At 63.5% G+C, this 115,343-nt stretch carries 107 protein-coding genes and 3 pseudogenes (1 of these 110 running past the window's edge); 70 read left to right on the plus strand and 40 right to left on the minus strand.

The features are described from left to right. Positions 1-139 precede the first annotated feature (139 nt). Together M2432_RS00005 and M2432_RS00010 are read right to left on the minus strand one after the other, a co-directional pair. A complete protein-coding gene (locus tag M2432_RS00005) occupies positions 140-1,618 on the minus strand; it encodes an aldehyde dehydrogenase family protein (protein ID WP_280825259.1) in 1,479 nt (492 codons plus the stop codon). A 47-nt stretch (positions 1,619-1,665) separates the two neighbouring features. Further along, positions 1,666-2,865, minus strand: coding sequence for a VOC family protein (locus M2432_RS00010; protein WP_280824698.1), 1,200 nt, complete (start codon positions 2,863-2,865; stop codon positions 1,666-1,668). 63 nt (positions 2,866-2,928) lie between these two features. Between M2432_RS00010 and M2432_RS00015 the strand changes: the two genes are divergently transcribed. Together M2432_RS00015 and lat are read left to right on the plus strand one after the other, a co-directional pair. Beyond that, the gene (locus M2432_RS00015; protein WP_280824699.1) at positions 2,929-3,390 is read left to right on the plus strand and encodes an Lrp/AsnC family transcriptional regulator; all 462 of its coding nucleotides are present in this window, start codon (positions 2,929-2,931) and stop codon (positions 3,388-3,390) included. A 49-nt stretch (positions 3,391-3,439) separates the two neighbouring features. Further along, a complete protein-coding gene (lat, locus tag M2432_RS00020) occupies positions 3,440-4,774 on the plus strand; it encodes an L-lysine 6-transaminase (RefSeq protein WP_280824700.1) in 1,335 nt (444 codons plus the stop codon). A gap of 23 nt (positions 4,775-4,797) precedes the next feature. Here lat and M2432_RS00025 read toward each other — a convergent pair whose 3' ends face one another. Next, positions 4,798-5,361 carry a restriction endonuclease gene (locus M2432_RS00025; RefSeq protein WP_280825260.1) on the minus strand — a complete coding sequence of 188 codons (564 nt, stop codon included), beginning with the start codon at positions 5,359-5,361 and terminating at the stop codon, positions 4,798-4,800. Between the two features lie 87 nt (positions 5,362-5,448). Between M2432_RS00025 and M2432_RS00030 the strand changes: the two genes are divergently transcribed. The 4 genes from M2432_RS00030 to M2432_RS00045 all read left to right on the plus strand — a co-directional run bounded on the left by M2432_RS00030 (position 5,449) and on the right by M2432_RS00045 (position 7,077). Next, on the plus strand, positions 5,449-5,880 hold the full coding sequence (locus M2432_RS00030) for a hypothetical protein (protein ID WP_280824701.1): 432 nt from the start codon (positions 5,449-5,451) through the stop codon (positions 5,878-5,880). A 61-nt stretch (positions 5,881-5,941) separates the two neighbouring features. After that, positions 5,942-6,373, plus strand: a complete 432-nt coding sequence (locus tag M2432_RS00035) for an SRPBCC domain-containing protein (protein ID WP_280824702.1) — start codon at positions 5,942-5,944, stop codon at positions 6,371-6,373. Continuing rightward, positions 6,370-6,687, plus strand: coding sequence for a metalloregulator ArsR/SmtB family transcription factor (locus tag M2432_RS00040; protein WP_280824703.1), 318 nt, complete (start codon positions 6,370-6,372; stop codon positions 6,685-6,687). Before M2432_RS00035 ends, M2432_RS00040 begins: the two co-directional genes overlap by 4 nt. A 39-nt stretch (positions 6,688-6,726) precedes the next feature. After that, the gene (locus tag M2432_RS00045; RefSeq protein WP_280824704.1) at positions 6,727-7,077 is read left to right on the plus strand and encodes a hypothetical protein; all 351 of its coding nucleotides are present in this window, start codon (positions 6,727-6,729) and stop codon (positions 7,075-7,077) included. A 24-nt stretch (positions 7,078-7,101) separates the two neighbouring features. Here the strand turns inward: M2432_RS00045 and M2432_RS00050 are convergent, their stop codons facing one another. The 4 genes from M2432_RS00050 to M2432_RS00065 form a co-directional block, all read right to left on the minus strand. After that, positions 7,102-7,419 (minus strand): hypothetical protein, encoded by a 318-nt coding sequence (locus tag M2432_RS00050; RefSeq protein WP_280824705.1) that lies wholly within the window; start codon positions 7,417-7,419, stop codon positions 7,102-7,104. Between the two features lie 141 nt (positions 7,420-7,560). Then, positions 7,561-9,360, minus strand: a complete 1,800-nt coding sequence (locus M2432_RS00055; RefSeq protein WP_280824706.1) for an acetyl/propionyl/methylcrotonyl-CoA carboxylase subunit alpha — start codon at positions 9,358-9,360, stop codon at positions 7,561-7,563. Between the two features lie 118 nt (positions 9,361-9,478). After that, positions 9,479-9,898: a SufE family protein gene (locus M2432_RS00060; protein WP_280825261.1), complete on the minus strand. Its 420-nt coding sequence runs from the start codon at positions 9,896-9,898 to the stop codon at positions 9,479-9,481. A 2-nt stretch (positions 9,899-9,900) separates the two neighbouring features. Continuing rightward, the gene (locus M2432_RS00065; protein ID WP_280824707.1) at positions 9,901-10,791 is read right to left on the minus strand and encodes a sulfurtransferase; all 891 of its coding nucleotides are present in this window, start codon (positions 10,789-10,791) and stop codon (positions 9,901-9,903) included. Between the two features lie 96 nt (positions 10,792-10,887). Here M2432_RS00065 and M2432_RS00070 point away from each other — a divergent pair, with 96 nt between their 5' ends. Then, positions 10,888-11,655, plus strand: a complete 768-nt coding sequence (locus M2432_RS00070) for a DUF4333 domain-containing protein (RefSeq protein WP_280824708.1) — start codon at positions 10,888-10,890, stop codon at positions 11,653-11,655. 29 nt (positions 11,656-11,684) lie between these two features. Here M2432_RS00070 and M2432_RS00075 read toward each other — a convergent pair whose 3' ends face one another. The 3 genes from M2432_RS00075 to M2432_RS00085 form a co-directional block, all read right to left on the minus strand. Next, entirely contained in the window at positions 11,685-12,326 is a 642-nt protein-coding gene (locus tag M2432_RS00075) for a Maf family nucleotide pyrophosphatase (protein ID WP_280825262.1), read from the minus strand. 92 nt (positions 12,327-12,418) lie between these two features. Then, positions 12,419-12,667, minus strand: coding sequence for an acyl-CoA carboxylase subunit epsilon (locus tag M2432_RS00080; protein WP_280824709.1), 249 nt, complete (start codon positions 12,665-12,667; stop codon positions 12,419-12,421). A 73-nt stretch (positions 12,668-12,740) separates the two neighbouring features. Next, positions 12,741-14,369, minus strand: a complete 1,629-nt coding sequence (locus tag M2432_RS00085) for an acyl-CoA carboxylase subunit beta (protein ID WP_280824710.1) — start codon at positions 14,367-14,369, stop codon at positions 12,741-12,743. 401 nt (positions 14,370-14,770) lie between these two features. On the opposite strand from M2432_RS00085, the gene M2432_RS00090 reads away from it, so the two are divergent. Beyond that, positions 14,771-16,312 (plus strand): sugar transferase, encoded by a 1,542-nt coding sequence (locus tag M2432_RS00090; protein ID WP_280824711.1) that lies wholly within the window; start codon positions 14,771-14,773, stop codon positions 16,310-16,312. Positions 16,313-16,316: 4 nt separating this feature from the next. On the opposite strand, the gene M2432_RS00095 is transcribed toward M2432_RS00090, so the two are convergent. Continuing rightward, on the minus strand, positions 16,317-17,399 hold the full coding sequence (locus M2432_RS00095) for a DegT/DnrJ/EryC1/StrS family aminotransferase (RefSeq protein WP_280824712.1): 1,083 nt from the start codon (positions 17,397-17,399) through the stop codon (positions 16,317-16,319). Positions 17,400-17,504: 105 nt separating this feature from the next. Here M2432_RS00095 and M2432_RS00100 point away from each other — a divergent pair, with 105 nt between their 5' ends. Together M2432_RS00100 and M2432_RS00105 are read left to right on the plus strand one after the other, a co-directional pair. Beyond that, on the plus strand, positions 17,505-18,323 hold the full coding sequence (locus M2432_RS00100) for a glycoside hydrolase family 16 protein (RefSeq protein WP_280824713.1): 819 nt from the start codon (positions 17,505-17,507) through the stop codon (positions 18,321-18,323). Between the two features lie 63 nt (positions 18,324-18,386). Further along, entirely contained in the window at positions 18,387-19,004 is a 618-nt protein-coding gene (locus M2432_RS00105; protein WP_280824714.1) for a serine acetyltransferase, read from the plus strand. On the opposite strand, the gene M2432_RS00110 is transcribed toward M2432_RS00105, so the two are convergent. The 3 genes from M2432_RS00110 to M2432_RS00120 are packed head-to-tail and all read right to left on the minus strand — an operon-like array spanning position 18,967 to position 22,324. Beyond that, complete coding sequence (locus M2432_RS00110; protein WP_280824715.1) at positions 18,967-20,283, minus strand: oligosaccharide flippase family protein; 1,317 nt, start codon at positions 20,281-20,283, stop codon at positions 18,967-18,969. The two genes, M2432_RS00105 and M2432_RS00110, sit on opposite strands and share 38 nt — an antisense overlap. After that, positions 20,280-21,182, minus strand: coding sequence for a glycosyltransferase family 2 protein (locus M2432_RS00115; RefSeq protein ID WP_280824716.1), 903 nt, complete (start codon positions 21,180-21,182; stop codon positions 20,280-20,282). The genes M2432_RS00110 and M2432_RS00115 overlap by 4 nt, the downstream gene beginning before the upstream one ends. Next, complete coding sequence (locus tag M2432_RS00120) at positions 21,179-22,324, minus strand: hypothetical protein (protein WP_280824717.1); 1,146 nt, start codon at positions 22,322-22,324, stop codon at positions 21,179-21,181. Before M2432_RS00120 ends, M2432_RS00115 begins: the two co-directional genes overlap by 4 nt. A 243-nt stretch (positions 22,325-22,567) precedes the next feature. Here M2432_RS00120 and M2432_RS00125 point away from each other — a divergent pair, with 243 nt between their 5' ends. From M2432_RS00125 to M2432_RS00145, 5 genes are read left to right on the plus strand one after another with little or no spacing between them, the layout of a single operon-like run. Next, positions 22,568-23,110: a WcaF family extracellular polysaccharide biosynthesis acetyltransferase gene (locus tag M2432_RS00125; protein ID WP_280825263.1), complete on the plus strand. Its 543-nt coding sequence runs from the start codon at positions 22,568-22,570 to the stop codon at positions 23,108-23,110. Then, positions 23,110-24,222, plus strand: coding sequence for a glycosyltransferase (locus M2432_RS00130; protein ID WP_280824718.1), 1,113 nt, complete (start codon positions 23,110-23,112; stop codon positions 24,220-24,222). Before M2432_RS00125 ends, M2432_RS00130 begins: the two co-directional genes overlap by 1 nt. Continuing rightward, positions 24,219-24,881 carry an SGNH/GDSL hydrolase family protein gene (locus tag M2432_RS00135; RefSeq protein ID WP_280824719.1) on the plus strand — a complete coding sequence of 221 codons (663 nt, stop codon included), beginning with the start codon at positions 24,219-24,221 and terminating at the stop codon, positions 24,879-24,881. The genes M2432_RS00130 and M2432_RS00135 overlap by 4 nt, the downstream gene beginning before the upstream one ends. After that, positions 24,878-25,639 carry an SGNH/GDSL hydrolase family protein gene (locus M2432_RS00140; protein WP_280824720.1) on the plus strand — a complete coding sequence of 254 codons (762 nt, stop codon included), beginning with the start codon at positions 24,878-24,880 and terminating at the stop codon, positions 25,637-25,639. Before M2432_RS00135 ends, M2432_RS00140 begins: the two co-directional genes overlap by 4 nt. Continuing rightward, positions 25,636-26,379 carry a cell shape-determining protein gene (locus M2432_RS00145; protein ID WP_280824721.1) on the plus strand — a complete coding sequence of 248 codons (744 nt, stop codon included), beginning with the start codon at positions 25,636-25,638 and terminating at the stop codon, positions 26,377-26,379. Before M2432_RS00140 ends, M2432_RS00145 begins: the two co-directional genes overlap by 4 nt. Before the next feature lie 43 nt (positions 26,380-26,422). On the opposite strand, the gene M2432_RS00150 is transcribed toward M2432_RS00145, so the two are convergent. Further along, positions 26,423-27,967, minus strand: coding sequence for a Wzz/FepE/Etk N-terminal domain-containing protein (locus M2432_RS00150; RefSeq protein ID WP_280824722.1), 1,545 nt, complete (start codon positions 27,965-27,967; stop codon positions 26,423-26,425). A gap of 323 nt (positions 27,968-28,290) precedes the next feature. Here M2432_RS00150 and M2432_RS00155 point away from each other — a divergent pair, with 323 nt between their 5' ends. The 3 genes from M2432_RS00155 (at position 28,291) to M2432_RS00165 (ending at position 31,688) form a co-directional block, all read left to right on the plus strand. Further along, a complete protein-coding gene (locus tag M2432_RS00155) occupies positions 28,291-29,253 on the plus strand; it encodes a GDP-L-fucose synthase (RefSeq protein WP_280824723.1) in 963 nt (320 codons plus the stop codon). A gap of 300 nt (positions 29,254-29,553) precedes the next feature. Next, positions 29,554-30,645: a WecB/TagA/CpsF family glycosyltransferase gene (locus M2432_RS00160; RefSeq protein ID WP_280824724.1), complete on the plus strand. Its 1,092-nt coding sequence runs from the start codon at positions 29,554-29,556 to the stop codon at positions 30,643-30,645. Between the two features lie 71 nt (positions 30,646-30,716). Continuing rightward, complete coding sequence (locus M2432_RS00165; protein ID WP_280825264.1) at positions 30,717-31,688, plus strand: glycosyltransferase; 972 nt, start codon at positions 30,717-30,719, stop codon at positions 31,686-31,688. Positions 31,689-31,739: 51 nt separating this feature from the next. Here M2432_RS00165 and M2432_RS00170 read toward each other — a convergent pair whose 3' ends face one another. The 4 genes from M2432_RS00170 to M2432_RS00185 all read right to left on the minus strand — a co-directional run bounded on the left by M2432_RS00170 (position 31,740) and on the right by M2432_RS00185 (position 36,766). Beyond that, on the minus strand, positions 31,740-32,573 hold the full coding sequence (locus M2432_RS00170) for a class I SAM-dependent methyltransferase (protein ID WP_280824725.1): 834 nt from the start codon (positions 32,571-32,573) through the stop codon (positions 31,740-31,742). Positions 32,574-32,747: 174 nt separating this feature from the next. After that, a complete protein-coding gene (locus M2432_RS00175; RefSeq protein ID WP_280824726.1) occupies positions 32,748-34,487 on the minus strand; it encodes a hypothetical protein in 1,740 nt (579 codons plus the stop codon). 127 nt (positions 34,488-34,614) lie between these two features. Further along, positions 34,615-35,592: an amino acid--[acyl-carrier-protein] ligase gene (locus M2432_RS00180; protein ID WP_280824727.1), complete on the minus strand. Its 978-nt coding sequence runs from the start codon at positions 35,590-35,592 to the stop codon at positions 34,615-34,617. Between the two features lie 7 nt (positions 35,593-35,599). After that, positions 35,600-36,766, minus strand: a complete 1,167-nt coding sequence (locus M2432_RS00185; RefSeq protein WP_280824728.1) for an acyl-CoA dehydrogenase family protein — start codon at positions 36,764-36,766, stop codon at positions 35,600-35,602. A 219-nt stretch (positions 36,767-36,985) separates the two neighbouring features. Here M2432_RS00185 and M2432_RS00190 point away from each other — a divergent pair, with 219 nt between their 5' ends. The 7 genes from M2432_RS00190 to M2432_RS00220 all read left to right on the plus strand — a co-directional run bounded on the left by M2432_RS00190 (position 36,986) and on the right by M2432_RS00220 (position 45,100). Further along, complete coding sequence (locus tag M2432_RS00190; protein WP_280824729.1) at positions 36,986-37,231, plus strand: acyl carrier protein; 246 nt, start codon at positions 36,986-36,988, stop codon at positions 37,229-37,231. Further along, entirely contained in the window at positions 37,228-38,214 is a 987-nt protein-coding gene (locus tag M2432_RS00195; protein WP_280824730.1) for a DUF1839 family protein, read from the plus strand. Before M2432_RS00190 ends, M2432_RS00195 begins: the two co-directional genes overlap by 4 nt. 2 nt (positions 38,215-38,216) lie before the next feature. Further along, on the plus strand, positions 38,217-40,631 hold the full coding sequence (locus M2432_RS00200; protein WP_280824731.1) for a hypothetical protein: 2,415 nt from the start codon (positions 38,217-38,219) through the stop codon (positions 40,629-40,631). Next, entirely contained in the window at positions 40,628-41,026 is a 399-nt protein-coding gene (acpS, locus tag M2432_RS00205; RefSeq protein WP_280824732.1) for a holo-ACP synthase, read from the plus strand. The genes M2432_RS00200 and acpS overlap by 4 nt, the downstream gene beginning before the upstream one ends. A gap of 947 nt (positions 41,027-41,973) precedes the next feature. Further along, positions 41,974-42,543, plus strand: coding sequence for a glycosyltransferase (locus M2432_RS00210; protein ID WP_280824733.1), 570 nt, complete (start codon positions 41,974-41,976; stop codon positions 42,541-42,543). 263 nt (positions 42,544-42,806) lie between these two features. Continuing rightward, entirely contained in the window at positions 42,807-43,808 is a 1,002-nt protein-coding gene (locus tag M2432_RS00215) for a hypothetical protein (RefSeq protein WP_280824734.1), read from the plus strand. Then, positions 43,808-45,100, plus strand: a complete 1,293-nt coding sequence (locus tag M2432_RS00220; RefSeq protein ID WP_280824735.1) for a flippase — start codon at positions 43,808-43,810, stop codon at positions 45,098-45,100. The genes M2432_RS00215 and M2432_RS00220 overlap by 1 nt, the downstream gene beginning before the upstream one ends. A 15-nt stretch (positions 45,101-45,115) precedes the next feature. Here the strand turns inward: M2432_RS00220 and M2432_RS00225 are convergent, their stop codons facing one another. Then, a complete protein-coding gene (locus M2432_RS00225; RefSeq protein WP_280824736.1) occupies positions 45,116-45,721 on the minus strand; it encodes a hypothetical protein in 606 nt (201 codons plus the stop codon). Positions 45,722-46,104: 383 nt separating this feature from the next. Here M2432_RS00225 and M2432_RS27930 point away from each other — a divergent pair. Further along, positions 46,105-46,236, plus strand: a pseudogene (locus tag M2432_RS27930) (IS256 family transposase); the annotation flags it as partial. A gap of 289 nt (positions 46,237-46,525) precedes the next feature. Here the strand turns inward: M2432_RS27930 and M2432_RS00235 are convergent. Continuing rightward, on the minus strand, positions 46,526-47,803 hold the full coding sequence (locus M2432_RS00235) for a heparan-alpha-glucosaminide N-acetyltransferase domain-containing protein (RefSeq protein ID WP_280824737.1): 1,278 nt from the start codon (positions 47,801-47,803) through the stop codon (positions 46,526-46,528). A gap of 118 nt (positions 47,804-47,921) precedes the next feature. On the opposite strand from M2432_RS00235, the pseudogene M2432_RS00240 reads away from it, so the two are divergent. The 4 genes and pseudogenes from M2432_RS00240 to M2432_RS00255 all read left to right on the plus strand — a co-directional run. Further along, positions 47,922-48,209, plus strand: a pseudogene (locus tag M2432_RS00240) (transposase); the annotation flags it as partial. Positions 48,210-48,600: 391 nt separating this feature from the next. Then, entirely contained in the window at positions 48,601-49,494 is an 894-nt protein-coding gene (locus tag M2432_RS00245; protein ID WP_280824738.1) for a glycosyltransferase family 2 protein, read from the plus strand. A gap of 761 nt (positions 49,495-50,255) precedes the next feature. Continuing rightward, positions 50,256-50,870 carry a hypothetical protein gene (locus M2432_RS00250; RefSeq protein ID WP_280824739.1) on the plus strand — a complete coding sequence of 205 codons (615 nt, stop codon included), beginning with the start codon at positions 50,256-50,258 and terminating at the stop codon, positions 50,868-50,870. 182 nt (positions 50,871-51,052) lie between these two features. After that, the gene (locus M2432_RS00255; protein ID WP_280824740.1) at positions 51,053-52,234 is read left to right on the plus strand and encodes a polymerase; all 1,182 of its coding nucleotides are present in this window, start codon (positions 51,053-51,055) and stop codon (positions 52,232-52,234) included. Between the two features lie 65 nt (positions 52,235-52,299). On the opposite strand, the gene gmd is transcribed toward M2432_RS00255, so the two are convergent. From gmd to M2432_RS00270, 3 genes are all read right to left on the minus strand, one after another. Continuing rightward, positions 52,300-53,394: a GDP-mannose 4,6-dehydratase gene (gmd, locus tag M2432_RS00260; protein ID WP_280824741.1), complete on the minus strand. Its 1,095-nt coding sequence runs from the start codon at positions 53,392-53,394 to the stop codon at positions 52,300-52,302. Next, a complete protein-coding gene (locus M2432_RS00265) occupies positions 53,394-54,629 on the minus strand; it encodes a glycosyltransferase family 4 protein (protein ID WP_280824742.1) in 1,236 nt (411 codons plus the stop codon). The genes gmd and M2432_RS00265 overlap by 1 nt, the downstream gene beginning before the upstream one ends. Before the next feature lie 254 nt (positions 54,630-54,883). After that, a complete protein-coding gene (locus tag M2432_RS00270) occupies positions 54,884-55,558 on the minus strand; it encodes a GtrA family protein (protein ID WP_280824743.1) in 675 nt (224 codons plus the stop codon). Between the two features lie 69 nt (positions 55,559-55,627). Here M2432_RS00270 and M2432_RS00275 point away from each other — a divergent pair, with 69 nt between their 5' ends. From M2432_RS00275 to M2432_RS00290, 4 genes are all read left to right on the plus strand, one after another. Then, positions 55,628-56,872: a 5-(carboxyamino)imidazole ribonucleotide synthase gene (locus M2432_RS00275; RefSeq protein ID WP_280825265.1), complete on the plus strand. Its 1,245-nt coding sequence runs from the start codon at positions 55,628-55,630 to the stop codon at positions 56,870-56,872. A 3-nt stretch (positions 56,873-56,875) separates the two neighbouring features. Next, positions 56,876-57,385 (plus strand): 5-(carboxyamino)imidazole ribonucleotide mutase, encoded by a 510-nt coding sequence (gene purE, locus M2432_RS00280; protein ID WP_280824744.1) that lies wholly within the window; start codon positions 56,876-56,878, stop codon positions 57,383-57,385. 2 nt (positions 57,386-57,387) lie between these two features. Continuing rightward, positions 57,388-57,900, plus strand: coding sequence for a PH domain-containing protein (locus tag M2432_RS00285; RefSeq protein WP_280824745.1), 513 nt, complete (start codon positions 57,388-57,390; stop codon positions 57,898-57,900). A gap of 77 nt (positions 57,901-57,977) precedes the next feature. Further along, positions 57,978-59,135, plus strand: a complete 1,158-nt coding sequence (locus M2432_RS00290; protein WP_280824746.1) for an acyl-CoA dehydrogenase — start codon at positions 57,978-57,980, stop codon at positions 59,133-59,135. A gap of 99 nt (positions 59,136-59,234) precedes the next feature. Here the strand turns inward: M2432_RS00290 and M2432_RS00295 are convergent, their stop codons facing one another. Genes M2432_RS00295 through M2432_RS00305 form a run of 3 tightly spaced genes read right to left on the minus strand, consistent with a single transcriptional unit; the run spans position 59,235 to position 62,257 of the window. Further along, positions 59,235-60,038 (minus strand): biotin--[acetyl-CoA-carboxylase] ligase, encoded by an 804-nt coding sequence (locus tag M2432_RS00295; protein ID WP_280825266.1) that lies wholly within the window; start codon positions 60,036-60,038, stop codon positions 59,235-59,237. A gap of 16 nt (positions 60,039-60,054) precedes the next feature. After that, the gene (locus M2432_RS00300; RefSeq protein ID WP_280824747.1) at positions 60,055-60,777 is read right to left on the minus strand and encodes a TIGR03089 family protein; all 723 of its coding nucleotides are present in this window, start codon (positions 60,775-60,777) and stop codon (positions 60,055-60,057) included. 1 nt (position 60,778) lies between these two features. Continuing rightward, positions 60,779-62,257 (minus strand): LCP family protein, encoded by a 1,479-nt coding sequence (locus M2432_RS00305; protein WP_280824748.1) that lies wholly within the window; start codon positions 62,255-62,257, stop codon positions 60,779-60,781. Positions 62,258-62,377: 120 nt separating this feature from the next. Here M2432_RS00305 and rfbD point away from each other — a divergent pair, with 120 nt between their 5' ends. The 3 genes from rfbD (at position 62,378) to M2432_RS00320 (ending at position 65,427) form a co-directional block, all read left to right on the plus strand. After that, complete coding sequence (gene rfbD, locus M2432_RS00310; protein WP_280824749.1) at positions 62,378-63,364, plus strand: dTDP-4-dehydrorhamnose reductase; 987 nt, start codon at positions 62,378-62,380, stop codon at positions 63,362-63,364. Further along, the gene (locus tag M2432_RS00315) at positions 63,361-64,278 is read left to right on the plus strand and encodes a glycosyltransferase family 2 protein (RefSeq protein ID WP_280824750.1); all 918 of its coding nucleotides are present in this window, start codon (positions 63,361-63,363) and stop codon (positions 64,276-64,278) included. The genes rfbD and M2432_RS00315 overlap by 4 nt, the downstream gene beginning before the upstream one ends. 72 nt (positions 64,279-64,350) lie before the next feature. Further along, complete coding sequence (locus tag M2432_RS00320; protein ID WP_280825267.1) at positions 64,351-65,427, plus strand: NDP-sugar synthase; 1,077 nt, start codon at positions 64,351-64,353, stop codon at positions 65,425-65,427. Here the strand turns inward: M2432_RS00320 and M2432_RS00325 are convergent. The 4 genes from M2432_RS00325 to cofD all read right to left on the minus strand — a co-directional run bounded on the left by M2432_RS00325 (position 65,424) and on the right by cofD (position 69,749). Further along, positions 65,424-66,611, minus strand: a complete 1,188-nt coding sequence (locus M2432_RS00325) for a hypothetical protein (RefSeq protein ID WP_280824751.1) — start codon at positions 66,609-66,611, stop codon at positions 65,424-65,426. The two genes, M2432_RS00320 and M2432_RS00325, sit on opposite strands and share 4 nt — an antisense overlap. Before the next feature lie 215 nt (positions 66,612-66,826). Further along, the gene (locus M2432_RS00330) at positions 66,827-67,378 is read right to left on the minus strand and encodes an NUDIX domain-containing protein (RefSeq protein WP_280824752.1); all 552 of its coding nucleotides are present in this window, start codon (positions 67,376-67,378) and stop codon (positions 66,827-66,829) included. After that, on the minus strand, positions 67,375-68,748 hold the full coding sequence (locus M2432_RS00335) for a coenzyme F420-0:L-glutamate ligase (protein WP_280824753.1): 1,374 nt from the start codon (positions 68,746-68,748) through the stop codon (positions 67,375-67,377). The genes M2432_RS00330 and M2432_RS00335 overlap by 4 nt, the downstream gene beginning before the upstream one ends. Further along, a complete protein-coding gene (gene cofD / locus M2432_RS00340; RefSeq protein ID WP_280824754.1) occupies positions 68,745-69,749 on the minus strand; it encodes a 2-phospho-L-lactate transferase in 1,005 nt (334 codons plus the stop codon). The genes M2432_RS00335 and cofD overlap by 4 nt, the downstream gene beginning before the upstream one ends. Before the next feature lie 675 nt (positions 69,750-70,424). On the opposite strand from cofD, the gene M2432_RS00345 reads away from it, so the two are divergent. Continuing rightward, positions 70,425-70,688 (plus strand): WhiB family transcriptional regulator, encoded by a 264-nt coding sequence (locus M2432_RS00345; protein WP_280825268.1) that lies wholly within the window; start codon positions 70,425-70,427, stop codon positions 70,686-70,688. Positions 70,689-70,710: 22 nt separating this feature from the next. Here the strand turns inward: M2432_RS00345 and M2432_RS00350 are convergent, their stop codons facing one another. Then, entirely contained in the window at positions 70,711-71,136 is a 426-nt protein-coding gene (locus M2432_RS00350; RefSeq protein WP_280825269.1) for a metallopeptidase family protein, read from the minus strand. A gap of 117 nt (positions 71,137-71,253) precedes the next feature. On the opposite strand from M2432_RS00350, the gene M2432_RS00355 reads away from it, so the two are divergent. From M2432_RS00355 to M2432_RS00430, 16 genes and pseudogenes are all read left to right on the plus strand, one after another. Then, complete coding sequence (locus M2432_RS00355; RefSeq protein ID WP_280824755.1) at positions 71,254-71,682, plus strand: DUF3499 domain-containing protein; 429 nt, start codon at positions 71,254-71,256, stop codon at positions 71,680-71,682. Positions 71,683-71,791: 109 nt separating this feature from the next. Next, on the plus strand, positions 71,792-73,180 hold the full coding sequence (locus M2432_RS00360; protein ID WP_280824756.1) for a phosphomannomutase/phosphoglucomutase: 1,389 nt from the start codon (positions 71,792-71,794) through the stop codon (positions 73,178-73,180). Then, a complete protein-coding gene (locus M2432_RS00365) occupies positions 73,177-74,274 on the plus strand; it encodes an SIS domain-containing protein (protein ID WP_280824757.1) in 1,098 nt (365 codons plus the stop codon). The genes M2432_RS00360 and M2432_RS00365 overlap by 4 nt, the downstream gene beginning before the upstream one ends. Positions 74,275-74,278: 4 nt before the next feature. Then, entirely contained in the window at positions 74,279-75,505 is a 1,227-nt protein-coding gene (gene manA / locus M2432_RS00370) for a mannose-6-phosphate isomerase, class I (protein ID WP_280824758.1), read from the plus strand. A gap of 12 nt (positions 75,506-75,517) precedes the next feature. Then, complete coding sequence (locus tag M2432_RS00375; protein ID WP_280824759.1) at positions 75,518-76,429, plus strand: cation diffusion facilitator family transporter; 912 nt, start codon at positions 75,518-75,520, stop codon at positions 76,427-76,429. A gap of 148 nt (positions 76,430-76,577) precedes the next feature. Then, positions 76,578-77,858, plus strand: a complete 1,281-nt coding sequence (locus tag M2432_RS00380) for an alkane 1-monooxygenase (RefSeq protein WP_280824760.1) — start codon at positions 76,578-76,580, stop codon at positions 77,856-77,858. Positions 77,859-77,860: 2 nt separating this feature from the next. Further along, positions 77,861-78,022, plus strand: a pseudogene (locus M2432_RS00385) (rubredoxin); the annotation flags it as partial. Positions 78,023-78,093: 71 nt separating this feature from the next. Beyond that, complete coding sequence (locus tag M2432_RS00390) at positions 78,094-78,279, plus strand: rubredoxin (RefSeq protein ID WP_280824761.1); 186 nt, start codon at positions 78,094-78,096, stop codon at positions 78,277-78,279. Positions 78,280-78,406: 127 nt separating this feature from the next. Continuing rightward, positions 78,407-79,039 carry a TetR/AcrR family transcriptional regulator gene (locus tag M2432_RS00395; protein WP_280824762.1) on the plus strand — a complete coding sequence of 211 codons (633 nt, stop codon included), beginning with the start codon at positions 78,407-78,409 and terminating at the stop codon, positions 79,037-79,039. A gap of 123 nt (positions 79,040-79,162) precedes the next feature. After that, positions 79,163-80,623 carry an adenosylhomocysteinase gene (gene ahcY / locus M2432_RS00400; protein WP_280824763.1) on the plus strand — a complete coding sequence of 487 codons (1,461 nt, stop codon included), beginning with the start codon at positions 79,163-79,165 and terminating at the stop codon, positions 80,621-80,623. A 788-nt stretch (positions 80,624-81,411) separates the two neighbouring features. Next, a complete protein-coding gene (locus M2432_RS00405) occupies positions 81,412-83,277 on the plus strand; it encodes a CocE/NonD family hydrolase (RefSeq protein WP_280824764.1) in 1,866 nt (621 codons plus the stop codon). 57 nt (positions 83,278-83,334) lie between these two features. After that, positions 83,335-83,964: a dTMP kinase gene (locus M2432_RS00410; protein ID WP_280824765.1), complete on the plus strand. Its 630-nt coding sequence runs from the start codon at positions 83,335-83,337 to the stop codon at positions 83,962-83,964. An 87-nt stretch (positions 83,965-84,051) separates the two neighbouring features. Beyond that, complete coding sequence (gene mtrA / locus M2432_RS00415) at positions 84,052-84,738, plus strand: two-component system response regulator MtrA (RefSeq protein WP_280824766.1); 687 nt, start codon at positions 84,052-84,054, stop codon at positions 84,736-84,738. Positions 84,739-84,802: 64 nt separating this feature from the next. Then, positions 84,803-86,491, plus strand: a complete 1,689-nt coding sequence (gene mtrB / locus M2432_RS00420) for an MtrAB system histidine kinase MtrB (protein WP_280824767.1) — start codon at positions 84,803-84,805, stop codon at positions 86,489-86,491. Continuing rightward, the gene (gene lpqB, locus M2432_RS00425) at positions 86,488-88,257 is read left to right on the plus strand and encodes an MtrAB system accessory lipoprotein LpqB (RefSeq protein WP_280824768.1); all 1,770 of its coding nucleotides are present in this window, start codon (positions 86,488-86,490) and stop codon (positions 88,255-88,257) included. Before mtrB ends, lpqB begins: the two co-directional genes overlap by 4 nt. Before the next feature lie 61 nt (positions 88,258-88,318). Beyond that, positions 88,319-88,948 (plus strand): ComF family protein, encoded by a 630-nt coding sequence (locus M2432_RS00430; protein WP_280824769.1) that lies wholly within the window; start codon positions 88,319-88,321, stop codon positions 88,946-88,948. Here M2432_RS00430 and M2432_RS00435 read toward each other — a convergent pair. Both M2432_RS00435 and M2432_RS00440 read right to left on the minus strand, forming a co-directional pair. Next, the gene (locus tag M2432_RS00435) at positions 88,883-89,620 is read right to left on the minus strand and encodes a hypothetical protein (protein ID WP_280824770.1); all 738 of its coding nucleotides are present in this window, start codon (positions 89,618-89,620) and stop codon (positions 88,883-88,885) included. The genes M2432_RS00430 and M2432_RS00435 overlap by 66 nt on opposite strands. A 104-nt stretch (positions 89,621-89,724) precedes the next feature. Then, on the minus strand, positions 89,725-91,086 hold the full coding sequence (locus M2432_RS00440; protein ID WP_280824771.1) for a hypothetical protein: 1,362 nt from the start codon (positions 91,084-91,086) through the stop codon (positions 89,725-89,727). An 876-nt stretch (positions 91,087-91,962) separates the two neighbouring features. Here M2432_RS00440 and raiA point away from each other — a divergent pair. Both raiA and secA read left to right on the plus strand, forming a co-directional pair. Then, positions 91,963-92,589: a ribosome-associated translation inhibitor RaiA gene (raiA, locus tag M2432_RS00445; protein ID WP_280825270.1), complete on the plus strand. Its 627-nt coding sequence runs from the start codon at positions 91,963-91,965 to the stop codon at positions 92,587-92,589. Between the two features lie 140 nt (positions 92,590-92,729). Beyond that, positions 92,730-95,537, plus strand: coding sequence for a preprotein translocase subunit SecA (gene secA, locus M2432_RS00450; RefSeq protein WP_280824772.1), 2,808 nt, complete (start codon positions 92,730-92,732; stop codon positions 95,535-95,537). Between the two features lie 4 nt (positions 95,538-95,541). Here secA and M2432_RS00455 read toward each other — a convergent pair whose 3' ends face one another. Then, positions 95,542-96,084: an Rv3235 family protein gene (locus M2432_RS00455; RefSeq protein ID WP_280824773.1), complete on the minus strand. Its 543-nt coding sequence runs from the start codon at positions 96,082-96,084 to the stop codon at positions 95,542-95,544. 195 nt (positions 96,085-96,279) lie between these two features. Here M2432_RS00455 and M2432_RS00460 point away from each other — a divergent pair, with 195 nt between their 5' ends. From M2432_RS00460 to M2432_RS00480, 5 genes are all read left to right on the plus strand, one after another. After that, the gene (locus M2432_RS00460) at positions 96,280-97,692 is read left to right on the plus strand and encodes a wax ester/triacylglycerol synthase family O-acyltransferase (protein ID WP_280824774.1); all 1,413 of its coding nucleotides are present in this window, start codon (positions 96,280-96,282) and stop codon (positions 97,690-97,692) included. 77 nt (positions 97,693-97,769) lie between these two features. Then, positions 97,770-98,630, plus strand: coding sequence for a polyphosphate kinase 2 (ppk2, locus tag M2432_RS00465; RefSeq protein ID WP_348536284.1), 861 nt, complete (start codon positions 97,770-97,772; stop codon positions 98,628-98,630). A gap of 9 nt (positions 98,631-98,639) precedes the next feature. After that, positions 98,640-99,152 (plus strand): hypothetical protein, encoded by a 513-nt coding sequence (locus M2432_RS00470; RefSeq protein WP_280824775.1) that lies wholly within the window; start codon positions 98,640-98,642, stop codon positions 99,150-99,152. A gap of 109 nt (positions 99,153-99,261) precedes the next feature. Beyond that, on the plus strand, positions 99,262-100,404 hold the full coding sequence (locus M2432_RS00475) for a ferredoxin reductase (RefSeq protein WP_280824776.1): 1,143 nt from the start codon (positions 99,262-99,264) through the stop codon (positions 100,402-100,404). Between the two features lie 95 nt (positions 100,405-100,499). Then, positions 100,500-101,723, plus strand: a complete 1,224-nt coding sequence (locus M2432_RS00480; protein WP_280824777.1) for a fatty acid desaturase — start codon at positions 100,500-100,502, stop codon at positions 101,721-101,723. Positions 101,724-101,789: 66 nt separating this feature from the next. Here the strand turns inward: M2432_RS00480 and M2432_RS00485 are convergent, their stop codons facing one another. From M2432_RS00485 to aroA, 3 genes are read right to left on the minus strand one after another with little or no spacing between them, the layout of a single operon-like run. Then, positions 101,790-102,725, minus strand: a complete 936-nt coding sequence (locus M2432_RS00485; protein ID WP_280824778.1) for a class I SAM-dependent methyltransferase — start codon at positions 102,723-102,725, stop codon at positions 101,790-101,792. A gap of 9 nt (positions 102,726-102,734) precedes the next feature. Further along, on the minus strand, positions 102,735-103,712 hold the full coding sequence (rsgA, locus tag M2432_RS00490; RefSeq protein ID WP_280824779.1) for a ribosome small subunit-dependent GTPase A: 978 nt from the start codon (positions 103,710-103,712) through the stop codon (positions 102,735-102,737). 1 nt (position 103,713) lies between these two features. Then, the gene (gene aroA, locus M2432_RS00495) at positions 103,714-104,988 is read right to left on the minus strand and encodes a 3-phosphoshikimate 1-carboxyvinyltransferase (RefSeq protein ID WP_280824780.1); all 1,275 of its coding nucleotides are present in this window, start codon (positions 104,986-104,988) and stop codon (positions 103,714-103,716) included. A gap of 18 nt (positions 104,989-105,006) precedes the next feature. On the opposite strand from aroA, the gene M2432_RS00500 reads away from it, so the two are divergent. From M2432_RS00500 to M2432_RS00535, 8 genes are all read left to right on the plus strand, one after another. Continuing rightward, a complete protein-coding gene (locus tag M2432_RS00500; protein WP_280824781.1) occupies positions 105,007-105,783 on the plus strand; it encodes an SOS response-associated peptidase in 777 nt (258 codons plus the stop codon). Next, on the plus strand, positions 105,780-107,246 hold the full coding sequence (locus tag M2432_RS00505; protein WP_280824782.1) for a class I SAM-dependent methyltransferase: 1,467 nt from the start codon (positions 105,780-105,782) through the stop codon (positions 107,244-107,246). The genes M2432_RS00500 and M2432_RS00505 overlap by 4 nt, the downstream gene beginning before the upstream one ends. A gap of 275 nt (positions 107,247-107,521) precedes the next feature. Continuing rightward, positions 107,522-109,057, plus strand: coding sequence for a hypothetical protein (locus M2432_RS00510; RefSeq protein ID WP_280824783.1), 1,536 nt, complete (start codon positions 107,522-107,524; stop codon positions 109,055-109,057). Between the two features lie 158 nt (positions 109,058-109,215). Beyond that, complete coding sequence (locus M2432_RS00515) at positions 109,216-109,458, plus strand: hypothetical protein (protein WP_280824784.1); 243 nt, start codon at positions 109,216-109,218, stop codon at positions 109,456-109,458. After that, positions 109,458-110,330 carry an oxygenase MpaB family protein gene (locus M2432_RS00520; protein ID WP_280824785.1) on the plus strand — a complete coding sequence of 291 codons (873 nt, stop codon included), beginning with the start codon at positions 109,458-109,460 and terminating at the stop codon, positions 110,328-110,330. The genes M2432_RS00515 and M2432_RS00520 overlap by 1 nt, the downstream gene beginning before the upstream one ends. Then, positions 110,330-110,605: a hypothetical protein gene (locus M2432_RS00525; protein ID WP_280824786.1), complete on the plus strand. Its 276-nt coding sequence runs from the start codon at positions 110,330-110,332 to the stop codon at positions 110,603-110,605. Before M2432_RS00520 ends, M2432_RS00525 begins: the two co-directional genes overlap by 1 nt. Before the next feature lie 121 nt (positions 110,606-110,726). Continuing rightward, positions 110,727-112,271, plus strand: coding sequence for an aldehyde dehydrogenase family protein (locus M2432_RS00530; protein WP_280824787.1), 1,545 nt, complete (start codon positions 110,727-110,729; stop codon positions 112,269-112,271). Beyond that, positions 112,268-113,431, plus strand: coding sequence for an NDMA-dependent alcohol dehydrogenase (locus M2432_RS00535; RefSeq protein ID WP_280824788.1), 1,164 nt, complete (start codon positions 112,268-112,270; stop codon positions 113,429-113,431). Before M2432_RS00530 ends, M2432_RS00535 begins: the two co-directional genes overlap by 4 nt. Before the next feature lie 16 nt (positions 113,432-113,447). On the opposite strand, the gene M2432_RS00540 is transcribed toward M2432_RS00535, so the two are convergent. Both M2432_RS00540 and M2432_RS00545 read right to left on the minus strand, forming a co-directional pair. Then, positions 113,448-114,308, minus strand: coding sequence for an NAD(P)-dependent oxidoreductase (locus M2432_RS00540; RefSeq protein WP_280824789.1), 861 nt, complete (start codon positions 114,306-114,308; stop codon positions 113,448-113,450). A gap of 54 nt (positions 114,309-114,362) precedes the next feature. After that, positions 114,363-114,851, minus strand: a complete 489-nt coding sequence (locus tag M2432_RS00545; protein ID WP_280824790.1) for an aminoacyl-tRNA deacylase — start codon at positions 114,849-114,851, stop codon at positions 114,363-114,365. Between the two features lie 201 nt (positions 114,852-115,052). Between M2432_RS00545 and M2432_RS00550 the strand changes: the two genes are divergently transcribed. Then, a protein-coding gene (locus tag M2432_RS00550) for a sigma-70 family RNA polymerase sigma factor (RefSeq protein WP_280825272.1) crosses the window boundary here: on the plus strand, positions 115,053-115,343 show its beginning. It continues 348 nt past the right edge of the window; 291 of the gene's 639 nt are visible here — the first part of the coding sequence; its start codon is at positions 115,053-115,055; its stop codon lies off the right edge, out of view.

Raw genomic sequence — 115,343 nt, forward strand, 5'->3', positions numbered from 1 at the left:
CACGCCCCACCCTGGACTACGACACACCAGCCCAACGCCTAACCGCCCTCATCGAGCACGCCGCCTAGACGTTGCACTAATCAGTTGACTTTGCCGCGGAATCGTTGCGATCTACTTCACGTTCGGTGGTCAAAGGCCATCAGCCGAACTGAACCCCTTGGGCCAGAGGCAGTTCGGATGAGTAGTTGACGGTATTTGTGGCCCGGCGCATGTAGGCCTTCCAGGAATCCGAGCCGGATTCGCGGCCGCCGCCGGTCTGCTTCTCACCACCGAACGCCCCACCGATCTCGGCGCCCGAGGTACCGATGTTGACGTTGGCGATCCCGCAGTCGGACCCGTCTACGGCCATGAACCGCTCTGCTTCCCGTATGTCAGTGGTGAAGATTGCCGACGAAAGACCCTGCGGCACAGCATTGTTCAGATCAATTGCCTCATCAAGGCTGTCGTAAGTCATAACATAAAGGATGGGCGCGAACGTCTCCCTGTGCACGATTGCCGTCTGCTCGGTCATTCGCACCACAGCCGGCGTCATGTAGTAGGAGCCGTCGCCCAAATCGATGCGCTCTCCGCCGGTCACTTCACCGCCGTCAGCCCGGGCCTGTTCGAGGGCGTCCATCATGTCTCGGTAGGACTGCGCGTGGATCAGCGGCCCGATCAGGGTCCCGGCAGCAGATGGGTCACCCACGGGCAGGCTCCGGTAGGCGGTGACGATGCGCTGCACCAAGGTGTCGGCCACCGAATGGTGCGCGATGACCCGGCGCAGAGTGGTGCACCGCTGCCCGGCAGTGCCGGCTGCGGCGAACACGATGCCGCGCACCGCAAGATCCAGATCGGCCGACGGCGTGACGATGGTCGCGTTGTTGCCCCCGAGTTCCAGTAGCACCTTGCCGAATCGCTGCGCCACCCGCGGACCGATCTGCTGCCCCATCCGTACCGAACCGGTGGCGCTGACGAGGGCAACCCGCGCATCGTCGACCAGGTGCTCGCCAATCTCGCGTCCGCCCAGCACAAGTCGAGACACGGCGCCGGTAACCGCCACATCAGCGGCAGCGCGTTCCAGCAGCGCCTGGCAGGCGATGGCGGTCAGCGGGGTGAGCTCGGAAGGCTTCCACACAACGGTGTCGCCGCACACCAGCGCGACGGCGGTGTTCCATGCCCACACCGCGACAGGGAAGTTGAAGGCCGTGATGACGCCGACCACGCCGAGCGGATGCCAGTTCTCCATCAACCGGTGCCCAGGGCGCTCAGAGGCGATGGTGCGGCCGTACAACTGGCGGGACAGGCCCACGGCGAACTGGCAGATGTCGATCATCTCCTGCACTTCGCCGAGCGCTTCGGAGGTGATCTTGCCGGCCTCGACGGTCACCAGGGTGCCCAGATCGGCTTTGTGCTCGATGAGCAACTCACCCAGGCGAGCCACCAGTGCACCGCGCACCGGGGCCGGGGTGGTGCGCCAGGTGGTAAATGCCTGTGCGGCTGCGGCGATCGCAGTATCAGTCTCTTCTGCGGTGCTCTCGGCAACCGTGAAGAGGACGTCACCGGTGATGGGGGTGCGGGCAGGCAAGCCAGGTTCGTCGAGCCTGACGTCGGCCCCGATGGCCTGCAGCGCGGTACGCACGCGATCGCGAAGTTGATCGGCGGTGGGTACCAGAGTCTGCACGGAAGTCATGATGCCGCTTTCTCGTAGAGGTCGTACGGGTCATGGATGTGGTGGCCGATGATGCCGGCCATCCAGTCGAGGCTGTAGTCCGAGTGGTCGTCGGCTGCTTCCAGTTGTGCGTCGCCGTCCAGATTGGACCGGAAGATGCCGGCCGCCGAAGCCGGCAGGAAGTCTTCGTAGACAACGGGTTTCGCGGGGTCTCGGGCGCGATAGTAGGCCAGCCCCTGCTCGGCCATTTCTGAATCGGTAGCGGGGAAGTACCGGGCCCAGTTCTCCTGATCAGCCATGGCGGCGTCGTAACGCTCCCGGCCCTTGTGCGTCAACGCCACCCCGCGGGCTTCTACCTCACCGAAGCGCACCCGCAGGCTGCCATCGAACACGGTGCCGTCTGCACAGCGGAACGTGCGTGGCTCAGCTAATGCCCGAAACGACGTCTGCCGCAACAGGACCGGCGGGCCATCGGTGCGGGGCGGCCCTTGGATGGCGTCGATCATCGTGATGCCGTGAGCCGTCATCCGCCGGTACAGCTCATCGATGTCGAGCACGCGAGGGGTGAGGTGGTTGATGTGGGTGGTGCTGACCCCCGCGATATCGGCGGCCACCGCGGACACCTCGCTGAGGTCGTCGTACCATGCCTTGTCGATCGGTGCGCGGGACAGCGCGAACGCCGCGGTGCACTTGTGCACGAACGCGTCGGCATCGGCGGCCGGACAACCGTCGACGGCAATCCGGCGGGCTTGGGTGATCAGCGCCGGATCGAACAGCTGCCGCTGCCCGATGAACTGTTGCACCCGTGCTCGTAGGTCAGGGGAGAAGAATCGCGCGTCCTCAGTAGCCAGCATCGAGGTGAACACCCGAAATGGGTTGCGGTCCAGTTCTTCTGAATCGATGGGACGGAACGCGGTCGAGACCACTGGGACCGGTGAGGCGGCCTCGCGCAGATCGTAGAAGCCGACCGGATACATCCCGAACGCCGCGAACAGGTCCGCGACGTCGACGAGTTCGGCGGGACTGCCCACCCTGATGGCGCCGTGCCGTTCTGCGGTGACGCGGTCGATGGACCCGAGGCGGTCGTCGGCGGCGCAGTCCCGGTTCACCGCAGTGCTGATCTCCACCAGCGTGTTGTAGGCCGGCACCTCGGCGCCGTACATGCGCGACAGCGCGGCGGCGAATGCGGCGCGCAGCCGCCAGGTTTGGACCGTCACTGGACCGACTCCAGGGTTGCTCCGCTGCAGCCCGCCGAAGCGACCGGGGGGTAGTCTCCGGCCATGGCCGAAGCCGAGCAGCTTGACGATGTCGATCGCATCCTGGTGCGCGAGCTGATCGCTGACGGCCGCGCGACACTGGCGCATCTGGCGACGGCGGCGGGGCTGTCGGTGTCGGCGGTGCAATCGCGGGTGCGCCGGCTGGAATCCCGCGGTGTGATCACCGGATACTCCGCCCGCATCAACCCCGAGGCCATCGGCCACATGTTGTCGGCATTCGTCGCGATCACCCCGCTCGATCTGTCCCAACCTGATGATGCTCCCGCCCGGCTGCAGCACTTCACCGAAATCGAGTCCTGCCATTCGGTTGCCGGTGAGGAGAGCTACATCCTGCTGGTGCGCGTCGCCTCGGCGCGGACGTTGGAAGACCTGCTGCAACGGATCCGTACTGTCGCCAACGTCCGCACGCGAAGCACCATCATCTTACAGACTTTTTACGACGATCAAGTGTCTATACCGGAATAGTTACCGCTCTACGTCATGCAGGCCGTAAATATTACGTTAGAATCGCGCCATGACGATTGGTCTGACATCTGTTGACGGGCTATCGGCCGGCAATGCCCACCACGTACGCGAAGTGCTGGGTCGCAGCATCCTGGCCGACGGTTTGGACCTCGTCCTGGACCTGGATCGATCGGGCGGTTCGTATCTCGTCGACGCGCGCGACGGCGGTCGCTACCTCGACATGTTCACGTTCTTCGCATCTTCGGCGCTGGGCATGAATCACCCGGCGTTGACCGACCCGGTATTTCGGGCCGAACTGGCGCAGGTGGCGGTGAACAAGACCAGCAATTCCGACATCTACACCGTGCCGATGGCCTGCTTCGTGCAGACGTTCGCGAGGGTGCTGGGCGACCCGGAACTACCGCATCTGTTCTTTGTCGACGGCGGTGCGCTGGCCGTGGAGAACGCACTGAAGGTGGCGTTCGACTGGAAGAGTCGGCTGAACGAATCCCGCGGTATCGACCCTGCGTTGGGCACCCGGGTGCTGCATCTGCGCGGCGCCTTCCATGGCCGCAGTGGTTACACGATGTCGCTGACGAATACAGATCCCAACAAGGTGGCCCGTTTCCCGAAGTTCGATTGGCCGCGCATTGAAGCGCCGGTGATGGCTCCCGGCGTGGATATTGTTGCTCTGGAACGTGAATCGCTGCGCCAGGCCCGGGCGGCGTTCGAGGCGTACCCACACGACATCGCCTGTTTCATCGCCGAGCCCATCCAGGGTGAAGGGGGCGACCGGCACATCCGCGCCGAGTTCTTCGCGGCAATGCGCGATTTGTGCCTCGAGTTCGACGCACTACTGATCTTCGATGAGGTGCAGACCGGCTGCGGCCTGACCGGAACCCCTTGGGCCTACCAGCAATTGGGAGTCACACCCGACGTGGTCGCCTTCGGCAAGAAGGTTCAGGTGTGCGGGGTGATGGCGGGTGGGCGCGTAGACGATATCGCCGACAACGTCTTCCAGGTCAGCTCGCGGATCAACTCCACCTGGGGCGGCAACCTCACCGATATGGTGCGGGCTCGGCGCATCCTTGAGGTCATCGAAGCCGATGGGCTGATCGACAACGCCGTCAGGTTGGGTTGGTATCTGGTCGGCCAGTTACGTTGCCTGGCAGGCGAATTTCCTTCCCTGGTGCTCGATCCGCGCGGGCGCGGGCTGATGTGCGCGTTCAGTATGCCGTCGGCGGGACAGCGTGATGAACTGCTCCAGCGGTTATGGGAGCGCCGCGTCATCCTGCTGCCCAGCGGTGTGGACTCGGTGCGATTCCGGCCGGCGCTGACGGTGTCGCGGGCTGAAATCGACGAAGCCGTGCAAGCGGTGCGAGAAGTGTTACGCACCCTCGAATGATTCCCCACTCTGGTGGGTGCATTTCATTGTGGCGGAGAACCTGGCTCCGCAGAATCGGCCGAAGTGCGTTGAGTCAGTTGGCGAATCAGACTTTTGAGCCGGGGTAATTCCGTACCGTCTACCAGAGTGCAGTCATGGAGCTCAGCCAACTTCCTTGCAGCCGGGGTGAAATCGTTGTTGGTCACCACCATGGTGTGCGCGCAGTCCTGCATCGGCGCGCCGGCCACCACCTCTTGCACCGCGCTGGTGCCTACCGGCCGCTTCAGCCGTTTGCATTGAATGGCAAGGCGATTGGGCCGCATGCCGACAATCAGATCGACACCCCAGTCGCCCGTCATAGCTGTCATGATCACCGGAACGCCGCAGGAGCGTGCGATCCGCGCGACATAGTCCTCGAACTCGGTGCCGGACATGTCCTCGATCGGATTCTCTCGACGGGTGGGGGTGCGCATCCCGGTGAGTATGTGTGGGGCCGCGGCAATCAGTAGCGGGATGCCTGCGGCAATGGTAAGCGCCACCTGCCAGCTCCAGCCGTGCAGATACGCGGCCCCTGCGGCGACCAGACCCACCGTGATCAAGAGCTTCATCCGCACAGTGGCATCGTAAAGCCAGGCTCTGACAGGCCTTTACACGCCGATGATGTGCTACTACTCTCCGTAGTAGAGGTGATCGAAATGGTCGAGCAAACCAAAAACATCGAACGCGTCTTTGATTGGGCCGCAGCATTCTTCGCGGTCGCACTTCTGCTGCATGGTGCTGATCACCTGCGGCGAGGGATGAACGTCATTCGGCCGGCCGTGATGGTCGGCGGCACGGCACAATTGATTCTGGCTGCGGTGACCATCGCCCTGGTGGTCACGCGCAACCGGTGGGCGCCGCATGCCGCGGTGGCGATTGGCTTCGTCAGTGCAGTGGGATTTACTGCGGCACACCTGCTTCCGACCTGGGGCCTCTTCAGTGACAGCTTTATCAACGCTCCGCCGTGGGCTCGGGTGACGGCGTTCTCCTGGGTGACCGCCATTGTTGAGATCGCCGCCGATCTGATTTTCGGGGTGGTCGGACTGATGGTCCTGCGCGCTCGTCGGCAACAAACTGCAACTGTGTAGTTGCACAGTGGCAAATCTTGTGCAATCCTGGGGTTGCAGATAACCAAACCCTGGAGGCATCATGGACACCCTGGACATCACCCGGACCATCGACATCAACGCGCCCATCGGCAAGGTCTGGGCCACCATCACCGAACCCGAACTGATCTCCCAATGGTTCGGTGACGCAACGGAATTCGAAGCCGCCCCGGGCGGGACGGGCTTCTTCGGCTGGAACACCCACGGAAAGTTCCGAGTGGTCGTGGAGCAGGTCAACCCGCCGCACACCCTGGTCTACCGATGGGCTCATCGCGAGGCCGATGCCGAACCTACGCCCGGCAACTCGACGGTGGTGCGCTTCGAACTCACCGAGATCCCCGGCGGCACCCGGTTGGACCTGCTGGAAACGGGATTCGAGCACCTGGCTGATCCGCAGACCGCGCACGCCGAGAACTCCGGTGGTTGGACAGCCGAGCTGGCGGACCTGGTGGAGTTCCTGCAGGCCGCGCAATGAGCATGCCGACGGTGCTGCCCGTGCTGGCCGACGAGACTCGCTGGCGGATTCTCACCGAACTGGGTTCTGCCGACCTGTCGGCCAGTGCGCTGGCCGACAGGCTGCCGGTCAGTAGGCAGGCCATCGCCAAGCACCTCACCGTGCTGGCGGACGCTGGTCTGGTCGAGTCGGTCAAGGTGGGCCGGGAAATCCGCTTCCGCGCCTTGGGTGCCAAGCTCAGTTCGCTCGGGACGGAACTGGAACGGATTGGCCGGCAATGGGATCAGCGTCTGGCAGCGATCAAACGCATCGCCGAAAGTGGCCTGGCGCCCTAGCGTCGATCGGGCGCATACTGGGGTTTGGCGGTGATATTGATGCTCAGTCCGACAACTGATCGGTTCCGCGACGACGATCCCGGCGTGCATCAGGCCGCGCGATTCGGTCTGGTGATGGGGAGCCTTGGCGTCGGGTTCATGGTGCTCGCCGCCGTATGGCTCAAGCACTGCCACGGTTTCGACACCACAGCGTGCGCCATGCCGTATCGCACAGTACTGGCGCTGGCTGGCCCGCTGTTTCTGTTCAGCAGCGGCGTGTGGGCCTTCGTGCGGACGTATCAGGCCTGGCGGCACGACGAGGTCTGGTGGGCCTGGCAGGGCGCCGGATGGTTTCTGTTGCTCCTGATGTCCGTGGTGCTGACGATGAGCCTGCCGGTGCTGCTGTTCTGAACCGGCAGCGCCAACCCGACCTTCCTAACCCAACATCGCCTCGGCGAACCGCCGAACGGCGTCGGCCCCGGTGGCTGCGGCTTCATCGAACCCGGCGCGGGTGCGCGTTGCGATTGCGCGGGTTGACGGGTCGAGGGTGATCTCGGCCAACATCTCACCGGTCGTCGGCTCGCAGACCGCCCAGGAATACAGCGTGTCCGATTCCCATTGTGCCGCGCGGGTTTCCACGTGCGTGGGGGAGTGTTCGCCGAGTGCGGCCAACGACGGCCGGTCGTCCATCCGGTCATCGGCACGCAGCGCACGCAAATACCAGCCACCGGCATTGATCTCGATCGGCTCCACAACACTCCTCGAAAATGCATTCAGGGCTGCGATCCGCAGTGGATCACAGCCCTGAATACGAAACCAACTACCAGCCCGCCGAAATGGTCGGATCTACTCGCACTTTGCGGCCCGTTTGTCCGTTTGGGCGCAGTGGGAGAGTTAGTCCTTCAGCTCGGCGATGACGGTGCCCTGGGTGATGGCGGCGCCGGCCTCGACGGACAGGCCGGTCACGGTGCCGTCCTTGTGCGCGGTCACCGGGTTCTCCATCTTCATTGCCTCGAGCACCACGATCAGATCGCCCGCGGAGACCTGCTGGCCCTCCTCGACGGCGACCTTCACCACGGTGCCCTGCATCGGCGCGGTGACCGAATCGCCCGAGGCGGCCGAACCGGCCGAGGCGCCACGCTTGCGCGGCTTGGGCTTCTTCTTGATAGCACCGGCAGCCGAACCACCGCCGCCACCGCCGATGGCCAGGTCACCGGGCAGCGACACCTCGACGCGACGGCCACCGACCTCGACGACGACCTTCTGCCGCGGGGCAACTTCTTCCTCATCCAGCGGCTCGCCACCGGTGAACGGCTCGACGGTGTTGTTCCACTCGGTCTCGATCCAGCGGGTGTGCACGTCGAACTTCTCGCCGTCACCGATGAAGGCTGGGTCGGACACCACGGCGCGGTGGAACGGGATGACGGTCGCCAGACCCTCGACGTTGAACTCCGCCAGCGCGCGACGCGAACGGGCCAGGGCCTCGTCGCGGGTGGCGCCGGTGACGATCAGCTTGGACAGCATCGAGTCGAACTGACCGCCGATGACCGAGCCGGCTTCGACGCCCGAGTCCAGCCGAACGCCGGGACCGGTGGGAATGTCGTATCGGGTTACCGGGCCGGGTGCAGGCAGGAAGCCACGGCCGGCGTCCTCGCCGTTGATGCGGAACTCGATCGAGTGCCCGCGCGGGGTCGGGTCCTCGGTGATGTCCAGGGTGTCGCCGTTGGCGATCTTGAACTGCTGCAGCACGAGGTCGATGCCCGCGGTCTCCTCAGTGACCGGGTGTTCCACCTGCAGACGGGTGTTGACCTCGAGGAAGCTGATCAGACCGTCCTGGCCGACCAGGTACTCCACTGTGCCGGCGCCGTAGTAACCGGCCTCCCGGCAGATCCGCTTGGCGGACTCGTGGATCTCCTTGCGCTGCGCGTCGGTCAGGAACGGGGCCGGAGCCTCTTCGACGAGCTTCTGGAACCGGCGCTGCAGCGAGCAGTCGCGGGTACCGGCGACCACGACATTGCCGTGGGTGTCGGCGATGACCTGAGCCTCGACGTGGCGCGGCTTGTCCAGGTAGCGCTCCACGAAGCACTCACCACGACCGAAGGCTGCGACGGCCTCACGGGTGGCCGACTCGAACAGCTCGGGGATTTCCTCGATGGTGCGGGCGACCTTCATGCCGCGACCGCCACCACCGAATGCGGCCTTGATGGCCACTGGTACGCCGTACTCCTTGGCGAACGCGACGACCTCGTCGGCGTCCTTGACCGGGTCCGGGGTACCCGGAACCAGCGGGGCCTGAGCCTTGGCGGCGATGTGCCGGGCGGTGACCTTGTCACCGAGGTCCCGGATGGACTGCGGGCTCGGGCCGATCCAGATCAGACCGGCGTCCAGCACGGCCTGAGCGAAATCGGCGTTCTCCGAAAGGAATCCGTATCCCGGGTGAATGGCATTGGCGCCCGACTTGGCGGCCGCATCGAGGATCTTGTCGAAGACGAGGTAGGACTCGGCGGAGGTCTGACCGCCCAGCGCGAAAGCCTCGTCGGCGAGCCGCACGTGCGGCGCGTCGGCATCTGGCTCGGCGTAGACAGCGACGCTGGCCAGTCCGGCGTCCTTGGCAGCCCGGATGACCCGGACGGCAATTTCTCCACGGTTGGCGACGAGCACCTTGGAGATCTTGGAACTGGCGTGGTTGGCCACAGTGCCTCCTGACGGCAGGTTCTCTAAGAAACGTCTTTAAGAATGTATCGGGTGCAGTGTAAGGCCCTTGCAGGTGCTCCCGCCTGGCGGGTTCGGCTTGCCGAAAAGGCCCTCACTCTCAGCTGGTCTGACCGTCGCGGAGATGGCGTTTGATGCGGGTCAGCATGGCTGACATGCCGCGCAGCCGCAGCGGACTGATCAGCTGGGCCAGACCCAGCGCGGCGTAGAAATCGTCCGGCACAGCGAGAATCTCCTGGGCCGAATGCTTGTCCAGACCGGAGGCGAGGATGGCCGCGAAACCCCGGGTGGTCGGGGCCTCGGCCGGCGCGCTGAAGAACAGCCGTACGTGCTCGCGGTCGTCAGCGTCCACGTGCAGGAACAGCGGCGACTGGCATTCGGGCACCGGCTCCATGGCCGCTTCCTCCAGCGCGGGCGGCAGGTCCGGCAATTCGTTGGCGTACTCGAGCAACAGGGCCAGCTTGTCCTGGCCGGTCATGTCGGCGAACTCGGATACCACCTCGGCCAGGGCCGCAGGCATGCTCACGAAGGTGCGTCCCCCGGCTGGTCGCCGGCCACCACCGGAACCCGAACCGCGTTGCCCCACTCGGTCCAGGAGCCGTCGTAGTTGCGCACCCCGGGCAGGCCCAGCAGGTGCGTCAGGACGAACCAGGTGTGGCTGGACCGCTCACCGATGCGGCAGTAGGCGATGGCCGCCTGGTCGGGTGAAATGAAGCCGTAGAGCTCGTTGAGTTCGGCGCGGCTGCGGAAACGGCCGCTGTCGTCGACGGCGTTGGCCCACGGGATCGAACGCGCGGTCGGGATGTGACCGCCGCGCAGTGCACCTTCATCGGGATAGTCCGGCATGTGGGTGCGCTCGCCGGTGTACTCCTGCGGTGACCGCACGTCGATCAGCGGTTCCTTGCCCAGGATGGCCAGCACGTCGTCTTTGAAGGCGCGGATCGGGGCATCGTTGCGTTCGACCACCGGGTAACCGGTGGTCTGCTTGGACGGCACGTCCAACGTGGTGTCGCGGCCATTGGTGATCCACAGGTCGCGGCCGCCGTCGAGCAGCCGGACGTCGGGGTGTCCGAACAGAGTGAACACCCACAGTGCGTAAGCGGCCCACCAGTTGCTCTTGTCGCCGTAGATGACGACGGTGTCGTCACGGCTGATGCCCTTGCGGTCCATCAGGGCGGCGAACTGGGCGCCGTCGATGTAGTCCCGGACATGCGGTTCGTTGAGGTCGGTGTGCCAGTCGATCTTCACGGCACCGGGGATGTGGCCGGTGTCGTAGAGCAGCACATCCTCGTCGGACTCGACGATGGCCAGGCCCGGTCGTCCGATGTTGCCGGACAACCAGTCGGCGGTGACCAGACGGTCAGGATGCGCATAGGTGGCGAAAGCGGGATGCGGGTCTGCAGGCAGCGGCACACCATGAGCCTACCCACGCACGGAATGCGGAACCGATCTGACGCGATGCGACCAGTTGCCACGGCGATCAGAGGTGGGTGGGCACAATAGGCGGCCATGAGGGCAAAGCTGGTCGCATGGAGTGCCATCGCGGCGTTGGTGGCTGCGGCGGTGGCGGCGCTGATCTTCGGCCTGACCCACCGAGATCAGGTTGCCGAGAAGGCCAAGCCGACCAGTCAACTCCAGATGGTCGACAAGGCAGCACTGCAGCAGGCGATTCAGGACGCCTTCATCAGTCAGCCACCGCAGTCGGTGATCTGCGAGACCGGCCTGATCGCGAAGGTGGGGCAGAGCACCCGCTGCGATGTGACCATGTCACCCGTGTCCGGCATCCAGGCGACCGTGACGGTGTCAGGCGTCGACGGTGGCAAGGTCAGCTACTCGATGGCCCCCGGAGTGTCCAAAACCCAACTCGAGACCGCGGTGACGGACATGGTGACCCGCACCCGGAAGGCGGCGCCCGATGCGGTGACCTGTCAGTCGGGTCTGGAGGGAAAGAAGGGCGCGGTGGCCCTGTGCGACATCACCGCCGCGGGTTTCACCAGTCGGCGCACCGTCTTGGTGGGTGAAGTGTCCGGGCTGTCGATGAACTACGGCCTGACGCCGGTGTTGGAGAAGTCGGTCGCCGAAAACTCATTGGCGGGGCAATTGCGACAAAGCGGCCACCGCCCGGACACCGTGACGTGCGCCGGTGATGTGGACAGCAAGGTCGGTGCGACCCAGCGGTGCACCGCGGTGACGGCCGGCCAGAGCCGCGATTACACGTTGACGGTGACTGCCGTCTCCGACGGCGGGGTGTCGTTCAGCTACCGACCGGTGAACTAGGGCCGCGCGGCCGAATCTCGCGGCCCGGGTCAGGCCGGAGAATTCGTCGCCCACAGGGTGGCGATCGGAACGCCCAGACGCTCCAGCGAGGTGCGCAGCAGCGGCAGGCTCAGCCCGATCACGTTCGACGGGTCACCCTCGATCCGGTCGATGAACCAGCTGCCCAGCCCGTCCAGGGTGAAGGCGCCAGCCACCCACAGCGGTTCGCCGGTGGCGATGTACGCATCCAGATCGGCGGCGGTCGGTGTACCGAAATGCACTGCGGTGGAACCTAATTCGCTGACCTGATCGGTGATCTGGCCGGTGCGCAGGCGGAGCACGCAGTGCCCGGTATGCAGCATTCCGTGGTGCCCGGCCATCGAATTCCATTGCCGCCGTACGGCTTCGGCGGTGCCGGGCTTTCCGGAGAGCCTGCCGTCGAACTCCAGCATCGAATCGCACCCGATCACGACACAGTCCGCCGCGACATCGGGACTGATCAACTCCGCGACGCGCTGGGCCTTCGCGGTTGCCAGAGCACACACCACCTTGCTCGGTGGGGCATCACCCAGTCGCTCGATGACAGCGTCCTCGTCGACATCGGAGACCACGACGACCGGATCGATGCCAGCCTTGCGCAGCACGCTGAGCCGGCCCGAGGAAGCCGAGCCCAGCACGACCCGAGTCATCAGCGCCTAAGTTCTTCGCGCAAGCGGCTCATCAGTGCCCATGTTCTTCGCGCAAGCGGCTCATCAGTGCCCATGTTCTTCGCGCAAGCGGCTCATCAGCGCCGAATTAAGGTGCGTTCCACCAAGGTAATCATCTGCCAGCTGGTGACCGAGTAACGCAGCTTGGTCACCGGGTGGCCCCACAGGTTGCGCTCCTGCGGTCCGGCATCGGCGTTACCGCCACCGGAAGCGCCGGCCAACACCATGACCAGCGCGGCGATCTCTTCGTCGGTCGGGTTGCCCTTGAGCACCTGAAAGAGCGGTGCCGCAACGGCTTCCGGCTGAACTTCGGCTTCGACAGTCACAATGTTCTCCTGGGTGGGATTCCGGCGTGCTCAGGCGGCGCCACATGCCCCCGAACACGCCGAGATCACTCGATCAGAGCGGGATGTTTCCGTGCTTCTTCGGCGGCGTCTGGACGATCTTGCGCTCCAGCAACCGCAGGGCGTTGGCGATGTAACCGCGGGTATGCGACGGCGGGATGACCGCGTCGACGTAGCCGCGTTCGGCCGCCACGTAGGGGTTCACCAAGGTGTCCTCGTAATCCTGCTGCAGCTCCAGACGAAGCGCGTCGACGTCCTCGCCCTTGGCGGCGGCGTCCTTGAGCTGCTGGCGGTACACGAAGCCGACAGCGCCCGAAGCTCCCATGACCGCGATCTGGGCGGTCGGCCAGGCCAGGTTGACGTCGCAGCCCATGTCCTTGGAGCCCATGACGCAGTACGCGCCGCCGTAGGCCTTGCGGGTGATGACGGTGACCTTGGCGACGGTGGCCTCACCATAGGCGTATAGCAGCTTGGCGCCGCGGCGGATGATGCCGTTGTACTCCTGCTCGGTGCCCGGCAGGAAGCCCGGGACGTCCACCAGCATGATGATCGGGATGTTGAAGGCGTCGCAGGTGCGGACGAACCGGGCGGCCTTCTCCGAGGCGTTGATGTCCAGGCAGCCGGCGAACTGGGTGGGCTGGTTGGCCACGATGCCCACCGGGCGCCCGTCGATCCGGCCGAAGCCGATGACGATGTTCTGTGCGTAACCCTGCTGGATCTCCAGGAACTCGTCGTCGTCGAGGATGCGCGAGATGACCTCGTGCATGTCGTACGGCTGGTTCGGGGAGTCCGGGATCAGCGTGTCGAGCTCGAGGTCCTCGTCGGTGAGGTTGTCCTCGATGGCGCCGGGGTGCGGGGGCTCCGGGTAGCGCGGCGGATCGGCGTAGTTGTTGGGCGGCAGGTAGCTAAGCAGATCGCGGACGTAGTCCAGGGCGTCCTGCTCGCCGGAGGCGACGTAGTGCACGGTGCCGGACTTGGTCTCATGGGTGTGGGCGCCGCCCAGCTCCTCCATGGTTACCTCTTCACCGGTGACGGTCTTGATGACGTCCGGTCCGGTGATGAACATCTGGCTGGTCTGGTCGACCATGATGATGAAGTCGGTGAGCGCGGGGGAGTAGACGTGGCCACCGGCCGCAGCACCCATGATCAGCGAGATCTGCGGGATCACGCCGGACGCCAGGATGTTGTTGCGGAATATCCGGCTGTACAGGCCGAGGCTGACCACACCCTCCTGGATGCGGGCGCCGGCGCCGTCGTTGATGCCGATCAGCGGGCGGCCGGTCTTGATGGCCAGCTCCTGGACCTTGACGATCTTCTCGCCGTAGACCTCGCCGAGGCTGCCGCCGAACACCGTTGCGTCCTGGCTGAAGATGCAGACATCGCGGCCGTCGATGGTGCCGTAGCCGGTCACCACACCGTCACCGAGCGGGTGCCGCTCGCCCAACCCGAAGTTGGTGCTGCGGTGCTTGGCCAGCGCATCGAGTTCGACGAACGAACCCTCGTCCAGTAGCGCCAGGATGCGCTCGCGAGCGGTCAGCTTGCCTTTCTCGTGGACCTTGTCGACCGCGGCCTGACCGACCGGGTGCAGGGTCTCCTCGCTGCGCTTGCGCAGGTCCTCCAGCTTGCCCGCGGTGGTGTGGATGTCGATCGCATTGTCCACCGGTGGCTCGGTAACGCTCGTCATGGGGTTGATGCTAACGCCGGGTGTGACGGCCGACTCCACCGGGTCTTAGTTATTCCTTAGAGACTGCTGAGTGTTTCAGAGCATCTCGCATCGCTAGTTAGCGATCTATCAGAAGAGCAAACCGCGGACAATGGTGCCTACACCACCGTTTTCTGGGTGCCGGCTGAGGGTGGACTGACCGCGTCCTGAGGGTTTTTCGGAGGTTCCAGGCCGGCGTTCCGGCCTGGGGGCCGATCATTGGTCCAGGTAGCGGTCTTGGATGCGGGACCACATTGTGTCAAACTTTGCTTACCGATGATCTCTGCAGTTGACAGCTTTATTGACGTGTGCGGTGCAAATCCGTTTCGGATAATATATGATTCCGCGGCACAGGGGTTCGGCGGTCGGAAAAAGGGTCTGACATGGCGCGATGGGATCGGTTCCAGGGTGGACCGGGTGGAGCGGCGATCGCCCGCTTGCAGCTGATCGCCTCGCGACCTGGTGTCGCTATCTCCGCAAAGAGTAGCCGGTTGGCCAGAATCGACTGGCAACGCCGATTCCAGACGCTGCTGGTCTTATCGGATTTCTTAACCATTGCCACGGTCGTCGCACTTGCCCAGGTGATTCGATTCGGTGAGTTGAGATCGGCGCCCAGCTTGAGGTTCACCCTGGTCAACTACTGCGCGGTCTCGGTGGTCATCGTCGTGATGTGGATGACCGCTCTGGGCATCTATGGGAGTCGCCTGCCGCGGATTTTCGGCAACGGGCTGGAGGAAACGCGTCGGGTGTTCTCCGCGACCGTGGCTGTCTTCGGGGCCATTGCGGTTGTCTCGATGCTGGTCAAGCTAGAGATCGCGCGTGGTTATCTAGCGATAGCCCTGCCGCTGGGTCTGATCGGCCTGTTGATCACTCGCGGGGTCGCACGCCATTACGTAACCGAGAGTCGCCGCGGGGGAGTTCTCGTCAACAATGTTCTGGCCGTCGGCAATCCGCGCTCAGTAAAGGAACTGGCGGAATGCTTCTCGCGGCACCCCGGCGACGGTTTGCGCCTGGTCGGAGCTTGCGGGCCCGGGCTGGCTGCAAAGAGCAGTCTTGCCATCTCCATCGACCATCGCATACCGGTGTTGAGTGAAGAAGACGACATCGTTTCAGTGGTGCACAGGTGCGGTGCTGACACGGTGGTGCTGACGTCCGGTCAGCTGGGTCCCGACGAGATTCGCGACTTGTCCTGGCAACTCGAGAAGTTCAACGTCGACTTGGTCCTTGCGCCGGGCATCATCGACGTCGCGGCACCTCGGTTGACAGTCCGGCTGGCGGGCGGGCAGCCATTGATCCACGTGGAGAAGCCGCGCTACAACGGCGCCAAGCGATTCCAGAAGCGGGCGTTCGACGTGTGGTTCGCGCTCGCCGTCTTGGTGGTCATGGCCACAGTGATGTTCGGCGTTGCAATCGCCATCAAGCTGACAAGCCGAGGGCCGGTGTTCTACTTGTCCGAACGGGTCGGACTCGACGGGGTTTCGTTCCGGATGGCCAAGTTCCGGACCATGGTGGTCGACGCCGACAAGCAACTCGACGCACTCGCGCACTTGAATGAAAGTGAAGGCGGCGTGTTGTTCAAAATCAAAAACGATCCGCGAGTGACGCCAATTGGCCGTTTCCTGCGCCGCTACAGCATCGATGAACTGCCGCAGTTCTTCAACGTACTGACCGGCACGATGAGCGTTGTCGGACCACGACCGCCGCTGCCACGTGAGGCCGACACCTACGATCTGCGTACCCGCCGCCGCCTGCTGGTGCGGCCGGGCATCACGGGTTTGTGGCAGGTGAGTGGGCGTTCTGATCTGTCATGGGAGGATTCGGTTCGGCTGGACCTGTCCTACGTCGAAAACTGGTCAATGGCCGGAGATCTCGTCATTGCGCTCAGCACTGCCAGGGCAGTGTTCACGTCATCGGGCGCGTACTGAACCGTCAGGTGCCCTCGTGGACATCGTGGATGATCGCACTGATTTCATCGATCTGGGCTGATGTCAGGTCCGGGTGCACCGGCAGACAGACCCCTTGTTCGTAGAGGCTCTCGCTGACAGGTAGCCCTCCGCGCGCGTAAGGGCGAAGCGCCGGCTGCAGGTGCAAGGGGTAGAAGAAGCTCCGAGTCTGGACGCCGGCTTGCTCCAACGCCGCGACAACGTCGTCGCGGCGTTCGCTCACGAGGGCGAACCGAAACGGCACGTGGTCGGACCCGGGTTGTACCTGGAGCCACCGAACCCCTTGGACGCCAGCCAGATTCGCCACGTATCGGTCGTGGTTCGCGCGTTTGGCGGCGACGATGTCGGGAAGCTTTCGCAGCTGGGCGTTGCCCACGGCGCACTGCAGGTCGGTGACGCGGAAGTTCATGCCTAGGCCGTCGTGAATGAAAGTCCCGCTGTTGAATCGGCCCTGATTCCGCAGCAGGCGCAGCCTGTCGTACAGCTTGTCGTCATCTGTCAGCACAACGCCGCCCTCGCCGGTGGTTACGGTTTTGTCGGCGAAGAACGAGATCGCGCCGAGGTTTCCCCACGTTCCGGCGTGGCGGCCCCGATAAGTGACGCTGTAAGCCTGCGCGGCGTCTTCGATCACCGCCAGCCCGCGGTCCGACGCAAATTCCATGATCGTGTCCATGGGAGCACAGTGCCCGTAGATGTGTACGGGCATGATCGCCGTGGTGCGTTCGGTGATCGCGTTCTCGAGTCCGGCGACGTCAACATTGAACGTCTGCGGATCGACATCGACGAAAACCGGTCGCAGCCCTGCGAATAACGCTGCCGTCGCGGAGGCGTAGAAGGTGAACGCCGGGATGAGTATCTCGCTGTCGCGCGGTAGATCCAGCGCCAGCAATGCCAGGAACAGTCCCAACGTGCCGTTGGGTGCCAGCACGGCGTGGCGGGCGCCCGTCTCGGCGAGGATCCTGTCGAGGAACTCAGCTGCCTGCGGTCCTTCGGTCAGCCATCCGGCGCGGATGGATCGAAGAACCTCGTCCTCTTCGTCGCCGTCGAATCTCGGAGAAATTTGCTGCACGCGCCAGTCCATACCTGCCCCACACTCGTCGTGCCCGCGGCGGAGGCGGGCTGCAGTAGTTAGTCTGGCAGCAAGCAATGAGGTCTGTGCGAAAGGCGACAGTCGATGATGCGGCGGAAAATGCTGTCGCTGTTGTTCGTCACGATGTTGGCGCTGTGCCTTTGCCCCGATCGCGCTGGTGCGCACCCGCCGATGGTGGGCGGAGTCGGTGTGTTCGACACTTTCGACGGGCCTGCCGGGGCGCCGCCGAACCAGCAACTGTGGGATACGTCCTCCGCTCCGTACCACGATGCCGGGTTACAGACCTACACCGACTCACCGCAGAACGTGAGTCTCGATGGCGATGGTCATCTGATGATCCAGGCGCGCAAGACACCGTCCGGGTACACATCCGCGCGTGTTGTAACACGAGGCAAGCTTGCGATGCAGTACGGTTCCGTCTCTGCCCGGATCAAATTCCCGCAGGGGCAGGGGATTTGGCCGGCCTTCTGGCTGCTCGGCGCCGACTACGATCGGGTGGGCTGGCCCCGGGCCGGCGAGATCGACATCATGGAGATCGTCAATTCCGCAAGCACCTACAACGTCACGCTGCACGGTCCGCAGGGAGCAACCGACTATTACGGAGGAACCGACGGCAGCCAGGTTGTCGGCAACAGTGGGCCCGTCGCCAACCTGTCGGACGATTTCCACGAGTACTGGCTGGACTGGCGCCCCGACAGCATCATGGTCGGAATCGACGGTGTGACGGTCGCGTCGTTCAGTCCGTCGTCGCTGCCTAAAGGCGCGGAGTGGGTCTTCAACAAACCGATGTTCGTGGTGCTCAATCTGGCTGTTGGCGGGCCCTGGGCGGGTCCGCCCGACCGGACAACCAGATTTCCGGCGACCATGTTGGTCGATTGGTTCCGCTACGTTCCCGCCTCATGATCAAACTGTGTCCGTAGCTCCAGTAGCAGCCCGGATGCCGAACGCAATGACTAGCATCTAAGCGTGGCGTTGCAGGGGCGAACCAAACTGCTTGCGGCGGCAAAGGTATGGGCATATCCGCTGTGGTGGAGTGTCATGCATTCTGCTGGCGCCGAGGCGGCTCGTGAGGATGTTGACTGGTGGGCCCAATGCATCAACAACGCGGAGTTGCTGAGCCTCGACCAATATTCGCGTTTCGCCTACTTCGCCGGCGCACTGCCCGAGTTTCGATCTGTCATGCACTATCGGTTGCGATCTTCGCCATTGCCGCTGCGACTGCTGATGCGGGCCATCTATCGTGAGCCTTCGCACATGGTCATCGCGGCCGAGAGTATCGGTCCCGGCCTCTTTATTCAGCACGGCCACGGGACACTGGTCGGGGCGAAAACCATTGGCAGCCATTGTTGGATCAATCAACAGGTCACCATCGGTTACAACGAGAAAGGTGGAAACCCCACCCTTGGGGACAACGTAAGGATTGCCGTGGGTGCCATCGTGCTGGGTGGGATAACTCTGCATGACGGCGCCACCGTTGGTCCCGGCGCGGTGGTCACTCGCGATGTCGGCCCCGGGGAGATCATGGTCGGGCCCTTGGCCAGGCCATTCAAACGGCGTCCACTGGCCGGCGATGAACCAGCCTAGGCACCCATAGGAGGTCCGGTACCACCTGGGCGACCAACGTTGCAATGGCCCCCGCGAGCACGACTCCCACGGCACCGAATGGGCCTGCCGCTGCCAACGCCAACGCGATACTGACCGCCGCCATCGCCATGGTCCACCACGCCTGCCAGCGTGCTTCATCAGGATTGGTGAGCAGCACGCTCGCGGGTAGGTGCGCTGACTGGCCGATTAACAGCACGCCGAAACTCAAAGCCAGCCATAGGGATACATCGATGCGACCACCGGACAACAATCGGGCGGTCAGCGGTCCCAAGAGTCCGAATCCAGCCATCGCGATCGCAGCGACCCCGGCGAACAAGGCGGTCAGCTGCCACCACATCCGGACCGTCGTCTCGGTGGCTTTTCGCCGCTGAACGAAGATCGGCCAGAACGCGTAACCCGCGGTGGACAGCGCCGACCAGCACACGCCGTAGAGCTGCGCCATCAGCGCGTACTGCGCCAGCTCGACCGGCGTGGACAGATGGGCTAACAGTAGGCGCCCGGTCTGCAACCCGACTGGCGCGCCGACCGCCACCAAGAACAGCCAGAGGCTGCCGCGGAGCAAGCGTTCCCCGCGATATGACTGCTGTAACAGAGAAAATGCCGACCAACCCAATCCGGAAAGCCGTAGCGCGAGAACGGTCCCGATGATCTGTCCGATGAGCAGGCCGCCCAACGCGGACACCACGTACCAGATGCCGGGTACCTGGATCAGGTAGAGCACCACGGTGATGGCCAGCGCGAATCCCGGGCAGCTCATCATCACGACAGTGCCCAACGGCACTTCATTGATGCCGCCCAGGATACGGAGGCCGACGCCGGCCGGAATCGACAGGGCGAACAGGCACGCCGCGACGGTGATGGCCCAGCGATCGTCCGGTCCGCTGGAAAAGCCGGTCAGCACGGTCCATTTGTCTAATGCCATGACACACAACGAGATTGCGATAAGAGCGCCGGCCACGCCGAACAGTACGTGGTACCCGCGGCGGATGATGTCGGGAGCTCGCGGATTCCTGTTGTCCCCGTGGAGCTGCGAACTCGCGCTCAGGATGGTGGAACTGATCCCGAGGTCCGCGAACGGGAACAGCAGCGTCAGGGTCGCCACGAGTGACACCAGGCCGAACACTGCGGCCCCGGTCTCGCGCACGATGATCGCGGTGTTGGCCAGACCCAGAATCGCAACCAGCGGGGTACCCAGGATCCGATACACGGGCCCCATGGCGACCGAGCGGCGTTCCCGGGCGTTGAGGCGATCGCTCATCGACGCACCGCCGAGATCGTGTTGAGGACGATCCGGATGGCATTGAGTGCGGCGTAGCCCAGCGCATAGCCGCCCGGCCGTCCATAGCGGGCTGCGGCCTGCACGGCTCGGGCCGCTCCGGGCAGCGACTTCGCCGATACGGCCGCACTGACGGGATAGGTACAGAGGTAGTCGCCCAATACCCGCGGCGATTCGGAGCTCAAGTGCTGTAGACCCCAGTCGATGTAACGGGCGGTGCAATCCGACCGTTGGCGCGACACCGACGCACCGGCGACGTTGTAGATGCTGAGTACCTCGGGAAGCTGGATGACTCTGAGGTCAGGGATGCTCCGCTGGGCGCGAATCAGCCAACTGGGCTCGTCATGCGGAGCCCCGTCGTGGCTGTCCCATCGCACCCGCCGGGCCAGGTGAGTCGGGAACATCAGCGTTGAACTTTGAAGCTCGGAGCCGCCGGCGCGCAGTCCGGTGAACAGGAACAGATATTCGGCAATCGACTCTTCGGGCTTGATGAGCCGGCGCGGCCAGATGCGCCGTCGGGCGCCTGGTCCGCGTGCCGATAACCGTGACGACGCGATCCAGTTTCCACCTGATTCCGTACGAACCGCCTCCAGCTGTCGTTCGGTCTTGGTGGGCAACCATTCGTCGTCATCATCGAGCATGGCCACGATCGAACCGCGCGCCGCGTCGATGCCGGCTTGCCGCGCAACCGCCGGGCCACGGTCAAAGGTGGTGCGCAACAGGGTGATTCGGTCGTCTTCGGGGAGGTCAATCGGCCTGTCGGCGTCCAGCACGACGATTACCTCGTAGACCGGTGTGCTTTGAGACAGCGCTGACTGCACCGCTCGGCGCAGTGATGGCCGCCCGACGGTGGGGATCACTGCGCTCACTGTGTCGGTCACGGATCCGCGGGGATAGGTTTGAAGTGGGTCGCCAGGAAGAGCAGCGCTAGACAAACGCATTCAGGGACCATGTTGTAAGTCCACGGAGCGTAGAGCAGATCCCAGATCGCCTGCAGCGCCACGATGAGCACCAGGGGGCCCCAGACACCGAACCGGCCGTGATCCCAGATAATTGCCATTGCGGCGAACAGCAGCCACAGCGGCAGCAGGACGGCGAGGACGCCGCCTTCGGCCCACGAGCCCAGGATGATCGAGTGCATCGCGGAATAGTCGTTCGCCGGTAGCCGCCAGTACCCCTCGAATGGAAACGTAGGGGCATAGCCCCACTGGACAGCCAGATGCTCGGCCTTGTTGTAGACATCGGGCGGCAGCTTCATAGCACTGCCCCACCCGAGCCACGGTCGTTCGGCAATTGCGGTCAGTGACATCGGTGGCTCGGTGCGGCCCGCCAGCAGCGTCGGCAGGTGCGTGGTGTCCTGCTCGAGGGTCTTGGTCTGCAGTACGGGTCCGAACAGTCCCGCACGCCCAGCCCTCGGAACCAGGTAGGCGAGCGTTATCCCGAAGACCGCAATCCCGAGGAATTGCCAGCCCCGGGGGACCCGGTCGCCGGACCACCGCTTCGCAAGCAGGATCGCCGCCGCCGTCAAACAGACCAGGGCGTGCGATCGGAAATTCAGCACAAGACTGCCCAGTCCCAGAACTACGAGGAGGGTCGCCTGCCACGGTGCGCGCACCCGTCGAAGTGTCATGGCGACCACCAGCAAGATGGTCGCCCCGTGCGCGATGCCGTATTTCCAGAGATCGAAGAAGCTGCCGGTATGGGTCAGCTCGATCCCTTTGGTGACGAAGTAGACCACCGAGCCGACCCCGAGTCCGCCCACGACCATGGCGATCAGGGGAACCGAGCGTCCGGTAAGCACCGCCAGGCCGAGGAAGTAGAGGGCGAACGCGGCGTGCCACAACGTGTTTGGCCAACTGATGACGTTGACGTGGTTCGTGATTGATGACGCGAGAGCCGAAATTGCACCCAGCACGGCGAGTAGAAGTGGCACGAGGTCGGCGCCGCGATGCTCGGCCATAAAGAATGCCGGCACCAATAGCAGGCATATCAGGGACAGTCCGGTGGCTAAGTAGTTCGCCACCTGCAGTGATGAGGCAGCACCGATCGCGAAGGCGCAAAAACACGCGAGTGGCGTCGGATTGCTGCGATGCGCGCTGAGTGCAGCGTAGGCAAGCTTCGTACCACCATTGGCCACTGCCGCTCCCAACTGTTGCCAACGCCGCGCTCCTACTGGAACGATAGCTGCGATTCAGCAAGATAGACCAAGTATGCGGTCCAACCAGTGCAGTGTGACTGTCCGGGTTTACGGGAGTGCCAAGTGTCGATGTCACAATCCAACCGCTCCCTGGCGGCCCGGCGCGGTCGGCCCTACGAGAAGGGTCGGGGGTTTGCTGCGCAGGCGCTGTGGGTGATGGTTTCCACCTTGGTTTTCACCCAGGTGTGGTGTCCTAACCGGTTGCGTATTGCGCTGTTGCGGTGGTTCGGGGCCGATATCGGTGAGGGGGTCCTGATCAAGCACCGTGTTCGGGTGCATTGGCCGTGGCGACTTACCATGGGTGACAACTCCTGGGTCGGCACGGATGCGGAACTGTACAACCTGGCCGAGATCGTGATCGGGTCCGACGTCTGTATCTCGCAGCATGCGTATGTGTGCACCGGCAGCCACGATCGGCATTCCCCCACGTTCGAGTTCGATAATGCGCCCATTGTTTTGGAGGACGGTGTCTGGTTGTGCGCGCGCAGCACCGTGCTGCGCGGCGTGACCATCGGAGCGAACTCCGTGGTCGCCGCGACGGCATTGGTGACTCGAGACGTGCCGCCGAATTCGATCGTTCGCCCGCCGCCGCCGAGCGTGAGCGCTATCTGATGCGCATCCTTCAGGTGGTTTCGCTGATAAGTCCCGACGGCGCATTCGGTGGTCCTGTGCGGGTTGCTGTCAACCAATGCGGTGAGCTACTTAGACGTGGCCACGATGTCAAGCTGGCTGCGGCCACCCGCGGCTACGCGGCGCCTCCGGCAGCCATCGACGGCGTGCCGGTGCAGTTGTTCCAGGCTCGGACAGTTGTGCCGAAGACGGGGTTTCCAGGATTGACCTCACCGGGTCTGGTCAGGTGGGTGCACGCGAACATCAGGAGCTTCGACGTAGTACACGTCCACTTCGGCCGTGACCTGATGGTGCTACCGGTGGCGGCATGTGTGCGACGACATGGTGTTCCCTACGTACTCCAGACCCACGGCATGGTGACCCCATCGCGACATCCACTCGCCGTACCGCTGGATGCCATGTGGACCCGACGGCTGCTGAGCGATTCCGGGGCAGTGCTGTACCTGACCGAGCAGGAGCGTCGACAACTCGGTGAAGTGGCCCGGGCGCCGTTGAACCTGGTCCACCTCGAAAATGGCGTGCCCGAATATCCGCAGGCGACTCGCGATTCTCCGGTACCCGAGGTGCTCTTCGTCGCTCGGATGCAGGCCCGCAAACGCCCGCTCTTGTTCGTCGAAATGGCCAAGGCGCTGCTGGCCGAAGGCGTCCAAGCGCGATTCACCTTGATCGGCCCCGACGAGGGCGAAGGCACCGCGGTGCGCGCGGCCGTGGCGGGAGAGACGATGATTACCTGGGAGGGTCCGCTCGACCCTGCTGATGTTCCGCGCCGATTAGGCCGGGCGAGTTTGTATGTTCTGCCGTCGGTGCGCGAGCCGTATCCGATGACGGTTCTGGAAGCGATGGCAGTGGGGTTGCCGGTGGTGATTGCCGCGGACTGTGGCTTGGCACCCCTCGTGGAGCGTGCCCAGGCTGGTGTCGTGGTCGCAGGTGATGCCGCCGCATTCGCCGATGCCGTCAGGACACTGCTCGCCGACTGTGCACATGCGAGAACCATCGGCGAGCTGGCACGTAAAGCGGCGCAGAACGATTTCGGGATGTGTCAGATCGGCGACCGGCTGACCCGTCAGTACGACGAGATCCGGCATGGCCGGTGAACGCGTGCAAGGCCGAATGGCGCAGGGCAGCGCTGGCAGTCGTCTTGGTTGGCTTGTTGATCGGCGGCAGCATCGTGATGCGCACACTGGCAAAACGGCCGGTGGCGGGCCCGCCGCCGGTGATGATCGCCGTGGTCGGAGACTCGTACAGTGCGGGTCATAACAATCAAGTGGTTTGGCCGACATTGCTTGCACAACGCACAGGATGGTCGGTGGCCAACTTCGCCCAACCCAACGCCGGATTCGCGGTCGATGAGCAAGGCGGCCACGCCTTTTCGTATCAAGTGCAGCGTGCCGCCCAAGTTCACCCGCGGGCCATCGTGATCATGAGCGGGACCGCCGACGTGACAGCCGCGTACTCGGGAGCGATTGATGCCACCGCGGCAGACGCCCTGCAACGGATCCAGCTCACGGGCGCCGAGGCTCTTGTGATCGGTCCGACCTGGTACGGCACCGACATTCCGGAGGCGCTGCGGATTCTTTCCACCGAAATTCACAAGGCGGCTGACACTGCGGGCGTGCCATTTCTCGACGCGCTCGATCCGCCGTGGCTCACTATTGATCAGATGCAGGCTGACCTCGGCGGTGCGACCGACGCAGGGCAGTCCGTAATCGCCGACAAGGTGGCGGCATGGCTTCGTTCGGAGGTGACTCAGTGAGGGCCCCACGGGTGGGTGATGTCGCCGCCGTCGTCCTGGCGGTCTGCCTTGTCGGCGGCCTCGGATATGTGCTGCGGCCACAGCACACCGCAACAGTTGCTCCAAACCTGGCCGCCGCCCCGATATCGAGACCGGGATCGACCGATGAACCGCGAAAGACCATGCTGTTCATCGGCGATTCCTATGTGTCGGGTACCGGGCTGGATGAGACGAGCTTCGGCTGCATGACGGCGGCACGAATGGGTTGGTACTGCAAGGTGGCGGCCGGCCCGGGGACCGGCTACATCAGTGGTGGTCCCGCCAACCGTTTCGAGCTCGAGGACATCGGCGAATCAACATCGTTCAACGAGCGGGTGCCCGGGTTGGCCATGCAGTACAAACCCGACATCGTTGTGCTCGATGGGGGACGAAATGATCAGTTTGCGTCCACCCGTGCGGTTTACGACGCCATGGTGTCGCTCATCTCCGACGTGCGCCGAACCTGGCCTGCGGCAACGGTTGTGGTCATCAGGCCGAGAATCCTGTCCCGACCCGCTGACGACCTGGGATTCGATGACGCATTCTTCGACCGGCTGCGGGCTGAGGACATTACCCAGCACATGGTCGTTGTCAGCGATCCCATCAGGCGTCTGATCGATACCGATACGTCGAGTGACGTTGGCAACGACGGGATTCATCCATCTCGGCAAGGCGAGTTCGCGTTGTCCTCAGCGTTTTTCGACTCGCTTGTCGAGCACGGGTTTGTGCCGGCCCGATGAGCACGACACTGGCTCAGTACGGACGGCTACTCCTTGCGAGGTGGCGGTGGGTGATGTGGGGGATGTTGTCGGTGTTGCTCCTTCTCACGGCGGTGATGTTCGTATCTCCGCCGGTGTACCGCTCGACGGCGACCGTCCTCATCCGCACCCCGGGGGACGTCAGCCAGGTGCAGGATGGCGGCGACCTGTACGCGCGGTTGCGGACAGATACCTATGCTGTTCTCGCCCGGGGCACCGGCGTTTCTGCTCGAGTTGTGTCTGACCTCGGTCTGCAGCTTTCGCCAGAACAGTTTTCGGCCCGCGTCGAAGCGCACGGTCGTCTCAACACAGTGCTCATTGATCTCGCCGTGAAAGGGCCGAACCCAACCGAGGTACAGCGTCAACTAGCGGTTCTGATCAGCGAACTTCAGGCCACAGTGCACCACATCGAAGCGGTACCAGGTTCGTTGGTCCCGCGCGCCGAACTGGTCGTCGTGGATCCCCCCAGGAGCACTCAGCGGGTCTTCGTTTGGGGATTGCCATTGGGGCAAACGCTGGTAGGCACGGCGTTGTTCGGCGCGGCGCTGGGCGCGTTGGGTGCCGTCCTGCGGAGCATGTTTGTCACCGTGACGCACAGTGGGCGGCACGAGGCCGAAAAAGTTGTATCTGACGGAATCGGTCGGCATCGAGACCCTCGAAGGACACCCCAATGGTTGGGCGGAATCTCCGCCGTCGCATCTCATCAACGCGAAGACCATTGACGCCGCAGTCCGGCATTGTGATCCCAACCGGACTATCTGCGATTCAGCTGGTCGATTTTTCGTGGCTATCGTGAACGAGGACTACACCTTTCAGCGGTGCGCCGGTTTCGGTGAGAGCCTTCACAGCCCGCACAAGGTCACGTCGCAGGGTGGATTCGGCGGCGGCGACGATGACGGCCGCGTCGCAAAAGTCGCTCAGGAACGAGGCGGTGTAGTTGAGGAGTATCTGCGGACCGACGACGATCACGTCATGGTGATCGTTGCGCGCCTGCTGAATTCGATCGACTGCTTCGGCTGCCTCTGACTCGGCTTCCCGCCAGCCTGTCGGCGGTAGGTCCGACGGGTCGGTATTGCTGTCGGTCTCAGCGATCTCGGTTTCGGGGGTCTCGGGCTCAGTCTCCGTCTCGGTGGCCTCGGTTTCGGGGGTCTCGGGCTCAGTCTCCGTCTCGGTGGCCTCGGTTTCGGGGGTCTCGGGCTCGGCGGGCTCGGGTTCGGTGGTCTTGAGCTCAGTCTCCGTCTCGGTGGCCTCGGGCTCGGGGGTCTCGGGCTCCGGGGCGGTGGCCTCGTTTTCGGTTGGTTCGGACTCGGTCGTCTCGGTCTCCGCGTTCTCAGGTTCGGAAGGCTTGGACTCGGAAGTCGCGGTGGGCTCTTCGGCGTCAGCCGATTTCTCCGCGTCGGTGTCAGGGCTGTCCGCCGTGATCGGATGGCCCGCGTCTAGCACGATCGTGTGACGGCCGGCCAATTCCATTGCTCCCGCGAGGTTGGATGCGATGTCCTTGATTTCGGTTGCGTCGGCCGAGGTCAGCAGGATTACCTTGCTGCCGTTGGTGTTGTTGGTGCCGTTGGTGCCGTTGGTTAAGTGCAGCCGAAAGCGCAGCCGGCGATACCCGTCGAGCATGTCGGCGGAGGTTCCGTTGCCCGATGGGACTTCGCTGAGAACCGGTAGCCCGGTGGCTATGGCAGCACGGTATGCGGTCCGCACCACGGGATCGAGCAACGATCTGATCCACGCTGCGACGGCTCCAATTACCAGAGCGGCCAACACGATCAGCGCCCCGAGACCGAACCGCGCCAGGTCTCCGGTGCGCACCGCAGGGTCGCGCGCGGTAGTGACGACTGTGGTGCGTATTTTCTGGCCATCCCCACCGGTCGGTGTTTCGAGCGCATCGGTGAAGCTGACGAACTCGGTTGCCACGGCCGCGGCTATCCGTTGAGCCTGTTCGGGTGAGCGGTCGGTGACTGCTATGTCGATGATCGAGGTATCGGGTGGCACGTTGGTGGCGCTGATCTTGCTCGCGAGTTCGGCGGGGGACATCGAAAGGCCGAGGCGGGCGATGACGCGCTGATTGACCATGTCCGTGGTCAACAGTGCGATGTACGAGTGCACTCGAGCGGTTACCAAGTCGTTGTTCTGGTAAGCCGTTGCGCTGGTCGAGCCGTCGATTGCAACGAGTAGCTGACTGGTCGATACGTACTGCTTGGGGGCCAGAAGCAGGCCGGTCAGCCCCAGCGCAAGAACCGCGCCGGACACCACGACAAAAGTCACCCAGTAGCGCCTGACCGTGGCCAGCAAATTCTTGAGGTCCATTAGTCGCTCTCATCCACGCGGCGCCCCGGTGCGCTGATATCAGGCAACAGGGTAGGGCCTTGAGGCATCGTACCCTCGGGCTGACCGTCTTTCCGGAAGGCGAGCGGGAATGGCTTGATGGTCATCGGGAATGTCGACGGCGCGGTGGGTCGGCACGCTCAATACCTACAGGATCCTGATTGCACCGGCGAGGACACCACTGCCCTGTCGGCGGCATCGAACCCGATAGGACACCATCCTCGATGACAGGCTCCATGTGCTGGCAGGGTCGGATTCCGATCGTGCCGACGGTAGGCACATCTGAGTGGGTTACCTTGCATGGTATGGCTTCCGCACCCAGCCCACTGTCGTCGGCGGATCGGATCTTCATCGCCGGTCACCGGGGTCTGGTCGGCTCGGCACTCTGGCGTCATTTCAGCAGCCACGGCTTCAACAACCTGGTCGGTCGGACCTCCGAAGAACTGGACCTTCGGGATGCGTGCGCGACGGCCAAGTTCTTCGCCGAGGTCCAGCCCGACGTGGTGATCGACGCTGCCGCCATGGTTGGCGGTATCGGCGCGAACGCGAGCCGTCCCGCGACATTCTTCTCGGACAACCTGCGAATCCAGGTAAATCTTTTCGACAGTGCCGTGGCAAACGGTGTCCGACGGCTTCTGTTCCTGGGCTCCAGTTGCATCTACCCGAAGCAGGCCAAGCTCCCCATCCGAGAGGATGCACTCTTCACCGGTCCGCTTGAGGAGACCAACGAAGGTTACGCAATGGCCAAGCTCGCCGGGGTCGCCCATATTGCCGCGATTCGTCGACAATTCGAGCTGCCGTACATCTGTGTCATGCCGACCAACCTGTACGGCCCAGGCGACAACTTCAATCCCCGCGATTGCCACGTCGTTCCCGCCATGATTCGGCGCTTCCATTCGGCTGTGCAGGACGGTGCGTCACAGGTGACGTGTTGGGGGACAGGACGGCCGCGCCGCGAGTTCATGTACGTCGACGACCTGGCCGACGCCTGCCATTTCTTGCTGGAATCCTATGACCACGAGATGCCGATCAATGTCGGAACTGGCAATGAACTGAGCATTGCCGACCTGGCGACCCTAGTTGCTGACATCGTCGGCTATCGCGGTGACATTCAATGGGACAGCCATCTTCCCGATGGCACCCACCGGAAGGTACTCGACGTGGAGCGGATCAACCAGCTCGGATGGAAGGCCAGAACCCCGCTGGATGAGGGAATCCGGCGCACATATGACTGGTTCCTCGCTCATCAGGCCGATTTTCGCGACTGAATTACAACTCGTCATCCCCGCGGGTACCGGCATGCACGCATGGCTGCATGGTGACTGGCGCACCAACCACACCGCAACTAGAGTATGGTCCCGCGAGCCTTGGGCATCTCTTAACACCGTTTGGTCGGAGACCGGCCGTAGACGTCGAAACACGGACTCTGGGCGGGAAGGTTCAACCAATGGCTCTAGTGCACGTGGCAGTTGCGGTGACCAAGGGATGTCGCCTACTGCCGCACTGGTAACCCATGTCATAGAGCTGCGATGAGAGCCGTACCTCCGACTGGTTTGGTGGAGAAATGAATGATTGACACCGTTTACGCCCGCCCGCCCGCCTTGATATTCGGCGTTCCCATCGACAATCTGTCGATGGAGGAGGCTCTCGATGCGGTCGGTGAATCTGTTCATCTTGGACGACGAGACCGCCGGACATATCAGATCGCGACGGTCAACGTCGATTTTCTCGTCAATTCACTCGGCGACGCGAAGTTCAAACAATTGTTGCAAGGATCAGACCTGTGTCTGGCCGATGGAATGCCGGTCGTGTGGGGCGCACGGGCCCTTGGGATGCCGCTGATGCAACGCGTTGCTGGGTCAGACCTAGTACCCGCACTCGCCGAGCGAGCGGCGACCACCGGTTGGCGAATACATTTCTTCGGTTCCGCACCAGGAATCGCCGAACGCGCAGCAGCCCTCCTGCGGGCACGCCACCCGGGAATCGACATCACCGCGGCGAGTGGACCGATAATTTCAGATATCACACAGATGAGCGATGAATTCCTCGATGAAATCACCGCAATCGACCCCGATATACTGTGCGTAGCTCTCGGAAATCCAAAGCAGGAACATTTTATCGATGCGTTTCGGTCGCGGCTGAAGACGCCATTGATGCTTGGGATCGGCGGGAGCCTCGACATGCTGGTTGGAAAGAGGAAGCGCGCTCCAAAGGTGGCTCAGCATGCGGGGCTGGAGTGGCTTGTCCGGGCTGCCCAAGAACCTGGCCGCCTGGGCAGGCGCTACGCGCATGACGCCGCTGTCTACTTTCCCGGACTCGTGTCCGAGCGGCGCAGCCTGCGGCGCGCAAGAGGCGACGGAGGCATCGAAATCAAAGTTTCCGGGAATGCCGAGAATATGGTCCTCAGTGTCTGCAGCTCGTCAACCGATGGTGCGCCGGCAAACGAATGGTCCGCGGGTGTCCACTCACTCGCCAATGGAGCAACATTGCACTTGGGCCTCGACGCCGGAGCACTGACAGTTCGGGCGCTCGCGCAACTTGTGGGGCTGGTACGCGCCGCTCGGCGTTACGGATGCGAGATCGAATACGCACAGATCGCGGATCCGATCGTTGATCAAGCCTCGGCGCTGGGTCTATGTGAATTTGTCGGTTCACCATGAATACGTCGCAGGGGGACAGCGACTGCGGGGCGTCTGAGGTTCCGGTCAACCGAGGCGAAGTTCACAGTGCGCTGGACGGACCGACCGTCTCGGTCTGTGTACCGATGTACAACAACAGCGCCACGATCGCACGATGTCTACGCAGCATTTTGGATCAGGACGGCGTCGAGTTCGAAATCGTAGTGGTTGACGATGATTCGTCCGATGACAGCGTTGCCATCGCTGCAAAGATGCTCAGACTGGGAGACCGGCTAGTCCGCAATCAGCCTCGGTTGGGCCTTGCCCCGAACCATAATAGATGTTTGGAACTCGCGCGTGGGACGTGTATCCAGTTCGTCCACGCCGATGACTGGTTGCTTCCCGACGCTCTGAGGCGACTTAGCCGATGTTTCGATGATCCAACCATCGGAATGGCTTTCGCGCCCCGGCACGTTCAGACAGATAACCTCGCATGGAAAGCGGCATATGCTACACCACACGCCCATTTCACCAAACTGCGCGAATACAATGAGGGTCGGTCACTGGTCACCCAAATGGCACTCCGAGGACTATCTGATAATTGGATTGGTGAACCTACATCGGTAATGTTTCGGCGGCGGCTAGCCTTGGAAATTGGTGGGTTTCGCCACGACATCTATCAACTCCTCGATCTCGACTTCTGGATACGCTTGATGCTCAGATCGAGAGTCCGTTTCCTTCCTGAAGAACTGTCGGTGCGGAATCACACGATGGCGTCGGAATCGATACGCAATTGGACCAGTCGGCGCGACTGGCTCGATCGACTGCGCGTTCTGACGTGGATCGCCGCGGATCCCTCGTCATCCACTGGTTTGCGGATCATCGCAGGGTTGTGGTGGCTACCCGTGTGGGTGAGGTTGGGGCTACGTGTTATGCGGCACCGACCCCAACGGTGGTCGCGCATGAAAATCCTCGCACAGGCCCCGTTTCGCGAGTTTGTGCTTGCGCGACGATTGCGCAGTCGCCTCACCGCCGGTGCCGATCACCTGCCCCCCCTACCGCTGGACTCACCTCCCACCCTGTAAGCGAAGGAATCCGTAAGGAATTGGTGGTCACCGGAACTCGAGGCGCAGTTCCTACTGCTGGTCCGCGCAGGCTACCACCGTGAAGTTGCCGACCCCGTACCCGTCTGAACCAGGATCGATGGGTTGTCCCTCATCGGTGTAGATCACCTCTGCGCGCAATCCCGCGGCGGACAACGTCGAGCACAGGTCGGGCAACGTCGTGAAATGTATGACCAAATCAAAATCATGCGGAGAGAACCGTCCCATCGCCCAGTCTCCGTGGTCTTCGACTTGCCGACGTCCTTTCCACCAATTCCAGGGTGCCCGTACCAACCCGATCGGATTCAGCAATCGTCGGCCGAATGCGATTACTGCTGCGCGCAACGAGAACTTGAAAGGGAGGGTCGGGCGGCGTAACTGAAACGGATGTTCCTCATACCATGGGCCAAGCTTGTTCATCGTCGAGAAGACGATCAAGCCGCCAGGAGCAAGCACACTCGCGAACTCAGAAAGAATGAGCTCTCGATCCTCGTGCGAGACGGCGTCGATGGCGTTGTTGCTGAACACGATCAGCCCAAACTTCTCACCCCTGAAGTGCGACAGGTCGCGGGCATCGAGACATAAACACGGCACCTCGGGGTAGTTGCGTGCGAACTCGGTCACCATTGGCTGTGCATAGTCGATGGCGACATAGTTGTCGCTTGCCATCAGCAACAGTGCGGTGGTGCGGCCGGTGCCGACCCCGACATCGAGTATCGGAAGCCCCCGCGTCCTCGATGCAGCTCGCAAGAACGCCGCCCGCTCACCTGCATTTAAGAAGCCTCGGTCTTTGTCGAAAATCTCAACGTATTCGTCGACTACACGCTCGCTTGAAAATGTAGCCAGATTATTTTCGTTCGCGGTCATTCCGGGTGACAATCCTCTCCGTGGAAGTTTGGCGCAGATGACTGAATACGGGGCGATTTTCTGGCACAACTAGGGTGATATTTCAACTCCGCAGGTACGTGGCCAGTAGGCTGAGATGCGCGACTCGCTTCTGATTCACGAGGAGGAAGCTGGCGCAAATTCCCTGTCGATCTGTCAATCATTCGTCGCACCAGACGATTGGGGAATGCTGTCAGACCGCGAGTCGGCCGCTACAGGGAGTATGACGTTGCGGACCGCCGCCACCATCACTGAGTGATGGGCGGCGTGATCGCCGGCGGGTGGGGCGAGCAGGCGGGGCGGGTGGGAAGTCGACCGCAGTCGGTCCATCGCCGCCGGACCGCCACGGACAAGGAACCCTTCCGCATCCTCGGGGCATACGATCAACGTCGCGTCGGTGCCACGCCGGGCAAGCGGAGCCAGAATGCGTTCTGGCACATAGGCGAGTCCAACCTGGCTGGACATCCACAAGAAGGGCCGCGGAACACGCTGGTGCATAAAATTCTTCGTCCGCCGCCGAGCGACGTTCAACAAGGGCTTTAAGCGCGTCACGGCCGATCTGAATCCGGCGCCATCGACACCGTCGGTGTGGTTGTCCGTTCGGGCAGCCCTGTTGGCAAGCATCGCTTGTTGGCGCGAACGCCACTCCCACAGCAGCGTCGAAACAGCCCGCCAATTCCAAACCGACAGATTGACCAAGACAGCCGACCCAGCACCGACTTTGAGTGCCGTATGAGCGGCATACCACGCCCCCGAACAAGTACCTACGAGCTGGAGGGTACTGGCATCGCGGCAAGCGTGTCTGGCCACCGCGATCGACTCGGTGATACCACTTTTGGTGTATGTGCGGCGCCAGGCGCCCCGGTTGACCGGGCCCGATAGACCCAACCCTGTCGGATCCCAGCGCAGCGCCTGCGAACCCGCCGTCGCAATCCGACGAGACAATTCGACCCACTCCCGATTGGGTCCCACGTGGGAGTCATTGGACGTCACAAAGAAAACCACGGTCTTCGTGGGCACGGTATTCTTTTCGATACCTGTGGTGCGGATAGCGAAAAGTCCGTTCGGTTCGATTCGTTCGATACTCTCGACAACGTTGGCCCCGTTGTCTTCGGCCGGCATTATCACCGTTGTCAGATACCGAGGTACCACTTCATGCGTTGACGTGGATGTATTTTTGTCGATCCACCCGGTGATGGAATCGATCGCGTCGAACGGGACCGGCAGCAACACGTCCCTTGGCTTGTCGCATTCCTGCAGCAGGCTGGAAGTGACCACGTCGACTCCCTCGGCTGAGGCCAAGGCGGTAAGACGCTTGTCCGTTTCGCCGGGACGGCCCAGAAGCAGGACGTGGTCGACGCCGTCCGCGCGTACCGGATCAGCACTCATCTGCAGCGCGGAGAATTCGGCGGCGGCCCGATCACTGAATCGGCCGCCGATGACAGACACCTCTCCGGGAATCTGGGCGTCCTCGCCGATTGACAACCGGTGCAGCGCAGCATGTTCGCGTATATAGCGCCTACCCGTTCCCACCGGATCGAGGTACACGGCGTGTTTAACCGATGAGGATCGGGTCAGGTACGCATCGAGGATAAGGCAGCCCGCCCGTATGCCAACAGCCGTAATCGTTGCCGCCCCAATCTGGATGAGGTAGTCGACCGCGTGACCAACGCTCGCCTTCCAATTGGACACCGCGTCATCACGTACCTGGCTATAGGCAGAATCACCGAACCCCAGGTAATCGAAACGGAGCACACCGAATCCGCGCAGAGCCAAGTCCTCGGCCAGAATTCTCTCGATGCGGACAGTGTCGATCCCCTCTTTGCCGAGCGAACGACAGATCAGCACCCCGCCCCTGATTCGGTTGTCGGTCGGAAGATGAACCACACCGAACAAGGGCGAGTCGGACGGACCGAAAAATGTCGGTATTTCAGTCGTCGATGGCATGTTTCGCTCGCTCCAGATCCACGTGTGTCTATTCGCAGGTGTGTACTCCCAACCAGCTAGTGCTGGAAACAGCGATTTACTTTACTTCCGGCGTGTTGACCTGCATACCCATAGCCGCCCGAACAGATGACGGCCACGAATCGGGATCGAACCCATGAGTCCGGACAAGTCCCAGCGCTATGCGCTCCACTCCGAATCCGACACACGCACTGTGGGCAACGGCCCCATCCGGAGTTTTCAAACCGAACGTCGAACCAAAATGATCGCGATGGCAGTTGGACGAAACGACCGCCGTGCCCTCGTCGAGATCCCCGTACAGCCGGACGGTCAGCTCGGTCTTGAGGTTTTCGTCCAGCTGGTTCGTGGCGAGCATCGCGCCGGCGCGGCCGAAGAACGGGTCATTCGCAGCAACGGCCGTAGCTGCGAGGCCCAGTTCGTCCATTACCTCCAAGCCGCACCGCACCCATAGGTCGCGGTGGGCTTCTGCTTGTTCGGGGGTGCCCACCATGACATATTCGTGTTGGCGAAACGCCTGCATCCGCGCTGGATCGATGGCCGGCTCGTGACGGAAACAGTAGCCGTAGACGTCCAGCAGCGCGCCCTCTTCCGGAAGCACCGAAGGCAAGGTGGAGTAGCACGGATGGCACGCCGACGAGACCAGCATGGTTCCCGCCGCAACCAGGTGCTTGTCCCATGGCCGTCCGGCATCACGATCGGCGAGCAGCGCGCGATGATCTTTGTTGTCGCCGGTAAAGGTCGAAATAGCACCGGTCAGATTGGGAAATGAGGCGATGTAGTCGGTGAGCTCAAAGGCCTCGCGCGTGAAGACCGGAGGGAACCTCAAGCAGGTCGGCGGATCCGGATAGACTTCGCGACCTTTTCGGTAGACCGCATTGTCGATACCTTCGATAATCCGCTCGAAAACGCCGCTACGTCCGTAGAGGCCGTCGATGCCCATGGGCACCAGAAGTCTCGCTTCGACGAGTTCGTCGCGAAATCGACGCCTCGCCAGCTCAAGCGAATCGGCTTGAACTTCCCCGGTAGTGCTCAACACCATCCCCTTATCCGCGGTGCATCAGAACGAGTTGTGAATTGTTCGCCCGAATTCTGTCATTGGACACCATGAGTTGCGGCGCGAATGAATCACGCAACAGCCGCCCCATGGACAAAGGGTGGTCTTCGCGATAACCGTTGATCCCGATGAGCTGCAGAGCGCCAGTCACGATATCGACCACGGCAGTAGATGAAGCCAGCTTCAGATTGTTCATCGCGATGGCGAAGCCCACCGTAGGTTCGGAATGATCGGAGTTCAGGAAGCTTTCGTAGCGGTTGACCTCGCGCATCACCACCGCCTCGAGACTCTGATGTTTGACGATCAGATCGGCCAATTTCGCAGCCTGGGGAACCCCCTGGCTGCCGCCCTTCCGGACCGCGTCCCGAGTGGCCTTGCGAGCCTTGTGAACCGCGGCGTCGGCGATTCCGAGCCATACCGACGACCACAGCGTGTGCGAGACCGGCAGCTGAGTGGTCTCGGAAATTTTGGCGAACTCGACCGCTACGACATTGTCGGCCGAGGTTCGGGTCTTGAGAATGTAGCCAGGACTGCAGGTACCGCGGAACCCCAGCACATCCCATGGTTTGGTCATCTCGAGCACGGTCTCGCCTATCGGGCACACGACAAGTACCTGATCGTTGGGTGGGCTGTCCGGTCCGCGGCGAGCGGTTGTACAGATGTAGTCGGCGTACTCGGCGTACGAGATGACCGGGGCGTTCTTTTCCAGAACGATGCGGTCGCCGTCGCTGATCACCGCGCAGGTCGACGACCGGACGTCACCTCCGGTCGTTAGCTCTGTAGTTGCCGACGCAAGCAGGGCTTCGTCGGCAGCAATCTTTGCGGTGACATGCGAGTTGGGTCCGCTACTTGCGTGGTGGGCGAGCGACAGCGCTTGCGCATGGTGCATCGCGAACACCATTCCGGCCGAACTGCAAGCCCCTCCGAGCGCTCTGGCGATGACCGCCAATTCGGATATGGCAGCTTCACGGCCCCCTAGCGCAACCGGAAGCGAACACGACAGCAACTTCGCCTCTTTGACGAGACCGATTGCTTCTGAAGGGAATCGGGACTTCCGATCGACATCGTCGGCAGCGTCGGCAGCGGCCTTGACAGCTTCAGGCACACCGGGCATTGACGCGACGGCCGTAGCGAATGGAACGGTATCGCTGATCATGCGCCAACTCTCTTTGTAGCCAGGCGGGTTACCGCGGTGATGTCAGCATGCCAGTGAGCGCCGCCAGATGTACAGAGGCTGGACCCTGTACACACATAGCTAACATGTGTACGTTAGCTGTACGCTGTCGCGCGACGCAACAGTGTATAAAGCGCGAAACCGCTGATTTGAGTTTAAACTGGGCCAAGTTTTTTAGGCAGAGAGTTGAGGGCCAACGCCATGCAAGACCAGATTCGTGAAGTCCTGGCTGCTCATGGCCGGATGGCGGTGGATCCTCACCAGGTCGACGTCCAGGCAGACCTCTACGAGCTCGGGCTGACGTCCCATGCATCGGTAAATGTGATGCTCGCGCTTGAGGATGCATTCGATATCGAATTCCCCGACGACGTGCTCAAGAAGTCCACCTTCGCTTCGGTGAAGAACATCGAGCAGGTAGTCCAAGGCCTAGCCGAGTCATCTGCGTGATCCCGAGCGCGGTAGCCGGCAATCTGCCTGAGCCTGTCCTCCGTATACCCGTCGGGCCCGCTGATTACCGTCCGCACTTCAGTCACGCGGGCGACCGGATTTGGCCTGAAACCAATTGCTACCTAGATCTCTGGATAGAGACACTGCACGCTCTTGGGCTGGACCCGGTTCCTGCTTTCGCTTGTGCCCTCTCCGCTGACCACGACGCCCTCCAGTGGACATTCCTCAAGCAGCAGCCGGAAGACCTTCGCCGGCTCTACGGCTTGGAAGTCGCCGAGGATGTCGTGTGGATGCCGCTGTTGGAAACGATCGAATCGGGCCCGTCGCGCGGAGTTCTTCACACTGTCGAAGTTGATAGCTGGTGGTTACCAGACACTGCCGGCACCGCTTATCACGCCGACCATGTGAAGACGTCCATCGTTCCGACCGAGGTCGACCGGGAGCTCCGCCGCATGTGGTACATCCACGGGGCGGGTCTGCACGAACTCAGTGGCGACGATTTCGACGGGGTGTTCGGACTCAGCGAGGGGACCGAAATTGTCCTGCCGCCCTACACCGAGCAGATCACCTCGCACCCGGGTCGGATCGAAACGGGGGCGCTGGTCAGTATCACCAGGGAGCATCTCGCCCGGCGGGCGGAGGGCAACCCTGTCGAACGGTTGGCTGCGGGCGTGGACAAGGCCACGGAATGGTTGCCGAGCGCCGGTATCGAGGTGTTCCACGCATGGGCGTTCGCCACGCTGCGGCAGTGCGGAGCGACCGCTGAGGTCGCCGCAGATTTCGCGGCTTGCCTGGACACGGAGTGTGCGGGCGCGGGAGGCGCCGCGGAACACTTTCTAGCCGTTTCGTCAGGTGCGAAGGCCGTGCAGTTCAAGATGGCGCGTGTTGCCAACGGTCGGAAGGTGGATGTCCGACCAGTCCTCGATGAAATGGCCGATTCCTGGCAGACGGCGATGGACGTTATAAGCTCGGCCGCGAGCTAGCGATGTTCAGCCAGTGGCGCGTTGTCAGAAGCTTGCCCGGCGCTTACTCGCGACCCGACGAGCTCGAGGATCAATGGGAAAGCGCTGCGGTACTTGATGTTCCGGCACCTGTTGCCACCATTGCGGGCACCGAAGCAGGCGAGGACATCGACGACTTCGACTGGTGGCACCACTGTTACGTCGAGACCGACGAGCCGGTCTGTATCGAGTTCCAGGGCCTGACCTTCCCGGCATCGGTATTCGTGGACGGGAGTCTGGTCGCCGAATGCGAATCGATGTTTCTGCCGGTACGTTGCGAACTTGAGAGCGGCCGCCACGAAATATGTGTGTACTTCCGGTCTTTGAACGCATGGCTGCGCACTCGGCGCCCACGCGGTCGATGGCGTTCGAGTCTGGTGAGCGCTGCCGGTATGCGCTGGGCTCGCACGACGCTTTTGGGCCGTGCCCCCATCTATGGAAATCTGCCAGCACCCGTCGGCTTCTGGCGTCCGATTGTCGCGACGCCCAGGGCGCTGACTGCAGACTTCAGAATCATTGCCGATCCGGTGACCGGTGCTGTTGAAATCAACGGTGTCATGCGAACTTTGGCTGAAGTTCGGGTCGACATTTCGGTACATGATCCCGCCGGTGTGGAGATTGCCGCCGGTTCCTGCCTGACGTCAGGCGGGGCGTTCAATTTCACGGTGCGCGTGAGCGATCCGCAGTTGTGGTGGCCCCACGGCTACGGGCCGCAGGACCTCTACGGTGTGACAATCCGTGTCGGCGAACATGTCATTGGCGATCGTCGGATTGGTTTTCGGTCGGTCTCCGAGGTATCTGACGACGGCGGCTTCGGGCTTCGGATCAACGGCGTTCCCGTTTTCTGCCGCGGAGTCACGTGGTCACCTCCCGATCCTGTCCGGCTTGGCGTTGACGCGGCCACCATGCGAGCACACCTCGAAGCGTTCGCCGAGGCGGGCGCGAATATCGTCCGAGTGGTCGGCGGCTTGGTGTATGAGCAGACCGAATTCTGGGAGCAGTGCGCCGAGTTAGGCCTAATGGTCTGGCAGGACGCCATGCAAGCCACTTTCGATCCGTCCACAGAAGTGTCAGAACTGATCGTTCGAGAGATTGCCGAATTGCTTGACTCTGTTTCGGGCAATCCTGCTCTGACGGTGGTGAGCGGAGGAAGCGAAACGCTCCAGCGACCGGAGATGCTCGGGATCGAGCAGGGCGAGTTCGCGATGCCGGTGATCGACGCTCTGCTGCCCCAAACGGTGGCGGCCCGATCGGATGTTCCCTACGTCCGTGCCAGTCCCGCGCCTCCTGCCGGCGCGCGTGATTTCGCGATCCGGCCCGATACGGGAAATGCACACTGGTTTGGGGTCGGCGGGTATATGCGGTCGGTGTCCGACGTCCGTTCTGCGGGCGTGAGGTTCGCTGCAGAATGCCTGGCCTTTGCCAATCCGCCGTCCCCTGCGGCGGTCGAAAAGTACTTCGGGTCGGCGGCAGTGGCTGGACATCATCCTGACTGGAAAGCCGAGATTCCGCGCGACCGTGGGGCCTCATGGGATTTCGAAGACGTCCGGGACTTCTACGTTCGAGATGTATTCGGCGAAGATCCGCTCGCAGTCAGACGCGTTGATCCTGAGCGGTATCTGGAGTTGGGCAGGCTCGCGATCGCAGAAGCGATGCTTCGCTGTTTCGCTTTCTGGCGCAACGCCAAATCAGGATGCTCCGGAGCGATTGTGCTGGCCGGCAAGGATCTGCGACCCGGTGCCGGGTGGGGACTGATGGATGTGGACGGTGACGCGAAAGTCGCCATGAAAGCACTCCGCAGAGTCTGGGCGCCAGTGTCGGTGATCTTGACCGACGCCGGCCATTCCGGCATCCGGATCGACCTGCACAACGACACCCCCGAAACACTGGCTGGCGAACTCATGTTGGCTGGGACCAACTTCCTGGGTCAGGGGGCTGTCGAGGCAAAACGTGGGGTCACCGTGCCAGCTCGTTCTTCGGTGACATATTTCGATTCGGATATCTCGGGCATCTTCCGAGATCTCTCACATGCATTCAAATTCGGTCAGCCGACGGCCGACGCCATCGAAGCGGTCGTCCAATTCGACGGGATACCGTGGACCATTCGCGATGCGCTGATCGTCAATCCGCGCCCTGCACAAGCCAATTCGGGTATCTGTGCGACGGCCAGTCCCAGCGACGACTCTAACTGGGAACTCGAGATATCGTCCAAGGTCGCGCTTCGGTATGTGTCTATCGACTCGCCGGGCTGGACGCCGTCGGACAACTACTTTCATCTCCCCGCGGCGTTGCCCTACCGCGTTCGCCTGCAGCGGGCAGATCACGAGGTCGCCGTCCCACGCGGGAAGGTCGCTTCGATCGATTGCTTTGAGACCGCGACAATTACGGCGAGTTTGTGATCATCCCGCCTGAGGTCGATGGACGCTACGTCCGCGTCGGATGCGACGTTGTGGCCATTGCGGACATTCAGGAGTCGGTCGCGCTTTTTGGGGATCGATACCTGCGCAAAGTGTTTACGGCCAGCGAAATACAGGCGTGTCAAGGTCACAACCGGGTGCAGAGATTGGCAGCCCGGTTCGCGGCCAAAGAAGCGGTGATCAAAGCATTCGCAGAACCCGAAATGTCTTTTGCCCTACCAGAGATCGAAGTAACACAGAATGGCCCGCTGCCTCTACTAAACCTGAGCGGCTCAGTGGCCGAAGGGGCTAAGCGCCAACACTGGCTCACAACATCTTTATCGCTCTCGCATGCCGATTGCCACGCGATGGCTGTCGTGGTGGTGGTGTGCAATTAAGCAGAACTGGAGTAGCGGTCTCAGGCTTTCGCGGGCGGCAAACGGGTCACTGGCAGAACGATGCGAGCCATGGCTTCTGCGTGAGGTTCCGTGGGCTCGCGGAGTCGTCGGAGTTGTCGACCGAACCCGGTGTTGCAGCCGTAGATCGGAATCATCGGGGAGCTGGCGTGTCCCTGTGACTGAAACCGTGAGTTTGCTTCTGCAACAAGCGGACCGACCGTGGTTGGTGCGGAAGCTCATCAGCGACGATGCACCGCCGGCGATAACGGAGTGCCGAAGGAATCGTCGTCATCCTGGCCCGGACCTACACGGTGTCGTGTTCTCGGTGGTCTCCGGAGTTAGTCATCGCAGGTATGCGCCCGGCACGCCGCGGTTTCCCACGGGCTCTAGGCTACGGTGATCGAATGGAAGGATGGGAGGGTGAGCGATTGGCGGAGATCCATTTTTTCGAGCCAACCGGCTACGGCGGCATATTCCAGCACACTTGTCGTATTGCGGAATGTTTGAGCCAAACCGGCAGGCGGGTCGTGCTTCACACTGGCCATCAGCACGAGAACGTAACGCTCGAAGGCGTAGATGTATGCGCATGCTCATGGTGGCCACGTTCCACTACCCGTTCACCGATTCGGAACCTTTCTCGTCGCGTCCTCGTTTTCATTCGGCTAGTCTCGAGTTCCCTACCTCATCTGCTTAAATCCGTGCCGAGAAAGTCAATCCTGCATATTCAAGGAATCGCACCTACGGGAGCCATCAACTGGCTCATCATGGGAACGTTCCGCTTGACGGGCCGTCGAGTCGCATATTCTCCGCATGACACATTCTCTCGTCGCGTCGGCATGATGCGCGCAATCGAAAATGTACTTCTGCGAGTTGCGTATCGGCCAGCGCACGCGATCATGGTCTTTAGTGAGGCGGATAGGCAGAGCGTTGCGGCTCGTGGAGCTCCAGTGTATCTCTCACCAATGCCCCAGCTGGTACCAAAACCATCGGCTGAAGAAGAACTCAACTGGCGTCGAGAATGGCATGCCGAGAATAGCGGTGACCAAGTTGTTCTGGTGGCGGGCTTCATTCGTCCCGAGCGCCGATTGGACCTGCTGATCGAAAGTGCCAGAAGCTGGCCGAAAGGACGCCGTCTTGCAGTCGTAGGGCCCGACTGGGGCGACTGGGCCCGATGTTCCGATTTGGCACAGTCTTACAACGTCGACATTGTGGCACGGGTGGAATTCCTCGAATTGGACCAGTTTGCCGCCGCCATCGCCGCGGCCGATCTGGTGGTCGTCCCATCCGATATTGCAAGCCAGAGCGGGGTTCTGGCTCTCGCACGTGAACTCGGGACGCCAACGATCGCCACGAATGTCGGCGGCTTGGCCGAGCTCGCCTCACGCACCTTCACGGCCGGCGACGTTGCTGATCTGACGCGAGCGATTCAGGCGGAATTTGATGAGCCTTCCCACGTCGAACAGGTCGCCATTGAAACGGAGGCCGTCGAGAGCCACTTGCGCGCCTACGAGCAATAGCTGGGACCCCTGCATAGCGACGACGCGAGAGGACGACTGATCCAATCAAATGGCTTGAGCAATTTATTTCACAGTTAGCTGTTTCAATTCGCTCTGTAGTCGCTCACACACAATAAACAGCCTTTCACTTGCCGCGTTTACATCGTGACCGCCGAATGCCTGTGTGCTACCCGACCGTCTGAGCTAACATCCAGGAAAGACATGACTACCCTGTCGGCGTCTGGTGCAATGTCCCTACTAGCGGAGGCGCCAGTACCGGCAGGATGCCAAAGAAAGCCTACTGCGTGAAGAAAATATTTATCGTCGCTCCAGGCACCTCCGTGTCCGGAGGGCCGGAGGTCTTGCATCAGCTTTGCGCTGCACTCAACGAAGACGGTCGCCGAGCATGGATGCTGTACTACCCGACTGATAGGTCCTACGAGGTACCTGTTCCGTTCAGGCGTTACAACGTGAGCACAGCAAGAATAAAAGATGTCGAACCTGATTCGATCGTTGTTCTGCCGGAGACATGCGCCCATCTGATAGGCCGGTTTCGCAAAGCTCAAATCTATTTCTGGTGGCTAAGTGTCGACTACTTCTTCATCTCGGCAGAACACACACGTGTGGGGAAGCGGATCGGCGGTGCACGTCTTGCAAAAATCCGACTCTGGCGTGTACGACGATACGTGCGCCGCCACCTTTTCCAAAGCGAATATGCGCGCGCCTTTTTAGAGACGAACTCACTGGCTCCTACGTCCAGCCTGGGCGATTATCTGGCCGAGGAGTACGTCGAAGCCGCAGCGAAACCGCGCATTGGGCCGCGCGAAAATATCCTGGTCTACAACCCTGCGAAGGGCGAGGAGCAAACGGCCGCAATTCTTCGGGCACTCGAAGAGAGTGGCCGCCCCATGCCAACTGTTGTGCCTTTGACAGGTATGACGCGCGGTGAGATTTGCGATCTGCTGGGACGGGCTAAAGTCTATATCGATTTCGGGAGCCATCCCGGGAAAGACAGGATTCCTCGGGAGGCAGCTGCACTCGGCACCTGTGTTCTGACCAATCGCAGGGGAAGCGCTGCGAACTCAATCGACCTTCCCCTACCGGACGAGTTGAAGATTGATGACCATAATCCTGAGTTCGCGACCATCGCGGCCGAGAAGATTCACCAGTTGATGGACGATTACAAATTTAATGCTTCGCAGCTCGATGCCTATCGGCATTCGATCGCGCTCGAACCCGCAGCATTTCTGCATGACGTGCGATCCGCGTTCCCAACGAACTCATAATGCCCAACCTTCGTCAGCTATACGCTAATGCCAAGTCACGGTCGGCACGCAATGTACTCTATGTCGGTGCGACGCAAGCCGTCACGTTGCTCATCCCACTCATTACCCTGCCGTGGCTGCTTCGAGTATTGCGACCCGAGGCTTATGGTGCATATGCACTAGCACTCGCATTCGGCTCATACGCTCTAATCGTCGTCGATTTCGGCTTCTATCTGACAGCCACTCAGCGGATCGCCCAAATTCGTGATGACCGGGAAGAACTCACACGATACTTTTGGGCAGTGCAATCGGCGAGGTTTCTGTTGGCGGTCATCGCAATAATCGTATCCATAGGCGTCATCTTGTCGGTGGCACGATTTCGTTCCATAGCCGACGTGATGCTGGCAAGCCTGGCTGGTGTCCTGGGCACCCTACTGTTTCCAATGTGGCTATACCTCGGCCTCGAACGAATGCGGACCGTATCGATTGTTAATATCGTTTCGCGGCTATTTGGAATAGCGCCGATTTTTCTTTTCGTGCGTTCCCCGAACGATGCTGCACTGGCAGTTTGGATTAACTCAGGGACCGCTATCATAGCCGGTCTGATATCGTGCTACTTGATTGTCCGTTACGACCTTGTCGGGCGGTTCGCGCTACCTCGCGTTGCTGAAATAGTCGACGTCAGCAGAGACGCCTTGCCGATATTTATATCGGGTAGCGCATTCAGTCTCTACTCTACGAGTAACGCAATTATTCTAGGCATCGTGCGAGATACCTACCAAGTGGGTCTGTTCAATGCCGCCGACAAGATCAGAAACGCATCCATCCTTCCGATCAATTCTATTTCGTCAGTATTTTATCCTCGGGTAAGCAGACTAATGGTTGAGAATCGCCGGCAAGCTGTACGGATGATCGTGAATTTGACGTTCGGCCTGGGTGCCTGCATGGGCTGCGTTTCCCTATTTCTATTCTTTGGAGCTCCCATGATTGTTCAGATTGTCATGGGACACGACTTCCGCGAGTCGGTACCGGTACTGAGGGTACTCGCCGTTGTACCTCTGCTCGTGGGTATCACAACCGTGCTCGGTACCATAGCGATGCTCAACCTCAACATGAAGAAACAGTACTCGTGGATGGTTGTATCCGGTGGCCTTGTGAACGTCCCACTTCTCATATTTCTCAGCGCGCTGTACGGCGCAACAGGCGCTGCCATCTCGCTGGCAATCACCGAGATATTGGTTACATTGCTGACTATCTTGATGCTTTTTCGAAGGGGCTTCTTCAAGGAGGTTTTCCGGCTGTATCGGAGCTGAGGGCGTCGGACTCGCTCAACAAGCGGGATCCAATAATGCTTTGACGTAACCTGCTGTCTGATACGGGTACTCGTATATCCACCTCGCGAGCGACGGCTGCGGCCCACTGGCGACCATGATCAGTTGGGCATGCAAGCATTGCTGAAGGATGAATCTAGCGCGCGAAATCTGCGGCGTGAAGGTTACGACGATGATACTGTGCCAATGATTCACTGTCGCAAGGTGATTCAACGCTTGCGTTTCGCCCGCGGTAGTGCGCGGGTTGGGAATAATGCAGTACAGTTTGTAATCGCGGTTGGGTTTCTTGCAGTAGTCGGTCAGCCACGGATCGTCGGGACCGATCGGATTCGATGCAACGACGTTGGGTGCCCACCCCTCGCTACCCAACTGAAAGCCGAGCACGTACCGATCGTACTTATAGCCGCCGAGAATCATGATCGCGTCGGCGTGCCGCAATTGATCGACCTGCGGATGAACGTATACCGGCAGGCCGGCGATTCCTGCCGCCAACACTAGGTTACTGACCAGTGCGATCCATCGAAGAAGACGATGTCTCCGCACAGCGATCCTGTCCGCCTCTCGATCGGCGATGCACTCGGGCTGTTGGCGCACTCTGAACATTCTTGGAATCACCTCTGGGGCCTCGCGGGGGATACCAGTGATCGGTTCTGCGACTATTCCTTCGCCTGCGGCCCCTAAAACGAAGATCCCATGCACTGATGTCTAGCGTGACTAACTGCACAGCGTGGAGCGGTTGGCTTGCAATTCGGCATTTTGGAGTTTGTCCCGGGTTTTGTAGAAGCTCTTCGTGGAAGTTGAGGTGGAGGTCCTCCGCTCCATGCCCTGTCGTGTGGTGGGTGTCGGGGGAGGACCACGCTGAAGATACATCAGCCAGAACAAGGGCGTGTGCGCGCGCTCGCGACCCCGGAGCGGGTCAGTGCGGCACGGGCGAGATTGCCGAGAACATGCCAGAGGACCTGCTGGTGTTGGCCGTGGGCGCGGGCCTGACCGCGCTGACGATCGACGGGGTGCACTTCGGCGAGTTGCACTGTGCGGTCGCGTTGGGTATCGGAATCGATGCGGAGAACCAGCTGGTGCTGCTGGTGGAGGGGTCTACCGAGAACGCCACCCTGGTCGTCTGCGGCGACAAGAGCAACTGGTGGCCGCCTACGCGCTGTGGGCCTTCACGCTGTTTGGTCACCCGGACTCCGACACCGATGGCCGGCGTGACTTGTGGATCACCGACGGCCTGCGACGACCACGATCGGCTGCCCGATAGCAGTGCGGAAGGCCTCCCGGACCGGCCATACCGCGACGAGGCATTGGCCGCACTCGGCGCCAAACATAGATCGAGGCGCGTTTTGCACTCGGGCACACTGCGAACCCCGGCATGCCCGACTATCCCGAGGAAAATGGGCAGGCAGGTCAAGAACCGCCTCGTTCGAATTTCGCGTGCAGCGCGTCCCACCCGTCGAGCAGCACGCGCGCAGAGAACCGGCACACGATGGCCACGACTGCCTCAAGAGGCCCCTTGAGGCGAAAGACTGCGAATATCGACCCGACCACCATCACCACCAAGACTTGAGGCATCAATCGTGGAGGGCCGATGTCGCGCCAAATGGCGGGCAAGAGCATTACGAGGTGCAAACTGTAAAGCGTTAGTGTCATCGCTCCCGCGCCGAACACAATCTCCCAGCCTCTGGCGAATCGGCGCGTTAGCAGCAAAGAAATGCCGATAACGGCCATCGCCAGGCCCCCACTTCGTACAAGGTCTAAGCTTGCGCCGGAGTGTGGTGCGTCCACCGCGAGCCACCACAAGGTGCCCGTTGGGGTTACACCACTGAGGCCCCTAGCCATGGTCGTCGAAAGCCCATCCCACGTGTGTATCCCCGGGCTCGGGGCATCGGACAGGAGCGCCGCGCGTGCCGCCGAGCTTCCGGTGAGGAATGCGGAAAGTAAAGCGGCTGTCACAGCTAACCCGCCACCCACCGCCGCCAACTGGGCTGCGACGTCGCGCCGCGTGAGGGCGAGCCGTCCGATTGCCATCCCGCATAGCAGATAGGCCAGCCACGTGAACGCCGGGTAGTCGCCAGTAAGGAGCAGGCGTTCGCCGATTCCCCCTATGGATAGACCGCCGAACCCACCCTCCGAAGAGGCTGGAAACTGATGACGCAAGGCGTAAGACAACGGCGGAGCAACTAGTGCCCAGATGGTCGCCCACAAGAAGAGTGCCCGTGAGCGCATCCCCAAGAAGGGGACGCCCAGCAGAAACAACACTCCGTAGTAGGGCAGGATCACGCCGACGCCTTCGCCCCCGACCTCAAGGCGGTCCAGCGCGAGGCCCCAGAGCAGGATCAACCCGGCGCGTACAACCAGCGCGATGGTCGCCCTCGTTCGGCGGCGTCCCGTCGCCGGAGTACCTCGGCCGGTGAGCAAAGAGATCGTGACGCCGGCGAGGACGGCGAACAGGGCCGATGAATTGCCGATGACGAGGCGGTGTTGCCACCCGATAGATGATGCGCCCGAGTGCGAGAGGAAAAAGACGTGGGCGGACATCATGCCAATGAGCGCCAAACAGCGTGCTACGTCGAGACCGGTGAGCCGGTCGTCGGCGTTCCGCCTTATCCAGTCGGGGAGCCGGGATGCACGTCCCCATCCGACCTCGCGATCGCGCGCGCGAACCGCCGGGAAAGCCAAGCGCATGGATCGTCCCTCCCAGCCTCCCATTTTGCCTCCCTTTAGGACGCCGTCGGAATGCGACATCGGCACGGAAGCGATGTTAGCGCTGGGGGCTGTCCGCCAACTGTCCGACAAACGGTGGATCCGCGACGGCTAGGTCGGTCCCCGGCCGGTCTACGCGGCGGTCGGGGTGGATCTGGCCGGGCAACGTGACTTGCTGGGCATGTGGGTCGGTGTAGGCGATGGCGAATCGGCCAAGTACGGGCTGGCCGTGCCGACCGAGCTACGCAACCGCGGAGTGGCCGACATCTTCTTTCTGGTCGACGACGGCCTCAAAGGCCTGCTGGCCTCGGTGGCCGCGGTGTTCCCCGACACCGTGGTGCAGACCTGCATCATCCGCGACGCGATCGCCTGGGCGCTCAAGCCGATCTAGACCACGGTCAACGCCACTGCAGCCGGCGAAGCGCTGGAAACCAGCACTGAGCACCTTCGCGGTCACCTTCGCCGACCTCATGCCGGGCAGCGAAACCACCTAAACCGAAGATGCCGCTTGTACGGTCAATCTGACGGACCCGGGTCCCGGGCTGGGCGGACGTCCTGCGTCAAACTGCGTCCCCTGACTAGAGTGGCGAGGTGTCTTTCTTGGTGCGGGATCATTTTCGTTGCGCTGGGTGCCACTCATGAAGTGTCCGCCGGTATTGCGGCGGCTGGGCACTAGGCGGTCGGTCGCTGCGCCTCCTCCCGAGTGGAAGGACCGTGGGGACTGCGCCGAACGCGGCAGGTTTGTCGGCTCCGCAGAGCATGCCGACGTTGCCACCGTCGTGGTTACCTACAACAGCGCACGGGACATTCCACTGTTGATCGACAGTCTTCGAGTCGCGGCACATGATCGCTCGATTCGGCTCGTCGTTGTGGACAATCAGTCGTCGGATGAGACCGTCTCCTTTCTTCGAGGGCAAGATGACGTCATCTTGGTCGAGTCTGGTGCAAACATCGGCTATGCCGGCGGGATCAATGTTGGGTTGCGAAACATCGGATCGTGCGAGCACGTGTTGTTCCTCAACCCTGATCTCGAGCTGGCTGCGGATACGGTTGCTCGATTGGTCGCGATCGCTGACGAACCCCGGCTCGGGGCTGTTGTCCCGCTGGTACTTGACGGTGATGGCGCGATTTATCCCTCCCTGGGTCGAGAGCCATCCCTGCTCAGGGGTCTGGGCGACGCGGTCTTCGGCGGTAATATTTGCGCTTTACTGGGCCTTCCCGCCGAGATCGATTACCGCAAAAAGAGTTATCTACACTCTCACGACGTGGATTGGGCGACAGGGGCCGCATTGCTGGTTCCTGCTGCGGTCGCCCGGCAGGTGGGGAACTGGAATGAAGCCTTTTACCTGTACTCGGAAGAAGTCGACTACTTCCGCCAGATTCGGACGAGTGGACGGCGAATTCGTTTCGAGCCTTCAGCGGTTGTGAAGCACCGCGCGGGTGGATCGGGAAGATCGCCTGACCTCGCCGCATTGCAGGCCGTCAGCAGGATTCGCTACATCGAGACCTATCATGGATCGGCATACTCGCGAGTATTTCGTGCTGTGGTAGCGCTCCGGCATGCGCTGCGTTCCTATGATCCAGTCCACCGCCACATCCTGTGTTTCGTGCTTAGACGCAAACGATGGCGGGAGCTGCCGCATCATCCACACAATGAACGGCTTCCCTGCTAGTTGCTGCGGGTCATGGAGTTGTAGATGTCGGCCTGGGCTGGGGGTGTTGAGGGGACGGGTTCTTCAGCGCCGGGATGAGAAAGCGCCGATCCCCGCGTCCATGCAAGCTGAAGGAACTGGTACGTGACCGACGGTAATGAGACACCGGTCCCGTCCGGTGGCGAAGGGCTCCCAGGCCAGCCGCGCAGTGCTCTATGTGTGTTGCCGTATGCTGGCCGGGCCGCTCGGTTCGCTACGGTGGTGGTTGTAATCAGGGCCTGGGTCTGTGGCCAGAACGTGGGCGATCCTCGCTGTCGTGCTGGGCGAGTGCTTTCTACGCCCAGCAAAGTCAGCTGTTCGGCATTTTGAAGGGATATCGGAGGTTGCGGACTCAACCCATGATTGCCGCCCGGACGCTTCAAAGCCGTTCGGTTGGTTATGGCGTATACATGGCCTTGCTGCAGGAATCTGGAGGCGTCAGGCGCGCGATTGACAACCCGCGTGCTCGCCCCACGGCGGATCCGGATCAATGATCCCGAGATTCGGGGCCCGCAATGGAACCCATTGCCGCGGCCTGAGGAAAACTGCAACACGCCAATTATTCGCTCATGGAGGAAACGGGTGACGTGGACCTATTTGACGTAGTCAGGGCTTGTTTCCGGCGGTGGTATGCAGTGCTACCACTTTTGCTCGTCACGGCTTGGTACGCACACAGCGTATACAGCGCTGTGGTGCCTCTGTATTACACGAGCGCTGTGGTCGGTCTCGCCCCGCCTTCACAGGTGAAATACGAACCATCCGGTGCACAAGTAGCCAGAAACGGACTGGTCGACGCGGGTGGTGCATCCTTCCTCGCTAACATGGCGGTACTTCAGTTGCGGGATCCGGCGGTGGTTAACGCGGTCGTTGCGGCCGGGGGCCGACCGGGGTACGGGGCAAAGATGTTTCCAGTCCCTGCCACTGCGGCGCAGTTACCGCTGATAATGATCGACGATGGGGAATATGAGGCAGCCGCCGCCACAAAGACCGTTCTGCTTGCGGGCGCACAAGCGGACCCTGTTCTGCACGCCATTCAGCAACAAGCGGGCGTGCCCGAGGACCAAATGGTGCGTGCATTCATGGTCTCTGCGCCGAGCGCACCTATCGAGGCGGTTCCTAGCCGTACCCGATCGACCATAGTGATCATCGCGGCGGGCGCTGTGGCGGCCATCTTGGTCGGAGTGATTCTCGATGTGATCTTGATGCGCCGAAAAGCAAGGAGACAGGATCGCAAGTCGGGGGTGCAAGATCGCAAGTCGGAGGTGCAAGCTCTCGATACGGTGAAATCCGTTGATGACACGGCAAATTTAATTGGCACACAGCAATCATCGGACGACGCCGGTAAGGTGGACAGTTAATCGTGGTGATCCGGCCGACTGCCGTTACGCCGCAACATAGTCCCGACTTGGGTGGACCTCTATTGCCGGACGTGCGGGAAAAGACGCCGTTTTTGCTCGTATTCCTCTGCCTCCTGGTCTCAATTTTACCTTCATATTCTGTCTTGCCGGGGCCTCTCAAAAGCAACGGCTCGCCTGCAAAGATGATCGCAGTTACGCTGTTTGTGCTAACGGTTCTTGGCTTCATCTTGATTAGGCGTAACACGCCAGTGCGGACAGTCTGTCCAGGTGTTCTGATCATTCTGGCCTATGCGGTGGTCGTATTGACGATTTATGGGATATCGCTCTCGCACTACGGGGATGAGGCCACGAACGCGGTGAGGACACGCGCCTTTATCTTTTTGCTGGCGAACGGAGGCGTCGCGCTTTATGCCATGAAACGCGTCATAAACTATGAACAGCGGTTCAAGCTGCTCGGTTGGCTCGCAGTAGGTCTGACCTTCAACTGTCTGGTGGGACTTTTACAGAATCTGACTCCCATCGACCTTCATCTGCTTTTTCAACCACCCGGGTTCGTTGTGAACAAATTATCTGAAGGTCTCGCGCAAACTCCAGGACTCGATGAACGCTTCGGCGCCAAGCGGGCTTTCGGCACGTCGGCACATGCCATCGAATTCTCGGTACTCTCTAGCGTTTCGGTGCTTTTGAATGTCTACTTTCTACGCGCCGCAAAAAGTCGAAACTTCCGATTGCTCGCTGCCACTGGGCTCTTGGTCGCCTTGCTGGCGGTGCCGGCGGGGGTGTCGAGAAGCGGCGTCATCGCCCTCGCCGCGGGTTTCTTTTTCTACATGTGGAATCTTAGCCTGGGCGGACTGAGTGTTGCCTTCGGGTTGGCTGGCCTCGCCATTGTCGCGGAAGGGTTATTCAGCGGGAATTTTGATGCACTGTGGCAATCAATCAGTGGAGCATCGGACGACTCAAGCGTGCAGGTACGTCTGAATGATTATGCAGTGGTAACAAACGTCTTTCACACTCAACCCGTATTTGGAGCAGGCATGGGTGTGACGCCACCGGGTGGGCGTGGGATATTCGATAACCAATGGTTGACCACGTTTGTTGAGGGCGGCCTTGTGGATGTTGCCGGACTTATTCTATTGGTCGTCGGTGGGCTTTTCGGCATCGCTGCTGCATTGCGGCGTGCACGCACGGCGGCTGAGCGGGATCAGGCCTACCTGCTGGGAGCGATATTCATCGCGATCTTCGCAACCAGTGTGACCTTTGACCTTTTTGCATTCGCACAGGCAACCTTTGTGTTTTTCCTGGCTTACGGCTTGTTATGGTCCACGGTAAGCATCCCGATCCCGGAACCTCGATATAGTGGCTGACGGCTATCGTGGGGACGACGAAGCTCAGTTGGGCTTCGACGGACTCGCGTAGTTGGGGCCGGGTCTTATAGGTCTTGCCCAGAACTGCTCCCGGGATCTGGACCACCACTGAGACTGAAGCGACCCGCGGCCTTCCCAGGCCAACCTGGCAGGTTTGGTCGGTCGATCACGTTCGGGCTGGCGAGCTCCAACGCGCGTGTGTCGGCCTCGACCATGATCTTCACCAGTTCAGGTAGCCGCACCTCAGGTTTCCAGCCGAATCGTGAGTTCGCCTTGGATGCATCACCGAGCAACGCGTCTACCTCGGCGGGTCGGAGATATCGCTCATCGAATCGAACGTGCTTCTCCCAGTCGAGTCCAACATGGTCGAACGCCTGCGCGAGGAAGTCGCGCACCGAGCTACCGATGCCGGTGGCCAGGACGAAGTCCTCCGGGGTATCGAGTTGGAGTATTTCCCACATGCCCTGCACGTATTCGGGGGCATAGCCCCAGTCCCGGACGGCATCGATGTTGCCCATCCATAGTGTCTCGTCCAGACCGGCGTGTATTCGAGCAACCGCTCGGGTGATCTTGCGGGTGACGAACGTTTCACCCCGGCGGGGTGACTCATGGTTGAACAAGATTCCGTTGACGGCGAAGAGGCCATATGCCTCCCGGTAGCTTCGAGTTGCCCAATAGGCGAAGAGCTTGGAAGTGCCATACGGAGAAGTGGGATGAAATGGCGTGTGTTCGTTCTGCGGTGGCGGTGAGGAACCGAACATCTCGGAACTCGATGCCTGATAGAACCGTGTCTCCAGGCCGAGTTGCCGAATCGCTTCCAGCAGCCGGATTGTTCCCAAACCTGTTGTTTCGCAAGTGTACTCGGGCTCGTCGAAGCTAACACGCACATGGGATTGGGCCGCCAGGTGATAGATCTCGTCCGGGTGGATCTCAGCGAGCAGAGCGGACAACCGGGGTCCGTCCAGGAGATCGCCGTAGTGCAGGAACAACCTGGCGCCCGGTTCGTGCGGATCGACGTAGAGGTGGTCGATGCGGCGGGTGGTGAAAGTGGACGCACGACGTATGACGCCGTGCACTTCGTAGCCCTTGTTCAGCAAGAACTCGGCCAGATACGAACCGTCCTGACCGGTGATTCCGGTGATCAAGGCACGCTTGGTCATCAGCCGTGCCTGTTCCGCGCGGCACGCATGGCGTCGAGGTCGACGACCCACTGCTCATAACGGTCCAACGCGACCCCTTGCGACAACATGTTTGAACAATAATGCAGGCCGGCCGCGCCGAGTTGTTCGCTGAGCTTCCGGTCTGAGCCGAGTCGGATGGCTTCGCTCAAGAGCAGGTCTGGACGATCGGCAGGTACACAAACGCCTGCTCCGGAGGCGGCGAGTTCGGAAGCTGTGAACCCGGTCGCGTCGGTCGCGGCAAGGATTGGCCTGCCGGAGGTGAAGTACGAAGTCAGCTTGCTGGGCACTGACATCCGGGCGACCCCTTGACGTTCGTTGACCAGCAGCACATCCGCAGCGCCGAGCGCGGCCGGGAACTCCTTCTCGGCGACCGGGGGCAGGAATTCGATGGTGGGCAGGTCAGCGGCGGCGTCTTCGAGGTCGGCCCGCTGATTGCCGTCCCCGAGCAGGACGAAGCGCACTCGGCTGTTCTGTTGATGAGCCAACCTGGCGGCCGCCACGACATTCTCCAAGCCCTGCTTATAGCCCATGTTTCCGGCGTGCAGAACGATCAGTTCGTCGGGAGCCCAGCCGCGTTCGTCGCGGAATTCCGCGCTGGCCGAAGGGTCTGGCGAGCCGATATGCGTCCAGTTCGGGATCGCCCGAATTCGCTGACTGTCGACACTGAGGTGTGCGGCCAAATCCTCGGCGAACCCGGTGTGAATCACCGAAACCCCATCAGACAGCTGCAGCGCGACCGATTCCAGTTTCGCGATGGTACGGGCTGAGCAGCCCGAGGCGACTGCGGTCTCCGCGAGTCCGCGACTGTAGATGTCCTGTACCAACACACCCAGTGCGGGCCGGCGCCACGTCATCCGGGTTCGCACAGCCGCCATTGCGGTCGCCAGAAGGGCCGGGCTCACGCAGATGACGACGTCGGGACGGCCCCATTTGGAGACGAGCAGCTGCAAGCCGAACGTCATTTCCATCATGGCTCGGCCCATCCAAGAGAGCTTCGACGGGACCGGGTGCCGCAACCGGTGAACGTGAACGCCGTCTATGACTTCTTCCGATCGGAAATGTCGAACCCCGCTGTCGTGGCGCCAATACGGGTAGTGCGGGTAGCCGGTCAGCACCGTTACCTCATGACCGCGCTGCGCCAAACCTGCCGCCATACCGGCCGTGTAGGGGGCGATCCCTGTTGGCTCGGGTGCGTAGTTGATGCCCAAGATCACAACTTTGACGGCTCGGCGGGACGCGGGGTCGAGCCGAGCTTGGTTCTCTCGTACATCGACCGACGTTTGCCGACACGATCTGGAGGCGTTTGCCATCCGCGCGGTGCGGGGGACCTTCAACTATGCTCCGAACAGACTTCCTGGCGACAACGGATTATGGCCAGAGTTTACCTTGGGCATCGGGAATTCTGTTTGCGGAGCCGCCGACAGCTACGTCAGCCCACTTCACGAGCAGGCGCATGCACCCCGCCGTATCAAGAAGTCTTCGACACCCGCGGTTCGGACGAAGCGCCCATCTGCCGCTTGGCGCGTCGGCGCCGGAACAGCGGGGTGACATTGCTGTCGGGGGTGTCGACGATGTGGCGAGTCTCGAATTCGTCCTCGAGGGCTTCGGCGAAGCCGCTGCTGGTCAGAGTCGATTCCAGCAGAGCGTCGGTGTCGCGGTTGATCTCGTCGGGGAACACCCAGCGCCGGAATGCCCAGAATCGGAACGCCATCTGTAGCAGGTTGCCGATGATGTAGGCGGACATGAAGTCCGCGATGTTCTCGACCGTCAGCGAGACGTTGGGCACCCGCAGACCCAGCATGTAGCTGGACACCCACAGCGGTGCCATGGACAGCAACACGCCGACACCGCTCACCCCGAAGAACAGCAGGGCTTCGTGGTGACGCTCGCGGCCGCCTCGGTCTCGGAAGCTCCATTCCCGGTTGAGGATGTACGACGCGATCACCGCGACAATGCCGGCGATGACCTTGGCCGTGACCGGCTTGGGCTCCAGGATGGTCAGCTTGAGGGTATAGAAAATCGCCGAGTCGATGATGAAGGTCGTCGCACCGACGATGGCAAACTTGATCAGCTCGTGATGCCGTTCGGCAAACGGGCGGATCGGCCTCGGTAGGTGGGCGATGGTGGCATCGGCAAAGGACACGGCTATTCAGTGTACGCAAGGCACCCGGGGTCGGCCTTGACCGCGATGCTTGCCGCACGTCGTGACACCATGGTCGACGTGCAGTCCGTCCCCAAAAGAGGTTCAACGCCCGTCGTCGCCATGGTTGGCGGTGGGCAGTTGGCCAGGATGACCCATCAGGCCGCTATCGCGCTCGGGCAGACCTTGCGTGTCCTCGCTGTGGACCCTGGCGATCCAGCGGCACAGGTCAGCCCCGACGTCGTGCTGGGCTCGCACACTGACTACGACGCGCTGCGGCGGGTCGCGACCGGCGCCACAGTGCTGACCTTCGACCATGAACACGTGCCCACCGAGTTCCTGGAGAAGCTGGTGGCAGGTGGGGTCGCGGTGGCTCCTCCGCCTGAGGCGCTGATGCACGCCCAGGACAAGCTGACGATGCGGCGCAAGCTCGCCGAACTGGGTGTCCGGGTGCCGCGGTTCCGCGAGATCACCTCGGCCGATGACGTCGACGAGTTCGGCGCCGAGGTGGGCGGGGCTGTGGTGATCAAGACCATCCGGGGCGGCTATGACGGGCGTGGAGTGGTGATCGCCGACTCGGTGGCCCAGGCTCGCCAGGCGGCTGCCGATTACCTGGCTGACGGCGTTCCGATCGTGGCTGAAGAACGCATCGCGATGCGGCGCGAGCTGGCCGCGTTGGTGGCCCGGTCGCCGTTCGGGCAGGGCGCGGCCTGGCCGGTGGTGGAAACGGTGCAGCGCGACGGGATCTGTGTCGAGGTCGTCGCACCCGCACCGGGGTTACCCGCGGATGTAACCGGTGCCGCCCAGCGCATGGGCCTGATGCTGGCCGAGAAGCTGGGCGTGGTCGGCGTGCTCGCGGTTGAGCTGTTCGAGACCGTCGATGGCGAGTTGGTGGTCAACGAGTTGGCCATGCGGCCGCACAATTCCGGCCACTGGACCATGGACGGCGCGGTGACCAGCCAATTCGAGCAGCATCTGCGGGCGGTGCTGGACTACCCACTGGGTGATACCGCTGCGATTGCCGCGGTCACGGTTATGGCGAACGTGCTCGGTGCGCCACAGGCCCCGACGATGAGTGTCGACGAGCGTTTGCACCACCTGTTCGCCCGGATGCCTGATGCCAAGGTTCACCTGTACGGCAAGGCGGAGCGGCCGGGGCGCAAGCTCGGCCATGTGAACGTGTTGGGCCGCGACGGTGAAGATGTCGCGAGCGTGCGGGAGCGGGCTACTCGCGCCGCGCACTGGCTGTCGCATGCGCAGTGGACCGACGGTTGGGACGAGCACAGCGGTGATGATCCGAGAAGCGCAGGGGAGTAGTAGATGACCGGAGGACCCAGGGTCGGGCTCATCATGGGCAGCGACAGTGACTGGTCGGTAATGGCCGCCGCCGCTGAGGCACTGGCCGAATTCGAGGTGCCATTCGAGGTCGGCGTGGTGTCCGCGCACCGCACCCCGGGCCGCATGCTCGACTATGCGCAGCGCGCCGCGGACCGCGGCATCGAGGTGATCATCGCGGGTGCGGGCGGCGCGGCACACCTGCCGGGCATGGTTGCGTCGGCAACCCCGCTGCCGGTGATCGGGGTCCCGGTGCCGTTGGCGCGCCTGGACGGAATGGATTCGCTGCTGTCCATCGTGCAGATGCCTGCTGGTGTTCCGGTGGCGACGGTGTCGATCGGTGGGGCGCGCAACGCCGGGTTGTTGGCGGTACGGATTCTCGGTGCCAGCGATACCCGGCTGCGTAAACTGATGGTCAAATTTCAGGCCGATCTAGAGGCGATGGTGCTGGAGAAGGACGAGGCCTTGAGGGCACGACTGCTGGGCGAGCAGTAACCATGGGCTACCCGGACAACGTGCTGGCGGCCGACGAGCGCGTGATCCTGCATCGTCATCCGCACTGGAAGCGCCTGCTCGGCGCGGTACTGGTGCTGTTGTCGGCCACGGCGGTGGCGGCGTTTGCCGCCGCATACGTCAACACGCTGGGTTGGGCGTCCAACGCCAAGACGGTCGTTTCGCTGGTGCTCCTGGCGATCTGGTTGGTGGTCGTCGGATGGCTTTCGATGTGGCCCTTCTTGAATTGGTGGACAACACATTTCGTCATCACCGACCGGCGGGTGATGTTCCGGCACGGCATCCTGTCGCGCAGCGGGATCGACATTCCGCTGGCCCGCATCAACAGTGTGGAATTCCGGCACAGCCTGTGGGACCGGTTGGTGCGGACCGGCACGTTGGTCATCGAGTCGGCAAGCCAGGACCCGCTGGAGTTCTATGACATCCCCAAGGTTGAGCAGGTGCACTCCCTGCTGTACCACGAGGTCTTCGACACCCTCGAACAGCCGAAACGATGAGTGATCGCGATCTCAGGGATTCCTTGCGTGGACGGGTTCCGCGTTAGGGTTACTGGCAAGTAGCTAAGGAGGCCAAGATGGCAGGGAATCCGTCGTTCGATCTTTTTCAGTTGCCCGAGGAGCACCAGGAGCTGCGGGCCGCGATCCGCGCACTGGCTGAGAAGGAGATCGCTCCATACGCCGCCGACGTCGATGAGAACGCCAGGTTTCCGCAGGAGGCCCTCGACGCGCTGAATGCTTCCGGCTTCAACGCCGTGCACGTGCCCGAGGAGTACGGCGGCCAGGGCGCCGATTCGGTGGCGGCGTGCATCGTCATCGAGGAAGTCGCTCGGGTCGATGTGTCGGCGTCGCTGATCCCGGCGGTCAACAAGCTGGGCACCATGGGCTTGATCCTCAAAGGATCCGAAGAGCTCAAGCAGAAGGTGCTCCCGGATCTGGTCGACGGCAAGCTGGCGTCGTACGCACTGTCCGAGCGCGAAGCCGGCAGTGACGCGGCCGCGATGCGCACCCGGGCCAAGGCCGACGGTGACGACTGGATCCTCAACGGCGCCAAGGCCTGGATCACCAATGGCGGCAAGTCGAGCTGGTACACCGTGATGGCGGTGACCGACGCCGACAAGGGCGCCAACGGTATCTCGGCGTTCGTGGTGCACATCGATGACGAGGGCTTCACCGTCGGACCCAAGGAACGCAAGCTCGGCATCAAGGGTTCACCGACCGTCGAGCTGTACTTCGAGAACTGCCGCATTCCGGGGGATCGGATCATCGGCGAGCCCGGCACCGGCTTCAAGACCGCGCTGGCGACGCTGGACCACACCCGCCCGACCATCGGCGCACAGGCCGTGGGTGTGGCGCAGGGCGCGCTGGACGCGGCAATCGCATACACCAAGGACCGCAAGCAGTTCGGTAAGTCGATCAGCACGTTCCAGGGTGTGGAGTTCATGCTCGCCGACATGGCGATGAAGGTCGAGGCGGCCCGGCTGATGGTGTACAGCGCCGCTGCGCGCGCCGAGCGTGGCGAGGGCAATCTGGGCTTTATCTCGGCGGCTTCGAAGTGTTTCGCCTCGGACGTGGCGATGGAGGTCACCACCGACGCTGTGCAGCTGTTCGGTGGGGCTGGATACACCGTTGACTTCCCGGTTGAGCGGATGATGCGCGACGCCAAGATCACCCAGATCTACGAAGGCACCAACCAGATTCAGCGCGTCGTGATGTCCCGCGCCCTGCTGCGCTGAGGTACCCGACGCAACCTGCGCCCAGCGGCCAGTTGGAACTCGCTTTTTCGAAAGCCGTGGACCAACTGGCCGTTTCGGTATCTGGTCGGCGCTCGTGATTTAGCGGGTGCCACGCAGGTGCGTGACATCGCCGGCGGCGATAGCCGTGCGAGCTGAACCGTCATCGATGATCAACCGACCCATGGGGTCGATATCGACCGCGGTACCGAGCAATTCCCGGCCGCCCGGCAGCTCGGCCCGCACACGCGAGCCCAAGGTGTTACTGAGCGAACGGTAGGCGGCCAGTAAGTCCGGGTCGGCCCTGCCCGCGGTGCGCCACTGCGCCACCCGGTTGGCCAGGTATTGAAGAATGTTGGCGGCCAGGGCGTCTCGGTCGACCGCAGGCATACCGAGCATTGTCAGCGAGGTCGCGGTATCGACCGGTGCCTCGGCGGCGGTGAGCGAAACGTTCAGGCCCAGCCCGACGACAATCACCGGCTTCGGTGCGGCGACCTCGGCCAGGATGCCGGCCAGCTTGCCGGGCTGCTGATCGGTCGATCCTTCCCGGTTGACCTGAATATCATTGGGCCACTTGAGTTTGGCTTCAAGGCCGCACCGTTCTCGGACAGCTTCGGCGACGGCCACCCCGGTGAGCAGTGGCAGCCAGCCCCACGCGTCGGGGTCGACGCCGGTGGGGTCGACGCCCACCGACATCGCGATCTGTGACCGCGGCGGGGTGGTCCAACTACGGCCCTGCCGACCGCGTCCCGAACTCTGCTGCTCAGCCAACAACACAGCGCCGCTGATGTTCTCGCCGGCAGCTGCCCGCGCCAATAGATCGGCGTTGGTGGACCCGGTGGTCTCGACGACGTCGATCCGGGGCCATGCAGCCCCGGCCAGGCGGCGAATTGTGTCAGCGCTCAGCGGCGCGCGGCCCGGTTCAGACACGATCGGTCACCTTCTCGGTTTGGCGGCGGCGGTCCAGTTTCGTTTGATCGGGGTGGGCCACCTGCACCAGCGACGCGCCACCGGCGAACACCGCCAGCAGGTTGGTCACCAGCTCGTCGGCCGTGTCCCAGGTCGCGGTGGACAGCAACCGGGTGTCCGAGGTGTAACCCTTTGCGGTGGCGGTGCTTTGTGCCGCGGCCAGAACTTCGGCGACAGTCTGGCCATCCAGTGCCGGTCCAGGTGAGCGCTCGCCGATGATCTGGTCGCCGTGCACGCGGACCGATGTCGCGTAGTCGGTCAGCCCAAGGGGGAGGTCGGGCACCGGCTTGCCGAATGCGTCAAGGGACAGCACGACGACCTCGTCGGCGGCCGCCTCGGCCTGTTCGAGACGGTCCGCACTGCACATGGCGATATCGCAATCGCCTTGTCCTAGAACATCTTCAGATCCCAGAACCACTTCAGCGCCGATGTACCAGATGCCGAAGATGACGCCCGCGGTCTGCCAATGGGCGGGCAGCAGCACCGCGACCCGACTACCCGGCCCGGCGCCCAATTCGTCACGCAGCAGGTTCGCGCTCTTGGCGGCCCAGTTGGCCAGCGTCACCGTCGACACCTCGATGCGCTCGCCGGTGGCGTCGTCGTAGTAGGTGATGCGTGGCCCCGCTGGATCGTCGCGCAGCAGTGGGTCGAGCAGGGCGGTAGAGAGATTGGTCATGTCAGTCCACGCATTTCGGGTCGGTGGAGCCAGCCGTGATGACTGGTGACTGGGCCGGCCGCGCCTCGGTTGATGTACTGGAATCGCTTGTAGTGGAGGACGATTGGGTGGTATTAACCAGGCGGTCGGTGCCGAGTCCGGAGCCCGGGCCGGAGTAGTCGTGGGCCAGTACCACGCGCACGGATCCGGACGGGACCGCGGTGTTCGAGACGATCGGCAGGTTACCCAATTCCTTGGCCACAGCCTGTGCGCCGAGGTCGTCGGACTTGGCTGCCTGGATCTGGCTGCTGGTCACATGGTCGGTCTCGCTGTTGGCGATTTTGCCTGTGGCGAAACCTTTTTCGGTGAGGGTCTCGGACACCGCCGCGGCTAGACCGTTGACATCGCTGTCGTTGACCACGTCCACGGTGGTGTTGGCCGGGGCGTACGCCACTTTCTCGGTGTTGCCGTCCGCCTGGTCCTTGAGCAGCCCGGTGACCCACTGCTGCACCTGGTCGGGGTCGACGCGGACCACGCTCTGAGTACCGTCATCGCTCCAGCCGTCCTCGGCCAGAACCGGGACGGTGGCGAACGCAACATTACCGCCGGCCAGCTTCTGCAACTGCTGGATGAAATCCATGATGTCCCAGCCCTCGGACAACACGACCGAGCGTTGCACGGCCTGCCGCAAGCGGCTCAGTGTGGATGGGCTGGACAAGGTCTGGCCGGAGATGATGTCGTGCGCCAGCGACGCCATGAAGACCTGCTGGCGGGTCACTCGGTCCAGGTCGCCGCGCGGCAGATCATGGCGCTGCCGCACGAAGCTGAGCGCCTGCGGACCGTTGAGTTTCTGCCATCCCGCCGGGAAGTCAGCCCCCGAAAGCGGTTCGTTGACAGCGTCTTTCAGGCATACCTGAACCCCGCCAAGGGCGTCGGTGATCAGTGCGAAGCCGAGCAGCCCGACTTCGGCGTAGTGATCGACGGTGACGCCGGTGAGCTTGGCGACCGTCTTGATCAGGGCCTCGCGCCCGGCTTCGGTGGCGACCGGTTCGGCCTGTGTCGGGTCCTCGCCCTGCTGCTCGACGAGCTCCTTCATCTTCTCCAGCTTCACCTGGCCGAAGACGCCGTTGATCTTGGTCTTGCCCAGCCCGGGCGCAGACACGTACGAGTCGCGGGGAATGGAGATCGCGGTCGCCGACTTCCCGTTGTTGGGGATGCGTACGAGGATGATCGTGTCGGTGTTGGTCGACACGTCGTCGCCGGCTCGCAGTTTGGCAAGTTCGTCATTGGACAAGGGGTTGCCGTGGGCGTCGGTCCGGCTGTCCATGCCTACCAGCAGAATGTCGATGGCGCCGTCGTCCCCACCGCCGCCCAAAGCGGCGGTACTGATCCGGTGAATACCGCCTTCGAAGGACCGCAACGTGCTCCACGCCACACCCGTGCCGACGACTACGAGCAGCGTCATCGCAACGGCAATGACGTGGATCAGGCGGCTCGGCACCCAGCCAGGCTACTGGGGACCGATCCGTGGACCCGGTAGCACCGGTTCGGCGTGTGCCGGAACCGTGGCCGGTGCTGGGCATTCAACACCAGATGTTGCAGCAAGGCAGACTGGAGCATTGTGTCGCAGCGAATAGTGATTATGGGCGCTGGCGGATTGTTGGGGCAGACGCTGACCCGGCAGGCCCGCCGGCAAGGTCGGGACGTGCTCGCGCTGTCGTCGTCGCAGTGCGATATCACCGATCCGGCTGCCGTTCGTCGGCACATCGCGCCGGGCGAGATCGTGATCAATTGCGCCGCCTACACCAAGGTCGACGAGGCCGAGGCGGACAGCCCGCGGGCGTATGCGGTGAACGCCACGGGAGCCGGCAACATCGCCCGGTCCTGTGCGGCGGCGGGTGCGCATCTGGTGCATGTGTCGACCGACTATGTGTTCAGTGGCAAGCGGCGCGAGCCGTATGAGACCGACGAACCTACCGGTCCGGTCAATGCCTACGGGCGCAGCAAGCTGGCCGGCGAGACCGAGGTGCTGTCGGTGCTGCCGCAGGCCCGCGTGGTGCGGACCTCGTGGGTTTATGGCGGGGCCGTGGACGGAATCGATTTCGTCGCGGTGATGCGGCGTAAGGCCATGGCTTCCGTGGCTGCCGCGGTCGCCACCAAGACCGCTAGGTCCGCAGGGGCCGGTAAGGCTGTGGAGGTCGTCGAGGATCAGGTCGGTTCGCCCACCTACGTGGTCGACCTTGCCGAGGCGCTGCTCGACGTGGCCCGCGGTTCGACCACGGCGGCGCTGCTGCATGCCACCAACGACGGTGCGGTCAGTCGATTCGAGCTGGCCCGTGCGGTGTTCGAACTGATGGGTGCTGACCCGCAGCTGGTGCAGCCGGTCAGCAGTGACGCGATGGCACGGCCGGCGCCGCGGCCCGAGTTCTCGGCGTTGTCGGGGCGCCAGTCGGAGGCGGCCGGGTTGACGGCGCTCCGTCCGTGGCGGGAGGCCCTGGCCGCGGCGTTGGCGCCGGTGCCGTCCGTGATGCCGGCAGTGCCCGCACCGACGGGGCCGGCGGTGCCCGGATCGGAAGCCGCCGCCGGGACGCTAACCTCTACGCCGTGACTGAGCAGCAATCCGGGCCGGAACAGCACCGGCCGCTGCTCGTGGTGACGGTGACCTATTCACCGGGTCCGCACCTGGATCGATTCCTGGCGTCAATGGCGCACGCCACCGAGCGGCCGCTTCTGGTGGTGATGGCCGACAACGGGTCGACCGACGGCGCGCCCGAGGAGGCGCTCGAGCGTCATCCCGGGGTGCGACTGCTGCGCACCGGGTCCAACCTGGGCTACGGGACGGCGGTGAATCTCGCGGTAGCGACGTACCTGGATGGCCCGGACAGCGTGGTGGACCCCGAGTTCGTCGTGGTCGCCAACCCCGATGTGCAGTGGGGACCGCACAGCATCGATGAGCTGCTGGACGGCGCGGCGCGGTGGCCCGGTGCCGGTGCTCTGGGGCCGCTGATTCGTGATCCGGATGGTTCGGTCTACCCGTCGGCGCGGCACCAGCCGAGTCTGATCCGCGGCGGTATGCACGCGGTGATGGGGCCGGTGTGGAAGTCCAACCCGTGGACGGCGGCCTACCGGCAGGACCGGATTGAGCCCAGCGAGCGCCAGGTCGGCTGGCTGTCGGGGTCCTGCCTGTTGTTGCGCAGCGCTGCGTTCCGTCAGATCGGCGGCTTCGACGAGCGCTACTTCATGTATATGGAGGATGTCGATCTGGGAGACCGACTGGTCGAGGCCGGCTGGCAGAACGTCTATGTGCCGACCGCGGAGATCCTGCACCACAAAGGACACTCCACCGGCAGGGACCCGGCGCTCAACCTCGCGGCTCATCACCGCAGCACTTACACGTTTCTGGCCGATCGCCATGCGAGGTGGTGGCAGGCGCCGCTGCGGTGGACCATCAGGTCTGCGCTGCTGGCGCGCGAGCGCGCAGTGGTGGGCAGTTCGCGGCGCAGGCGCCGTCGAGACAACTAAGCTACCCGCGAGCACCGGCCCTGCTGCCGGAGCCGCACAGTGGAAAGAGGACGCGAGTTGAGCGATGACGTGGTGAATCCGGCGGAGATCGATGCCGTCATCCTGGTTGGCGGGCAGGGCACCCGGTTGCGTCCGCTAACGCTCTCGGCCCCCAAGCCAATGTTGCCGACCGCGGGTGTGCCGTTCCTTGAGCATCTGCTCGCCCGGATCGCGGCATCCGGAATGAAGCATGTGGTGCTGGGCACCTCGTACAAGGCCGACGTGTTCGAAGAACAATTCGGCGACGGCTCGAGTTACGGCCTGGAGATCGAGTACGTAGTCGAGGACGAACCCCGCGGTACCGGTGGCGGCATCGCCAACGTGGCGTCGCGGCTGCGTCACAAGACCTCGGTCGTCTTCAACGGCGACGTGCTCTCCGGGCTTGACCTGGGTGCCATGCTCGAAGCGCATTTCCAGAAGCAGGCTGATGTCACCCTGCACCTGGTACGCGTTGGTGACCCGCGTGCATTCGGTTGTGTGCCAACAGATTCCGACGGCCGCGTCACTGCTTTCCTGGAGAAGACCCAGGACCCGCCGACCGATCAGATCAACGCCGGGGCGTACGTGTTCCAGCGCGAAGTGATCGACCGGATCCCCACCGGGCGCGAGGTGTCGGTGGAACGCGAGGTCTTCCCCAAGCTGCTCTCCGAGGGGCTGAAGGTGTTCGGCTACGTCGATGCCACCTACTGGCGCGACATGGGCACGCCGGAGGACTTCGTCCGCGGCTCAGCGGATTTGGTGCGCGGCATCGCACCGTCGCCGGTACTTGACGGGCACCGCGGCGAGAGCCTGGTGCACGAAGGTGCCGCGGTGGCGCCGGGTGCGCTGCTGATCGGTGGCACCGTGGTCGGCCGCGGCGCCGAGATCGGCGCCGGGGCACGGTTGGACGGCGCGGTGATCTTCGACGGCGTCAAGATCGAAGCAGGTTCGGTGGTGGAGCGTTCGATCATCGGCTTCGGCGCGCGGGTCGGTCCGCGCGCCTTGATCCGGGACGGGGTGATCGGCGACGGGGCCAACATCGGCGCCCGCTGCGAGTTGCTCCGCGGTGCTCGGGTGTGGCCCGGAGTCACCATCCCGGACGGCGGCCTGCGCTTCTCGACGGACGTCTAATGCTTTGGAAGTAGGTCGGATTCGGCTGGCGCGTATTCGGCACCCCCGGTTAAATGCGCGGACGGAGTGGTCGAAGGAGGGTCCAGGGACTCAGCGGTTCCGAATTGTGGTGCCAGTAAGGGGGTGGGCAGGCCGTCCTCGCGGACAACTGTCGTGATCCGTAGCAAGGGATGATCTGACACCAATTCCTCGATTACGCCGCGTGGTGCGAACTGCGTCTCCTCGCACAAGACCTGTGCGGCATCACTGCCGCCCAAGTCATGAAGATTCCGTGCTTCGTTTACGAACCCGAGCGGGTCGGCGTTGAACGACTTGTGCGGGGGATAGCACGTACGAGTGTCTTTCACCTCTTGATGAGTGACTGCAATAACGTCGATGCCAAGCTGGACCAACCGTACGGCTCGGGTGTCGATATCGACCGCGGCTTCGCCGTGCACCGTTTGCCCGGCGAGCAGGAACGAACCCATATCCGATGTCGCAATCGAGGCGGCGTAAATCAGCTTTGCATCGACTGGCTTTGCGGGAGTCTCGCGGTAGTCGCGGAATTGATTTTCAAGTGGACCGAGGTATTCGGCAACAAATTCCGGTGTGGGGGGCTCTGGAGTCGTCCCGTTGGGGTACTCGACGACCCGCACTAGTCCTGCCGGAAGTTCCACATCGGCTGAACCGTAGTTGTGGAGCGTGTACTTCGCCTTGAGATGGACGATTGGACCTGAGTAGCCCGCCGGCGATAATTCGGCCTCTAAATCGACACCCGGGCGCGAACTCTCGGGCAGGTAGTAGTGCTGGATCCAGAACTGCACCAGACCTAGAGCGGGGAAAAGGGCAGCGATTACCACGGCGCCCCTTTTGATGGCGCCCTCAGCGTGACGACTCAAGAAGATCACCCAGAACAGCGCAATACCGCCCAGCGACAATGCGACTCCAGTGATTCCCCAATATTGATGGACCGGGCTGTGGACGTCGACCAGCCACACGTAGACCGCCAGACATGCGACGAATATCTGGCTGACCATAGTGGTGAGCACGGCGTTGGGTGAATTTCTGATAATCAAGCCGATCGAGAGCCAGCAGGCGATGGCGATGACCAATAGCAACGCCGATCCGAACAAGCCCCACCCGGTTCCGACCAGCTTCGCGTCCCACGCGGTAAGCCAGCTGACGATTACCGCGTCGACCGCCACACAAGACACCAGCAGAATGCGGGTGCGCGTGCTCAGGTCACCGATCGTGAAGGCGGATGCGGGCTCCGCCTCGGGAACCGAATCATCGGTGCCGGCGGGGGAGCCTTCGGGCGGCGCCCCGATCATGTTCTTCATCCGCACTCCTCACCGAGGTTTTCACCGATGACGGCACGGTATGACTCGCAGGCGCGGTCAGTCGCGAGTAGTGGACTACCTCAATCAGCACTTGCGCTGCTGCGCGCGTGCCGTACCAATGCGGTCAGCCCGGCATCGTCGTCCGGAATACCGTCGAGGGGCCACCAACGCAGGTCTATTGACTCGTCAGTGCAATGGATTTCGGCATGCGCCGGCGCGAATGCCAGGTATTGCATGTCCAGGTGTCGGGTAGGCACACCAAGGGAACAGGTCAGCGCGTGCACGTGCAGCGCCGCGGGCATCTCGGTGATGGTCAGCCCGTCGATGCCGGATTCCTCGCTGGCTTCGCGCAGCGCGGCGGCCCGGATGTCGGGATCGATGTCCTCGCAGTGACCGCCGAGTTGGACCCAGCGGCCCAATCGAGGATGCAGGGTGAGCAGGGCCTGGGTGCGGGTGTGGTCCAGCACCAGCGCCGAGGCGGTGATGTGTCCGGGTTCGCAGGCCCGCCGGCAGGCATCGGGTCGGGCCGCGGCGAAGGCAGTCAGGGCGTGCCGCAGGCTGTCTTGCTCCGGATCCGGGGCCTGCCAGTCGCGCAGGGTATTCAGCACCGAGGCGTGCAGGGAGTCGATCATCGGCGGATCAGCAGATCGTCGGTGGGCACCGGCTCCCGGGGACGGGCCGGCTCATCGGTCTCTGGCAGGTGCCCGATGGCGATGGCGCCCAACGGTTCCCAGTCTGCGGGTAGGTCGAGCTCGCTGCGAACCAGGTCAGCGGCGAAGATCGTCGAGCCGATCCAGCAGCTGCCGATGTCGCGAGCTGCCAATGCGACCAGCAGCGCCTGCACCGCCGCACCCGCTGCGACGGTGAACATGGTGTGCTCCGCTGCGGTACGGGCGGCATCCGGATAGCCGTGGGCGCCGTCGGGAACCATGAAAGGGATGACGAGTTCGGGTGCGTCATAGAGGATTTGGCCGCGTTCTACGCGCCTGTCCACCGAGTCGGCAGGCCGGCCATCTCCGGCCAGGTCGGCCCGCCATTTGGCTTTCATGCTGTCCAGCAGGCGAATTCGGGTCTGCTGGTACTGCACCCAGACGAACCGCACCGGTCGGGTGTGGTGTGGTGCCGGCGCGGTGAGTGCCTCGCCGATTGCGGCCGCTATGACGGCCGGGTCCACCGGCTCGGCGCTGAACGAGCGCACCGAGCGCCGCATCAGCTGGGCCTGCCGACGCCCAAGCGCCAGGGCCTCCTCGGTGCCCAGCCAGAACAGGTCCTCTTGGCCCGCGCGCACCAGTGTCCGGCCGTTCGAGCCGTCGTCCTCCGGGTGCAGTCCACGGACCACCGCGGCCGGGATGCCCGTCAGCTTGCCCTTGACCAGGTCGGCGGCCGCCGCGATCTCGTCGGCCACGGCGACTTCGGTCACCAGCAGCTCATTGCCGTGGCTGTCCTGGGCGCCAGAGTATCCGTGCAGCACAGCCAGTCCGGCCGACCCGATGGCGGCGTCGATCTGTCCGTTGCGCCAGGCACGTCCCATGGTGTCGGTGATGACGACTGCGACGGTTACCCCGAGCAGCTCGCGGAGCCGGGCGCGCAGCCGGGCCGCGCTGCCGTCGGGGTCGACCGGCAACAGCGCCAATTCGGTTGTACTGACGTTGGATCCGTCGACGCCGGCGGCGGCTTGGATCAGCCCGATTTTGTTCTCGGTGATCAAGGTGCGACCCTTGCGCGCCAGCACTCGGACCGCTTCGGCATCGATCAGCTTGCGGCGCAGGGCGTCCCGCTCGTCGGGGTCGGTGGGTGCGGGGACGATGCGGCCCTCGGCCTTGGACAGCACCTTGCTGGTGAGCACCAGCACGTCGTCGTCACGCAGCCACGCGGCGGCCTGCGCGATGGCGGCCGCCACGTCGTCGCCGGGGCGGAATTCTGGAAGCCCTGGCACCGGCAGGATTTCGATGGCGGTAGCCGAACCGTGTTCGGTCGCCTCTGGGGTGCCGGAATCTGTCACAACGTGATCCCGGCCAGGTCCAGACCGGCTTGGACCATTGCGGCGGTGGTTTCCGGGTCGGTCATCAGAAGCGGTACGGCCCGTACGCTCACGCCTTCGATTTGGGCGTGGTCGCCCTCGTCGATCAGCCACCCGTCCAGGATGCCGGTGCCGCTGCGGGCACCGTAGTGCGCGCCGACGGCTTCGGATGTGCTGTCCACACCGATGACCTTCAGACAGTCATCGGCCATGCCGCGCAACGGTTTTCCCGCGACGATCGGGGAATACCCGATGACCGGCGCCGGGGTGGACCGCAGGGCACTGCGCACTCCTGGGACGGCCAGGATGGCTCCGATGCTGACCACCGGGTTGGACGGCGCCAGCAGCACGACGTCGGCTCCGCCGATGGCCTCTGCCACGCCGGGTGCGGTGGTGGCCTTGTCCGTTCCGATGAACGCGAAGCTGTGCGTTGGGATTTGCGCGCGGTAGCGCACCCACCATTCTTGGAAGTGGATGGCGCGGTTGTCAGCGGACTCGGGATCGGTTACCACGACATGGGTTTCGCTTCGGTCGTCGCTGACCGGCAACAGTCGGGCACCGGGCTGCCAGCGGTCGCAGAGCGCCTCGGTGATCTGGGACAGCGGGTAGCCGGCCCGCAGCATCTGGCTGCGGACAAGGTGGGTCGCGAGATCGCGATCGCCCAGCCCGAACCAGTCCGGTTGGACGCCGTAGGCGGCGAGTTCTTCCTTGGCGTTCCACGTTTCGTTGCGGTGGCCCCAGCCTCGCTCGGGGTCGATGCCGCCGCCCAGGGTGTACATGCAGGTGTCCAGATCGGGGCAGATGCGGACGCCGTACATCCAGGCGTCATCGCCCACATTTACGATCGCGGTGAGCTCATGGGTCGCGGGCTCCGAGTCGGCTCCAGCGAACTCGGCCGCGAATTGGCCCAGCCCCAACAGGTTCTGGACGCCGAGCAGAAAGCGGGCGCCGCCGACTCCGCCGACCAGAACCGTCACCTTCACAACGTTTGACCCTAGGCGATCGGCGATCGGCTGTGTGCCGGACCCTGGTGGGTTCGCGATGAGGGCCCGCTGCTATGGCGGTGATCGCGTCTGGCTCGAGGCGGACGGCTGTGACGACGGCCACGGCCCGCCTGAGCTGCGCAGGCGCTACAATCGGAGCTCATCTCAAGGATTGCGCGCATGTGCGATTTTCGTGTTCTTGTGGTAGTTGGCAAGTCTCAGTATTCACTTGCGTCACAGGGGTACCGGGGGCCTCGAATTCGAACATTGTTATGCGCCAGCGTGTGATTCGTCACGTTTGCGACACGCCGTGGTTACGACGCGCCGAAATCAGGTCACAAGATGGTAGGAAACGCGCCGCTTCCGCTTGACCCTCGCAGCTAACCCGTGTGTAATCACATCAGTGTCATTTCCCGGTCCGTTAGCCGGTTGCGGTGTGGCAGACCGAGATTCGACCATTTGTTCGAATTGAGATGTCGCACGATACACGCATGGCAAGCAGTTGGACTCCGTTGGGAAACTACGTAACGCAGGGGAGGGAGGCGGCAGATGTCTTATGAACATGCTGATTTCGATCATGTCGTCCGGTTCGATGGTCGGATGCTCGGCTCGGTTGGCAGCGCGCCGCACACACACACCGGACCGGGCCAGTACGCCGTCGGAGGACGGCCACAACTGAGCCTGGTGCCCGATCAGCCGGATACCGATCCGGAGATCGCCGACGACCAATGGCAGGACCGCGCCCTGTGCGCGCAGACCGACCCCGAAGCGTTCTTCCCGGAGAAGGGCGGTTCGACCCGCGAGGCCAAGCGCATCTGCCTCGGATGCGAGGTGAAGGACGCGTGCCTGGAGTACGCGCTGGCCAATGACGAGCGGTTCGGTATCTGGGGTGGGCTGTCGGAGCGCGAGCGCCGGCGGATCAAGCGCGGCGTCATCTGACGCCACGCTCCAGTCGGTTGGCTCAGTCGTCGTCGGTCATGGTCGGGTCGATCACCGACGGTTCGACACCGAGGTAGGTGGCCACCTGCGCCACCAACACCTCATGCAGTAGCTCGGCGAGGTCTGCGGAGTCCTTGGCCCGCCGTTCAATTGGCTTGCGGAACAATACAATTCGTGCCCGCGTTGCGTTACCGCGGACATCGACTCCGGCAGGAATGAGCCGGGCCAGGGCCACGGGCCCGTCGGCGACCACCTCGGGCGGCCATTGCACCGCATCGGGGTCCCTGGGGGAAATCCGCGGAATCTCATCTACCGCCACATCTAGGCCGGTGAGTCGGCTGTGCCATTGACGTTCGATCGGTTCGTACGCTTCCAACACAGCCATGTCGAATCGTTCGGCGCGGCTGCGCCAGCCCGGAACGGTTGGAGGAAGCAGCGGGCCACGCATGCCACGGCGGCGCACCCGGGAGTAGGCCATCGGCCGATAATAACGGTTGGAGATCGGCGCCTCGATCGCGCGCGTGTCCGGCGGCGGGCGGCGTTTCGGCGCGCTAGCCTCTGGCGTGTGAATGTTCCCCGTCGCTGCTGCCGGCCAGGGTGCCCGCACTACGCCGTGGCGACGCTGACGTTTGTTTATTCCGACTCCACGGCGGTCGTCGGCCCGTTGGCCACAGCGTCGGAGCCGCATTCCTGGGATCTGTGTGTGTCGCACGCCGGCCGCATCACCGCGCCCCGTGGTTGGGAGTTGGTCCGCCATGCCGGGCCGCTGCCCACCCACTCGGAAGACGACGATCTGGTTGCGCTCGCCGACGCGGTGCGCGAAGGGCGCGAGGCGCCCTCGCGCGGACCCGTGATGGCCGGCTTCAGTGACCCGACACCGGGCGCCCACGGTGCCGCGGTGATCGCACCGCCGGCGCAACGCGCCACCCAAGATCCAACTCATAACGGCCGTCGGCGCGGGCACCTGCGGGTGTTGCCGGATCCGGCGGATTAGCGTCCGGCCGAACACACCGACCACCCACACGGTTATCCGCGAGCCGATAGGCTGATCGCACGGGCCATTGGCACCATGTGGTCCGGCTACGAGGAGATCGGGGAGGGTTATGGCTCGGCCTGCCGCCGCAGTGCACAGCGTGATCAAGGCATATGACGTACGCGGCCTGGTCGGTCAACAGATCGACGAATCGTTTGTCTCCGACGTCGGCGGTGCCTTTGCTCGGCTGATGCGCTCCGAGGGCGCCACCGGGGTCGCTGTCGGCTACGACATGCGTCCGAGTTCGCCGGTGCTGGCCGCTGCCTTCGCGGCGGGCGTCATCGCCCAGGGGCTCGACGTCATTCGTATCGGGCTGGCCTCCACCGATCAGCTGTACTTCGCATCGGGCCAATTGGATTGTCCGGGCGCCATGTTCACCGCCAGCCACAACCCGGCCGCCTACAACGGCATCAAGATGTGCCGGGCCGCTGCCAAGCCGGTGGGCAAGGACACCGGACTGACCACCATCAGCGATGAGGTCATCGCGGGGGTGCCGGAATACGGCGGCGCGGCAGGCAGCATCACCGACCGTGATGTGCTGAACGACTACGGCGTCTTTCTGCGTTCGTTGGTGGACGTGTCGGCACTGCGTCCGCTGCGCGTGGCGGTCGACGCCGGTAACGGCATGGGCGGGCACACCAGCCCGGCCGTACTGGGCGCTATCGACTCGATCACTTTGCTGCCGTTGTACTTCGAGCTCGACGGCACCTTCCCCAACCACGAAGCCAACCCGCTGGACCCGGCCAATCTGGTCGATCTGCAGAAGTACGTCCTCGATACCGGTGCGGACATCGGGCTGGCGTTCGACGGCGATGCCGACCGCTGCTTCGTCGTCGACGAGAAGGGCAATCCGGTCTCGCCCTCTTCGGTGACCGCACTGGTGGCCAAGCGTGAGTTGGCACGCGAGCCTGGCGCCGAGGTGATCCACAACCTGATCACCTCGCGTGCAGTGCCCGAGTTGATCGCCGAGTGCGGCGGCACCGCGATCCGGTCCCGGGTCGGTCATTCCTACATCAAGGCGCTGATGGCCGAGAGCAACGCGATCTTCGGCGGCGAGCATTCGGCGCACTACTACTTCCGTGATTTCTGGGGCGCCGACTCGGGCATGCTGGCCGCGCTGCACGTGCTCGCCGCGCTCGGCGAGCATGACCGTCCGCTGTCGGAGTTGATGGCCGACTATCAGCGTTACCAAGCCTCCGGCGAGATCAACTTCACCGTCGACGATGCTCAGGCATGCGTCGCTGCCGTGCTGGCGTCTTACGGCGATGAAGTGCGTTCAACCGATGAGCTCGACGGCGTGACGGTCGACCTGGGTGAGGGCCGCTGGTTCAATCTGCGTACCTCCAATACCGAGCCGCTGTTGCGGCTCAACGTCGAAGCTCGCAGCCAAGAAGAAGTCGACCAGATCGTCGAGCACGTCGGCGTACAGATCAAGGCCACCAGTGGGACCGCACCATGAGTGCTGCGCCGGCGACGCTCGACCTCGATGACGTCGAAGGTCTGCTCGCGGCAGACCGCGATGGTCTACTCAGGGCGGCGTCGATGGCCGGTGCACAAGCGCGTGCCGTCGCGGCCGCACTGAGTGAAGGCGAGTTGGACGGGCTGCGGTCAGAGCAGCGCCCACGAACCGTTGCCTGGGTGACTGGCCGGGGCGCGGCAGGGGCCTCAGCGTCCGCTGGGGCGATGCTGGCCGCGGCGTTGGGCGGAACGTCATCGTCGCCGTTGGTGGTCAGTCCGGAGGTGCCGCCGTGGATCGGCGCACTCGATGTCGTGGTGGTGGCAGGCGACGATCCCGCAGACCCCGCACTGGGGGCAGCGGTGGCCACCGGTGTGCGCCGGGGGGCGCGGGTTGTTGTGGTGGCGCCCAACGAAGGTCCGTTGCGCGACGCCGCCGCGGGGCGCGCGGTGATGCTGGCGCCGCGGTTGGCAGTGCCCGATCATTTCCTGCTGACCCGTTATCTGGCGGCCGGACTGGCCATCTTGATGGTCCTCGACCCGGCCATGCGGGTGGATCTGGACGCTTTGGCAGACGCATTGGACGCCGAGGCATTGCGCAACAGCGCGGCACGCGAGATTTTCACCAACCCGGCCAAGAACCTTGCCGAACGGATGTCCGGACGTCAGGTGGTGTTGGCCGGTCAGGATGCGACCATGCTGGCACTGGCTCGGCATGCAGCCACGATGCTGCTGCGGGTCGCCCATCAGCTGGTGGCCGCCGTCGGTGTCGGCGACGTGCTGGTAGCCCTACGTGGTGGGTTGCTCGCCGGTGCGGAAGAAGCTGAAAGCTCTTATGAAGCAGCGCTTTTCCATGATCCGGAGATTGACGGACCGCTGCCTGCCCGGGTGCGTGCGCTGGTGCTGTGTACCGATGAGGAGCGCGCTCCGATGGCTGCCCGCATGGAGGCGTTCGGTGCCGCGGCAGACGTCGGCGCCATCAGCGCTGACGACATCCCTGACGCCGGGGTGTCCACCAGTCGGCTGGAGCAGCAGATCGCGATGTTGGCCGTTCGGTTGGAGATGACCGCGGTGTACCTCAAACTGGTCCGAGGTTAATCCGGTGAACCTGCTACGCGGAGCGGTGCGGAACTATGCCTGGGGTTCACGTACCGACATTGCCGAGTTCACTGGAATGCCAAGTCCTGCAGCACATCCTGAGGCTGAGCTATGGCTGGGCGCCAACTCGGGAGACCCCGCTAGCCTGCAGACCGGCGACGGCGAGACATCGTTGTTGGACGTGATCCAGGCCGATCCTGACGGTCAGTTGGGCCCGCAGGTCCGGGCCCGTTTCGGTGACGCGCTGCCGTTCCTGGCCAAGGTTCTGGCTGCTGACGAGCCGTTGTCGCTGCAGGCCCACCCCAGTGCCCAACAGGCCGCGGAGGGCTTCGATTACGAAGAGCGGCAGGGTATTCCACTCAACGCGCCAAACCGGAACTACCGCGACCGCAGCCACAAGCCGGAGTTGGTCGTCGCTTTGGGGCCGTTCGAAGCGCTGGCCGGCTTTCGTCCGGTGGCGCGCAGCATCGCGTTTATGCGGGCACTGGCGGTCGCCGATCTGGACAGCTATATCAACCTGCTCGAGGGTCAGCCGGACGGCGAAGGGTTACGTGCCCTGTTCACCACCTGGATCACCGCGCCGCAGCCCGACCTCGACATTTTGGTGCCCGCGGTACTCGACGGTGCGGTCAATTATGTGCGTTCGGGCGCAACGGAATTCGCCGCAGAAGCGAGGACCATCCTGGGGCTCGGGGAGCTCTACCCCGGTGATGCCGGCGTGCTGGCATCCATGCTGCTCAACCACTTCAGCCTGAACGAGGGCGAGGGCATCTACCTGCCTGCCGGCAATCTGCACGCCTATCTGCACGGCATGGGGTTCGAGGTGATGGCGAACTCGGACAACGTGTTACGCGGCGGACTGACCCCCAAACACGTCGACGTCCCAGAGTTGCTGCGGGTTCTCGACTTCACGCCGACGACTGGTGAGCCACTGCAGCCAAAGGTCGCCGACGATGGTTTCGAGTACGTATTCGACACGCCCGCACCGGAATTCGCTGTGTCCATGCTGCAGCTCGACGGTGAACGGTTGGGCCGGTCGGTGAGCGCTCCCCTCGATCATTCCGGTCCGCAGATTCTGCTGGGTGCCAAGGGCAGCGTGCAGGTGCAGGCGAGCGGTGGAACGTTGACTCTGGACCGGGGAACAGCCGCTTGGGTCGCGGCGGACGACGGGCCGGTTCGTCTACTCGCGGAGCAACCGGCAACGGTGTTTCGGGCGACGGTCGGAATCTAGGAAAGGGCGGGTATGTCAGCCTCGGGGAGTGCGCGCGCGATTGTGGCGGCGTTGCTTGCCAATGCCGGTATTGCGCTGGCCAAGTTCGTCGGCTTCCTGATCACCGGAAGTTCGTCGATGCTCGCTGAGGCGGTGCACTCGGTGGCCGACACGTCCAATCAGGGACTGTTGCTGTGGGGTCAGCGCGAGGCACGTCGAGACGCCGACTCGCTGCACCCGTTCGGGTATGGCCGCAGCCGCTACTTCTATTCGTTCGTCGTGGCGCTGGTCTTGTTCACGCTGGGTTCGGTATTCGCGCTCTACGAGGGTTACCACAAGATCACCCATTCGCAGGCGTTGTCATCCCCGGTGGTCGCTATTGCAATCCTGGTGGTGGCAATTGCGTTGGAGAGCTACAGCTTTCGCACTGCGCTGATTGAATCGCGACCACTGAAAGGCTCCGGCGGTTGGTGGCGGTTCATCCGCACTTCGCGCAATCCGGAACTGCCGGTAGTGCTCCTTGAGGACTCCGGAGCGCTCGTTGGTCTGATGTTCGCGCTGGGTGGTGTCGGGCTCACCATGTTGACCGGTGATCCGGTCTGGGACGGCGTGGGCACCGCGGCGATCGGTGTGCTGCTCGGTGTCATCGCGGTCGTGTTGATGGTGGAGATGCACAGTCTGCTCATCGGTGAGGGCGGCACCTCCGAGGAGATCCGGGGAATCCTTGCGGCGCTGGAGAGTACGGCGCACGTCGACCGCATCATTCACCTGCGCACGCAGTACCTGGGACCAGAAGAGATGCTGGTCGGTGTGAAGATCGCGCTGGCACCGGAAATGGACCTGGGCGCCGTCGCGGCGACCATCGATGCCGCCGAGGTCGCTGTCCGCGCGGCGGTGCCGGCCGCGCGCATCATCTACATCGAGCCCGACCTGTACCGCGGCTGACTCACTACTCCCGATAGTCCAACGGCAGTCACTCCCGGACACGCGTCGTCCCAAATTGGTTTACAAAATATGGCATAATGTCTAGACGAAAGACAAAACTGGCAATATAGTCAACCGCACTATTGGCCAGCACTGGAGGTGACCTGTTATGTCATCGGATGTTCCTGTTACGTCGTCGGATGTTTCGGAGGTGGGCGTCGAGCAATGGCGTGATCGCAAGCGCTACCTGTGGTTGATGGGGCTGATCGCTCCGACCGCCTTGTTCGTCATGCTGCCGCTGGTCTGGGGCTTCAATCAGTTCGGCTGGCACGCCGCGGCTCAGGTGCCGCTGTGGATCGGCCCGATCCTGCTCTACGTCCTGTTACCGGCTCTGGACCTCAAATTCGGGCCTGATGGTGAGAACCCGCCGGACGAGGCCATGGAACGGTTGGAGAACGACAAGTACTACCGCTACTGCACCTACATCTACATCCCGTTCCAGTACGCCAGCATCATCATGGGCGCGTACCTGTTCACGGCAAAAGACCTGAGCTGGCTCGGTTTTGACGGCGGGTTGAGCTGGTGGGCCAAGCTCGGCGTCGCCCTGTCGGTCGGCGTGCTGGGCGGCGTCGGCATCAACACCGCCCATGAGATGGGGCACAAGCGCGAGAACCTGGAGCGCTGGCTGGCCAAGATCACCCTGGCGCAGACCTTCTACGGTCACTTCTACATCGAGCACAACCGCGGTCACCACGTCCGCGTCGCCACCCCGGAGGACCCGGCGTCGTCCCGCTTCGGCGAGACGTTTTGGGAGTTCCTGCCACGCACCGTGTGGGGCGCCCTCAAGTCCTCGACCGAGCTTGAGGCACAACGCATTCGGCGGCTCGGCCGCAGCCCGTGGGATCCGCGCACGTACCTCAAGAACGACGTGCTCAACGCGTGGCTCATGTCTCTGGTGTTCTTCGGCGTCTTGGTGGCGGTGTTCGGCCCGGCGCTTATCCCGTTCGTGGTGATACAGGCGGTCTACGGTTTCTCGCTGTTGGAGTCGGTGAACTACCTGGAGCACTACGGTCTGCTGCGGCAGAAGACGGCCAGCGGCCGCTACGAGCGCTGCGCCCCGGTGCACAGCTGGAACTCGGACCACATCGTCACGAACCTGTTCCTCTACCACTTGCAGCGGCACAGCGACCATCACGCCAACCCGACCCGGCGGTACCAGACCTTGCGCAGCATTGACGGCGCGCCGAACCTGCCGAGCGGGTACGCCACGCTGATCGGTCTTACCTACTTCCCGCCCCTGTGGCGCTCGATGATGGACCACCGGGTGCTGGCGCACTACGGCGGTGACATCACCAAGGTGAACGTGCATCCGCGGGTGCGCGCCACGGTGATGGCCAAGTACGGGCCGGCGGCTGGCGATGAGCGCTCGCGCGAAGAGCAGGTGGCCTGAGCATGAGTGCTTACCAGTGCCCGGGTTGCGGGTACGTCTACGACGAGGCCAAAGGTGCTCCGCGCGAAGGGTTTCCGGCCGGTACCGGTTGGGCTGACGTGCCCGACGACTGGTGCTGCCCGGATTGCGCGGTCCGTGAAAAGGTCGATTTCGAGGACCTCGGGGCGAGCGAAGCGACGGGAAATATGGACGTCGGGGCGAGCGAAGCGACGGGAAATATCAGAGGAGTGTCCAAATGAGCGAGGCGTACAAGCTCTACGTGTGCGTGCAGTGTGGATTCGAGTACGACGAGGAGAAAGGGTGGCCGGAGGACGGTATTGCCCCCGGCACCCGTTGGGATGACATCCCCGGCGACTGGAGTTGCCCGGACTGCGGCGCGGCCAAATCAGACTTCGAGATGGTGGAGGTCGCTCGGCCGTGATGGCTTCTGGTGGCCTGGACCAGCGGCTTGGGCGATCGAAGCGACGGGAAACGTGTCCTGGGTGAGCGGAGCCACGGGAAACGTGGCCTGGGCGAGAGAAGCGACCGGACCCGATAAAGTCGCACCCGTGAGTACCCCGACGCCTCGGCCTGCGGCACCCCGCGTGCCCTTTGCCGAGGCGTCGCGAGTTCTGCTTCGCGAGTCGATTCTCGACGGCATGCGCGACATGCTGCTGGTCCGCGACTGGTCGGCCATCACCCTGACCGATGTGGCGCGTGCGGCCGGGATCAGCCGCCAGACCATCTACAACGAGTTCGGTTCGCGGCAGGGTCTACTCGAGGGATATGCGCTGCGACTGGCCGACCGCCTGGTGGGCGCCGTCTCCAGCGCCATCGTCAACAACGTCGGCAATGTCTACGAGGCGTTCCTGGAAGGCTTTCGCGCATTCTTCGCCGATTCTGCGGCCGACCCGCTGGTGATTTCCCTGCTCAACGGGGAAGCCAAGCCAGACCTTCTCCAGATCATCACCACTGGCAGCGGCCCCATTTTGAGCCGCTGTTCGGAGCGCCTCACCGACACGTTCCAGAACAGCTGGATGACCGCCAGCGTCGAAGACTCCGGCGTATTGGCCCGGGCTATCGTCCGGCTGGCCATCAGCTACGTGTCGATGCCGCCCGAGGCTGATCATGATGTGGCCGCAGACCTAGCCCGGCTGATGACCCCTTTCGCCGAGCGCTACGGTAGTAGTGATACGCCGTAGCTGTCAGAGCGCCACTCGAGAAGTTCACTGAGCGCCTGTCCCGCGAGCCCGCAGGCTACGGGTGTCTGAGTTGCACATGCGTGCACTCGCTCACAAACACGATTTGAATGGGGCTCTATCCACATGACTGAATTGAAGGCAGACGTTCGTAACGGCATCGATTACAAAGTTGCCGACCTGTCTGAGGCCGAATTCGGCCGCAAAGAGATCCGCCTGGCGGAGCACGAGATGCCCGGCCTGATGGCACTGCGTCGCGAGTACGCCGAGGTCCAGCCGCTCAAGGGCGCACGGATTTCCGGCTCTCTGCACATGACCGTGCAGACCGCAGTTCTGATCGAGACGCTGACCGCCTTGGGCGCCGAAGTTCGGTGGGCGTCCTGCAACATTTTCTCCACACAGGACCACGCCGCCGCGGCGGTCGTCGTCGGGCGCAACGGCACGCCCGAGGCTCCGCAGGGCACCCCGGTCTTCGCCTGGAAGGGCGAGACGCTGGAGGAGTACTGGTGGTGCGCCGAGCAGATGCTTACCTGGGACGGCGAGCCCTGCAACATGATCCTGGATGACGGTGGCGATGCCACCATGCTGGTGCTGCGCGGTGCGCAGTGGGAGAAGGCGGGCGTCGTGCCTCCGGCCGAGGATAACGACTCCGCTGAGTGGAAGGTTTTCTTGGAGCTGGTTCGCAAGGGCTTCGAGAACGACAAGACCAAGTGGACCAAGATCGCCGAGTCGGTCAAGGGTGTCACCGAAGAGACCACCACTGGCGTGCTGCGGCTGTACCAGTTCGCCGCCGCGGGTGAGCTGACCTTCCCGGCCATCAACGTCAACGACTCGGTCACCAAGAGCAAGTTCGACAACAAGTACGGGACCCGCCACTCGCTGATCGACGGCATCAACCGCGGCACCGACGTGCTGATCGGTGGCAAGAAGGTGCTGATCTGTGGCTACGGCGACGTCGGCAAGGGTTGTGCCGAGTCGATGGCCGGCCAGGGCGCCCGCGTCTCGGTCACCGAGATCGACCCGATCAACGCTCTCCAGGCGCTGATGGACGGCTTCGACGTCGTGACCGTCGAGCAGGGCATCGCCGACGCCGACATCGTCATCACCGCAACCGGCAACTTCGACATCATCCTGCTCGACCACATGAAGGCCATGAAGAACCAGGCCATCCTGGGCAACATCGGCCACTTCGACAACGAGATCGACATGGCGGCGCTGGAGAAGTCGGGCGCCACCAAGCTGAACATCAAGCCGCAGGTTGACTTGTGGACCTTCGGTGACAGCGGCAAGTCGATTATCGTGCTGTCGGAGGGTCGACTGCTGAACCTGGGCAACGCCACCGGCCACCCGTCGTTCGTGATGTCGAACTCGTTCTCCAACCAGGTGATCGCCCAGATCGAGCTGTGGACCAAGAACGACGAGTACGACAACGAGGTCTACCGCCTGGCCAAGCACCTCGACGAGAAGGTTGCGCGCATCCACGTCGAGGCTCTCGGCGGCACGCTGACCAAGCTCACCAAGGACCAGGCCGAGTACATCGGTGTGGACGTCGACGGCCCGTACAAGCCGGAGCACTACCGCTACTGAGCCAAACGCGAAAGTCCCCGAAACTCAACGAGTTTCGGGGACTTTCCCGTCCTCCCGGTATTGCCAGCGGGAGAACGGTACCGCACCCCCGGGGGTCAGTCGGCTACTACTTGCCGCTGTGCTTGCCCGAGCTGTTGGCGCCCGATCCCGAGCTGTGGGAGTGGGCGCCTGCTTTGGATGAACCGGTGGCTGGGTGCGTGCCATCTCCTTTACCGATGTGTAAATAACTTGCCGGACCCTAACCCAAGAGGAAGCTGAGAAATCGCCATTCCAGCAATCTTTTTTAGCTTCGGTAAGTTTTCCGCGATTGGGCAACTTCGACCATTCGATAACTCGCAGCTCCAGGGGTCGCTCGAGGAAATCAGCAAAGTTGCATAGGCTCACGATATATCCTTGGGGCTAGCTATGGGTGGACTATGCGCGCTGGTGCGTTCTTGGCGGTCGTGGCGATGGGCGCGCGTGTAAGGCGGGGTACGTGCTGGCTGGAGCGGTCTCTCCCGCGTGCAGTGTATTCATTGAATATCCATGTGCAACAACAGCATTAGCAGCTGTGCAGTTTGCGTAATATCAATCGTGAGGCTCAGACGACGCGTGATCGTCGGTGCGTGGAAGCGCGCAGGTGGCGATTCGGAATGCTGCGGCCCGCCAGGCCGTGCAATTCGAATACACATCTTGCCGATCGAGGTAGTCGGAATCGACAGGTGTTCCACCAGAAGCGCCGAGTGGCAGGCCGCCACTCGCACGACTTCTGCGCGAATGCAGTTTCGGCGACGGCTAGCGTGACTGCCATGCGCTCACTGATCCGCTGGACCGCGTTGGCGGTGGTCCTGACCCTTGCCGCGGGCTGCTCGGACCGGCCCGCCGGGTCCGGGCCGTTCCCGTCCGCGTTCCGGCCGTTCCCAGCCGCGGCCGGCCGCGGTCCGTGCACGGTGCACAGTGACAGCGACGTGCCCGCCACCATGCGCGACGGGACAGTGTTGCGCGCAGACGTGTACCGCCCGCAGACCAACGACCCGGTGCCGGTGATCCTGATGCGTACGCAGTACGGAAAATCCGGTGCGCAGACCGACCCGTCTCGTTATCAACCGCCGGACTGGTTCGCCTCCCACTGTTATCTCGTTGTGGTGCAGGATGTTCGGGGCCAAGGCAGCTCAGGTGGGGTGTTCAGCGAGTTCACCAACGATATGGCCGATGGCTACGACACCGTCGAGTGGGCAGCCCGGTTGCCCGGAGCCAATGGCAAGGTCGGCATGTACGGGTCGTCGTATGTCGGTGCGACACAATGGCTTGCCGCGGTGGCGGCGCCGCCGCATCTGGTGACCATCGTGCCGGCCAACACCGGCTCGGACTACTACGACGGCTGGACCTACGAGGGTGGCGAATTCCGGTTGGGGTTCGTGCAGCCGTGGGCGATCAGTTCGATCGCGCTGACCGCCGCCCGCAACCGAGGCGATCAGGCAGCAGCGGCGCAGTTGCAGGCGGCATCAGACGATCCGACCCGTTGGCTGAACTTCCGTCCGCAAAAAGACCTTCCGCCCTTGCAGCCCGCCAATCCCACGGTCGCGCCATGGTATTTCGATTGGGTGCGGCACTCTGCCCGCGACGACTTCTGGCAGCGGGTATCGATCAGAGACCGATACCCGTCGGTGCGAATCCCGGTACTGCACTTCGAGGGTTGGTATGACGCTTTCTTGTCTGGTGGGCTGGAGAACTTCGCCGGCATGGTGGCCCAAGGCGGCAGCGAAACGGCCAGGGATAACCAGCGTCTGGTGATCGGACCATGGGACCACCTGGCTTGGGGGCGCCCCGATTCCAAACCCGCACCCTTGTTGAGAGACATTGGCCCAGTGGGAAATAGCCCCATCAATGAGCTGATGCTGGCCTGGTATGACCACTTTCTCAAAGGCATCGACAACGGGGTGGCCGGCAAGCCACGGGTCGACTATTTCGTGATGGGCGCCAACACCTGGAAGTCGTCGACAAATTGGCCGCTGCCACAGACACAGTGGATCAACTACTACCTCTCGGGTGCCGGCGGCATAGCAGACCGAGCCGGCGCGCTGCTGCCGGTGCTGCCCGGCCCCCAGCCGCCGGACGTGTTCACCTACAACCCGCTGGACCCGGCGCCGAGCCTGGGCGGGCATTCCTGCTGTGACGCTCTGACTGGACCACAGGGGCCGTACGACCAGACACCGGTGCAACAACGTTCAGATGTGCTGGTCTACACCGGGGATCCGGTGGCACACGACACCGAGATCACCGGGCCGGCCACCGTCACGCTGTGGGCCGAATCATCAGCCGTGGATACCGATTTCACCGCCAAGCTGGTGGTGGTCAAGCCCGATGGGCGAGCGATCAACCTGAACAACGGGATTGCGCGGGCGTCGTTCCGGGACTCGCTGGCCGCGCCCACCCCGATCGTGCCGGGCCAGCCGTATCAGTATCGAATTGCCGTGTGGCCCACAAGTTATCGGCTCGATGGGGGCGACCGGGTGCGGCTGGAGATTTCGAGTAGTGATTACCCGCAGTTCGCGCCGAACCCTAATACCGGTGCGCCGTTCGGCAGGGACCCCGCGACCGTGCCGGCGACGCAGACCATCCTGCATGACCCGGCGCACCCGTCGTCGGTGACGTTGCCGGTGATCGGTGGCTGAATGCTCGCTGGTCGGTCGGACCGCCGAGAGCCTCGATGCACCGATTACGCTCGCTGAGTGCTGATCGCAATCGAGGGTGTCGACGGGGCGGGCAAGAACACGCTGACCCGGGGGTTGTGCACACACCTGGCGCAGCAGGGCAAGTCAGTTGCGACGCTGGCCTTTCCGCGCTACGGCCGCTCCTTCGAGGCTGACCTGGCCGCCGAGGCGCTGCACGGTGGGCACGGTGACCTGGCCGAATCGGTGTACGCCATGGCAACGCTGTTCGCGCTCGACCGGGCCGGCGCGCGCGCCGAGATCACCGAACTGGCTGAGACCCACGACGTGGTGATCCTCGACCGCTACGTCGCGTCCAACGCTGCGTACAGCGCCGCACGTCTGCACCAGGGCGCCGACGGCGACGTGGTCGCCTGGGTGTGTGAACTGGAATTCAGGCGGTTCGCGCTGCCGGTGCCGGACTGGCAGCTGTACCTGAATGTGCCCACCGAACTGGCCGCCGAGCGGGCGGCCCGTCGCGAGGCGGACGATGCCGCCCGAACCCGCGACGCCTACGAGCGTGACGGCGGCCTGCAGCGCCGCACCGGCGAAGTGTATGCGGCTCTGGCGGCGGAAAACTGGGCCGGCCCCTGGGCTGTGGTGGCCCCTGATGCCGATGCAGCGGAGTTGGCCGCCCGACTGCTGTCCTGAATCTGGCAGGACGCTCACCTGCAAGTTGTTAAGCAAGTGGCAAAACACCCATCGGAGATCACAGCTTTATCGCGATCTGGTGACACGATGGACGCTATGAGGCAACGCATTCTGGTCGTCGACGACGACCCCTCGCTGGCCGAGATGCTCACCATTGTGCTGCGCGGTGAAGGCTTCGACACCGCGGTGATCGGCGACGGCAGCCAGGCGCTGACCGCGGTTCGTGAGCTGCGTCCGGACCTGGTGCTGCTGGACCTCATGTTGCCCGGAATGAATGGCATCGACGTGTGTCGCGTGCTGCGTGCCGACTCGGGTGTGCCGATTGTGATGCTGACCGCCAAGACCGACACCGTCGACGTGGTGCTGGGCTTGGAATCAGGCGCTGACGACTACGTGATGAAGCCCTTCAAGCCGAAGGAGCTGGTGGCCCGGGTGCGGGCTCGGTTGCGTCGGAACGACGATGAGCCCGCCGAGATGCTGTCCATCGCTGACGTCGACATTGATGTTCCGGCACACAAGGTGACCCGCGCCGGCGAGCAGATTTCACTGACGCCGCTGGAATTCGACCTGCTCGTCGCACTGGCCCGTAAACCCCGTCAGGTGTTTACTCGTGATGTGCTCCTCGAACAGGTGTGGGGCTACCGGCATCCGGCAGACACCCGGTTGGTGAACGTGCATGTGCAGCGGTTGCGGGCCAAAGTCGAGAAGGACCCGGAGAACCCGCAGGTGGTGCTGACCGTTCGAGGAGTGGGATACAAGGCCGGACCTCCGTGATCGATCGGCTCGTCGTGGTCGTGATCCGGCATCGCACGCGGGTCCGGCCCAGTAGGCGGTGCCGGTGATCTTCAGTTCCAGACGGCGCGGTCGTAGCCGTTTCGGTTCCGGCTCTCTGATGCGTGGGCTTGGCACCATCGGCCGGGTGGTCGGGTTTGCCTGGCGGCGTTCGTTGCAGTTGCGGGTTGTCTCGATGACGCTCGGACTGTCCTTGGCAGTCATCCTGGTCCTGGGCTTCGTGCTCACCAGCCAGATCACCGACCGAATCTTGGAAGCCAAGGTCCGGGCCGGCACCGAGGAGATCGAGCGCGCGCGCACCACGGTGAGCGGCATCGTCGGTGGTGAGGAAACCAGGTCGCTGGACAGCAGCCTGCAGCTGGCCCGCAACACGCTGGTCGACCGCAAGGCCGAGTCCGGTTCTGGGCTGGCCGGGGCGTTCGACGCCGTGCTGGTGGTGCCCGGCGATGGGCCGCGGGCGGCCACCTCGGCCGGACCGGTCAGTGAGGTGCCCAATACGTTGCGCGACTTCATCAAAGCCGGCCAGGTCAGCTACCAGTACGCAACTGTGCACACCGAGGGCTACTCAGGTCCGGCACTGATCGTCGGCAGCCCGACGTCGTCTCCGGTCACCAATCTTGAGCTGTACCTGATCTTTCCGCTGAACAACGAGGAAAGCACCATCGCGTTGGTGCGCGGCACCATGGCCACCGGCGGCATCGTGCTGCTGGGCTTGCTGGCGGCCATCGCATTGCTGGTGGCCCGGCAGATCGTGCTGCCGGTACGTTCGGCGTCGAGGATTGCCGAGCGGTTCGCCGAGGGACATCTCACCGAACGCATGCCGGTGCGTGGTGAGGACGACATGGCCCGGCTGGCGGTGTCGTTCAATGACATGGCCGAAAGCCTGCACCGGCAGATCACCCAGCTCGAAGAGTTCGGAAACCTGCAGCGCCGCTTCACTTCTGACGTCAGTCATGAACTGCGAACGCCCTTGACCACGGTGCGAATGGCCGCCGATTTGATTTACGACCACAGCGACGAGTTGGACCCCGCACTGCGGCGGTCGACTGAGCTGATGGTCAACGAGCTGGACCGGTTCGAGACCCTGCTGGCCGATCTGTTGGAGATTTCCCGCCACGACGCGGGTGTGGCCGAGTTGTCGGTAGAGTCGGTCGACCTGCGCGAGACCGTACAGAGCGCATTGGACAATGTGGGGCACCTGGCCGCCGATGCGAACGTCGAACTGGACGTTGACCTTCCGGACGATGAAGTGATCGCCGAGGTCGACCCGCGCCGTGTCGAACGTATCCTGCGCAACCTGATCGCCAATGCGATCGACCACGCCGAGCGCAAGCCGGTGGTGATCCGGATGGCCGCCGATGTCGACACCGTGGCCGTCACCGTCCGCGATTTCGGGGTGGGCCTGCGACCGGGGGAGGAGAAGCTGGTGTTCAGCCGGTTCTGGCGCTCCGACCCGTCACGCGTACGTCGTTCTGGCGGAACCGGTTTGGGCCTGGCCATCAGTATCGAGGACGCCCGCCTGCACCAGGGCCGGCTGGAGGCGTGGGGCGAACCGGGCAATGGCGCGTGCTTCCGGCTCACCTTGCCGCTGGTCCGCGGCCACAAGGTTACGACCAGTCCGCTGCCGCTCAAACCCGTTGCCTCTGAACCGACATCGGGGCCCAACCCGCGGGTGTCAGAACCGAAGTCGGGGCCCAACCCGCGGGCGCCGGAGCCGGCAGGGGACACGGCGTGAGCCGCGCGGGAGCAGTCCTCGCTGCGTGCTTACTGCTCGCCGCGGTCCTGGCGGGTTGTGCCGGTGTCCCGACCTCGTCGGCTCCGCAGGCGGTGGGTACCGTCGACCGACCCGTGCCGCGGAGCCTGCCGACCCCGACCCCTGGCATGGACCCGGACGTCCTGCTGCGCGAATTCCTCAAGGCCACAGCCGATCCCGCATCCCGGCACCTGGCGGCGCGGCAGTTCCTCACCGGATCAGCTTCGCATTCCTGGGACGACGCCGGCAGCGCGTTGCTCATCGACCGCGTGGTGTTCGTGGAAACCCGTGGCGCTGACCGGGTTTCGGTGACCATGCATGCCGACATCCTGGGCTCGCTGTCGGACAACGGAGTGTTCGAGACCGGTGAGGGCGAGTTACCCGATCCCGGTCCCATCGAGCTGGTCAAAACGCCGGGCGGCTGGCGCATCGACAAGTTGCCCAACGGGGTGTTCCTGGACTGGCAGCAGTTCCAGTCCACCTACAAACGGCACACGCTGTACTTCGTCGACCCCACCGGCAAAACGGTGGTGCCCGATCCGCGATACGTGGCGGTGTCCGACGCCGACCAACTGGCGACCGAACTGGTGACCAAGCTGTTGTCGGGACCGCGGCCGGAGATGGCGAATACGGTGCGCAATCTGATGGGCTCACCGCTGCGCCTGCGCGGCCCGGTGACCCGCGCAGACGGCGGCAAGACCGGCGTGGGACGCGGCTACGGCGGTGCCCGCGTCGACTTGGAGAGTCTGTCGACCACTGACCCACACAGCCGGCAATTGCTTGCCGCGCAGATCATTTGGACCCTGTCACGCTCCGGTGTCAACGGACCGTATGTGATCAACGCCGATGGTGCCGCCCTGGACGACCGGTTCGCCCAGGGCTGGAACACCTCGGACGTGGCAGCCACTGATCCGGGTGCAGACCCGGGAGCGGCGGCGGGCCTACACGCGTTGGTGGGCGGCTCGCTGGTGTCGTTGGAAGGCGGCAACGCACCCCGGGTGCAGGGGGCATTCGGCCAGATGCCCGGCCAGACAGCGGCGGCGCTCTCGCGATCCGGACAGGAAGTCGCATCGGTCGTCACGCTGCGCCCCGGCGCCCCGGACGCAGCGTCCTCGCTGTGGGTTGGACCCCGAGGCGGTGACGCCGCGCAATCCCTCGACAGCCATACCCTGACCCGGCCGAGTTGGTCGTTGGACGACGCGATCTGGACGGTGGTCGACGGCAACAACGTGGTGCGCGTCATCCAGGAGGCGGCCTCTGGGCAGCCGGCACGTATCCCGGTCGATTCCACCGCGGTGGCCACCCGTTTTCCCGGGCCGATCGCCGAGCTGCAGCTGTCCCGGGACTCCACGCGGGCGGCCATGGTCATCAACGGGCAGGTGATCCTGGCCAGCATCGAGCAGACTCCAGGCGGGCAGTTCGCCCTGACCTACCCGCGCCGGCTGGGCTTCGGCTTGGGCAACACCGCGGTGTCGCTGTCCTGGAGGACTGGTGACGACATCGTGGTGTCGCGTACCGATCCGCAGCATCCGGTGTCCTACGTGAATCTCGACGGGGTCAATTCCGACGGGCCGGCACAGAATCTGAACGGCCCGGTTTCTGCGGTGGCCGCCAACCCGTCGACGGTCTACGTCTCCGATCAGCGTGGCGTGGTGCAACTTTCGGCGTCGGCCCCGAACAACGATCTGACGTGGGTGGACGTGCGCCCGCTGATGCTCCCCGGCTCGATACCTGTCCTTCCCGGCTGATCTCTCTCCGCCTCGGCGGCGCCGCTCGGGGAATGTCACACCCCTTCGTCATGCTGACGTGATGTTGGACCTGGTACTGCCAATTGAATGTGGCGGCTGTGGCGCACCATCGACCAGATGGTGCCCGGTGTGCGTGGCCGAGCTGGCCCTCCGCCCCGATGAGCCGCACGTGATCATCCCTCGGCAGGACCCGGGGGTTCCGGTGTTCTCGCTGGGCCGGTACGCGGGTGCGCGGCGGCAGGCGATCGTCGCACTGAAGGAACATGGCCGCGCTGACCTGGTCATTCCACTAGCTGCCGCGGTGTCCGCCGCATTGAACACCCTGATCCGCTGGGGCCTGATCGTGCCGCCGCTGACTGTGGTTCCGGCGCCGACACGGTCGCTCGCGGCGCGGCGCCGAGGCGGTGACCCGGTGACCAGGATCGCGTCCGCGGCGACGGCGAGTATTGCCGGTACTGCGGTGCGTCAGGCCCTGACCATGCGGGCGTTCACCCGCGACTCAGTCGGCTTGTCCAGCGCTCAGCGGCAGCGCAACATCAATGGGCGGGTGCGGCAGCGCGCGCCGGTGACGGGAGAGGTCGTGGTGTTCGACGACATCGTCACCACCGGCGCGACCGCAGCCGAATCAGTGCGGGTCCTGCACACCTCCGGCGCCCATGTGACGGCGGTGCTGGCCATCGCCCACGCCTGATGTCGCTAATTCGTTGTTGAGCCTGGCATGCAAATCCCGGTCCCCTTTGACGGAGGTGACGAGTTCGGCAGCGCTGAGTCCAACAATCCCGGCGACGATCTCGATGGCCTCTCGCTCGCTGATTTCTGCAAAGACCCGGTTGGTGCTTGGGGTGCGTTCCAACGCGGATGGCTGGCCGTCCACCAGTAGCGCGCCGGATCGCGCGACGTAGGTGAGAACCTGCCGACCTGCCAACTCAGGAACGCAGCCATCCGGCATCTCGACAAGGTCATAGCCCACCCCAAGCGATTCGGTGGCGTTCATCCGCTCCAATTGACGCGCGTTCAGGAACGTGACGTGCAGGCGGATCGAGGTCCCTGGTGAGGGACACGGTGTCGCCGGGATCGATCCGTACCTGGAGACGCGCGCCGCAAAGACGGTGTCGAAGTCTTGGAATTCGGTGAGCAGGACTGGAATGTCATCAGTCACCGAACCGCCTGCCGGAAATTTTCGACGCAGTTGCGCCGGCGAAGCGTTCGAGCCAACTGCCGCGACGGGTGTCAGCGCTTTGCCGCGGATCATTCCGTAGTCGAACGGACCCGGTGTCCCGTGCTGAGGGCTGAACAAATAGGAATGGCTCGGGACGTCGAAGGGATACGCAGCGGCGTGTTCGAGGTCCGTGTCGGCGGACATAGTGGTCAGGGTAGCGGCCACCGGTGTCGCCGCGGCTGAATCGGTGCGCCGAGCCGCAAATGCCAGTAGGCCCCTCGCGTGCGAGGGGCCTACTGGTTTTGGGGTTACTTGGCGGAGCCGCTGGAGCTGGAGCTCTTGTCTTTTTTGGTGGTTCCGCTGGTTGCCTTCTTGACGGCATCGCGGACGCGGCTGGCTGCCTGCTTTGCCGGGTTGGCCTTGCTGGTGGTGGTCTTCGCGGACGTCGACGAATCGGAAGACGTTGCGTCGGAAGACGTTGCGGTGGTGGCGGTTTCAGTCGTTGCCGGCTTCTGCGTGGTGGTCGCGGTCTTCGCCGAGACCTTCGCCGACTCCTTGGCCGATTCCTTCGTGCTGGTGCTCGAGGCGGCAGAGCTGTCGGCAGCGCCGGTGCCCGCGGCGTCAGAAGCGTTGGCGGCGTTGGTCTCTGGGGTCGTCGTCGACTTCTCGGTCGTAGTCGCCGTGGCGGCCTCGGCGACCGTCGCGGAGGTGGCGGCAGCGGTCACGGCCTTGGCGGCCGCAGCAGTGGTCAGCGCCGTGGTGGACGCGGCGGTGGTCGCAGCGACGGCCTTGGGCGTGATCTGCTTGAGCGCATCCGCGAATGAACTGTTGATGTAATTGGCCATGCTGAGCGTCGCGGTTGCTTGGTTGAACACATCCGCAGTGAAGTCGGCGATGCTGTGTTGCACGGCGTTGATGAAGGTGCCCTGGTCTCCTGAGGCTGCGCCGGCCGCGACCGTCTGGATTCCGGTGATGAACTGCTGCACCAGGGGCTGCGGTCCGTCGACGTGCCAACCGATACCGATCGTTGAACTGGCCACAGAGAGCACGACGCCGAGGGCGGCGTTTGCGGTGGCGTCAAGGATCGGCTGCGGGATACCGGCCACCTGCCCGATTGCATTGATCTCAGGAGTCAGCGCAAAGAGGAAGATATTGATGACCGGCTGGACACCCGCGAGGACGAGGGCGTTGATCGCGCCGTTCGGGTCGCCGGCGTTGAGCGCCTCGCCCGCGGCCTGCAACGCTGCCGGCAGCCCAGCACCCATATCGTTGAGCGCGGAGGTGAGTGCCGCCGACGAGGCGGCGTTGGTTTCGGCCAGGTTGGTCAGGTTGGGGCCGAGCTGGTTCAGGCCCGCGAGGACGTTGTTGATGACCTGCGTGCCGACACCGACCGGGTTGGCGGCGAACACCTGAGCCCCGGCAACCACGTTGGCGGTGAGCTGGGTCAAGGTCGGATCGGGGGTGGTGAGCGTGTCTTGGATGCTGCTGTACAGGTCCTGCACGGCGGTAGCCACCGGAGCAAAGACGGTGATCGGGTTGTCCACCGCGGCCGTCAACTGGACGGGCAGATGGACCTGCGGCGTGGTCGGAACAAGGGGGCTCACCGCGATGGTGCTGGCACCGAGCAGTGCCACGCTCGCGGCCAGATAAGGCCGAGCAGCAACGTGCATCGAAACTCCTTACGAGGGCGTCAACAGGACGGCGCAGAAGTTACCCGAAAGTAAGGTTGCTTGTCAGCAATTTTTTGAAATCTTTCCGCGGCATCTGGAATCGGCGAGCTGCTCGGCAAACGAAGCTCGAAACGGCAGAGATTGCGCAGGTAACGCTGATTTATCACACGCTTACGGGACCGTCGGTAGCGGTATCCTCATCGCGATAGGCGTGCTCACTGGCAAACATCTGGCCGGGTGAGTCATGGTGTTGCTGGCAAATAGATATTCAGCGATCGTGGTTCGGTTACTCAGCAGTAATGTCGGAGTGACATCGCGGGCAGGGTTAGCCGACCGTCGTTTGGAAATGGTCTGGCGCGGACCATCGCTCCTGGCGGTACTGGCCCGGTTCGTATGTGACGTGGGTGAGATCGGGTGGTTGCTGTGACGGCGGCTACAGCAACAAACCAGGCCTGTCTGAAATCCTGAATATTTTGTTTGCCGTGTCGCCGACTGGACGGCTGATCGGGCCCTCCTGATAGCACGTGCCCGGTCGATCTGCACCTTGTACACAACCGTCGGCGTGGCCACATCAAATCAGGATGAAGATCTCAAAACAGGTATGCGAAATCGGTGGCACAGGTAGGTGAACTGGGACTACCGTCGGCAACAACCACCCGTGAAGCCTCACGGCGGCGCCGACATTTCTGATCCCGGCGCCAAACGCTGACAGCGGTAGGAGGTGAGTACCCGACACCTTTGCGCCGGTCTGCGGCGGAAATGCAGAGCCGCTCGGCGCGTAGTCCGGATCGTGCGCGCAGACCGCGCGCGTACACTGCGAACAGAAGCGAGTTGCCAAGCATGTCAACTGAATCCGTGGAAATCGACCGCTCGACCATGGTCGCTGTCGACGACGAATCGAACCCGACGAACCAAGCCGATGTCGTCGTCAAGGGCCGCAACGTCGAAGTCCCCGAACACTTCCGCATCTACGTTTCCGAGAAGCTCTCCCGCCTGGAGCGCTTCGATCGCACCATCTATCTGTTTGACGTCGAACTCGATCACGAGAAGAACAGGCGTCAGCGCAAGAACTGTCAGCACGTCGAGATCACCGCAAGGGGCCGCGGCCCAGTGGTCCGCGGGGAAGCCTGCGCCGACAGTTTCTACGCCGCGCTCGAATCAGCGGTCAGCAAGCTCGAGAACCGACTGCGCCGCAGCAAGGACCGTCGCAAGATTCACTACGGCGACAAGACCCCGGTGGGGTTGGCCGAAGCAACAGCCATCTTGCCGCCGTCCGATACCGCGCCGGTCGACGAGTCCGCGACGCCTCTCGATGATCACATCCCTGGTCAGGTGGTCCGGGTCAAGGAACACCCGGCCAATCCGATGACTGTCGACGACGCGCTCTATGAGATGGAACTGGTAGGCCACGACTTCTTCTTGTTCCACGACAAGGAGTCGGACCGCCCCACCGTGGTCTATCGGCGGCACGCCTACGACTACGGACTGATCCGGCTCGCCTGAGCCCTTCCGAACACCCCCGAATGCGCCCCCGGCCTGACCGCCGGGGGCGCATTCGACCTGCCAGTTTCTCCGGTCACCTACGATGGGTTACGTCTAACCAGCTGACGTAAATCCGTTCCAAGACCCACAGGGGAAATAGCGTGCTGTCGAAGTTGCTCCGTCTCGGTGAAGGCCGCATGGTCAAGCGCCTGCAAAAGGTCGCCGACTATGTCAACACCTTGTCCGACGATGCCGAGAAGCTCTCGGACGAGGAACTGCGGGCCAAGACCGCCGAGTTCCAGGAGCGCGTCGCTGACGGTGCCGAGCTCGACGAGCTGCTGCCCGAGGCTTTCGCGGTAGCCCGCGAGGCAGCTTGGCGCGTGCTCGGCCAGCGCCACTTCGACGTCCAGGTGATGGGTGGTGCAGCTTTGCACTACGGCAATGTCGCCGAGATGAAGACGGGTGAGGGCAAGACCCTGACCTGCGTGTTGCCCGCTTACCTCAACGCGTTGGCCGGCAACGGCGTCCACGTCGTCACCGTCAACGACTACTTGGCCAAGCGCGACAGCGAGTGGATGGGCCGGGTGCACCGCTTCCTGGGTCTGGAGGTCGGGGTGATCCTCGCCCAGATGACCCCGGAGGAACGTCGCGCCGCGTACGCCGCCGACATCACCTACGGCACCAACAACGAGTTCGGCTTCGACTACTTGCGCGACAACATGGCGCATTCGACCGATGACATGGTGCAGCGTGGCCATCACTTCGCCATCGTCGACGAGGTCGACTCGATCCTGATCGATGAGGCCCGCACGCCGCTGATCATCTCCGGCCCGGCCGACGGGGCCTCCAACTGGTACACCGAGTTCGCCCGCATCGTGCCGTTGATGAAGAAGGACACCCACTACGAGGTCGACATCAAGAAGCGCACCATCGGTGTGCACGAGCTGGGCGTGGAGTTCGTCGAGGACCAGCTCGGCATCGACAACCTCTACGAGGCCGCCAATTCGCCGCTGGTCAGCTACCTGAACAACGCGCTCAAGGCCAAGGAGCTGTTCGAGCGCGACAAGGAGTACATCGTCCGCGACGGCGAGGTGCTGATCGTTGATGAGTTCACCGGCCGTGTGCTGGTGGGGCGCCGCTACAACGAGGGCATGCACCAGGCGATCGAGGCCAAAGAGCACGTCGAGATCAAGGCAGAGAACCAGACGCTGGCCACCATCACGCTGCAGAACTACTTCCGGCTCTACGACAAGCTGTCCGGCATGACCGGTACCGCCGAGACCGAGGCGGCCGAGCTGCATGAGATCTACAAGTTGGGCGTGGTGCAGATCCCGACCAACCGGCCGATGGTCCGGCAGGACCAGACCGACCTGATCTACAAGACCGAAGAGGCCAAGTACATCGCGGTGGTCGACGATGTCTCCGAGCGCTACGAGAAGGGCCAGCCGGTCCTGATCGGTACCACCAGCGTCGAGCGCTCGGAGTACCTGTCGCGGCAGTTCACCAAGCGCAAGATTCCGCACAACGTGCTCAACGCCAAGTACCACGAGCAGGAAGCGAACATCATCGCCGAGGCTGGGCGCCGCGGCGCGGTGACGGTGGCGACCAACATGGCCGGCCGCGGTACCGACATCGTCCTGGGCGGCAATGTCGATTTCCTGGTGGACACGCGGCTGCGCAAGCGCGGACTCGATCCGGTGGAGACTCCGGACGAGTATGAGGCGGCCTGGCATGACGAGCTGCCCAAGGTCAAAGAGCAGGCCGAGGCCGAGGCCGAGGGCGTACGTGACGTCGGTGGCCTCTATGTGCTTGGCACCGAGCGGCACGAATCGCGCCGCATCGACAACCAGCTGCGTGGTCGTTCGGGTCGCCAGGGCGACCCCGGCGAGTCCCGGTTCTATCTGTCGCTGGGCGATGAGTTGATGCGACGCTTCAACGGCGCCACCCTCGAGGCGCTGCTGACCCGGCTGAATCTGCCGGAGGATGTGCCGATCGAAGCCAAGATGGTCACCCGCGCCATCAAGAGTGCGCAGACCCAGGTCGAGCAGCAGAACTTCGAGATGCGCAAGAACGTGCTCAAGTACGACGAGGTGATGAACCAGCAGCGCAAAGTCATCTACAAGGAGCGTCGAATGATCCTGGAAGGTGAGAACCTCCAGGACGAGGCGCACAAGATGCTCGCCGACGTTGTCACCGCGTACGCCGACGGAGCGACGGCCGAGGGCTACGCCGAGGACTGGGACCTGCCCAAGCTGTGGGATGCGCTCAAGACCCTGTACCCGGTCGGCCTGGACTACCACGGCCTCATCGATTCCGAAGAGGTGGGCGAGCCCGGTGAGCTGACCCGCGAAGAGTTGCGCGACGCACTGGTCGACGATGCCGAAAAGGCTTACGCCAAGCGCGAATCAGAGCTTGCGGCGTTGGCCGGGGACGGCGCCATGCGGCAGCTGGAGCGCAGCGTCCTGCTCAATGTGATCGACCGCAAATGGCGCGAGCACCTCTACGAGATGGACTACCTCAAGGAGGGCATCGGCCTGCGTGCCATGGCTCAGCGCGACCCGTTGGTCGAGTACCAGCGTGAGGGCTACGACATGTTCATGGGCATGCTCGACGGCCTGAAAGAGGAGTCGGTCGGGTTCCTGTTCAACGTGCAGGTCGAGGCACAGCAGGCCCCGCAGGTGGCGCCGGTCGCCCAGCCGCAGGGCCTGGCCCAGTTCGCTGCCGAGGCCGCCGAAGCCGCGGCCCAGGCCCAGGGCCAAAGCGATACCACCGTCGCCACCGAGGAACGTCCCGCCCCGGCTGCGTTGCGCGCCAAGGGTATTGACGATGAAGCGCCGCAGCTGACCTACAGCGGCCCGGCTGAGGACGGCTCGGCGCAGGTGCGCCGCGAAGGTGGGCGTCATGCCGCGCCGACGATCTCGCGTCGGGAGCGCCGGGAAGCCGCGCGCAAGGAGAAGCGGCGCCGCTAGCTGGTCAGCCCAGTTGCAGGGCCACCAATTGCCAACGCCCGCTGACGAATTCGATACGTCCGGCCGCGGCCCGAAGGCGTGGACCGCGGCTGAAGGTGGCGAACACCTCGGCCGCGGTGGCCAGGCCGTCGCGATGCTGGGCGGTGCGCAGCCGTACCCGCCGCAGCACGGCCGTGCCGTCGGGCTGCGGCAGGCGCGTCAGGGCCGACACCGTATCCAGCAACGCGGGGGTCAGCAGTGGGCGCAGCTGTGCGCTGGGCCGTCGGCGATCGGCTACCTCCAATACCCGCCGCAGCGCGGTGTCGGCGAATACAAGCGCGGCGCGTGGTGGCTGGATGTCGCGGCTCTCTGCATCAAGAGCCGGCTCCCGAACGCTGACGACACGCGGTGGCAGGTGGCGTTTGACGGGTGGCGCCGGCTTGACCGGGCGGGCTTCGACCGGCGCGGGTTCGTAGTCGACGATGGGCCCGGCGAGCGGAAGATCGCGTGGGCACACCCGGCGGGGAGCATGGCCGATGGCGATACGAACGGGGAGCGATACGGTCACAGACTTCTCCAGCGGTCGGTCAAATAGGGACGGCATCTGCTGGAGAGTTGCAGACCTGTTCATCATTGCATCGGCGTCGGACACCACCCGACGTCAATTTGCCGACTCCGGGTGGTGCAATGTCCTAATCTCGGCGCTACCGTGACGGGGTTGAAGTGGGATCGGCAAGGGGGATAGGGCTGAGATGGTGACTCGATGGTGACCCGGTTGTCGCCGTCTGACGCGGCGTTTTACGGGCTCGAGGACTCCGCCACGCCCATGTATGTAGGCACGCTGTCGATCCTGCGTAAGCCGCGAGCGGGCCTCAGCTACGAAACGCTGCTGGAGACTGTAGAAGCCAGATTGCCGCAGATTCCGCGATACCGGCAGAAGGTGCGCGAGGTGACCTTCGGGCTGGCCCGGCCGGTGTGGGTCGACGACCGTGACTTCGACATCACCTATCACATCAGGCGGTCGGCGCTGCCCTCGCCGGGCAGCGATGCCCAGTTGCACGATCTGGTGGCGCGGCTGGGGTCGAGGCCGCTGGACAAGACTCGGCCGCTGTGGGAGATGTGCCTGGTCGAGGGACTGTCCAAGAACCGCGTCGCGATCTACACCAAAACCCACCAGGCACTGGTCAATGGAATGTCGGCGCTGGAGATCGGGCACGTCATCGTCGACCGGACCCCCAAGCCCCCGGAGTTCGGCGAGGACATCTGGATTCCGGGTCGCGAACCCGGCGACACTCAGCTACTGCTGGGCGCGGTCGGTGAGTGGATCACCCGGCCGACTGCCCAACTGGCCGCGGTGCGCTCGGCGGCCACCGGGATGATCACCAGCACAGAGCAATTGATCGACGCTGGGCGCTGGATCATCGACGCGGCGCGCACGTTCGCCCGTGGCACCGCGCCGAACAGCCCGCTCAACGCCACCGTGTCGCGCAACCGCCGCTTCACCGTGGCCGTGCACGACCTTGAGGACTACCGCCGGCTGCGGTCGCGGTTCGACTGCGATGTCAATGATGTGGTGCTGGCCGTGGTGGCCGGAGCGCTGCGCAACTGGTTGTTGTCCCGTGGCGAGCCGGTGTCGTCTGCCAAGACTGTTCGGGCCATGGCACCGATGTCGGTGTATCCGGATGCAGATCTGGATACCGCCGCCGGACCGGGTCAGGCGATCAGCGAGGTCTCACCGTTCCTGGTCGATCTGCCGGTTGGGGAGGGCAACGCGGTGGTACGACTATCCCAGATTTCGCACGCCACCGAGACGCAGGCCACTGCGAGTAGCCCAGTCGATGCCCGCACCATCGTCACGCTCTCCGGGTTCGCGCCACCGACGCTGCACGCCATGGGAACCCGCGTGGCGACCAGCTTTCCGGCCCGCCAGTTCAACCTGTTGATCACCAACGTCCCGGGTGCTCAGAAACAGATGTATGTCGCCGGCACCAAGCTGCTGGACACGTTCGCCGTGCCACCCCTGCTGAACAACCAGGTACTAGCCCTCGGCGTCACGTCCTACAACGGGATGATGTATTTCGGCATCAACGCCGACCGCGAGGCGATGAGTGACGTGGAGGTCTTCCCCAGCCTGCTCCGCGAATCGCTCGATGAGCTACTTGAATCCGGTCAGTGATTCCGAACAATCTCAACATTCGCCTACGGCGTGGAAATAACATGTGACTGGTTGGTGAACGAAGCACAGGGGTGGCCATGGCGGGTAAGGCTGCGAAAAAGCAAAAATCGGAGTCCAAGCGGTCCGGCAAGATTCCGAACGCCGTCTACGACGCTGAAATCTTCCGGCTGCAAACCGAACTGGTGAAATTGCAGGAATGGGTCCGGCAGTCGGGCGCTCGTATCGTGGTCGTCTTCGAGGGCCGGGACGCCGCCGGAAAAGGCGGCACCATCAAGCGGATCACCGAATACCTGAGTCCGCGCGTCGTGCGGGTCGCGGCACTGCCGGCGCCCAGCGACCGCGAACAAGGCCAGTGGTACTACCAGCGTTACATCTCGCATCTGCCTGCCAAGGGCGAGATCGTATTGTTCGACCGCTCCTGGTACAACCGTTCCGGCGTGGAGAAGGTGATGGGTTTCTGCACCCCGCAGCAGCATTCCCTCTTCCTGCGACAGACCCCGATATTCGAGCAGATGCTGATCGATGACGGGATCATCCTGCGCAAGTACTGGTTCTCGGTTTCTGAAGCCGAGCAACTGCGCAGGTTCCGGTCCCGGATGAACGACCCGGTGCGCCAGTGGAAGTTGTCCCCGATGGACCTCGATTCGGTGTACCAGTGGGAGGACTACTCGCGGGCCAAGGACCAAATGATGGTGCACTGCGACACGCCGCAGAGTCCTTGGTACGTAGTGGAATCCGACATCAAGAAGCACGCGCGGCTGAACATGATCTCGCACCTGCTGTCGTCGATCCCCTATAGCGAGGTAAAGCGGTCCAAGGTGGCGCTGCCGGACCGGCCCGTCGTAACGGGCACTTATATCCGGCCATCGCTTGAGCTCACGACATACGTGCCAGATCATGTTGCCGAGCTGATGGGCGATCCGGAGAAATCCCTCTAGAGTTCCCTGGTGCGCGTCTACATCCCGGCGACCCTCGCCATGCTCGTTCAACTGGTGGCTGACGGTGTGATGCCGGCGCGCAGCGGTACTGCCTTCGCGGTGACGCCGACGCTGCGTGAGGCCTACTCACATGGCGACGAGGACGAGCTCTCCGAGATTGCTCTGCGGGAGGCGGCTCTTGCGTCGCTGCGGTTGCTGTCCGGTGAGGACGCGGGCGAGCGGAGCGCTTCAGCACTTCCGCCTCGGCGGGTGGTGCTGGTGGCCGATGCCGATGGCGTGACGGTGCGCCCGGATCTCGATGACGCGGTGGTGCGTCTGGAGGGGCCGATTGCCTTGCGCGACGTCATTGCTGCATACGTAGACAATTCCAGCGCTGAGTCCGCCGTGCTGGCGGCCGTCGAGGTCATCGATGAGGCTGATCTGGGCGACGAAGATGCAGAGTTAACTGTTGGCGATGCACAGGATCACGACTTAGCCTGGTATGCGCCGTCGGAATTGCCGTTCCTGCTGGAGCTGCTGTAACGCAAGGCGAGCTCGCCAAAATACCTACGGTGCCGTAGGTTACGATACCGTAGGTTAGAACGGGCTGGTCGGGCATCGATCGCCATTAGTCACATGATCGGGAGTCGACGTGGCCAAGAACTACATCAAGGTTTCGGCCAATGTTGTGGACACTGTCCGGCCAGAGATTGCTGGCGCCAAGGACCGGCCGGGCCTGCATGTGTTGCGCAGAATTGCTGAGCGCATCACCACGCCATTGTTGCCGGACGATTACCTCAAGCTCGCCAACCCGCTGTGGTCGGCGCGTGAGCTGCGGGGCCGCGTTGTCGAGGTGCGGCGGGAAACCGAGGACTCGGCCACCCTGGTGATCAAGCCGGGTTGGGGCTTTTCCTTCGATTACCGGCCGGGGCAGTACGTCGGTATCGGCGTGCTGGTCGACGGTCGGTGGCGTTGGCGCTCGTACTCGCTGACTTCGAGTCCGGTTCAGTCCAGTGGCGACCACACCATCACCATCACGGTCAAGGCCATGCCCGAGGGTTTCTTGTCCACGCATCTGGTTGGCGGCGTGGCCCCCGGAACCATCGTGCGCCTGGCTGCGCCTCAGGGCGAATTCGTCATGCCTGATCCGGCCCCGTCGAAGGTTCTGTTCCTCACGGCGGGTTCGGGCATCACGCCGGTGATGTCCATGCTGCGCACCTTGGCTCGGCGGGGTCAGCTAGGTGACATCGATGTCGTCCACATTCATTCCGCCCCAACCGAATCCGATGTCATCTTTGCTGATGAACTGAATCGGATGGCCGACGACTATCCGGGCTACCGGCTGCGCCTGCGGGCCACCCGCACCGAGGGGCGACTGGATCTGGGCAGTCTTGACAACGAGGTCGCCGACTGGCGGGAGCGTGAGGCCTGGGCCTGCGGGCCCGAGGCCATGCTGGCCGAGACTCAGCGGGTGTTCACCGCGGCAGCGGTGCGGCTGCACCTGGAGCGGTTCGCGGCGTCGCGAGCCGCGGTGTCCGGCGCCGGTGGCACGGTGACTTTCGAGCGCAGCGGCAAGGCCGTGACCGCTGACGCTGCCACGTCATTGATGGAAGCAGGGGAGCAGGCCGGCGTCCGAATGCCGTTCGGTTGCCGCATGGGGATATGTCAGTCCTGTGTTGTCGCTCTGGTTGACGGTCATGTTCGGGATCTGCGGACCGGCGAAGAACGGGAACCGGGTACCAGGGTTCAGACCTGCATTTCGGCGGCTGCCGGGGATTGTGTGCTAGATATCTGAAGTGCCGTTGGTTATTGAATTTTGAGAATTTGCTGCACCGTAACCTACTGACCCGTAGGTTACGGTAACGTAGGAATTGGGAAGGAGGTCGACAGATGGCAGTAACCGATGTGCCGGTTTTCGCGCACCTGACCGATGCCGATATCGAGGCTTTCGCCTTCGAATTGGACACCATTCGTCAGGATATCGAGGAATCTCGGGGCGCTAGCGACGCGCGGTATATCCGTCGTACCATCGCCGCCCAGCGTGGCCTCGAAGTTGCTGGCCGGCTGCTGCTGGCGGGCGGTTCCAAGCGGGTGTTCTGGTGGGCTGGGGCGACCACCTTGGGTCTGGCCAAGATCATCGAGAACATGGAGATCGGCCACAACGTCATGCACGGCCAGTGGGATTGGATGAACGATCCCGAGATTCACTCCTCCACATGGGAGTGGGACATGAACGGCGTGTCCAAGCACTGGCGGTTCACCCACAACTTCATGCACCACAAGTACACCAACATCCTGGGCATGGACGACGATGTGGGCTACGGCCTGCTGCGCGTGACCCGGGACATCAAATGGAAGCCGCACCACCTCTTCAACCTGGGTTTCAACACCGTCTTGTCTCTGCTGTTCGAGTGGGGCGTCGGCCTGCAGCACCTGGAACTCGGAAAGATCTTCAAGGGTCGCGACGACCGCGTCGCCACCTGGATCCGGATCCGTGAGTTCGTGGTCAAGGCGGGTCAGCAGAATTTCAAGGACTACGTTGCGTTCCCCGCGATCACGTCGTTGTCGCCGGGTGCCACGTACAAGTCCACGATGAAGGCCAATTTCCTGGCCAACATCATCCGGAACGTGTGGTCCAACGCGATCATCTTCTGCGGTCATTTCCCGGACGGTGCCGAGAAGTTCACCAAGACCGACATGGTGGGTGAGACCAAGGGCGAGTGGTACCTGCGGCAGATGCTGGGCAGCGCGAACATCGACGCCGGGCCGGCCATGCGGTTCATGAGCGGCTCGTTGTCGCATCAGATCGAGCACCACCTGTACCCGGACCTGCCGAGCAACCGCTACCCGGAGGTCGCGGTGCGGGTGCGCGAAATCTGCGACAAGTACGACCTGCCGTACACCAGCGGACCTTTCCTGGTGCAGTACGGCAAGACGTGGCGGACCATTGCGAAGTTGTCGCTGCCGGACAAGTACCTGCACGACACTTCTGATGATGCGCCCGAGACCCGCAGCGAGCGGATGTTCGACGAGCTCGGTCCGGACCGCCGGGGCCTCAAGTCATCGATCGCTGCCGTGCGGGCACGCCGACGGGCCAAGCGCGCCGCGGTCTGACCGGTCAACCAAAAGTGCCCCAAGACCAAGGTTTTGGGGCACTTTTGTGTTGTCTACTCGGCGGCGCTAGTGCATACGCACCGAGGCGCAGTAGTAGTTGTCGCCGAACACCGGTTGGTCGGGTAATTCGGGCAGACCGGCGTCGATGAGCAACTGGCGCAACGGTGTTGGCGTCGACTGCCATCCTCGGGCATCGAGGTAGTCGACTACGTCGTTGCGCGGACCTGGGTAGCCGAGCGCGCCAAATTCGATGTCGAGGCCGTTGTCGCGCCACCGCGCGGCCAGCGCGGACATCCGGTCAGCCACCGGCTGACTCCCGTTTTCATCGGCTGAATCGTCGGCCGTAGGAGAGACCTCGGTTGCCAGGCGACTACCCGCAACGGCCAACGCACCAATCTGGTCAAGCATTCGATCCTGCGCATCGGACGGCAAGAATGGCATCAGGCCTTCAGCGATCCACACCGATTGCCGGGCCGGATCGAAGCCCGCTGCACGCAAGGCCGCCGGCCAATCGTCGCGAAGATCGATCGGTACGTGGCGAACCTCCGCGGTCGGTATGACGCCCAGATCAGCCATCGCACGATCCTTGAAGCTCAGTACGTCTGGCAGGTCGATCTCATAGATCACGGTGCCAGTCGGCCACGACATGCGGTAACCGCGAACATCCAAGCCCGAGGCCAGAATCACTACCTGTTCGATTCCGGAAGCCGTTGCTGTGCTGAGGAAATCATCGAAGTAACGCGTACGAGCGGTCAGTATGTCGGTCATCAACTGCATACCCCACGGCGCGCCCGGTACGTCGACATCGGCGGCACTGAGCTCTCCGGTGGCCCAGCGGGTGAAAAAGTCGATGCCGACTGCACGAACCAATGGTTCTGCGTATGGGTCATCGATCAGTGCATTGTCGGCGCGGGTTGCGCGGGCTCGACCAGCAGCGACCATGGTTGCCGTAGCACCCACACTTGTCGCCAGGTTCCAGTTGTCATTTTTCGGTCGTTGCATGGCCCCTCATCAGTAGGTCGGTTCGTTCAAGACCGCGAGCAATCGGCGTGCCGCGGCGACGCGGGCTTCGGCAGGTCCGGTAAGTGTGTCCAGGGCGCACTCTGGGTCGGCCGGCGGGCCCATGTGGCCGCAGCCGCGTGGGCAGTCCTCGACAGCCTCGGCCAGGTCGGAGAACGCCAGCAGTACATCGTCTGGCTGAATATGCGCCAGGCCGAAGGACCGGATGCCCGGGGTGTCGATAACCCAGCCGTCGTCCAACGCCAGTGCCACCGACTGCGTGGAGGTGTGCTTGCCCTTGCCCACACCGGACACCTCACCGGTAGCCCGGTCGGCTTGCGGCACCAGGCGATTCACCAACGTCGACTTGCCCACCCCGGAATGCCCGAGCAGCACCGTCACCTTCCCGGCCAGCAATGGCGCTACCGCGTCGAGTGGGTCGTCGCGTCCCGCGGTCACCACCGTCAGGTCCAGGTCGGCGAATTCGGCGGCGAACGGTTCGGCCGGTGCCAGATCGGTCTTTGTCAGGCACAGGATCGGCCGCAGGCCACCGGCGTAGGCGGCGATCAACGCGCGCTGCACCAGCCCGGCCCGAGGTGGAGGGTCTGCCAACGCCACCACCATCAGCAGCTGATCGGCGTTGGCCACCACCACCCGTTCGGTGGGGTCGGTGTCATCAGCCGTGCGGCGCAACACTGTTCGGCGGTCGTCGCGCCGGACGATGCGTGCCAGGGTGTCCGGCCGGCCGGACAGATCGCCCACGATGCCGACCGAGTCACCGACCACGATCGGGGTTCGGCCCAGTTCGCGCGCCCGCATCGCAGTGACGATATGGTCCGGGTTGCCGTTCAGCGCACAACTCCAGCGGCCGCGGTCGACGGTGACCACCATGGCTTCGCGTGCATCGGCGTGGGTGGGACGATTCTTGGTGCGCGGCCGCGAACCTTTGCCCGAGCGGACTCGGACATCGGATTCGTCGTACTCGCGCAAGCTATTTCCCGGCCAGCAGCTCGGCCCACATGCCGGGGAAGTCGGGCAGGGTCTTGGCGGTGGTGCCGATGTCCTCGACCTGTACCCCGGGTACCCGCAGGCCGATTATCGCGCCTGCGGTGGCCATTCGATGATCGGCGTACGAGCGCCAAACCCCTTGGTGCAGCGGTGTGGCCGTGATCACCAGGCCGTCGGGCGTTTCCTCGCAGCGGCCGCCTAAGCCATTGATCTCGGCGGTCAGGGCGGCCAGTCTGTCGGTCTCGTGCCCACGCAGGTGGGCAATGCCCGAAAGCCTCGACACCGCACCGGGGTTGGCCAGAGCGGCCAGCGCAGCCATGGACGGTGCCAGTTCGCCGACCTCTTTCAGATTCACCTCGAACCCGTCGAAACCGGTCGCGCCGTCAACCACCAGATATGAATCCTCGACTCGGACAGCGCAGTTCACCTTGCCGAGAAGATCCAAGATCGTGTCGGACGGTTGCACGCTGTGCTGCGGCCAATGCGCCAACCGCACTGTGCCGCCTGTCACCGCGGCGGCCGCCAGGAATGGCACTGCGTTCGACAGATCCGGCTCAATTGGCCAGTGCCGCGCGGCGATCGGGCCGGCAGAGACCGTCCACTGGTTGGGTTGCGAATCGTCAACGGCCACACCAGCATCGCGCAGCATGGTCACCGTCATTGCGATGTGCGGTGCGGACGGCACCGACTCGCCGGTGTGCACCACTGTCAGACCAGCACGAAAAGTGGCTCCGGACAACAACAGTCCCGATACGAACTGTGACGATGACGACGCGTCGATGTGTACTTCGCCACCCGCCACACCGCCGGTCCCGTGCACCGTGAACGGCATCCCGTCGCCGTCGATACCGACACCCAGGCCGCGCATGGCATCCAGCAGTGGGGTTATCGGTCGCGCCCTGGCCTGTTCATCACCATCAAAGACGACTTGCTGCGAGCTCAGCGCGGCCAACGGCGGCACGAAACGAAGGACGGTGCCTGCCAGCCCACAGTCGACACGGACTTCGGCAGCGGGGGCGATCGCGCCGCCCACCGTCAGTTCGACGCCGTCGCCGTCGATCCGCACGCCGAGGGCCTGCAGCGCCGCGATCATCAAGTTGGTGTCTCGACTGCGCAGCGCGCCGCTCACGGTCGACGTGCCCTGCATGGTTCCCAGCGCCGCCAGGATCAGCGCACGGTTGGTCTGCGATTTGGAGCCGGGAACGGTAACAGTGGCCTGCACCGGGCCGGTCGCCACGGGTGCGGGCCAGGATTCCATGCCCCTATCCTGCCTGGTATGTGCGGGCGATTTGCAGTCACCACCGACCCGGCGTTGCTGGCCGAGAAGATCAAGGCTTTGGATGAGACCGTTGAAACGCCCGAGGCCGGTGGCGACAGCACCAAACCTGGAGGTCCCAACTACAACGTGGCACCCACCACGACGGTCAGCACCGTGGTCAAAAGGCACACTGAACCTGACGACCAGTCCACCCGGCGGATCCGCTCCATGCGCTGGGGACTGATCCCGCCGTGGGTGAAGACCACCGCCGACGGCGCGCCGGACACCAAAGGTCCGCTGCTGATCAACGCCCGCGCCGAGACTCTGACCACCTCGCCGGCATTCCGAGGATCCGCGAAGTCCAAGCGCTGCCTGATCCCGATGGATGGCTGGTACGAGTGGCAACCCTCGGCGGAGAAAAAGGCAAAGACGCCGTTCTACATGCATGCCGCCGATGGTCAGCTGCTGTTCATGGCCGGGCTGTGGTCAACCTGGCGGCCCGCGGGCGCTCCGAAGGACAGCGCTCCGCTGGTCAGCTGCACCATCATCACCACCGAGTCGGTCGGGCCGCTGGCGCAGATTCATGACCGGATGCCGCTGACCATAAGTGCGCCGGACTGGGACCACTGGTTGGACCCGGATGCCCCGATCGACGAAGGATTGTTGCGCGGGCACGGAGACCTGGATCGCATCGCCATCAGGGAGGTGTCACGACTGGTGAACAGCATCCGCAACAACGGCCCGGAACTGATCGAGCCCGTGGATAACGAAGAGTCGGAAGCGACGCTGTTTTGAGCGGGCTGACGCCGGACCTCCTCGACACATTGGGAGCCGACCTGCGGGCCGCGGGCTACACCACCGATGGGGTGGCTGAGCTGCTCGGGCCCGGCGCGAACGCGGCCCTGGGCAGGGGAGTGTGGTGGCCCGCCTTGCACGCCACCGGTGAGGACCGGCTCTCGACGCTGATCAGACTGTTCCTGCTGGGCACGTCAGAGACCATGCAGCAGGTACAGGCTGCACTGCCGTCGGTGCCGCTGGACGCCTTGGGCGCCGCGGGCGTGCTGGATGTTGCCGATACGGTCCGGGCGGCTCTGGACATCCGACCGCACAGCGACGGCGAACACGACTTCTTCGTGGTGTCCGACCAGGACGCCGCGCTACGCGGCGGCCCGGTTGAGCACGACCATGTGCTGGGCATCGGTGGTGCGTCAATGTCCTTGGCCAGGGCTGTTATTCGCACCCCAGTACGGCGCGCACTGGATTTGGGCACCGGCTGCGGCATTCAGGCTCTGCACCTGAACTCCCATTGCGACCAGATCGTGGCCACCGACACCAACCAGCGAGCGCTGCAGTTGGCCGTCGCCACGGCCCGGCTCAACGGCATGTCCTGGGATATGCGCGCAGGCAGCCTGTTTGAGCCTGTCGTCGGCGAGCGGTTCGACCTGATCGTGTCCAATCCACCGTTCGTCGTGGGCTCTGGCTCGTTGGACTACATCTACCGAGACTCGGGTGTGGCCGGAGATGGATTGTGCCGCAGCATCATCGAGAACATCGGGGAATACCTGAACCCCGGTGGCACCGCGCAAATCATGGCTAACTGGATTGTCCGTGAAGGTGATTGGCGCGAGCGGGTGGCCGGCTGGCTGGCCGGGACCGGGCTGCACGCCTGGGTGGTGCAGCGCGAGCTGGCCGACCCGGTCAGCTATGTGTCGTTGTGGCTGGCCGATGCCGGCGAGACATCCGATCAGACCGCTGCTCGCGGGGCGGCGTGGCTGGATTGGTTTGCGCAGCAGGACATCACCGGAATCGGCATGGGCCTGATCTGTCTGCAGGTACCGCGCGAAGGCGAAGCACCTGAACAGATCTTCGAGGAAATCACCGACGAGCCGTTGACCGGCCTCGAAGTGGCCGCGTTCTTCGCCCGTCGGGCCTATCTGCGGGATACCACCGATGAGGCACTGCTGGCCGCGCGGCTGTCGACCGCACCGGTGTTCCTGGAGGAGCAGTGGTTGCCAGGGGCTGACGGCTGGCAGCAGATCGGGGCTGCGGTGCGACGGCCAGGTGGCCCGGCTGCGGTTATCGGCGTCGATGAGGTGATGCGGGCGCTGCTGGCAGGTTGCCGCGGCGAAGTGCCGCTGGGCACCCTGATTCAATTGCTCGCGGCCCACCACGGGGTGAACGCTGATGCGCTGGCGCAGGCAGCCCTGTCCGAGGTCCGCGATGCGATCGGACGCGGAATCCTCTACCAGGCAACCTGATTCAGCGTCGCCGTCGATCAACATGCCTCGTCGTGCGCCGAGCCCAGGTGGCCGATCTTCCGGGCGCCGCGATGTGAGGGCCCACCGGGCAGCCTACGAGCCTCGCTTTAGCGCACACATACGCACTAAAGCTGCGGCAAAACCAGAGGTCACAGCGCTACCGAATCACCGCACCCACCAAAGTGGGAAAAAAACAGGTAGTCGGCTACTCGTGCCCATGGCTCGAATACGTCCCCACAATCGGATCCCAAATCGACTCATGGAAGGAGCAGCAGATGACCATCACCCGTTGCGACGTGGAGTTCGCAAAACGCATCTTTTATGACCGGCGCGGCGACGACTACGTCTACGGCGGCACATGGGATCCCAATGATCCCAGTGTGGGCTGCGACTGTTCCGGCTTGGTGACCGACGTGCTCTCGGCCGTGTTCAGCGGCAAAAACATGGTGTGGGGCCGGGAAGGCCTGTCCACCGAGTCCTACCGGTACAAGCCGGTCGGCGAGCAGTCGGTCGGGCCGTTCAGCCTGATGCACGTCGGCTCCTTGGGCGACGTTCCCTCCGACGCCCCGGTGGTCATAAACCTGCACCACGAGGGCGACGGCGGGCCCCACTCGCACATGAACTGCGTGGTCGACGGGGTCTTCATGGAGTCGTCGGGTTCATACGGTTGCTGTACCGCGCCAAAGGCCATCCCATCCGACAGCAGCTACTGGAACGACCACTGGTACGTCTCCGGCCCGATCGTCGAAGACGGCACCCCGCTGACGCTGCCCCACGTGGACAGCTTCTTCGCCGACGTATCCGAACACCAAGTGCCAGTCGATAACTCGTACCCGTACCGGGTTCTCTCCATCCGCGTCAGTGAAGGCACCTACCAGGACCACAAGTTCGTCCAGAACTACGCGTGGATGCGCAACGCACTGGACACCGGCCGGTTGGACTGCGGCATCGTGTACACCTACGTACACCCCAACTGGCAGGACAACGTAAACACGGTGCGCCAGATGATCGATGCCAATGGGGGTCTTCACCCCAAGGTCGTGTTGATGCTGGACGTGGAAAGCGGCGGTAACCCCGCTGGTGATGGATCGGACTGGATCAACAACATCTACAACAACCTTGCGCAATACGCCGGCAACCCCGCACGCGTCATCGGCTACGCCAATCAGGGTGATTTCAACAGCATGTGGGTGACACGGCCGCACGGGTTGCGAGTGATCGCGGCCGGCTACGGCTCCAACCCGCTCCTGCCCGGGCAGATCGCCCACCAGTACACCGATGGTTCTAACGGCGCCAACCAAGGCCTTCCCATGGGGTGCGCTCCGTTCGGCAACTGCGACATGAATGTCGCAGATGGATTGTCCCCCAACGATTTTGCCGCTGCGTGTGGTATCGCGGCACCGGCAGCATCGGTCGGGGTGGTTACGCCGATCAACGGGGTTACTGCAGCCACAGCGGCTACTCCCACTGTTGCAGCCACTGCGGCTACGACGGCTGCTGCGGCCCCGACGGTCCACGTGGCCCCGGTGATGCACGTGGCCCCGGTGGCGCCGCCGACGGGGGTTCAACTCCAAGAAATCGTGAACCTGCTGTGTGGAACCAATGCCGACGGCTCGCCGCTGATCGGTCCGGACGGCGTGGATTACCGCAAGGTGGACCTGCTGGCTCCCGACACCGAACCACTCGGCGAGAAGGAGAACACCACTCGCTCGGTGTTGGACCAGATCACCACGCTGGCGAGGATCCTGACCAGGACGCACAACGGCAAGACCTTGTTCGACATGGTGTCCGATCTGCACGACAAGATGTGAACGGACGACGTCAAGTCATACCGATTGGTGGATCAAGAGGTTCCGCTAAACACCGGTGAGTCGCCCCAAGGTCACGGTCCTTGATCGGGTGTGGGCAGGGTCGCGCAACTTGTCGCATAGGCCGAGAATCCCGGTTAACATCGGCGATCATGGCGGGGATGGACGACAGCGAACCCGGCGCGCTGGGTGTGGTGCGCAAGGTGCTCAGTTTCGAGATGACAATTGCCGAGTGGATCGGTACCGCAGCCATACTCGCTGCGCCGTACCTGGTCATCGGCGTGATCTGGGCGCTCACCCACACCTCCGACTTAGCGGCCGCGTACGGAATCCGATGGCTGTTGCTGTTGGTCAGATCGATCATCTTCTGGCCGGTCATACTGCTGTCGAATGTGTGTTTTTGATGGCCACACCTTCGGTGCAGGACTGCCGCATTCAGATCCGTCGTCGCACCGCTCGTTGGGACGACGGACCGGTCAGCGCATCCGACGCGTTTGACTTCTGGACCGGTGCGGCCAGCGCGGCCAACGTCATCATGCAGCTGTCCCGGGCAGGCGTCGGCTACGGGGTGGTGGAGAGCAAGGTCGACTCAGGCAGTCTGTTCAAGCATCCGTGGAAGCGGTTGCGCACCACAACGCAGTATCTGGCGGTCGCCGTTCTCGGCAACGACGATGATCGGGCCGCCTACCGGGCGGCGGTCGATGCTGCACACCGGCAGGTGCGTTCCGGTCCGGACAGCCCGGTGCAGTACAACGCTTTTGACCGCGACCTGCAGATGTGGGTGGCGGCCTGTCTGTTCGTCGGACTGGAGGACGGTTACCAGCTGCTGCGCGGCGAGATGACCGCTGATCAGGCCGAGCGGTTCTATCGGTCGGCACACACCCTGGGTACGACGCTGCAGGTCACCGCGGACCAGTGGCCGCCGACCCGGACCGACTTCGACACTTACTGGACCGAGGCGTGCGCGCAGATATCCATGGATGACACGGTGCGTGGGTACCTGATGGACCTGGTGAACTTGCGAATGATCAATCCCGTTGTGGCCCTGCTATTTCGGCCACTACTGAAATTCCTGACCGGGGGTTTCCTGGCGCCGGTATTCCGCGATGCCATGGGGATGAGTTGGGGTCGCGGCCGGCAGTGGTGCTTTGAAAGCCTTTTTCTGCTGGTGGCTTTCGTCAACAGGTTCCTGCCGGTGTTCATCCGCCAGGGCGGTAGCTATCTGCTGGTTGCTGATGTCCGCCGACGGGTCCGCAAACACGTGGAGTTGACTTGATGATCCGCCGATTGCTCAGCCGCAGGGTCAGCGTTGAGGCGATGATCGAATTCGCGCTGTGGCTTGCCATTCCGTACATCGTCGCCGGGCTGGTGTGGACGTTCATGCATCCCGCCGACATGCGGCGCATCGGGAGCCACTGGGACCGCGTCGTGCCTGCGGGTTCCCAGATCGTCGCGTTGGTCGAGATGACCGCGCTGTGGCCCGCCCTGATCACCGGCGTGCAGATCTGTCCGGCCAAGGACGACTGGGTGCCGGCGGACACCAGCGACTGAATTCGTCGCCGTATCAGGTTTCGCTGTGCGGGGAGATTCAAGTAGCCGCTTACCCTATGCGTCGAATTGGCCGCGTCGGAAACTCATCTCCTCAGGTTGCATCGCCGGCGGAGGTAGAGCCATGACCGCAGTCCAGTCCACTCGTCCAGACACCATCACGGTGGGTAACCCCGCCGACGGCAGCGTCGTCGGCCATGTGCCGATCCACGGCGCCCAGGCCGTAGCAGCTAAGGCCAGGGGACTTCGGGCCGCCCAGCCCGAGTGGGAGTCGCTCGGCCCCCGCGGGCGGCGCAGATGGCTGCTGGTGTTCCAGGATTGGGTGCTCGACCACCGCCAATATTTGATCGACGTCATACAGTCCGAGACCGGCAAGACCCGCGCTGACGCTGCGACTGAACCGACCATGTTGGCCAGTTTGCTGGACTTCTGGGCGGGCCATGCTGAGCGCTACCTCGCCGACGAACACCCGCGGTCGTGGAATCCGATCGCCGCGACCAAGCATCTGACGACCGTGTACCGGCCCTATCCGGTGGTGGGAGTGATAACACCCTGGAACTACCCGTTGATGATGCCCGGTCTCGATGCGGTGGCCGCGCTGGCGGCCGGTGCCGCGGTTCTGCTCAAACCGTCGGAGGTGACTCCGCTCAGCGCAGTCGAGTTCGCCCGCGGTTGGTCCAAGATCGGCGCGCCGCCGGTGCTCGCGCTGGCCACCGGATACGGCGAGACGGGCGCTGCTGTGATTGCCAACTCCGATTTCGTCCAGTTCACGGGCTCGACCGGCACAGGCCGGAAGGTGGCAGTCGCCTGCGGGGAACGTCTGATTCCCTACAGTCTGGAGCTCGGTGGCAAGGACCCGGCGTTGGTGCTCTCCGATGCAGATATGGAGCGGGCGACAAACGGCATCATCTGGGGCGGCATGCTCAATGCCGGTCAGGTGTGCGTCTCGGTCGAACGCGTCTATGTGGAAGCCCCGGTGTACGACGAGTTCGTCGCCAAGCTCACCGACAAGGTCAGAGCACTGCGCCAGGGCCAGGATGATCGCGGCTGGAGATTCGACGTCGGCGCCCTCGCCACTTTGGCGCAACGTGACATCGTCACCCGCCACGTGGACGAGGCGGTGGCTGCCGGCGCTCGGGTGCTGACGGGTGGAAAGCCAAGCGGCACAGGGACTTTCTTTGAGCCGACCATTCTGGTCGACGTCGATCATTCGATGGCCTGCATGACCCAGGAGACTTTCGGGCCCACCCTGCCCATCATGAAAGTGGCTGACGAGGCAGAGGCCATCCGGCTGGCCAACGACTCGATATACGGCCTGTCGGCAACCGTGTGGTCCCGCGACAAGGAGCGGGCGCAGCGGGTGGCGCGCCGGCTCGATACCGGCGCGGTCAACATCAACGATGTGCTCTCCAACGCTTTTGCGTCCGAGGTGCCGATGGGTGGTTGGAAGCAGTCCGGCGTCGGCGCCAGGGGTGGCGGCGCACACGGAATCCGAAAATTCTGTCGCCCCCAAGCGATCACGTCAGCGCGGATACCCGAACTACCCCGTGAGCCCTTGTGGTATCCCGCGTCGCGTCGACGCACCGGGTTTGCACTCGGCATGCTGCGGGCTGCGGCTTCGCATGGCCTGCGCCGGATCGGCTTCACCCCCAAGGGGGCAGGCGAATGAAATGCCAGGGCGCGGTACTACGCGGAGTCGGAAAAGACTGGGAGATCGAAGAGATCACGCTCGACCCGCCTCGCGGCGGCGAGGTGCTCGTCAAGATGGCCGTAGCCGGGATCTGCCACTCCGACGACCATTTCGCGACCGGCGACATGACGCCGCCACCGGAGTTGCTGGCGATATACGAGGCCATGGGCATACCCATGCCGGACTACTTCCCCATGCTGGGTGGCCATGAAGGCGCCGGCGTCGTTGAAGCGGTCGGTCCTGGCGTGCGGTCGGTGCAGCCGGGTGACCGGGTGGGCCTGTCGTTCATCGCGGCCTGCGGCAAGTGCCGCTGGTGTGTGTCGGGGACGACGTACCTGTGCGACAACGGTGCGCACATGCTGACCAAGGAAATGGTCACCGACAACACCATCAGGCGTCATGTCGGCGATGAGGACGTGATGGCCTTCGCGCAGCTCGGCGCATTCGCCGAATATGCCGTTCTGGCAGAAGAATCGGTGATCAAACTCGATGAGTCGATTCCCTTGGAGGCGGCATCGCTGGTGTCCTGCGGCGTGACGACGGGCTGGGGTTCGGGAACCACCGGGGTGGGTACGCAACCCGGCGACACCGTCGTCGTGATCGGTACCGGCGGCGTGGGAATCAACGCGGTTCAAGGTGCCCGCGCGGCCGGCGCCAACATCGTGATCGCGGTGGATCCCGTTGAATTCAAACGGGATACGGCAAAATTCTTCGGCGCGACGGACACCTGCCCGTCGATCGAAGAAGCAATACCGTTGGTGCAGGACCTGACTTGTGGGGTGATGGCAGACCGGGTGGTGCTTACTCCGAGCTTGGTCCGGGCGGAGATGGTCGCGCCCGCTTTGATGCTGACTCGCAAGGGCGGCACCTGCCTGATGACCGGCGTCCCGAAGATCGAACTCAGCATGGTGCCGATGGTGCTCGTCGACATGATGCAAAACTGCAAAACCTTCAAGGGGTTGATCTACGGCGGCATGAACCCCCGCGCGAGCATGCCGATGCTGCTGGACATGTACTGCAACGGCCACCTCAAACTCGATGAGCTGATTACGAAGCGATACCGCCTCGATCAGATCAACGAAGCCTTCATTGATTTGCGTGAAGGGCGAAACATCCGAGGAGTCATCGACTTCACGTAACGCACGCTGGCGGTACCTATGGGCCGGTGTATCCCGCCGGGTTGACCGAATCGACCCAGAAGTCCACGCCGAGTTCGCCGCCGGGCGTGCAGTTGTAGGCCGACAGGTCGGTGACGCCGGAGTCCAGGAGCACGTCTTCGCACAACAGAGTGTTACCGGTGAACTCGCGGGCTGGTTTCTTGAAGATCGCATAGGCAGCGTCGGAGTACACCTCTGGCTTGCGCGACCGGGCCATGGCCTCGTCGCCGCCGAGCAGGTTCTGTACCGCTGCGGTGGCCACCATGGTGCGTGGCCACAAGGTGTTGGACGCGATGCCCGCCTCGCGCATCTCTTCGGCTATGCCCAACGCGCACAACGTCATCCCGAACTTGGCCATCATGTAGGCGGTCGGCTTGAGCCATTTGGGCTCCAGCAGGATGGGCGGCGAAAGGGTGAGCACGTGCGGGTTTTCCCGGCCCTTCATGTGCGGCAGACAGGCCTGGGTCACCGCGTAGGTGCCGCGGACCTGGATGCCGTTCATCAGGTCGAACCGCTTCATCGGCACTTCCTCGACCGACCCGAGATTGATGGCCGAGGCGTTGTTGACGCACATGTCGATACCGCCGAACTGTGCGACCGCCTGGGCAACGGCGGCAGTGACCGAATCGGGGTCGCGGACGTCACCGACGATCGGCAGCGCCTGCCCGCCGGCGTCTTCGATCTCCTTGGCCGCGGTGTAGACGGTGCCTTCGAGTTTGGGGTGTGGGTCCGCGGTTTTGGCCAGTAGCGCGATGTTTGCGCCGTCGGCGGCGACCTTCTTGGCGATGGCCAGGCCGATGCCGCGGCTGGCTCCGGAGATGAACATGGTCTTGCCGGCGAAAGGTGCGCTTTGAGACATAGAGCCAACCCTATGCCGCGCGTAACGGGACCGTCGAGCGTCCGACGTGGCTTATCAGGAGGCGCAGATGTCGGCGGTCATGGCGCCCGTGGCAGTCACCAGATCGGCCGGCGCCAGAGCAATGTCCATGCCGCGCTTGCCGGCGCTGCACAGCACCTGATCCCACAACAGTGCCGACTCATCGATGACCGTGGGCAGCACCTTGCGCTGCCCCAGCGGCGAGATGCCGCCGACGACGTAGCCGGTGGACCGCTGCGCCGCAGCCGGGTCGGCCATCTCGGCCTTGGGTACGCCCAGCGCGGCCGCGGCGGCTTTGAGCGAGAGCTTGTAGGGCGCCGGCAGCACCGCGACCGCCAGTCCCGTCGGCACCGAAATCACCGGAGTCTTGAAGATTTGATCGGCGGTGAAGCCCGCGGCGGCCAACGCGCTGACCGCCTCGTCGCCGAACGAGGCCGCTCGGGGATCGTGCTGATAGTGCAGCACCTGGTAGGCCATTCCGGCCTGCTGAAGGGCCCTTATCGCCGGGGTTGCCGCATGTGTCATGGCTCGACAGCGTAGGGCCGGGAACAAGGGCAACGGCACCGGCTGTTGTGTGGTGCGGCGTATTGGACAGCGAACTTGTCTGTCGCAGCCTCTAGGATCGGACGAAAGGGGACATAGGTGCTAACGGCATGTCTGGAGCGTCCGGTCGAATTGCCGGACCTATTGCGTGGCGCCGCGACAGAAGGGACGGTCTCGATCACGATGACCGACATCGACGGAGAGGGTTCCGTTGCGACCGAGCCAGGGGGACAGGCACCGGAGACCGATGCGGAGCTGACCGCGCGCTTTGAGCGGGACGCCATACCCCTGCTGGACCAGCTCTACGGCGGTGCGCTGCGCATGACGCGCAATCCCGCTGATGCCGAGGATCTGGTGCAGGAAACCATGGTCAAGGCCTATTCGGCATTCCACTCGTTCCGCGAGGGCACCAACCTCAAGGCGTGGCTGTACCGGATCATGACCAACACCTACATCAACAGTTACCGCAAGAAG

The organism is Mycobacterium sp. OTB74 (assembly GCF_029892685.1).
GTDB lineage: Bacteria > Actinomycetota > Actinomycetes > Mycobacteriales > Mycobacteriaceae > Mycobacterium.

Bases quoted from the DNA above. Each gene is read 5' to 3' on its own strand.
- M2432_RS00015 (WP_280824699.1), top strand. From the start codon at position 2,929: ATGGCCGAAGCCGAGCAGCTTGACGATGTCGATCGCATCCTGGTGCGC.
- lat (WP_280824700.1), top strand. From the start codon at position 3,440: ATGACGATTGGTCTGACATCTGTTGACGGGCTATCGGCCGGCAATGCC.
- M2432_RS00025 (WP_280825260.1), bottom strand. From the start codon at position 5,361: ATGAAGCTCTTGATCACGGTGGGTCTGGTCGCCGCAGGGGCCGCGTAT.
- M2432_RS00030 (WP_280824701.1), top strand. From the start codon at position 5,449: ATGGTCGAGCAAACCAAAAACATCGAACGCGTCTTTGATTGGGCCGCA.
- M2432_RS00035 (WP_280824702.1), top strand. From the start codon at position 5,942: ATGGACACCCTGGACATCACCCGGACCATCGACATCAACGCGCCCATC.
- M2432_RS00040 (WP_280824703.1), top strand. From the start codon at position 6,370: ATGAGCATGCCGACGGTGCTGCCCGTGCTGGCCGACGAGACTCGCTGG.
- M2432_RS00045 (WP_280824704.1), top strand. From the start codon at position 6,727: ATGCTCAGTCCGACAACTGATCGGTTCCGCGACGACGATCCCGGCGTG.
- M2432_RS00060 (WP_280825261.1), bottom strand. From the start codon at position 9,898: ATGCCTGCGGCCCTGGCCGAGGTGGTATCCGAGTTCGCCGACATGACC.
- M2432_RS00070 (WP_280824708.1), top strand. From the start codon at position 10,888: ATGAGGGCAAAGCTGGTCGCATGGAGTGCCATCGCGGCGTTGGTGGCT.
- M2432_RS00085 (WP_280824710.1), bottom strand. From the start codon at position 14,369: ATGACGAGCGTTACCGAGCCACCGGTGGACAATGCGATCGACATCCAC.
- M2432_RS00090 (WP_280824711.1), top strand. From the start codon at position 14,771: ATGGCGCGATGGGATCGGTTCCAGGGTGGACCGGGTGGAGCGGCGATC.
- M2432_RS00100 (WP_280824713.1), top strand. From the start codon at position 17,505: ATGATGCGGCGGAAAATGCTGTCGCTGTTGTTCGTCACGATGTTGGCG.
- M2432_RS00110 (WP_280824715.1), bottom strand. From the start codon at position 20,283: ATGAGCGATCGCCTCAACGCCCGGGAACGCCGCTCGGTCGCCATGGGG.
- M2432_RS00125 (WP_280825263.1), top strand. From the start codon at position 22,568: ATGTCACAATCCAACCGCTCCCTGGCGGCCCGGCGCGGTCGGCCCTAC.
- M2432_RS00130 (WP_280824718.1), top strand. From the start codon at position 23,110: ATGCGCATCCTTCAGGTGGTTTCGCTGATAAGTCCCGACGGCGCATTC.
- M2432_RS00145 (WP_280824721.1), top strand. From the start codon at position 25,636: ATGAGCACGACACTGGCTCAGTACGGACGGCTACTCCTTGCGAGGTGG.
- M2432_RS00150 (WP_280824722.1), bottom strand. From the start codon at position 27,967: ATGGACCTCAAGAATTTGCTGGCCACGGTCAGGCGCTACTGGGTGACT.
- M2432_RS00155 (WP_280824723.1), top strand. From the start codon at position 28,291: ATGGCTTCCGCACCCAGCCCACTGTCGTCGGCGGATCGGATCTTCATC.
- M2432_RS00160 (WP_280824724.1), top strand. From the start codon at position 29,554: ATGATTGACACCGTTTACGCCCGCCCGCCCGCCTTGATATTCGGCGTT.
- M2432_RS00170 (WP_280824725.1), bottom strand. From the start codon at position 32,573: ATGACCGCGAACGAAAATAATCTGGCTACATTTTCAAGCGAGCGTGTA.
- M2432_RS00185 (WP_280824728.1), bottom strand. From the start codon at position 36,766: ATGATCAGCGATACCGTTCCATTCGCTACGGCCGTCGCGTCAATGCCC.
- M2432_RS00190 (WP_280824729.1), top strand. From the start codon at position 36,986: ATGCAAGACCAGATTCGTGAAGTCCTGGCTGCTCATGGCCGGATGGCG.
- M2432_RS00200 (WP_280824731.1), top strand. From the start codon at position 38,217: ATGTTCAGCCAGTGGCGCGTTGTCAGAAGCTTGCCCGGCGCTTACTCG.
- M2432_RS00215 (WP_280824734.1), top strand. From the start codon at position 42,807: ATGCCAAAGAAAGCCTACTGCGTGAAGAAAATATTTATCGTCGCTCCA.
- M2432_RS00220 (WP_280824735.1), top strand. From the start codon at position 43,808: ATGCCCAACCTTCGTCAGCTATACGCTAATGCCAAGTCACGGTCGGCA.
- M2432_RS00225 (WP_280824736.1), bottom strand. From the start codon at position 45,721: ATGTTCAGAGTGCGCCAACAGCCCGAGTGCATCGCCGATCGAGAGGCG.
- M2432_RS00235 (WP_280824737.1), bottom strand. From the start codon at position 47,803: ATGCGCTTGGCTTTCCCGGCGGTTCGCGCGCGCGATCGCGAGGTCGGA.
- M2432_RS00255 (WP_280824740.1), top strand. From the start codon at position 51,053: ATGATCGCAGTTACGCTGTTTGTGCTAACGGTTCTTGGCTTCATCTTG.
- gmd (WP_280824741.1), bottom strand. From the start codon at position 53,394: ATGACCAAGCGTGCCTTGATCACCGGAATCACCGGTCAGGACGGTTCG.
- M2432_RS00275 (WP_280825265.1), top strand. From the start codon at position 55,628: ATGGTCGACGTGCAGTCCGTCCCCAAAAGAGGTTCAACGCCCGTCGTC.
- purE (WP_280824744.1), top strand. From the start codon at position 56,876: ATGACCGGAGGACCCAGGGTCGGGCTCATCATGGGCAGCGACAGTGAC.
- M2432_RS00285 (WP_280824745.1), top strand. From the start codon at position 57,388: ATGGGCTACCCGGACAACGTGCTGGCGGCCGACGAGCGCGTGATCCTG.
- M2432_RS00290 (WP_280824746.1), top strand. From the start codon at position 57,978: ATGGCAGGGAATCCGTCGTTCGATCTTTTTCAGTTGCCCGAGGAGCAC.
- M2432_RS00300 (WP_280824747.1), bottom strand. From the start codon at position 60,777: ATGACCAATCTCTCTACCGCCCTGCTCGACCCACTGCTGCGCGACGAT.
- M2432_RS00330 (WP_280824752.1), bottom strand. From the start codon at position 67,378: ATGATCGACTCCCTGCACGCCTCGGTGCTGAATACCCTGCGCGACTGG.
- M2432_RS00350 (WP_280825269.1), bottom strand. From the start codon at position 71,136: ATGCGTGGCCCGCTGCTTCCTCCAACCGTTCCGGGCTGGCGCAGCCGC.
- M2432_RS00360 (WP_280824756.1), top strand. From the start codon at position 71,792: ATGGCTCGGCCTGCCGCCGCAGTGCACAGCGTGATCAAGGCATATGAC.
- M2432_RS00365 (WP_280824757.1), top strand. From the start codon at position 73,177: ATGAGTGCTGCGCCGGCGACGCTCGACCTCGATGACGTCGAAGGTCTG.
- M2432_RS00375 (WP_280824759.1), top strand. From the start codon at position 75,518: ATGTCAGCCTCGGGGAGTGCGCGCGCGATTGTGGCGGCGTTGCTTGCC.
- M2432_RS00380 (WP_280824760.1), top strand. From the start codon at position 76,578: ATGTCATCGGATGTTCCTGTTACGTCGTCGGATGTTTCGGAGGTGGGC.
- M2432_RS00390 (WP_280824761.1), top strand. From the start codon at position 78,094: ATGAGCGAGGCGTACAAGCTCTACGTGTGCGTGCAGTGTGGATTCGAG.
- ahcY (WP_280824763.1), top strand. From the start codon at position 79,163: ATGACTGAATTGAAGGCAGACGTTCGTAACGGCATCGATTACAAAGTT.
- M2432_RS00405 (WP_280824764.1), top strand. From the start codon at position 81,412: ATGCGCTCACTGATCCGCTGGACCGCGTTGGCGGTGGTCCTGACCCTT.
- mtrA (WP_280824766.1), top strand. From the start codon at position 84,052: ATGGACGCTATGAGGCAACGCATTCTGGTCGTCGACGACGACCCCTCG.
- M2432_RS00430 (WP_280824769.1), top strand. From the start codon at position 88,319: ATGTTGGACCTGGTACTGCCAATTGAATGTGGCGGCTGTGGCGCACCA.
- M2432_RS00435 (WP_280824770.1), bottom strand. From the start codon at position 89,620: ATGTCCGCCGACACGGACCTCGAACACGCCGCTGCGTATCCCTTCGAC.
- M2432_RS00440 (WP_280824771.1), bottom strand. From the start codon at position 91,086: ATGCACGTTGCTGCTCGGCCTTATCTGGCCGCGAGCGTGGCACTGCTC.
- raiA (WP_280825270.1), top strand. From the start codon at position 91,963: ATGGTCGCTGTCGACGACGAATCGAACCCGACGAACCAAGCCGATGTC.
- M2432_RS00460 (WP_280824774.1), top strand. From the start codon at position 96,280: ATGGTGACCCGGTTGTCGCCGTCTGACGCGGCGTTTTACGGGCTCGAG.
- ppk2 (WP_348536284.1), top strand. From the start codon at position 97,770: ATGGCGGGTAAGGCTGCGAAAAAGCAAAAATCGGAGTCCAAGCGGTCC.
- M2432_RS00480 (WP_280824777.1), top strand. From the start codon at position 100,500: ATGGCAGTAACCGATGTGCCGGTTTTCGCGCACCTGACCGATGCCGAT.
- M2432_RS00485 (WP_280824778.1), bottom strand. From the start codon at position 102,725: ATGCAACGACCGAAAAATGACAACTGGAACCTGGCGACAAGTGTGGGT.
- aroA (WP_280824780.1), bottom strand. From the start codon at position 104,988: ATGGAATCCTGGCCCGCACCCGTGGCGACCGGCCCGGTGCAGGCCACT.
- M2432_RS00500 (WP_280824781.1), top strand. From the start codon at position 105,007: ATGTGCGGGCGATTTGCAGTCACCACCGACCCGGCGTTGCTGGCCGAG.
- M2432_RS00510 (WP_280824783.1), top strand. From the start codon at position 107,522: ATGACCATCACCCGTTGCGACGTGGAGTTCGCAAAACGCATCTTTTAT.
- M2432_RS00515 (WP_280824784.1), top strand. From the start codon at position 109,216: ATGGACGACAGCGAACCCGGCGCGCTGGGTGTGGTGCGCAAGGTGCTC.
- M2432_RS00520 (WP_280824785.1), top strand. From the start codon at position 109,458: ATGGCCACACCTTCGGTGCAGGACTGCCGCATTCAGATCCGTCGTCGC.
- M2432_RS00525 (WP_280824786.1), top strand. From the start codon at position 110,330: ATGATCCGCCGATTGCTCAGCCGCAGGGTCAGCGTTGAGGCGATGATC.
- M2432_RS00530 (WP_280824787.1), top strand. From the start codon at position 110,727: ATGACCGCAGTCCAGTCCACTCGTCCAGACACCATCACGGTGGGTAAC.
- M2432_RS00535 (WP_280824788.1), top strand. From the start codon at position 112,268: ATGAAATGCCAGGGCGCGGTACTACGCGGAGTCGGAAAAGACTGGGAG.
- M2432_RS00540 (WP_280824789.1), bottom strand. From the start codon at position 114,308: ATGTCTCAAAGCGCACCTTTCGCCGGCAAGACCATGTTCATCTCCGGA.
- M2432_RS00545 (WP_280824790.1), bottom strand. From the start codon at position 114,851: ATGACACATGCGGCAACCCCGGCGATAAGGGCCCTTCAGCAGGCCGGA.